The 115,343-nt window shown below is 33.1% G+C and carries 94 protein-coding genes, 3 pseudogenes and 1 riboswitch (2 of these 98 running past the window's edge); of the genes and pseudogenes, 84 read left to right on the top strand and 13 right to left on the bottom strand.

Annotated features, from left to right (window positions below):
- The 3 genes in view from sdaAB to recG are tightly spaced (at most 13 nt apart) and all read left to right on the top strand, a layout consistent with a single transcriptional unit that may run on beyond the window.
- Window positions 1-54, top strand: partial view of an L-serine ammonia-lyase, iron-sulfur-dependent subunit beta gene (gene sdaAB, locus MHB47_RS08280; protein WP_002507891.1) — the end only. Its footprint begins 612 nt before the window's first position; 54 of the gene's 666 nt are visible here — the last part of the coding sequence; its start codon lies beyond the left edge, outside the window; its stop codon occupies window positions 52-54.
- A 13-nt stretch (window positions 55-67) separates the two neighbouring features.
- A complete protein-coding gene (gene sdaAA, locus MHB47_RS08275; protein WP_002507890.1) occupies window positions 68-937 on the top strand; it encodes an L-serine ammonia-lyase, iron-sulfur-dependent, subunit alpha in 870 nt (289 codons plus the stop codon).
- Between the two features lie 2 nt (window positions 938-939).
- Window positions 940-2,985: an ATP-dependent DNA helicase RecG gene (recG, locus tag MHB47_RS08270; protein WP_340756109.1), complete on the top strand. Its 2,046-nt coding sequence runs from the start codon at window positions 940-942 to the stop codon at window positions 2,983-2,985.
- 526 nt (window positions 2,986-3,511) lie between these two features.
- On the opposite strand, the gene MHB47_RS08265 is transcribed toward recG, so the two are convergent.
- Complete coding sequence (locus MHB47_RS08265) at window positions 3,512-5,071, bottom strand: M4 family metallopeptidase (RefSeq protein WP_340756107.1); 1,560 nt, start codon at window positions 5,069-5,071, stop codon at window positions 3,512-3,514.
- Between the two features lie 340 nt (window positions 5,072-5,411).
- On the opposite strand from MHB47_RS08265, the gene fapR reads away from it, so the two are divergent.
- The 10 genes from fapR (at window position 5,412) to ffh (ending at window position 16,697) form a co-directional block, all read left to right on the top strand.
- Complete coding sequence (gene fapR / locus MHB47_RS08260; RefSeq protein WP_002507887.1) at window positions 5,412-5,981, top strand: transcription factor FapR; 570 nt, start codon at window positions 5,412-5,414, stop codon at window positions 5,979-5,981.
- Window positions 5,974-6,960, top strand: a complete 987-nt coding sequence (plsX, locus tag MHB47_RS08255) for a phosphate acyltransferase PlsX (RefSeq protein ID WP_340756105.1) — start codon at window positions 5,974-5,976, stop codon at window positions 6,958-6,960. The genes fapR and plsX overlap by 8 nt, the downstream gene beginning before the upstream one ends.
- Complete coding sequence (gene fabD / locus MHB47_RS08250; protein WP_340756103.1) at window positions 6,953-7,879, top strand: ACP S-malonyltransferase; 927 nt, start codon at window positions 6,953-6,955, stop codon at window positions 7,877-7,879. Before plsX ends, fabD begins: the two co-directional genes overlap by 8 nt.
- On the top strand, window positions 7,872-8,606 hold the full coding sequence (gene fabG / locus MHB47_RS08245) for a 3-oxoacyl-[acyl-carrier-protein] reductase (RefSeq protein WP_002507884.1): 735 nt from the start codon (window positions 7,872-7,874) through the stop codon (window positions 8,604-8,606). The genes fabD and fabG overlap by 8 nt, the downstream gene beginning before the upstream one ends.
- A gap of 249 nt (window positions 8,607-8,855) precedes the next feature.
- The gene (locus tag MHB47_RS08240) at window positions 8,856-9,089 is read left to right on the top strand and encodes an acyl carrier protein (protein ID WP_002507883.1); all 234 of its coding nucleotides are present in this window, start codon (window positions 8,856-8,858) and stop codon (window positions 9,087-9,089) included.
- Between the two features lie 234 nt (window positions 9,090-9,323).
- Window positions 9,324-10,034 carry a ribonuclease III gene (rnc, locus tag MHB47_RS08235; protein WP_370736906.1) on the top strand — a complete coding sequence of 237 codons (711 nt, stop codon included), beginning with the start codon at window positions 9,324-9,326 and terminating at the stop codon, window positions 10,032-10,034.
- A 152-nt stretch (window positions 10,035-10,186) separates the two neighbouring features.
- Window positions 10,187-13,756 carry a chromosome segregation protein SMC gene (smc, locus tag MHB47_RS08230; RefSeq protein ID WP_340756101.1) on the top strand — a complete coding sequence of 1,190 codons (3,570 nt, stop codon included), beginning with the start codon at window positions 10,187-10,189 and terminating at the stop codon, window positions 13,754-13,756.
- A complete protein-coding gene (ftsY, locus tag MHB47_RS08225; RefSeq protein ID WP_340756098.1) occupies window positions 13,753-14,985 on the top strand; it encodes a signal recognition particle-docking protein FtsY in 1,233 nt (410 codons plus the stop codon). The genes smc and ftsY overlap by 4 nt, the downstream gene beginning before the upstream one ends.
- On the top strand, window positions 14,972-15,304 hold the full coding sequence (locus MHB47_RS08220) for a putative DNA-binding protein (protein ID WP_002507879.1): 333 nt from the start codon (window positions 14,972-14,974) through the stop codon (window positions 15,302-15,304). The genes ftsY and MHB47_RS08220 overlap by 14 nt, the downstream gene beginning before the upstream one ends.
- 25 nt (window positions 15,305-15,329) lie before the next feature.
- On the top strand, window positions 15,330-16,697 hold the full coding sequence (gene ffh / locus MHB47_RS08215; RefSeq protein ID WP_002507878.1) for a signal recognition particle protein: 1,368 nt from the start codon (window positions 15,330-15,332) through the stop codon (window positions 16,695-16,697).
- Between the two features lie 536 nt (window positions 16,698-17,233).
- Here the strand turns inward: ffh and MHB47_RS08210 are convergent.
- Both MHB47_RS08210 and MHB47_RS08205 read right to left on the bottom strand, forming a co-directional pair.
- Window positions 17,234-18,547, bottom strand: a complete 1,314-nt coding sequence (locus MHB47_RS08210; protein WP_340756096.1) for an LLM class flavin-dependent oxidoreductase — start codon at window positions 18,545-18,547, stop codon at window positions 17,234-17,236.
- Between the two features lie 26 nt (window positions 18,548-18,573).
- Window positions 18,574-19,326, bottom strand: a complete 753-nt coding sequence (locus tag MHB47_RS08205; protein WP_340756095.1) for a 3-oxoacyl-ACP reductase — start codon at window positions 19,324-19,326, stop codon at window positions 18,574-18,576.
- Between the two features lie 130 nt (window positions 19,327-19,456).
- Window positions 19,457-19,555, bottom strand: a riboswitch (TPP riboswitch).
- 262 nt (window positions 19,556-19,817) lie between these two features.
- Between MHB47_RS08205 and rpsP the strand changes: the two genes are divergently transcribed.
- The 4 genes from rpsP (at window position 19,818) to rplS (ending at window position 21,997) form a co-directional block, all read left to right on the top strand.
- Window positions 19,818-20,084, top strand: coding sequence for a 30S ribosomal protein S16 (gene rpsP, locus MHB47_RS08200; RefSeq protein ID WP_002507875.1), 267 nt, complete (start codon window positions 19,818-19,820; stop codon window positions 20,082-20,084).
- A 220-nt stretch (window positions 20,085-20,304) separates the two neighbouring features.
- Entirely contained in the window at window positions 20,305-20,808 is a 504-nt protein-coding gene (rimM, locus tag MHB47_RS08195) for a ribosome maturation factor RimM (RefSeq protein ID WP_340756093.1), read from the top strand.
- Window positions 20,808-21,545 carry a tRNA (guanosine(37)-N1)-methyltransferase TrmD gene (trmD, locus tag MHB47_RS08190; RefSeq protein WP_002507873.1) on the top strand — a complete coding sequence of 246 codons (738 nt, stop codon included), beginning with the start codon at window positions 20,808-20,810 and terminating at the stop codon, window positions 21,543-21,545. Before rimM ends, trmD begins: the two co-directional genes overlap by 1 nt.
- A gap of 101 nt (window positions 21,546-21,646) precedes the next feature.
- On the top strand, window positions 21,647-21,997 hold the full coding sequence (gene rplS, locus MHB47_RS08185) for a 50S ribosomal protein L19 (RefSeq protein ID WP_002507872.1): 351 nt from the start codon (window positions 21,647-21,649) through the stop codon (window positions 21,995-21,997).
- 343 nt (window positions 21,998-22,340) lie between these two features.
- Here rplS and MHB47_RS08180 read toward each other — a convergent pair whose 3' ends face one another.
- Together MHB47_RS08180 and MHB47_RS08175 are read right to left on the bottom strand one after the other, a co-directional pair.
- A complete protein-coding gene (locus tag MHB47_RS08180) occupies window positions 22,341-24,956 on the bottom strand; it encodes a YfhO family protein (RefSeq protein WP_340756091.1) in 2,616 nt (871 codons plus the stop codon).
- Window positions 24,957-24,992: 36 nt separating this feature from the next.
- Window positions 24,993-27,590 carry a YfhO family protein gene (locus MHB47_RS08175; protein ID WP_340756089.1) on the bottom strand — a complete coding sequence of 866 codons (2,598 nt, stop codon included), beginning with the start codon at window positions 27,588-27,590 and terminating at the stop codon, window positions 24,993-24,995.
- A 382-nt stretch (window positions 27,591-27,972) separates the two neighbouring features.
- Between MHB47_RS08175 and ylqF the strand changes: the two genes are divergently transcribed.
- The 26 genes from ylqF to MHB47_RS08045 all read left to right on the top strand — a co-directional run bounded on the left by ylqF (window position 27,973) and on the right by MHB47_RS08045 (window position 60,153).
- The gene (gene ylqF, locus MHB47_RS08170) at window positions 27,973-28,833 is read left to right on the top strand and encodes a ribosome biogenesis GTPase YlqF (RefSeq protein ID WP_002507869.1); all 861 of its coding nucleotides are present in this window, start codon (window positions 27,973-27,975) and stop codon (window positions 28,831-28,833) included.
- 7 nt (window positions 28,834-28,840) lie between these two features.
- Entirely contained in the window at window positions 28,841-29,611 is a 771-nt protein-coding gene (locus MHB47_RS08165; RefSeq protein ID WP_021338734.1) for a ribonuclease HII, read from the top strand.
- Between the two features lie 107 nt (window positions 29,612-29,718).
- On the top strand, window positions 29,719-30,885 hold the full coding sequence (gene sucC, locus MHB47_RS08160; RefSeq protein ID WP_021338735.1) for an ADP-forming succinate--CoA ligase subunit beta: 1,167 nt from the start codon (window positions 29,719-29,721) through the stop codon (window positions 30,883-30,885).
- 20 nt (window positions 30,886-30,905) lie between these two features.
- On the top strand, window positions 30,906-31,814 hold the full coding sequence (gene sucD / locus MHB47_RS08155; protein WP_065367410.1) for a succinate--CoA ligase subunit alpha: 909 nt from the start codon (window positions 30,906-30,908) through the stop codon (window positions 31,812-31,814).
- A gap of 466 nt (window positions 31,815-32,280) precedes the next feature.
- Window positions 32,281-33,150 (top strand): DNA-processing protein DprA, encoded by an 870-nt coding sequence (dprA, locus tag MHB47_RS08150; RefSeq protein WP_340756086.1) that lies wholly within the window; start codon window positions 32,281-32,283, stop codon window positions 33,148-33,150.
- Between the two features lie 209 nt (window positions 33,151-33,359).
- Window positions 33,360-35,429 carry a type I DNA topoisomerase gene (gene topA, locus MHB47_RS08145; RefSeq protein ID WP_340756084.1) on the top strand — a complete coding sequence of 690 codons (2,070 nt, stop codon included), beginning with the start codon at window positions 33,360-33,362 and terminating at the stop codon, window positions 35,427-35,429.
- Between the two features lie 165 nt (window positions 35,430-35,594).
- On the top strand, window positions 35,595-36,902 hold the full coding sequence (gene trmFO / locus MHB47_RS08140) for an FADH(2)-oxidizing methylenetetrahydrofolate--tRNA-(uracil(54)-C(5))-methyltransferase TrmFO (protein ID WP_002507863.1): 1,308 nt from the start codon (window positions 35,595-35,597) through the stop codon (window positions 36,900-36,902).
- 118 nt (window positions 36,903-37,020) lie between these two features.
- Complete coding sequence (gene xerC / locus MHB47_RS08135) at window positions 37,021-37,911, top strand: tyrosine recombinase XerC (protein WP_002507862.1); 891 nt, start codon at window positions 37,021-37,023, stop codon at window positions 37,909-37,911.
- Between the two features lie 3 nt (window positions 37,912-37,914).
- Window positions 37,915-38,457 carry an ATP-dependent protease subunit HslV gene (hslV, locus tag MHB47_RS08130; protein WP_002507861.1) on the top strand — a complete coding sequence of 181 codons (543 nt, stop codon included), beginning with the start codon at window positions 37,915-37,917 and terminating at the stop codon, window positions 38,455-38,457.
- Between the two features lie 133 nt (window positions 38,458-38,590).
- Complete coding sequence (gene hslU, locus MHB47_RS08125) at window positions 38,591-40,006, top strand: ATP-dependent protease ATPase subunit HslU (RefSeq protein WP_340756081.1); 1,416 nt, start codon at window positions 38,591-38,593, stop codon at window positions 40,004-40,006.
- A gap of 23 nt (window positions 40,007-40,029) precedes the next feature.
- Entirely contained in the window at window positions 40,030-40,803 is a 774-nt protein-coding gene (gene codY / locus MHB47_RS08120; protein WP_002507859.1) for a GTP-sensing pleiotropic transcriptional regulator CodY, read from the top strand.
- A gap of 251 nt (window positions 40,804-41,054) precedes the next feature.
- Window positions 41,055-41,843 carry a 30S ribosomal protein S2 gene (rpsB, locus tag MHB47_RS08115; RefSeq protein ID WP_002507858.1) on the top strand — a complete coding sequence of 263 codons (789 nt, stop codon included), beginning with the start codon at window positions 41,055-41,057 and terminating at the stop codon, window positions 41,841-41,843.
- A gap of 94 nt (window positions 41,844-41,937) precedes the next feature.
- Window positions 41,938-42,816: a translation elongation factor Ts gene (tsf, locus tag MHB47_RS08110; protein WP_002507857.1), complete on the top strand. Its 879-nt coding sequence runs from the start codon at window positions 41,938-41,940 to the stop codon at window positions 42,814-42,816.
- Window positions 42,817-42,948: 132 nt separating this feature from the next.
- The gene (gene pyrH, locus MHB47_RS08105; protein ID WP_021338738.1) at window positions 42,949-43,671 is read left to right on the top strand and encodes a UMP kinase; all 723 of its coding nucleotides are present in this window, start codon (window positions 42,949-42,951) and stop codon (window positions 43,669-43,671) included.
- Window positions 43,672-43,687: 16 nt separating this feature from the next.
- A complete protein-coding gene (gene frr, locus MHB47_RS08100; RefSeq protein ID WP_002507855.1) occupies window positions 43,688-44,242 on the top strand; it encodes a ribosome recycling factor in 555 nt (184 codons plus the stop codon).
- Window positions 44,243-44,475: 233 nt separating this feature from the next.
- The gene (locus tag MHB47_RS08095) at window positions 44,476-45,240 is read left to right on the top strand and encodes an isoprenyl transferase (protein WP_002507854.1); all 765 of its coding nucleotides are present in this window, start codon (window positions 44,476-44,478) and stop codon (window positions 45,238-45,240) included.
- 17 nt (window positions 45,241-45,257) lie between these two features.
- Complete coding sequence (locus MHB47_RS08090; protein WP_002507853.1) at window positions 45,258-46,040, top strand: phosphatidate cytidylyltransferase; 783 nt, start codon at window positions 45,258-45,260, stop codon at window positions 46,038-46,040.
- 327 nt (window positions 46,041-46,367) lie between these two features.
- Window positions 46,368-47,654, top strand: coding sequence for an RIP metalloprotease RseP (gene rseP, locus MHB47_RS08085; RefSeq protein WP_340756078.1), 1,287 nt, complete (start codon window positions 46,368-46,370; stop codon window positions 47,652-47,654).
- 19 nt (window positions 47,655-47,673) lie between these two features.
- Window positions 47,674-49,374 (top strand): proline--tRNA ligase, encoded by a 1,701-nt coding sequence (locus MHB47_RS08080; protein WP_002512313.1) that lies wholly within the window; start codon window positions 47,674-47,676, stop codon window positions 49,372-49,374.
- A 363-nt stretch (window positions 49,375-49,737) separates the two neighbouring features.
- Entirely contained in the window at window positions 49,738-54,054 is a 4,317-nt protein-coding gene (locus tag MHB47_RS08075; protein ID WP_340756076.1) for a PolC-type DNA polymerase III, read from the top strand.
- Between the two features lie 187 nt (window positions 54,055-54,241).
- Window positions 54,242-54,709: a ribosome maturation factor RimP gene (gene rimP / locus MHB47_RS08070; RefSeq protein ID WP_002507849.1), complete on the top strand. Its 468-nt coding sequence runs from the start codon at window positions 54,242-54,244 to the stop codon at window positions 54,707-54,709.
- 23 nt (window positions 54,710-54,732) lie between these two features.
- Window positions 54,733-55,908 carry a transcription termination factor NusA gene (nusA, locus tag MHB47_RS08065; RefSeq protein WP_340756074.1) on the top strand — a complete coding sequence of 392 codons (1,176 nt, stop codon included), beginning with the start codon at window positions 54,733-54,735 and terminating at the stop codon, window positions 55,906-55,908.
- Between the two features lie 17 nt (window positions 55,909-55,925).
- Window positions 55,926-56,210 carry an RNase P modulator RnpM gene (rnpM, locus tag MHB47_RS08060; RefSeq protein ID WP_002507847.1) on the top strand — a complete coding sequence of 95 codons (285 nt, stop codon included), beginning with the start codon at window positions 55,926-55,928 and terminating at the stop codon, window positions 56,208-56,210.
- Window positions 56,207-56,524: a L7Ae/L30e/S12e/Gadd45 family ribosomal protein gene (locus MHB47_RS08055; RefSeq protein ID WP_002507846.1), complete on the top strand. Its 318-nt coding sequence runs from the start codon at window positions 56,207-56,209 to the stop codon at window positions 56,522-56,524. The genes rnpM and MHB47_RS08055 overlap by 4 nt, the downstream gene beginning before the upstream one ends.
- A gap of 4 nt (window positions 56,525-56,528) precedes the next feature.
- Window positions 56,529-58,640, top strand: coding sequence for a translation initiation factor IF-2 (gene infB / locus MHB47_RS08050; protein WP_340756072.1), 2,112 nt, complete (start codon window positions 56,529-56,531; stop codon window positions 58,638-58,640).
- Between the two features lie 514 nt (window positions 58,641-59,154).
- The gene (locus MHB47_RS08045; RefSeq protein ID WP_340756070.1) at window positions 59,155-60,153 is read left to right on the top strand and encodes a hypothetical protein; all 999 of its coding nucleotides are present in this window, start codon (window positions 59,155-59,157) and stop codon (window positions 60,151-60,153) included.
- 64 nt (window positions 60,154-60,217) lie between these two features.
- Here the strand turns inward: MHB47_RS08045 and MHB47_RS08040 are convergent, their stop codons facing one another.
- A complete protein-coding gene (locus tag MHB47_RS08040; RefSeq protein WP_340756068.1) occupies window positions 60,218-61,090 on the bottom strand; it encodes an HTH domain-containing protein in 873 nt (290 codons plus the stop codon).
- 435 nt (window positions 61,091-61,525) lie between these two features.
- On the opposite strand from MHB47_RS08040, the gene rbfA reads away from it, so the two are divergent.
- The 18 genes and pseudogenes from rbfA (at window position 61,526) to rny (ending at window position 81,977) form a co-directional block, all read left to right on the top strand.
- Entirely contained in the window at window positions 61,526-61,873 is a 348-nt protein-coding gene (gene rbfA, locus MHB47_RS08035) for a 30S ribosome-binding factor RbfA (protein WP_340757299.1), read from the top strand.
- Between the two features lie 128 nt (window positions 61,874-62,001).
- Complete coding sequence (truB, locus tag MHB47_RS08030; protein WP_340756066.1) at window positions 62,002-62,919, top strand: tRNA pseudouridine(55) synthase TruB; 918 nt, start codon at window positions 62,002-62,004, stop codon at window positions 62,917-62,919.
- A gap of 13 nt (window positions 62,920-62,932) precedes the next feature.
- A complete protein-coding gene (locus MHB47_RS08025; protein WP_340756064.1) occupies window positions 62,933-63,904 on the top strand; it encodes a bifunctional riboflavin kinase/FAD synthetase in 972 nt (323 codons plus the stop codon).
- A 104-nt stretch (window positions 63,905-64,008) separates the two neighbouring features.
- Window positions 64,009-64,278: a 30S ribosomal protein S15 gene (gene rpsO, locus MHB47_RS08020; protein WP_021338745.1), complete on the top strand. Its 270-nt coding sequence runs from the start codon at window positions 64,009-64,011 to the stop codon at window positions 64,276-64,278.
- A gap of 154 nt (window positions 64,279-64,432) precedes the next feature.
- The gene (gene pnp, locus MHB47_RS08015; RefSeq protein WP_107515110.1) at window positions 64,433-66,532 is read left to right on the top strand and encodes a polyribonucleotide nucleotidyltransferase; all 2,100 of its coding nucleotides are present in this window, start codon (window positions 64,433-64,435) and stop codon (window positions 66,530-66,532) included.
- 399 nt (window positions 66,533-66,931) lie between these two features.
- Window positions 66,932-68,605, top strand: coding sequence for a ribonuclease J2 (rnjB, locus tag MHB47_RS08010; protein WP_046465284.1), 1,674 nt, complete (start codon window positions 66,932-66,934; stop codon window positions 68,603-68,605).
- A 307-nt stretch (window positions 68,606-68,912) separates the two neighbouring features.
- Window positions 68,913-69,738: pseudogene (locus MHB47_RS13475) on the top strand (DNA translocase FtsK 4TM domain-containing protein); the annotation flags it as partial.
- Window positions 69,739-69,917: 179 nt separating this feature from the next.
- Window positions 69,918-71,363, top strand: a pseudogene (locus MHB47_RS13470) (DNA translocase FtsK); the annotation flags it as partial.
- A 2-nt stretch (window positions 71,364-71,365) separates the two neighbouring features.
- On the top strand, window positions 71,366-72,079 hold the full coding sequence (locus tag MHB47_RS08000) for a GntR family transcriptional regulator (protein ID WP_021338749.1): 714 nt from the start codon (window positions 71,366-71,368) through the stop codon (window positions 72,077-72,079).
- 10 nt (window positions 72,080-72,089) lie between these two features.
- Window positions 72,090-73,379, top strand: a complete 1,290-nt coding sequence (gene yfmF, locus MHB47_RS07995) for an EF-P 5-aminopentanol modification-associated protein YfmF (RefSeq protein ID WP_340756060.1) — start codon at window positions 72,090-72,092, stop codon at window positions 73,377-73,379.
- The gene (gene yfmH / locus MHB47_RS07990; protein ID WP_069818734.1) at window positions 73,379-74,665 is read left to right on the top strand and encodes an EF-P 5-aminopentanol modification-associated protein YfmH; all 1,287 of its coding nucleotides are present in this window, start codon (window positions 73,379-73,381) and stop codon (window positions 74,663-74,665) included. Before yfmF ends, yfmH begins: the two co-directional genes overlap by 1 nt.
- Before the next feature lies 1 nt (window position 74,666).
- The gene (gene ymfI, locus MHB47_RS07985; RefSeq protein ID WP_107515492.1) at window positions 74,667-75,371 is read left to right on the top strand and encodes an elongation factor P 5-aminopentanone reductase; all 705 of its coding nucleotides are present in this window, start codon (window positions 74,667-74,669) and stop codon (window positions 75,369-75,371) included.
- Between the two features lie 163 nt (window positions 75,372-75,534).
- Window positions 75,535-76,365 carry a YmfK family protein gene (locus MHB47_RS07980; protein WP_021338753.1) on the top strand — a complete coding sequence of 277 codons (831 nt, stop codon included), beginning with the start codon at window positions 75,535-75,537 and terminating at the stop codon, window positions 76,363-76,365.
- A gap of 33 nt (window positions 76,366-76,398) precedes the next feature.
- Window positions 76,399-76,791 (top strand): helix-turn-helix domain-containing protein, encoded by a 393-nt coding sequence (locus MHB47_RS07975; protein WP_002507830.1) that lies wholly within the window; start codon window positions 76,399-76,401, stop codon window positions 76,789-76,791.
- Window positions 76,792-76,843: 52 nt separating this feature from the next.
- Complete coding sequence (pgsA, locus tag MHB47_RS07970) at window positions 76,844-77,422, top strand: CDP-diacylglycerol--glycerol-3-phosphate 3-phosphatidyltransferase (RefSeq protein ID WP_002507829.1); 579 nt, start codon at window positions 76,844-76,846, stop codon at window positions 77,420-77,422.
- A gap of 307 nt (window positions 77,423-77,729) precedes the next feature.
- On the top strand, window positions 77,730-78,872 hold the full coding sequence (locus tag MHB47_RS07965) for a CinA family nicotinamide mononucleotide deamidase-related protein (protein ID WP_340756055.1): 1,143 nt from the start codon (window positions 77,730-77,732) through the stop codon (window positions 78,870-78,872).
- Window positions 78,873-79,045: 173 nt separating this feature from the next.
- A complete protein-coding gene (gene recA, locus MHB47_RS07960; RefSeq protein ID WP_021338755.1) occupies window positions 79,046-80,092 on the top strand; it encodes a recombinase RecA in 1,047 nt (348 codons plus the stop codon).
- A gap of 325 nt (window positions 80,093-80,417) precedes the next feature.
- The gene (gene rny / locus MHB47_RS07955) at window positions 80,418-81,977 is read left to right on the top strand and encodes a ribonuclease Y (RefSeq protein WP_340756053.1); all 1,560 of its coding nucleotides are present in this window, start codon (window positions 80,418-80,420) and stop codon (window positions 81,975-81,977) included.
- A gap of 220 nt (window positions 81,978-82,197) precedes the next feature.
- On the opposite strand, the gene MHB47_RS07950 is transcribed toward rny, so the two are convergent.
- Window positions 82,198-82,416, bottom strand: coding sequence for a hypothetical protein (locus tag MHB47_RS07950; protein WP_002507825.1), 219 nt, complete (start codon window positions 82,414-82,416; stop codon window positions 82,198-82,200).
- A 164-nt stretch (window positions 82,417-82,580) separates the two neighbouring features.
- On the opposite strand from MHB47_RS07950, the gene MHB47_RS07945 reads away from it, so the two are divergent.
- The 10 genes from MHB47_RS07945 (at window position 82,581) to thiW (ending at window position 91,449) form a co-directional block, all read left to right on the top strand.
- On the top strand, window positions 82,581-83,369 hold the full coding sequence (locus tag MHB47_RS07945) for a TIGR00282 family metallophosphoesterase (protein WP_002507824.1): 789 nt from the start codon (window positions 82,581-82,583) through the stop codon (window positions 83,367-83,369).
- Between the two features lie 113 nt (window positions 83,370-83,482).
- Window positions 83,483-85,243 (top strand): 2-oxoacid:acceptor oxidoreductase subunit alpha, encoded by a 1,761-nt coding sequence (locus MHB47_RS07940; protein ID WP_340756051.1) that lies wholly within the window; start codon window positions 83,483-83,485, stop codon window positions 85,241-85,243.
- Window positions 85,244-86,110: a 2-oxoacid:ferredoxin oxidoreductase subunit beta gene (locus tag MHB47_RS07935; RefSeq protein ID WP_021338758.1), complete on the top strand. Its 867-nt coding sequence runs from the start codon at window positions 85,244-85,246 to the stop codon at window positions 86,108-86,110.
- 193 nt (window positions 86,111-86,303) lie between these two features.
- Window positions 86,304-86,939: a poly-gamma-glutamate hydrolase family protein gene (locus MHB47_RS07930; RefSeq protein WP_340756048.1), complete on the top strand. Its 636-nt coding sequence runs from the start codon at window positions 86,304-86,306 to the stop codon at window positions 86,937-86,939.
- Between the two features lie 106 nt (window positions 86,940-87,045).
- Window positions 87,046-87,429 carry an RrF2 family transcriptional regulator gene (locus MHB47_RS07925; protein ID WP_046465286.1) on the top strand — a complete coding sequence of 128 codons (384 nt, stop codon included), beginning with the start codon at window positions 87,046-87,048 and terminating at the stop codon, window positions 87,427-87,429.
- A gap of 72 nt (window positions 87,430-87,501) precedes the next feature.
- A complete protein-coding gene (locus MHB47_RS07920; protein WP_340756046.1) occupies window positions 87,502-88,395 on the top strand; it encodes an NAD(P)/FAD-dependent oxidoreductase in 894 nt (297 codons plus the stop codon).
- Between the two features lie 103 nt (window positions 88,396-88,498).
- Window positions 88,499-88,795, top strand: a complete 297-nt coding sequence (locus MHB47_RS07915; protein WP_340756044.1) for a thiamine-binding protein — start codon at window positions 88,499-88,501, stop codon at window positions 88,793-88,795.
- A 221-nt stretch (window positions 88,796-89,016) separates the two neighbouring features.
- Window positions 89,017-90,558, top strand: coding sequence for a tRNA (N6-isopentenyl adenosine(37)-C2)-methylthiotransferase MiaB (gene miaB / locus MHB47_RS07910; protein ID WP_340756042.1), 1,542 nt, complete (start codon window positions 89,017-89,019; stop codon window positions 90,556-90,558).
- A complete protein-coding gene (locus MHB47_RS07905) occupies window positions 90,558-90,917 on the top strand; it encodes a RicAFT regulatory complex protein RicA family protein (RefSeq protein WP_002507816.1) in 360 nt (119 codons plus the stop codon). The genes miaB and MHB47_RS07905 overlap by 1 nt, the downstream gene beginning before the upstream one ends.
- A gap of 34 nt (window positions 90,918-90,951) precedes the next feature.
- A complete protein-coding gene (thiW, locus tag MHB47_RS07900; RefSeq protein ID WP_445684152.1) occupies window positions 90,952-91,449 on the top strand; it encodes an energy coupling factor transporter S component ThiW in 498 nt (165 codons plus the stop codon).
- 184 nt (window positions 91,450-91,633) lie between these two features.
- Here the strand turns inward: thiW and MHB47_RS07895 are convergent, their stop codons facing one another.
- Complete coding sequence (locus MHB47_RS07895; protein ID WP_340756040.1) at window positions 91,634-92,845, bottom strand: helix-turn-helix domain-containing protein; 1,212 nt, start codon at window positions 92,843-92,845, stop codon at window positions 91,634-91,636.
- A gap of 142 nt (window positions 92,846-92,987) precedes the next feature.
- Between MHB47_RS07895 and MHB47_RS07890 the strand changes: the two genes are divergently transcribed.
- The 10 genes and pseudogenes from MHB47_RS07890 to MHB47_RS13465 all read left to right on the top strand — a co-directional run.
- Complete coding sequence (locus MHB47_RS07890; protein WP_340756037.1) at window positions 92,988-93,950, top strand: alpha/beta hydrolase; 963 nt, start codon at window positions 92,988-92,990, stop codon at window positions 93,948-93,950.
- A gap of 80 nt (window positions 93,951-94,030) precedes the next feature.
- A complete protein-coding gene (locus MHB47_RS07885) occupies window positions 94,031-96,253 on the top strand; it encodes a beta-glucosidase (protein ID WP_340756035.1) in 2,223 nt (740 codons plus the stop codon).
- A 510-nt stretch (window positions 96,254-96,763) separates the two neighbouring features.
- Entirely contained in the window at window positions 96,764-99,412 is a 2,649-nt protein-coding gene (gene mutS / locus MHB47_RS07880) for a DNA mismatch repair protein MutS (RefSeq protein WP_340756034.1), read from the top strand.
- Window positions 99,413-99,424: 12 nt separating this feature from the next.
- On the top strand, window positions 99,425-101,374 hold the full coding sequence (gene mutL / locus MHB47_RS07875; protein ID WP_340756032.1) for a DNA mismatch repair endonuclease MutL: 1,950 nt from the start codon (window positions 99,425-99,427) through the stop codon (window positions 101,372-101,374).
- A gap of 11 nt (window positions 101,375-101,385) precedes the next feature.
- Window positions 101,386-101,919: a glycerol-3-phosphate responsive antiterminator gene (locus MHB47_RS07870; RefSeq protein ID WP_002507808.1), complete on the top strand. Its 534-nt coding sequence runs from the start codon at window positions 101,386-101,388 to the stop codon at window positions 101,917-101,919.
- A gap of 223 nt (window positions 101,920-102,142) precedes the next feature.
- A complete protein-coding gene (locus MHB47_RS07865) occupies window positions 102,143-103,177 on the top strand; it encodes a S66 family peptidase (RefSeq protein ID WP_340756030.1) in 1,035 nt (344 codons plus the stop codon).
- Between the two features lie 173 nt (window positions 103,178-103,350).
- Window positions 103,351-104,169, top strand: coding sequence for an MIP/aquaporin family protein (locus MHB47_RS07860; protein ID WP_340756029.1), 819 nt, complete (start codon window positions 103,351-103,353; stop codon window positions 104,167-104,169).
- A gap of 186 nt (window positions 104,170-104,355) precedes the next feature.
- Window positions 104,356-105,858, top strand: a complete 1,503-nt coding sequence (gene glpK, locus MHB47_RS07855; RefSeq protein WP_340756027.1) for a glycerol kinase GlpK — start codon at window positions 104,356-104,358, stop codon at window positions 105,856-105,858.
- A 146-nt stretch (window positions 105,859-106,004) separates the two neighbouring features.
- A complete protein-coding gene (locus MHB47_RS07850) occupies window positions 106,005-107,678 on the top strand; it encodes a glycerol-3-phosphate dehydrogenase/oxidase (RefSeq protein ID WP_002507804.1) in 1,674 nt (557 codons plus the stop codon).
- Window positions 107,679-107,900: 222 nt separating this feature from the next.
- Window positions 107,901-108,233: pseudogene (locus tag MHB47_RS13465) on the top strand (transposase); the annotation flags it as partial.
- Between the two features lie 523 nt (window positions 108,234-108,756).
- Here the strand turns inward: MHB47_RS13465 and MHB47_RS07840 are convergent.
- Both MHB47_RS07840 and MHB47_RS07835 read right to left on the bottom strand, forming a co-directional pair.
- The gene (locus tag MHB47_RS07840) at window positions 108,757-109,260 is read right to left on the bottom strand and encodes a MepB family protein (protein ID WP_340756023.1); all 504 of its coding nucleotides are present in this window, start codon (window positions 109,258-109,260) and stop codon (window positions 108,757-108,759) included.
- A gap of 70 nt (window positions 109,261-109,330) precedes the next feature.
- Window positions 109,331-110,077 (bottom strand): sulfite exporter TauE/SafE family protein, encoded by a 747-nt coding sequence (locus tag MHB47_RS07835; RefSeq protein ID WP_340756022.1) that lies wholly within the window; start codon window positions 110,075-110,077, stop codon window positions 109,331-109,333.
- 509 nt (window positions 110,078-110,586) lie between these two features.
- On the opposite strand from MHB47_RS07835, the gene MHB47_RS07830 reads away from it, so the two are divergent.
- From MHB47_RS07830 to hfq, 3 genes are read left to right on the top strand one after another with little or no spacing between them, the layout of a single operon-like run.
- Window positions 110,587-111,525 (top strand): alpha/beta hydrolase, encoded by a 939-nt coding sequence (locus MHB47_RS07830; RefSeq protein WP_340756020.1) that lies wholly within the window; start codon window positions 110,587-110,589, stop codon window positions 111,523-111,525.
- Between the two features lie 17 nt (window positions 111,526-111,542).
- Window positions 111,543-112,520, top strand: a complete 978-nt coding sequence (miaA, locus tag MHB47_RS07825; protein WP_340756018.1) for a tRNA (adenosine(37)-N6)-dimethylallyltransferase MiaA — start codon at window positions 111,543-111,545, stop codon at window positions 112,518-112,520.
- The gene (gene hfq, locus MHB47_RS07820; RefSeq protein ID WP_002507796.1) at window positions 112,492-112,710 is read left to right on the top strand and encodes an RNA chaperone Hfq; all 219 of its coding nucleotides are present in this window, start codon (window positions 112,492-112,494) and stop codon (window positions 112,708-112,710) included. The genes miaA and hfq overlap by 29 nt, the downstream gene beginning before the upstream one ends.
- A 186-nt stretch (window positions 112,711-112,896) precedes the next feature.
- Here the strand turns inward: hfq and MHB47_RS07815 are convergent, their stop codons facing one another.
- The 3 genes in view from MHB47_RS07815 to MHB47_RS07805 are tightly spaced (at most 19 nt apart) and all read right to left on the bottom strand, a layout consistent with a single transcriptional unit that may run on beyond the window.
- Window positions 112,897-113,655, bottom strand: a complete 759-nt coding sequence (locus tag MHB47_RS07815) for an MBL fold metallo-hydrolase (RefSeq protein WP_340756015.1) — start codon at window positions 113,653-113,655, stop codon at window positions 112,897-112,899.
- 15 nt (window positions 113,656-113,670) lie between these two features.
- Window positions 113,671-114,978 carry a carboxylesterase/lipase family protein gene (locus MHB47_RS07810; protein WP_340756013.1) on the bottom strand — a complete coding sequence of 436 codons (1,308 nt, stop codon included), beginning with the start codon at window positions 114,976-114,978 and terminating at the stop codon, window positions 113,671-113,673.
- 19 nt (window positions 114,979-114,997) lie between these two features.
- Window positions 114,998-115,343, bottom strand: the 3' end of a protein-coding gene (locus MHB47_RS07805; RefSeq protein ID WP_340756012.1) for an alpha/beta hydrolase fold domain-containing protein. The gene runs 554 nt beyond the window's last position; the window shows 346 of its 900 coding nt (coding positions 555-900); the start codon falls outside the window, past its right edge; it ends in the stop codon at window positions 114,998-115,000.

Below are 115,343 nucleotides of genomic sequence, written 5' to 3'. Positions count from 1 at the left end.
AAAATTAAAAACGTCGAAGGTGTAGTGACAGTTTCACTCATGGGCGACGCCTAATGGAGGGTAAGGCATGTTTAAAAGTGTGAAAGAACTAGTAGAAAAATGCGAAACTGAAAATAAAAAAATTCATGAAATCATGCTCGAGCAAGAAATGGAAGTTACTGGCTTATCTGAAGCTGATATTTATGCCGGTATGGATAAAAATTTACAAACGATGGAAAATGCACTTGATGAAGGTTTAGAAGGGGTAACTTCAACTACCGGATTAACTGGTGGAGATGCTGTGTTAATCAAAAATTATTTGAAGACAGGTAAATCATTATCTGGCCCAACTTTATTGGATGCAGTGAGTAAAGCAGTTGCGACAAACGAAGTCAACGCAGCAATGGGTAAAATTTGTGCAACTCCTACTGCCGGATCTGCAGGTGTAGTACCAGGCGTATTATTTGGACTCAAACCACGCCTTGAACCTACTAGAAAAGATATGCTGAACTTTTTACTTACCTCAGGAGCATTTGGTTTTGTAGTTGCCAACAATGCATCAATTTCAGGTGCGGCAGGCGGTTGTCAGGCAGAAGTTGGTTCTGCTGCAGCGATGGCAGCAGGTGCAACCGTGGAACTCGCTGGCGGAACACCACAACAATCGGCTGAAGCTTTTGCAATTTGTTTGAAGAATATGCTAGGTTTAGTATGTGACCCAGTAGCTGGCTTAGTCGAAGTGCCTTGCGTGAAGAGAAATGCTGCAGGCGCATCAAACGCAATTGTCTCTGCTGATATGGCTTTAGCAGGTGTAACTTCAAGAATCCCTACGGATGAAGTGATTGAAGCAATGTACAAAATCGGCCAAACAATGCCATCAGCATTGCGTGAAACTGGTCGTGGAGGTTTAGCTGGTACACCAACAGGTCAGCGTCTAAAACAAGAAATATTTGGTGATTAAAAATGTCAAAAGTCAATTTAATAGATAGTCCTTTTCCTTTATCACAGATAAAAGGACTGGGGCCAAAAAGGTTGTCCGTATTAAATGAATTAAATATCTATACTGTTGAAGATTTAATTTTATATTTACCAACCCGTTACGAAGATAATACAGTAATTGACTTGAATACGGCCGAAGATCAAGCGACAGTGACAGTGGTAGGAGAAGTATATTCGACACCTACTGTCGCTTTTTTTGGTCGTAATAAATCTAAGTTAACCGTACATATCATGGTCAATAATATTGCTGTAAAATGCACTTTTTTCAACCAACCTTATTTAAAAAAGAAAATTGAATTGCATGGTACGGTTACGGTAAAAGGTAAATGGAATAGAAGTAAGCAAGAGATAAATGGCAGTAGGATGTTCTTCAATCAACAAGAGTCTCAAAACTCACAATTTGAACCTGTTTATCGTGTTAAAGAAGGCATTAAACAAAAACCATTGAGAGATATGATTCGACAATCATTGGGAGAAGTCACAATACATGAATGGCTCTCTGATGAATTGAGACAAAAATATAAATTAGAGTCATTAGAGAATACGATTAAGGCGTTGCATTTTGCGACAGATAAGTCATCTTTGTTAAAAGCACGTAGAACGTATGCTTTTACAGAATTATTTATGTTTGAATTACGAATGCAATGGCTAAACCGCTTAGAAAAAACATCAGATGAAGCGATTGAAGTAGATTATGATATCAATTTAGTGAAATATTTTATTGATAGTCTTCCTTTTGAACTCACTGATGCGCAAAAACATAGTGTAAATGAAATATTCAGAGACTTGAAAGCACCAATAAGAATGCATCGTCTCTTACAAGGTGACGTTGGTTCAGGTAAAACTGTCGTAGCAGCAATCTGTATGTATGCACTGAAAACTGCAGGATTTCAATCAGCATTGATGGTGCCTACTGAAATATTAGCGGAACAGCATGCAGAAAGTTTAGTTGAAATTTTCGGTGACAGGATGAATGTGGCGTTACTTACAGGTTCAGTTAAAGGTAAAAAGAGAAAGCTGTTGTTAGAACAACTACAAAATAATGAAATTGATTGTATTATCGGCACACACGCCTTGATACAAGACGATGTAGTATTTAATAACGTTGGTTTAGTGATTACAGATGAGCAACATCGTTTTGGTGTGAATCAACGTCAATTGTTGAGAGAAAAAGGTGCGATGACTAACGTCCTCTTCATGACTGCTACACCCATTCCACGAACATTAGCTATATCCGTTTTTGGAGAAATGGATGTGTCATCCATTAAACAATTACCAAAAGGTAGAAAGCCGATTATTACTTCATGGTCCAAACATGAAGCCTATGAAAGTGTACTCAATCAAATGACTTCGGAATTAAAAAAAGGTAGGCAGGCATATGTAATTTGTCCTCTAATTGAAAGTTCTGAGCATTTAGAAGACGTACAGAACGTTGTTGAGTTATATGAATCGCTACAGATATATTATGGTTCTGAAAAAGTAGGACTACTACATGGTAAGTTGCATTCAGAAGAAAAAGATAGAGTAATGCAGCGATTTAGTAATCACGAAATAGACGTTTTAGTATCAACTACCGTTGTAGAAGTAGGTGTTAACGTACCTAATGCAACGTTCATGATGATTTATGATGCTGATCGTTTCGGTTTATCTACATTACACCAATTAAGAGGGCGTGTAGGTAGAAGTGAAGAGCAAAGTTATTGTGTACTCATTGCTTCACCGAAAACAGAAACGGGTATTGAACGAATGAATATTATGACGCAAACTACAGATGGTTTTGAATTAAGTGAACGTGATTTAGAAATGAGGGGTCCAGGTGATTTCTTTGGTGTGAAACAAAGTGGTTTACCTGACTTCTTAGTCGCAAATGTTGTTGAAGATTATAAAATGTTAGAAGTAGCAAGAGATGAAGCGGCTGAATTAATTCAGTCTGGTGTCTTTTTCGAATCACAATATCAAATGTTGAGAACATTTGTAGAAGAAAACTTATTATATATGAGTTTTGATTAATAAAGAAGGCACAAAATAATAAAACAAGTGCTATTATGAACTAATCCCAAATTGTGGGAATAAAATAAAAACACTTTCGTTGAATTCATACTAAAATGAATTTATACGAAAGTGTTTTATTTTGGCTATAGACTTTTAACGATTGGTGAGTAAAGTAAATAATCTCTCAGCATTTATTGTTATATTGGCGGTAGATGACTGAACTGAAAATGCCTGTATACTAAGTTTTTAAAGCACTACTACTTCATTTATGAAGATAAGTAGTGATTATGCAACAGCTTTAGCTCTTGTTTTCCATTTTCTAGCCGTCTTTGCTGGGCTGGTTCATACGATGAAACCTTGTTAGAAAAATTAGATTTCTGTCTGAGTCCGATACCCTAGGGAGGCACGCGCTTTTAAAACGGAAAATTTTAAATAGAAAAGCACTAATCCATTATAAACTAATAGATTAGTGCTATAAATTTGAGAATGGGATATTTATGCCCAGCTCCCGCTGAAACGAGAATGTATAATGTTTGCTGGTATTTTAATTAACACCTACGTCAGTCCAAGCTTTTTCAATTGCTTTAGATGTTTCGCTATTCGTACCATAAAGGTGGTTAGAAGCTTCTTTTAATGATGCTTTTGCATCAGAAAATTGGGCGTTTGGTGTTAAGTATTGTGTGAGTGCTAAATAATAAATTTGTTCAGCTTTTTCTTGGCCAATTGCATTAATTGTTAGGTATGCAGCTTTGTTAGGGATGCCACTATTGGTATGAACACCACCACTATCTTGGCTACCTTGTAGATATTGATCCATATGGGCAGGTTGGTTATACTGTTCTGGATTTTTTAAACTTCTTAATGCATCGCCATCTTTATTTGGTGTATATACATCTTCACCTAGTAACCAATCGTCTGAATCAACAAAATAACCAAAAACGTCAGAGAAAGATTCGTTTAATGCACCCGACTGATGACTATACTCTAAACCAGCAGTTCGTTCTGTTACTGCATGCGTGAGCTCATGGGCGACGATATCATTCGCACCTGACAATGCGTTAAACGTCTGGCCGTCTCCGTCACCATAAATCATATACTGACCGGTCCAAGCAGCGTTATTAAAGCTTTTGTCATAATGGACTACCGAATCAATGTCACCGCCGTTATTATCATAACTGTTTCTATCATGTTTATTTAGGAAATAGTTATAGACTTCTTTTGCGTAGTAATGAGCGTCTACACCAGCGCGCTGATCTTCTTTATTGAAATTATTGCTGTCATTTGTAATAGGTGAATAGGCATTTGTGGTCTCATTTGCAGTTTTAGTTTCTATAATTGCATCTTGAGAAGTATCGAGTAATGAATATGAACCATTTGCTTTTGTAACGCTTAAAGGTTGTTTTTCATCTCCATTAACGCCTGTTCCTTTACCTTCAGTTGTTGCATTTTTGATAACGTTTTGTTTTGTTAATATTTCACCAGTAGTAGCGTCAACTTGAATTTTCCAATGTGCTGCTTTAGGGGAAATATAATTAAGTTCGATATCATAAACAAGTCTCTGTTTATCACTATTTATATCAAGGTTATTTTTACTGACTACAGGATAGCTTTTTATATTTTTTACATCAGACTTTGCTTTACCTATAGCTTCAAAAGCTTTATTTTCAGCGTTAGCAGAAGATAATTTAGCTTCATTCTCTACCTTTATGTATGGTTTATCTACATTACCATTTATTAATGTTACATTACCTTTATTATTGACATGTACTTTAATTGTTGTGCCTTCTGATGTAACGTCGTTTACCTTTGGTTTCAATGCGTAATGCGTGACACCAGTTTTATCTTGTTGCTTATCTATTACGTTGTATTGTTTGAAAGCTTCTTTATTTATAGTTTCTTGCTTGGTCTTGGATGATTGATTAACAAGAGATTGTGCATTATTTTGTAAAAATTGTTCTACATCTGCATTATTATTAATCGTAGGGGTATTTGATGATTCTAAACTTTCAGGTTTAATACTATTACTTTCTTGTGCATGAGCATAGCTTGTAGTAAAGGCTAATAATGAACATGACAGTAATGTAGTTGATAATACTTTTTTCATTAGATCCTCCTAAATAAATTATCCAATTAATGGAATGATTTTTGAAAAATAAATATAATACACCTTTAAAACAATTCAAATTATACATTTCAATTTTATTTAATTCAATATCTTAATAAATATTTATATAGAATGATTAGTGTTTTTATTTATTTTGATAATTAACCCCCTTGGAAATCGTTTTAAACGTTATAATATTTCTTATATTGGTTATCTGACGTGAAAAACATCTAAGGAAGTATGTTTTTTGTTGAGCTAATGAAATAGAAAGTGTTATGATGTGTTAGGAATGTTTAAGACTTGGTACTAAAAATTAGGTGATTTAGGTGGTTAGAATAAAATGAAGTTAAAAAAACAAGAACGACGCGAAGCAATTAAAAAAGAAATTGAAAAAAACCCCTTTATTACAGATTTGGATTTGAGTACACTTTTTTCAGTGAGTATTCAAACTATTAGGTTAGATCGTACATACTTAGATATTCCAGAACTAAGAAAACGAATTAAATCCGTAGCAAGAAAAAATTATGAAAGTATTCGATCCATTGATGGTAGTGAAATCATAGGCGATGTAATAAATGTTCAGCCTGATCAACTCGCAACTTCAATTATAGATATTGATGAAGATTCTGTATTTACTAGAAATAAAATTGCCAGAGGACATGTACTTTTTGCACAAGCGAATTCACTGTGTGTAGCGCTTATACATAAACCTGTTGTGTTAACTCAGGAAAGTAATGTAGCATTTTTAAAAACAGTGAAATTAAATGATACAGTACGTGCTGACGCACAAACGATTGAAATTACAAGTAAATATTATATGATAAAAGTAAATTCGTATGTCAAAGATACTTTGGTATTTAGAGGTACATTCAAAATGTATTATACAAGTGAGGATGAACAAGATGGTTAAAATAGCGATTGATATGATGGGTGGAGACGATGCACCTGAAATCGTTTTAGAAGCTGTTGAAAAAGCTGTGAATGATTTTAAAGATTTAGAAATAATTTTATTTGGTGATCAAACTAAATGCACACTCAAACATGGTCGTGTAGAAGTACGTCATTGTACAGAAGAAATTACGATGGACGATGAACCAGTTAGAGCGATCAAACGTAAAAAAGATAGCTCAATGGCACGTATGGCTGAAGCAGTTAAAGCTGGTGAAGCAGATGGTTGTGTATCTGCAGGAAATACAGGTGCATTGATGTCTGCTAGTTTGTTTATAGTAGGACGTATTAAGGGTGTTGAACGTCCCGCATTAGTCCTCACTTTGCCAACAATTTCTGGAAAAGGGTTTGTGTTTATGGATGTAGGTGCTAATGCAGACGCCAAGCCGGAACACTTATTACAATACGCCCAATTAGGCAATATTTATGCCCAAAAAATCAGGGGCGTTGAACAGCCTTCAGTAGGTTTGTTGAATATTGGTACAGAGGCAGCTAAAGGTAACACATTAACTAAAAAAGCATTTAGTTTGATGGACGAACAAAATGTCTTCAATTTCACAGGAAATGTAGAAGCAAAAGGCTTAATGGACGACGCAGCTGATGTTGTAGTCACAGACGGATATACTGGTAATATGATTCTTAAAAATTTAGAAGGTGTTGCAAAAGCGATGGGTAAAATGCTTAAAACAACGCTTCTAAGTAGTTTCAAGAATAAAATTGCCGCATTTGTATTACGTAAAGACTTAAATGGTTTAATGTCAAAAATGGATTATGCAGAATATGGTGGCTCGGTATTATTAGGATTGAATGGCATTGTAGTAAAAGCACATGGTAGTTCTAGTGCGAAAGCTTTTTATTCAGCAATCCGTCAAGCTAAAATAGCGGGAGAACAAAATATTGTGGAAACTATGAGAGAAACGGTGGGTAAAGTAAATGAGTAAAACTGCGATTATCTTCCCAGGCCAAGGATCACAAAAAGTCGGGATGGCAAATGATTTATTTAATCAAAATGATGCTGCAACAACGATTCTTAATCAAGCACAAGCACAAATGGATTTTGATATTTTAGAAACAATGTTTTCAGATGAAGAAAACAAATTAGGTCAAACAGAAAATACACAACCAGCGTTGCTCACACATAGCTCAGCTTTATTACAAGCACTTAATAATCTAAATGCTGATTATACAATGGGCCATAGTTTAGGTGAATATGTGAGTCTAGTAGCGAGTGGTGTATTGAAATTTGATGATGCAGTTCAAATTGTTCGTAAGCGTGGACAACTGATGGCCGTCGCTTTTCCTGACGGTGTTGGAAGTATGGCAGCAGTATTAGGTTTGGATTTTGATGATGTTAATGCAATATGTCAAAAACTTTCAACAGATGAAGAAATTATTGAACCAGCAAATATTAATTCTCCTGGACAAATCGTTGTCTCTGGACACAAAACATTAATAGATAAATTAGTGGCAGAAGGTAAATCATTAGGTGCGAAACGTGTCCTACCACTTGCTGTATCTGGCCCATTTCATTCATCTATGATGCAGGTGATCAAAGACGATTTTGCTGAGTATGTTGAACAATTTGACTGGAATGATGCACAATTCCCTGTAGTTCAAAATGTGCATGCAAAAGGTGAAACAGATGCCAAAGTAATTAAGGATAATATGATTAAACAATTATATTCACCAGTACAATTCATTGATTCAACACAATGGTTAATTGATCAAGGTGTAAATCACTTTATTGAAATTGGTCCTGGTAAAGTACTTTCAGGTTTAATTAAAAAGATAAATAGAGATGTGAAAATAACTTCGATTCAAACATTAGAAGATATGAAAGCGTGGAATGAAAATGACTAAAAGTGCATTAGTAACTGGTGCTTCGAGAGGTATAGGACGTAGTATAGCGATACAATTGGCAGAAGAAGGATACAATGTTGCTGTGAATTTTTCGGGAAACAAAGAAAAAGCGGATGCTGTTGTTGAAGAAATTAAAGCGATAGGCGTTGAAAGTTTTGCTATTCAAGCAAATGTTGCAAATGGTGATGAAGTAAAAGCAATGATTAAAGCGGTTGTTAGCGAATTTGGTTCTGTTGATGTCCTTGTTAATAACGCAGGTATTACGCGTGATAATTTACTTATGCGTATGAAAGAGCAAGAATGGGATGACGTAATTGATACAAACTTAAAAGGCGTTTTCAACTGTATTCAAAAAGTGACACCACAAATGCTAAGACAAAAGAGTGGTGCAATTATTAACTTATCAAGTGTTGTTGGAGCTATGGGTAACCCAGGGCAAGCAAACTATGTTGCGACTAAAGCTGGTGTAATTGGTTTAACGAAATCATCAGCACGTGAACTGGCTTCAAGAAACATCACAGTAAATGCTGTTGCACCAGGTTTTATTGTTTCTGATATGACTGATGCTTTAAGTGATGAGCTTAAAGCAAAAATGTTAGAACAAATCCCATTAGCTAAATTCGGGAAAGACCAAGATATTTCTCATACTGTAGCATTTTTAGCTTCAGACAAAGCGAAGTATATTACGGGTCAAACAATACATGTCAATGGTGGTATGTATATGTAAGTAAGTGCTACACAACATGACAAATCTTGTTTTATAAAACTTCTGAACTCATATAAGAGATTATGATATGGTATAAAGTATAGATTTAAAATGATTGTGTCACAACTTCATTACTACACTTTATTGTATAAAATCCATTTATATAATGTTTATACAGTACAATTAATTGAAATACTACTTGTATTTCAATTGATAAAGTGGGAAAATATATAAGTCTATAATAAGATTTTTTAAAGGAGGTGAATCGACGTGGAAAACTTCGACAAAGTAAAAGATATCATCGTTGACCGTTTAGGTGTTGACGCTGAAAAAGTAACTAAAGAGGCATCTTTCAAAGATGATTTAGGCGCTGACTCACTTGATATTGCTGAATTAGTTATGGAATTAGAAGACGAATTTGGTACTGAAATTCCTGATGAAGAAGCTGAAAAAATCAACACTGTTGGTGACGCAGTAAACTTTATTAATAGTATCGAAAAATAATAAAAAAAATATCTGAGTCGTTGAGATGACGGCTCAGATTTTTTATTGATTTTAAACAAAATTTATATTGTAAGATAATAGTGCTATAACGATTATCACTAGATATATAGATGGTAAATACAGTAGACAGTTTTTTCTTTAGTTTTATTGTATTTTCACGTAAAATATAAAGGTATTAGTACTTTATATTAAATCTGAGGAGGGAATAGATTGACCAATTATAAAAAAATAGAAATGGTTAAAGCATTTGAAAAAAAATTTGCGCAGAAGATGCAAGAATTAGACTTGAATTTTAAACAAATAGAATTATATCAGCAAGCATTTTCGCATTCGAGTTTTATAAATGATTTTAATATGAATCGTTTAGAGCATAATGAACGATTAGAATTTTTAGGAGATGCGGTATTAGAATTGACGGTTTCACGTTATTTATTTGATAAATATCCAGAATTGCCAGAGGGTAATTTAACAAAAATGCGTGCAACAATTGTTTGTGAGCCTTCACTTGTAATATTTGCGAAAAAAATTCAAATCAATGAACTTATCTTGTTAGGTAAAGGCGAAGAGAAAACAGGTGGCAGAACTCGTCCTTCACTCGTATCAGATGCATTTGAAGCATTTGTAGGTGCGTTATATTTAGACCAAGGCTTAGAATCTGTGTGGAAATTTGCAGAACAAATTATTTTTCCGTATGTCGAAGATGAAGAACTTGATGGTGTTGTAGACTTTAAAACCCAATTTCAAGAATTTGTCCATAGACAAAATAAAGGTGATGTCACTTATCGTTTAATCAATGAAGAAGGACCAGCGCATCATCGTCTATTTACTTCTGAAGTGATATTAGAAAATGCTGCAGTAGCAGAGGGTAAAGGGAAGACTAAAAAAGAATCCGAACAAAAAGCAGCAGAAAGTGCATATAAATCAATGAAAAACAAAGCAAAATAACTTTGTTATAAAACAATATGATAAAAAAATCATATATTGTTAAGACCTTCGCAATAGCAATGTAGTTAATAAAGAAATATATTAACCTTCAGGTTAATGCATGAGTATTTCTAAACTGTGAAGCAGCAAGGAACACTTTAAAGGAGAATAGCATGGTATATTTGAAATCAATAGATGCCTTTGGGTTTAAATCGTTTGCGGAGCACACAAATGTACAATTTGATGAAGGTGTAACAGCAATTGTAGGCCCTAACGGCAGTGGGAAAAGTAACATAACAGATGCAATAAAATGGGTGTTAGGTGAACAATCAGCTAAATCACTACGTGGCGCTAAAATGGAAGATATTATTTTTTCAGGCGCAGAACATCGAAAAGCTCAAAATTATGCAGAAGTTAAATTGAAATTAGATAATAGCTCCGGCAAGTTACAATTAGACGCGACAGAAATCGTTGTAACACGTCGATTATACAGAAGTGGTGAAAGTGAGTATTATCTTAATAATGACCGTGCAAGATTAAAAGATATTATTGATTTGTTTCTAGATTCAGGTTTAGGAAAAGAAGCGTTTAGTATTATTTCGCAAGGTCGTGTAGATGAAATACTAAATGCTAAACCAGTGGATAGAAGACAAATACTAGAAGAATCTGCGGGAGTTTTAAAATATAAAAAACGCAAAGCTGCTTCTGTACAAAAGCTCGATCAAACAGAAGATAACCTTTCAAGAATACAAGATATTCTATATGATTTAGAGGGACGAGTTGAACCATTAAGAGAAGAAGCGGCTATTGCTAAAGAATATAAACATCTTTCCAAAGAAATGGAAAGAAGTGATGTACTTGTAACGGTTTATGATATTGAACAATATAGTAAGAATATTCATGAACTTGATGAAAATTTAAATAATTTAAAGAGTCATCAAGCTACAAAAGATGCAGAGAAAGTACAATATACACAAGCATTAAACAAATATAAATCTGAAAGACAACAACTAGATGAACATATTGAATCATTAAATTTTCAACTTGTTAAAGTGACAGAAGAAGTTGAAAAGTATGCTGGACAACTTAACGTGTTAGAAGAACGTAAGAAAAATCAATCACAAACAAACGCTCGTTTTGAAGAAGAACAAGAAAGTCTTACAATACAAACAGAAACCTTAAAACAAGAAAAGATAGATGCACAAAATCAAATAGATAAATTAAAAAACCAACAAAAAGAGTTGAATGAAAAAATTCAATACTTTGAATCACAACTCTATGTCAGTGATGAACAACATGACGAAAAATTAGAAACAATCAAAGATGAATATTATCAACTCATGTCTGAACAATCTGATGTAAATAATGACATTCGCTTTTTAGAACATACCATCCAAGAAAATGAAACGAAACAATCACGTTTAGATAGTAGATTACTTGAAGCCTTTGAACAACTGAAGAAAATTCAAAGCGACATCAATGAAGCTGAAAAACAAACCGTGACGGCTAAAAAAGAATTGAAAAAATCAGAGCAACAGCTCAATAATTATGAAAAGAAATTAACACAACTTAAACAACAACAATCTGAGTACGAAGAAAAATTGCATCAAGCGTATAGATTTAACGATAAATTAAAATCCCGTATCGATAGTTTGGCCACGCAACAGGAAGAATACAGCTATTTCTTTAATGGTGTAAAACATATACTTAAGGCTAAAGACAATAAACTTTCAGGGATACGTGGAGCAGTTGCTGAAGTAATTCAAGTGCCATCCGATTTAACTAAAGCAATCGAAACTGCACTTGGTGCATCACTACAACATGTGATTGTAGATTCAGAGAAAGATGGTAGACAGGCAATTCAATATCTAAAACAAAACGGTTTGGGTAGAGCGACGTTTTTACCACTCAATGTAATTCAACCTCGCCAAATTGGTAATGAAATTATGAAAACTGCACAAAATAGTGAGGGTTTTATTAATATTGCTGCACAAGCAATTGAAGTAGATTCAGATTATCAAAATGTAGTTCAAAATTTACTTGGTAATACAATAATTGTAGATGAATTGAAAAATGCCAACGACTTAGCACGTAAAATCCGTTATCGTACGCGTATTGTGACTTTAGAAGGCGATATCGTGAACCCTGGTGGTTCAATGACGGGTGGCGGAGATCGTAAATCTAAAAGTATTTTAGCTCAAAAAGATGAACTGACAACGATGCGTGCCCAACTCGAAGATTATCAACAGCAAACATTAGCATTTGAAAAACAATTTCAAAATATTAAAAATGAGTCAGATCAACTGAGCGAAAAATATTTTGATACAAGTCAACATTATAATGCTATTAAACAAAGTGCTCATAATTATGAATTAGAACTAGACAGATTACGTAAAAGTGAAGCGCATCTAAAAGACGAGCATGAAGAATTTGAATTTGAAAAAAATGATGGTTACCAAAGTGAAACAAGTAAACAAACACTTGATGATAAAAAGCAAAGATTATCTAAAATCAAAACACAGCTACAAAAATTAGAAGATGATATCAATCTTTATACAAAACTTTCTAAAGAAGGTAAAGAAAGCACAACACAAATCCAGCAACAATTACATCAAAAGCAATCCGATTTGGCAGTTGTAAAAGAACGATTAAATACTCAGAAACAAACTGAGTCAAAAATAGCAAAACAACTCAATGATGTTATTGTGCAACATCAAAAATTAGAAGAACAAATTAAACTCTTTAATTCAGATGAAATGACAGGCGAAAAAGCATTTGAAACGATTCAATATAATATGGAACAAAGTAAAGCCGAGAAAGCAAAATTATCTCAAAACATAGAAGACGTTAAATCGCGTAGACTCGAATTGAATGATACAATTGAAGTGACAGATCAAAAACTTCAAGAAGCAAATCAAGATATTCTTTCTATAGAAAATCGTTATCAAGATATTAAATCCGAGCAGTCACGTTTAGATGTATTAATTAATTATGCGATTGATCATTTGAGCGAAGATTATCACATAACATATGAACGTGCGAGTGAATTATATGATTTAGATGAAGATATAGACGTTTTACGCAAAAAAGTAAAATTAACTAAAATGTCTATTGAAGAGTTAGGACCAGTTAATTTAAATGCGATTGAACAATTTGAAGAAATTAATACGCGTTTTACATTTTTAGATGAACAACGTGCTGACTTGAGAGCAGCGAAAACAACTTTAGAACAACTTATCGAAGAAATGGATCAAGAAGTGAAAGATCGTTTTAAAGAAACATTTCATGCCGTTCAAGGATATTTTTCAGATGTGTTTAAATCATTGTTTGGTGGGGGTCAAGCAGAACTACGCTTAACAGATGATGACTATCTATCTGCAGGTGTAGATATCATTGTGCAACCGCCTGGTAAGAAATTACAACATTTGTCACTACTTAGTGGTGGAGAACGTGCCTTGAGTGCTATAGCATTATTATTTGCGATTTTAAAAGTTCGCTCAGCGCCATTTGTTATCTTAGATGAAGTTGAAGCGGCACTTGATGAAGCAAACGTGATACGTTATGCACAATACTTAAAAAATCTATCAGACCAAACTCAATTTATTGTGATTACACACCGTAAAGGTACAATGGAATTCTCAGATCGCTTATATGGTGTAACAATGCAAGAATCTGGAGTTTCCAAACTAGTAAGTGTTAATTTAAATACGATTGATGAAGTGATTAAGGAGGAACAAACATGAGCTTTTTCAAACGATTAAAAGATAAATTTTCAGCACCTTCAGAAGAACAAAAGCAACAACTTGAAGAATTAGAACAACAAGACGCAGAACAACAAGGTGAAGCATCACAAGATAGAGAAACCGAAACTCAAGATAAACCAGCGAAAAAAGTTAAAAAATTAAAAGAAGCTGACTTTGATGATGATGGATTAATCTCTATTGAAGATTTTGAAGAAATTGAAGCGCAACAGCTCGGTGCCAAATTTAGAGCTGGTTTAGAAAAATCGCGTGAGAATTTCCAAGCACAACTTAATAATTTACTCGCACGTTATCGTAAAGTTGATGAAGAGTTCTTCGAAGCATTAGAAGAAATGTTAATTACTGCAGATGTTGGATTTAATACTGTGATGCAACTTGTAGAAGAATTACGTGAAGAAGCGCAACGTCGCAATATTACTGAAACAGAGGATTTACGTGAAGTTATTGTTGAGAAAATTGTAGAAATCTATCACCAAGATGATGATAACTCAGAAGTGATGAATATAGAAAATGAAGGATTAAATGTAATCCTTATGGTCGGAGTGAATGGTGTTGGTAAGACAACAACAATTGGTAAATTAGCGCATCGTTACCAAGCTGAAGGCAAAAAAGTAATGCTTGCTGCTGGAGATACATTCAGAGCTGGTGCAATTGAACAACTTAAAGTATGGGGCGAACGCGTTGGTGTTGAAGTGTTGAGCCAAAGAGAAGGTTCAGACCCAGCTGCAGTAATGTATGATGCAATTAACGCAGCTAAAAGTAAAGACGTAGATATTTTAATATGTGATACTGCTGGCCGTTTACAAAATAAATCTAATTTAATGAATGAATTAGAGAAAGTTAAACGAGTTATTGGACGTGCTGTACCAGAGGCACCTCATGAAGTTTTACTTTGTCTTGATGCAACGACAGGTCAAAATGCATTGTCACAAGCAAAATCATTTAAAGAGGTTACAAACGTTACAGGTATTGTATTAACAAAATTAGATGGTACTGCTAAAGGTGGTATTGTATTAGCGATTCGTAATGAACTTCATATTCCAGTTAAATACGTAGGTTTAGGTGAAAAATTAGATGATCTCCAACCATTCAATCCTGAGAGTTATGTGTATGGATTATTCGCTGATATGATTGAACAAAATGTCGAAGAAGCACCTGAGTCAAGTCAGAGTGAAGCAGAAATTGAAGGTAATTCAGATGAGTCAAAATGATTTAATTAAAACGATACGTATGAATTATCTGTTTGACTTTTACCAATCATTATTAACAAATAAACAAAGAAACTATTTAGAATTATTTTATTTACAAGATTATTCTTTAAGTGAGATTGCTGATACGTTTGATGTGAGTCGCCAAGCAGTGTATGATAATATAAGAAGAACTGGCGATTTAGTGGAAGATTATGAAGAAAAATTAGGATTATACCGGAATTTTGAACAAAGACAAAAATTATATGAACATATAAAACAGCACATAAATGATCCAGAAAAAATAAAACAATACATTCAAGCACTTGAAGATTTAGAATAAAAGTATATAAAGGAGGGTATTTGATATGGCATTTGAAGGATTATCCGATCGTCTGCAAGGAACGATGCAAAAAATCCGAGGCAAAGGTAAAGTTACTGAAGCAGATATTAAATTGATGATGCGTGAAGTAAGATTAGCATTATTAGAAGCCGATGTTAACTTTAAAGTGGTAAAGGAATTTGTCAAAACTGTATCAGATAGAGCTTTAGGTTCAGATGTTATGAAGTCATTAACACCTGGACAACAAGTCATCAAAATTGTGCAAGAAGAACTTACCCAACTTATGGGAGGGGAAAATGCTACGATTAAAATGGCTAACAAGCCGCCAACTGTAGTGATGATGGTTGGTTTACAAGGTGCTGGTAAGACTACCACTGCTGGTAAATTAGCATTATTAATGCGTAAAAAATATAATAAAAAGCCATTATTGGTAGCGGCAGATATTTATCGTCCTGCGGCAATTGATCAATTACAAACAGTAGGTAAACAAATCGACATTCCAGTTTATAGTGAAGGCGATCAAGTTAAGCCACAACAAATCGTTGAAAATGCAATCGCACATGCAAAAGAAGCGCATTTAGATTTTGTTATTATTGATACTGCTGGTCGTTTACACGTTGATGAAGCATTAATGCAAGAATTAAGCGATGTAAAAGAAATTACGAAACCAGATGAAATTATGTTAGTTGTTGATGCGATGACAGGTCAAGATGCTGTGAATGTTGCAGAATCTTTTGATTCTCAATTAGAATTATCTGGCGTAACATTAACAAAATTAGACGGTGATACACGTGGTGGTGCTGCACTTTCAATCAGATCAGTTACTCAAAAACCGATTAAATTTGTAGGTATGAGTGAGAAACTAGATGGCTTAGAAGCATTCCATCCTGAACGTATGGCATCTCGTATATTAGGTATGGGAGATGTATTGAGTTTAATTGAAAAAGCACAAACAGATGTGGATGAAGATAAAGCAAAAGACTTAGAAAAGAAAATGCGTACATCTTCGTTTACATTGGAAGATTTCTTAGAACAATTAGACCAAGTTAAAAGTTTAGGACCTCTTGATGACATTATGAAAATGATTCCTGGCATGAACAAAATGAAAGGTATTGAAAATATGAATATGGATGATAAGCAAATTGATCATATTAAAGCCATCATTCAATCCATGACGCCTAATGAGCGTAACAAACCTGAAACTTTAAATGTTTCTCGTAAAAAACGTATTGCTAAAGGTTCAGGACGTTCAGTGCAAGAAATCAATAGATTAATGAAGCAATTCACTGATATGAAAAAAATGATGAAACAATTTTCCGGTGGCGGTAAAGGCAAAAAAGGCAAACGCAAACAAATGGAAAATATGATGAATGGCATGAACTTACCATTCTAAAATCATGAATTTTGTATAACTATAAATAATAAAAACCAAAACAACGATGCTTAGACAAATCGTTGCATAGTGTCGACAAAGTCTATGACTTTGTTGGCATTTTTTTGTGCTCTCATTCCTTAGTTAATAGTACCAGCCTGTATTCTTCGGCTAGTGCTTTTTTCACAGGAGTCCGCCGAACTCACTGCCACATTTCAAATAAAATGAATTTAATAAATCATTTATCGTTATTTATTAATGCAACTCATATAAAGGTAAAAGTAAATAAAAAACAAATGTATAATAGAATTAGTGAAAATTGTGGTCTCAAACAATTGAAAGAAGATTTGAAGATACTAAAGATATGATATGAGAAAGTGTAGAAGAATAAAAAATCTATAAATACGACGCTGATTTGTCTTGCCATAAATCCTAAAAAGTAAGACTTATTAAAAAAACCAAATGATGTAAGGTCATTTGGTTTGTCTTCGTTCTGTAATGATTCTTTGAAAAATTATCGTTCTGGTTTCTCGTCAATTATATTATTTGAAGAATGATTAAATTTTTTCTAATCCCAAATGATCACGGAAAGTATGACCATCATAAGTTGTTCTGTATAAATTTCTTTTTTGTAATTCTGGCACAATCAATGCTACGAAATCCTCTAAACTATCTGGAAAGACAGGCGGCATCAAATTAAAACCATCGGCTACACCACTTAGTAACCAGTACTCCATTTGATCTACGATATCTTCAGGAGTACCAATCAAGGTGAAATGCCCGCCACCAGCATTTAAGTAACCGAGTAGTTCTCTTACAGTTGGATGAGTATCACGAATGATTTCCAATATTGTTTCGTAACGGCCGACTGGTCCTGTAAAATCTTCTATTGGAGGCAGGGGTGGCACGGGTTCATCTAACTCCCAGTTTTGACAATCTTGTTGAATAAAGAAACTTAATTGTTTTAATGCGGTTTCCACCGGCAAGGCTTTGTCTAACTTTTCTTTCTTAGCATAGGCTTTTTCATAAGTTTCAGCGACATATGTAACTAGACCGGGAAAAATTTTGATATATCTACTATTGTTTTTTGATAATTGTAATTGTTGATCGAGCTTTTCTCGAAAAGCTTGTGCTTGTTTAAAGTTCCAGGATACTGAATACACTGCATCTGCATATTGAGTTGCTAAAGCAATACCTTGTGAAGATGCACCAGCTTGCATAGCTACTGGACGACCTTGTGGACTACTTGGCGTTGTTGATGGCCCTTTAACTTTGAAATGTTTACCATGATGATTAATAGCATTAATGTCATCATCATTAATAATTTTTTTATTCTTTCGATCATGTAAAAAATGTTTTTTATCCCAAGATGTGAATAACCGATTCATCACTTTTGCAAATTCAGCAGCAATTTCATAGCGTTCATTATGATCAGGGAGCATTTCCATACTGTGATTTAAAGCTTCTAAATCTGTCATAGACGTGACAAGATTCCAACCTATACGTCCATTTGAAAGATGATCTAGACTGAGCAACTGTCTAGATGCGGTAAAAGGATTTGAGAATGTACTTGAAATTGTTGCGACAAGTCCAATATGTGTTGTCACATGAGCAATAGCAGATAAACTGACGATAGGATCGAACCAAAATGCCGGCATATCAGTAGAAGATTTCGCAGGAAAAGATTGATTGTCCGCGAAAAATACTGCGTCGAATAGTCCCTTTTCAGCAAGTTGAGCTAATTCCTGATAATAAGTAATTTCACCGATACGTGACACACTAGAGTTCGGCATTAACCACGCAGCTTGGTGATGACCACAAGCATATAATAAAACGCCAATATTAAGTTGTTTTTGATTTTTATCAGACATAGAAAGCACCTCCTAATTTTAATTTGTTAATTCATTGTTAAGCCACCATCAATTGTGAAATTTTGTCCTGTTATACCATTAGCTTGTTCAGAAGCTAAGTATGCAACCATGTTTGCAATGTCTTGTGGCGAAGTCACACGTTTAAGCGGTGTTGTTTGTGCAATCATGTCAAATACTTCACTCGTGGTTGTAGCACTTGCGTCAGTTGTTTTTAACAGGCCTCCTGACACGACATTAGCTCTAACACCAAATTTACCAAGCTCGGCAGCAATATTACGAGTAAAGCCAATTAATCCTGCTTTTGCAGTTGTATATTCATGATAAGGTACAACGGGATTTTGATATAAATTTGTCCCGATAGAAATAATAATGCCTTGCTGTCTTTCCAAAAATTGGGGCATGACACTTTGTGTTACATTGAAGGCAGCTTTTAAAGTGCCATCTATCTGTTGTTGATAATCATCCCATGCTAACTCTGCAAATGATTTTTGCTGTGTAGGATCAAACTTAAAACCTACTAATGCATTGTTAACCACGACATCAATTTTCCCGAAATATTGGGTAGCTTGTTCAATTAAGTGGTCAATATCATTTCTATTTGTGACATCAGCTTGAATGGCAATTGCATGGTCAGAGCCGATGTCAGAAACAAGATCTTCTGCTAACGATTTATTTTTGTAATAATTGATTATAATATTGTACCCTTGTTGCGATAATGTTTTTGCAATCGTTGCACCTAAGCCTCTACTACTACCAGTTACTAAAATAGTTTTATTCATAACTTTCACTCCTAAAATTTTAAAAAGTAAAATTAAAAAAATACACAACCCTCACTATAGAAAGTTGTGTATTAGAAATGATAGAATAGTAATATTGCAAAAAGGCAAGATTGCCCCTTGAATATAGGATATAAAATCTTTCACACTTTCCTCCGCTAGTTTCAGTTAGATCAGGTTCAAAGGGTTTGAGTTGTACTCATCTCAGTTAAAAACACCCCTAGTGCATGTGCTTATTTAATTTAATCTCAATGTATAGCTTTTAAATATAGATGTCAAGCAAGAGACTTAATATGAGACAAGGCATATCATAGGGGTGTAAAGTGCGTGAAAAGAGGAAATTGACAAAAGCGCGTTATTTAAAAGGGAATTGATGAGAAAAAATGATTTTTTAAAATTGGTAAAGGATAACCTCTTTACAAACATTAGAAGAACTGGTATCATTATTTCTTGTAGAAAATAAATACTTATGAAATTAAAAGGAGAGAATATAAATGGCAGTTAAAATTCGTTTAACACGTTTAGGCTCAAAAAGAAATCCATTCTATCGTATCGTAGTTGCAGATGCTCGTGCACCACGTGACGGTCGTATTATCGAACAAATCGGTACTTACAACCCTAACAATGTAAATGCAGCAGAAGTTAAAATCGACGAAGAATCAGCACTTAAATGGTTAAAAGACGGTGCTAAACCGACTGATACAGTTCACAATATCTTATCAAGAGAAGGTATTTTGAAAAAATTCGACGACCAAAAGTAAGTTTAAACTTATTAAACAAATGTAGTGTTTGTAAGAGTACCGTTTTAGGTGCTCTTTTTTTAATGGAAAATATTATAATCAGTGCTTTAACATAGTAGAGAATAAGAAAATTTTCTATTGAGGAATGTATTACTATGTTAGATTTATACATGTTATAATAATTAAATAATACATAAAAATTACACAACACTTATAAGATACATTTATCGGAGGCACATATATGAAAGTTGAAGTTGGAAAAATTGTTAATACACATGGTATTAAAGGTGAAGTGAAAATAAAGTCTAATTCGGATTTTACAGATAAACGTTTTCAACCAGGAGAAATGGTTGAAATAGCACGTAAAGATAAAGCGCCACTTGAATTTAAAATTGCTTCATATCGTATGCATAAAGGACTGCATATGCTTACGTTTGAAGGTATCAATAACATTAATGATATCGAGTACCTAAAAGGTGAAACACTTTTACAAGAACGTGATCATGAAGAAATAGAACTTGGAGAACATGAATTTTATTATTCAGATATCATTGGCTGTACCGTTTTTAATGAAGATACTCCAATTGGTCGTGTGATTGAGATATTTGAAACAGGTGCAAACGATGTGTGGGTAGTCAAAGGCGACAAAGAATACCTCATTCCTTATATCGCGGATGTGGTCAAAGAGATTGATGTAGAAGGTAGACGTATTCAAATCACGCCTATGGAAGGATTATTAGATTAATGAGAATCGATTATTTAACATTATTTCCTGGCATGTTTGAAGGTGTTTTAAACCAATCTATTTTAAAACGAGCCCAAGAAAAAGATTTGCTACAAGTAAATACAGTGGATTTTAGACACTTTGCTGAAAACAAACATAATCAAGTGGATGACTACCCATTTGGAGGCGGTCAGGGGATGGTGTTAAAGCCGGAACCGATATTCAATGCAATGGATAGTATTGAGCGAACAGAAGACACAAGGGTCATTTTAATGTGTCCTCAAGGTCGTCCCTTTACTCAAGCAATTGCTAATGAACTCAGTCAGGCAGAGCACTTAGTATTTATTTGCGGTCATTATGAAGGCTACGATGAAAGAATCCGTGAACATTTAGTCACTGATGAAATTTCAATGGGGGACTATGTATTGACTGGTGGTGAGCTACCGGCGATGGTAATGACAGATGCGGTAGTTAGACTTTTACCTGGTGTTTTAGGTAATCAACAATCTCACATGGATGATTCCTTTCAAGATGGTTTACTAGAGTTCCCACAATATACACGACCACGTATATACAAAGATTTGAATGTACCAGACGTTTTATTATCAGGTAACCATGCCCACATTGATAACTGGCGTTATGAACAGAAAATTTTAAGAACATGGGAAAAACGTCCGGATTTATTAGAACAGTATCCGTTGACTAAAAAAGACCAAGAAATTATAGAAAGATATAAAAAGCAATTGAAAAAAGATTAGTAGTATGCTAATATATTTTAAGTGTGCGACACACGAAAATCACTATGGTCCGCTGCTATATTTTGTCTAGGCAAGAACATAGGTTGAAGGAGAGAAAAATAATGAGTAATCACAAATTAATCGAAGCAGTAACTCAATCGCAATTACGCACAGATATACCTTCATTCCGTCCAGGTGACACTTTAAAAGTTCACGTACGTATTGTTGAAGGTACTCGCGAACGTATCCAATTATTCGAAGGTGTAGTTATTAAACGCCGTGGTGGAGGAGTTTCAGAATCTTTCACTGTACGTAAAATATCTTCAGGTGTTGGTGTGGAACGTACATTCCCATTACACACTCCAAAAATCGAAAAAATTGAAGTTAAACGCCGTGGTAAAGTACGTCGTGCTAAATTATACTACCTACGTGAATTACGTGGTAAAGCTGCTAGAATTAAAGAAATTCGTTAATCAGCAAATTAGACATAAAAAAGCGATTCCCCAATGGGAGTCGCTTTTTTTGATGCATATATATAATATAAGCTACATTAGGTTGTCTTGCTAGAAAAACAATTTTAGTCGAAGTTTTTAGCAAACCTAAGTAGCGCATTAAAGAGGTTGAGACAAAATATATGTTCCCAGCCTCAATTATTATATTGGCAGTGGCTGACTGAACTGAAAATGCGTTTATATCAAGCTTTTAAAGAATTACTACTTCATTTATGAAGACAAGTAGTTCTTACGCAAGAGCTAAAGCGCTTGTATCCCCTTTAGCGTATAAGAAAATAACAGATTTAGCACTTTAATATTATGCTTAATTTTTTGGTTTAATCCATTTCGTGAATCCAATACTCAATATAATACCTAGAACACTTAAAACTACCAAGATAGTTGTATGTGGTGGCGTATACTTGAGTTCTATTTTTTCTTGCCCCTTTTCAACGGGGATTACGGTCATTATGCCATTGCCTTGTTTTACAGGGAGTGTTTTATCATTGGCATACGCCTTCATACCATCACGATATGCCATTGGTAAGACAAGATAACCTTCGTCATTTTTGGCTTTTTTAATTGTATAACCAGAACGTTGTTCAGACACTTGTACATTATCTAACGCTTTAGATGCTTTATTTAAAGTTTCATAGTTTTCACCGTAAATGCCTTTAATATTAAAGCGATATTTACCTTGTGACAATTTAACTTGTAGTTTTTCATCTGCTTTTACACGCATTGTAACAGGCGTGACAAACCGACGATATTTATAAGTCAATTCATTACGACTTTGATTGTATTCGTTCACACTGACGTCATGTTGCTTGTCAGGACTTAATAGTTCAACATCCATTTCTATATACATATCTTTGTATTTATTTGCAATGGAGGCTGGTAGGGTGTAAGTTATGCCACCTTTGTCTTTTGTCACTGTAAGCTTTCCGTCTTTATCTCTATGCGCATTATTTAATGAGGTAGAGGTTTTGTCTAATAAATTTTCATTAGACTTAATTTGGCTGTTTGGTTTAGCATCTTTATCATTGAACACGACACCTTGTAACATTGCTTGTTCTTTATCAAGCGGTGATTTAAGATCTTTCGAATCATACACCTTGTTGGTTATATGAGCACTTGGATATTTAATTTCGTTTGTTGAATGAATAAACGACTCTTTTTTTGAATGATGAATCGTATCTTTAGGTTCAAAACCGAAAGACATATTCGAATCATCTGGTCGACGTATACGATCATTAACGTTCCATAATGCCATTAAATTCGCTCTATTTGATAATAATCGATAAGTACTATTTTTATCAGTATGCATATTAATTTGTAATGTCTGATCATAATATTTTAATATGTCACCATCAAAAATACTTGAATATAACGCAATACCATTAAAATGATAAATCATTGGTGAATTAAGACCATATTGAGACATATAATCAATTCTACTCAGTGGATCATCATTATGCCGTTGATTAATCTCGTCTATTTTCTTAGATAAAGCAGGACTTTTATATTTTGAAGCATGCATAGCTGATTTGGTTGATTCATAATTCCTTACATTATTGTAGTGATGATTAGAAAGAATCATACTTTGTTGAATAATAAATAATACTAATAATACTGCAAAAGGCCAACGTTTTTTTAGTAGAGACCTTTTAAATAAAAGTATTCCGATAAAAATCATAATAATGAGACAAGCGAGCATCCATGTCATTTTTTCTTTTTCAACTATAATTGTCATGATTGACATGAAAAGCAAAGCGGGGGCACATGCTAAGATATATGGCTTGAGTTTTAATTCTGAAATGTGTTGAATAAACAATGCAATTAATCCTGCTGTGGCGAAAGCAAATATGTAAACCCATCTGCGTTCGGGTGTCGAAAAGCCATTAAACATACTATCAAAATAGGGTGTCAATGAACCAACCAACATAATCCAAATCATAATTGCAAAAAATCTATAATAATAATGTTTATATAACTTAAATGATAGCAATGCTACTATAGCGATAATCGAAACAGTGATATAAAACCCATTACTAAAAAAGTGTTTTTGTCGTGCAAAATCTGTAAACATATTTATTTTAAAATGTGGATTGCTTACTCGATCATTGTTGAAAAACGAAGTAACCCCGGTATAGAATCCCCAAATACTGACTAGTGTACTTAATACTATTGCTACAGGAATAATCCATAATTTTTGCTTGCGAGTGACGATATCACTCGGGTGGGGGAATACTAATCTATAAAAGTAATATGCAAATAGTACAAGCGATTCATAATAACTAAAATAGAAATTTGAAAATAAAGTTAGAGCTACAGCAAAAATAAATAACCCTATTTTCTTTTCTCTATAAAATCGTTCAATAGCCAATAAGGAAAGCGGAAGAAAGATAAGCAAGTCTCCGTAATATGACCAAGTAAAATTAAAATAAATTACTACTGTTGAGGCACCATATAACATAGAAGCCAAAAAAACAGCATGACGATTAAATTTTATATATCTAAAATAGTAAAAGGCTAGTACGAACGTTACTACACCTTTTACAAAAGCAACAATCAGTTGGTTACTTGCCCAATACGTGATGTTACTTGGATTACTATTAAATAATACTTCTGATAGCCAGACAAAAATAAAATTAATCAAAGTAAATGGCGAAGTAGAATAATAATAAGCTAAATCTTTTACATAATCGCCACCTAACCCAAATGAATGATCATAAAAAATTTTGAATTGGCTAAAATGTTCATACAAATACATTTGAAATGGCATCATTTGTCTATAGCCATCACCACTCCCGCTAAAAACGATCCCTTCAGTTAAATAACGAAAGATATATGGTGTGAATGTTAGAAAAGCAACGCCTATACCTAGCGCAACAATACAAATAAATCTTGTAACTTTGTGGGCCCAAAGTTTACGAAACATCGTCATACCTCATCTCTGACAAACTCCTTTTAAATATTAATTTAAATTGCGCTGTGTTTTTTTATTTATGTGAATGCACCAAACTACACTCAAGATGATACTTATGACTGAAAGTGCGATCATAGTATACCAATATTGTGGTCTGTATTTAATTGTAATTTCACTGCTATCCTTATTTACAGGCACACCTGTCATCATATAATTTACTTTTAATGGTTTTACTTTTTTACCATCTACGTATGCAGTCATACCTTTTCTATAAGGAATATTAATAGAAGCAATACCTTTCTTATGGGGACCTAATATTACTTTAATGCCATTTTTGATATCTTGATAATGCCCCACATTGTTCTGTGTGCTATGTGCGGTTTCGAGCTTTTTATAATTTTCTCCATGTAAACTTTGTAATTCAAATTCATAATTACCACTAGGGCTAAGTGCAATGTTTATATCACCATTTTTATCTGGTTGCGTTCTATAAAGTTGTGTATCAACCCCAGTACGATAAGTAGAATTGTTGAATAACCGATTGTTCGAATAACCGTTTATATTTACAGAAAAATTACTATCAGGTTTGCCTCTTTTAACTTTTAGCGTCACGTAAAAATCTTTATATTGTGATCTAATGTTTTTTGGAACATGGATTTGTACTTGTCCCTGTTTATTATTGTTAGGAATATATATTTTTTTATCTGTTTTACGATTCATATTTTGATAGGTGATTTTGGTTTGATTTAATAAGTTTTCAGCTTTATCTGTGTATGTTTTACCCTCATTATTTAAAATTATTCCATCAATCATTGCATGTTCTCTATCTATAGGTTCTTTAAGTTCTTGTGCATCAAAGACTTGATCTGAAACACGCACGGATGGCAAGTTTAAAGTATTTTCATAGATTTGGTATTGTCCATCTTTTTTAACTTTTTTGAAATGTGCAGGCACGCTATTTTGGTAATCTTTTAACATTAAATAACGAACAGATAATAAACTATTAATGTTTTGTCTACCATTCGTTGATTGGTATCTACTTACAGATTCTTCTTTCATATTAATTTTCAAATTATCGTAATAATAATCAAGTATATTGTGGTCAAAAATACTTGAATAAAGACTCATTCCCTTAAAATGCTGATACATCGGTGTATTATCTTGCTCATTAACGCGCCAATCAATCCGCTCATCTTCAGATTTTTCTTTTTTCATATTAGTAACTAACTGCTGCTGAAGCGGTGTGTTAAAGAGACTGGCATTAACATAATAACTATTTGCGCGTTGAACATGATCATCAAAATAAATTTGGTTGCGTATAAATACGACAGACACTAAAACAGAAAGTATCATAATAGACAATATAAAGAGATGCGTTAATTTCGTTCTTATTTTAGGTTCTTTAATGAAAAGTATGAGTAAACCAATCATACTAACTATAGGGATATACCATAGCCACGAAACAAACTTGTCGTATTGCCAAGCACTTGCAAAGATAAAACTTAGAGCGACTATAGAGGATAATATATACGTTTTTAAAGGTAATGTTCGGAAATATTTTACATAAAATCCTATTAAAATGGCCGAATTAAAAGCAATGAGATAGTGCCAGCGTTTTTGTGGTGCTGAAAAGCCATTAAATAACTGATCTACAAAAGGTAGAAAGCTAACACAAATTGAAATCAAAGTAAAAATTGCGAATAATTTGAAATAAAAATGCTTATATAATTTGAATGATAGCAATGCTTGAATCGTTAAGAAAAGTATGACGATTAAATAATTGTCATAAAATATATTTGTATTTTGGTTAAAAGGTTCAAATAAGTCTACATCTCCATCAAAAGGGATACGTCTATTATTAAAGTAACTTTGTATTGCTGGGAAAAAGAAAAACAAACTGCAACCTAATGCAAATAATGCTGAAATGCATAATGTCATTAATGCGTTGAATCTAGTTACGAGATCATTCTTATGTTTGAAAACCACCCTAGACATAAAATATAAAAGACCTGTTATTAATTGATAATAGGCAAAATAAAAATTATTAATTAATGAAATGGTTACGATAATTATAAAGAAACCTGGTTTACCACTTTTTAAGAAGCGCTCGATTGACCATAGTAGTAACGGTAACCATATAAAAACGTCACTAAAAAATGGCCAATAAACTGTGAACCTAAAATAAAGTGGTGACATTACAAAAATAAATGCTGATAATACGGCTATTTTGCGATTGTGTGAAACATATTGAACATAGATAAATGTTGCTACCATTGCTATAGAAGATTTAATTATAGAAACGACTAAGGCATTTGTCATCCAAAACATCACATCAGAGGTATCCATCGGTATGAGTACTTTAAGTAATACAATGATAATGACGTTCAAAATAAATATAATATTTGTCGAAAAGTAATAACTTAAGTCAGTAAAAAAGTCTCCGCCTAGACCAAAGTCAGAAGCATAAAACCAATTGCCATGACTCCAATTATCAAACAAATACATTTGAATTGGCACCATTTGTTCCATACCATCATTAGGCCCTGTAAATAAAACGCCATCATGGATAAATCTATAAATAACATAACTGTGTCCAATAACAGCTAGTAATAAGAATAAACATGTGTACAAAAATTTACGCTTCATAAACGACTCCTGTATATGTAATAAATATAATTCCATTGTAACGATATTTTATGAATTAAGATAAAAATAACTATTATTTATTTAGAAAAATATAATTCATTAAGTCTTAAGCGTTTTAAAAGTTAAAGAGGATAAATAAAAAATAAACGAATTTTAATCGTTTTTAGTGATCTAAACGTGGTGTCTAAAATAAATTGAAGTATATTACTAAATAATGTTGTAAAATTAAAGTTAATGAGATAATAATGACATTATTTTATTTATATCGTTATAGGTGACGTGTTATGATTTTAAAGTCAAATAACAGAAGATGAAATTAAAGCACAAGTGTAAAATTAAAACTTTTAATTAAATAGAACGTAAATAGAGAAAGGTGATATATATGGTAATTCAATGGTATCCAGGCCACATGGCTAAAGCAAAAAGAGAAGTATCCGAAGAGTTAAAGAAAGTAGATGTAGTGTTTGAACTTGTAGATGCACGTATCCCTTACAGTTCAAGAAATCCAATGATAGATGAAGTAATACAACAAAAACCACGTGTAGTCATTTTAAATAAAAAAGATATGGCAAATTTAAAAGAGCTAGTAAAATGGGAAAACTATTTTAAAGGGAAGGGTTTTTATCCTGTAGCTATTGATGCAAAACACGGCAAGGGTTTAAAACTCGTAGAGCAAGCAGCAATAAAAGCAACAACAGAGAAGTTCGAAAAAGAAAAGCAAAAAGGATTAAAACCACGTGCTATTAGAGCGATGATTGTTGGTATTCCTAACGTTGGAAAATCAACATTAATTAATAAATTAGCAAATAAATCTGTCACTAAAACAGGTAATACGCCAGGCGTAACAAAACAACAACAATGGATTAAAGTAGGGAAATCGTTACAATTGTTGGATACGCCAGGTATTTTATGGCCTAAATTTGAAGACCAATTAGTTGGAAAGAAATTAAGTATCACTGGAGCTATCAAAGATAGTATTGTGCATTTAGATGAAGTAGCAATTTATGGTTTAGAATTTATGAAAGCACACGACTACGAAGGGTTAAAAGAACATTACAAAGTCGATGTGCCAATCGATGCAGAGAACCTAGAGTGGTTTGATGCTATAGGGCGCCGTCGTGGATTATTAAGACGTGGTAATGAAGTTGACTATGAAGCGGTTATTGATCTAGTTATACATGAAGTGAGAAATGCCAGAATCGGCACTTACACTTTTGATATCGCTAGTGAAATGGACGTGTAAATATATTATGAGTCAAACCATTCAACAAATTAAATTATTGTTACAAGATATTCATTCGTTAGAAACTTTAAAGAATCATTCTGTTAATGACGATGATCGTAAAGGTGTACAAAACGCAATTGTTTCTAGAAGAAAACAATTGGAAAAAGTTCAAAAATTACTAGAAAATTATAAAGAGATGTCTCATTATGAAAATGAAATACTATCTGATGATGACAAAGCGTTAGTTTGTGGCATAGATGAGGTGGGAAGAGGGCCATTAGCTGGTCCTGTTGTTACTTGCGCAGTTATTTTAAATAAAGATCACCATTTCACAGGTTTAAATGACTCAAAACAACTCTCTGCAAAGAAAAGAAATATTTTGGAAGAACAATTGCTATCAGAAGTATATGCATATGCGTATGGTGTGGCAACAGTTGAGGAAATAGATCAAATTAATATTTATGAAGCAACTAAATTGGCAATGATAAGAGCAGTTGAGGCTTTATCTGTTAAGCCTACACATTTACTGATAGATGCGATGACACTAGATGTAGATATTCCTCAAACATCCTTAGTTAAAGGAGATGCTAAAAGCGTATCTATAGCAGCAGCAAGTGTATTAGCCAAAGAACATAGAGATAGATATATGCGCGAACTTGCAGTTAAACACCCAGGTTACGGTTTCGAAAAAAATGTTGGGTATGGTACTCAACAACATTTAGATGGTATTAGTCAACACGGCATAATAAATGAACACAGAAAAACTTTTGAACCAATTAAATCACTTTCAAATTAATGGTAAAAAACAAAAGATTTAAATAACTGGGCTAAATGAGTTTACAACAGCGCTTACATTTCATATAATTAGTTATGAACTTAACCTAAGAAACAGGAGGATGGAGAATGAATATCCACGAGTATCAAGGTAAAGCATTATTTCGTACTATGGGCGTTGCTGTCCCAGAAGGACGCGTAGCGTTCACTGCTGACGAAGCGGTAGAAAAAGCAAAAGAATTAAATTCAAAAGTATATGTGGTAAAAGCACAGATTCACGCTGGGGGTAGAGGTAAAGCAGGTGGAGTTAAAATTGCTAAATCACTATCTGAAGTTGAAACTTACGCTAAAGAATTATTAGGTAAGACGCTTGTAACACATCAAACTGGTCCTGAAGGTAAAGAAATTAAACGCCTTTACATAGAAGAGGGCTGCGATATTCAAAAAGAATATTATGTTGGATTTGTAATTGATCGTGCGACTGACAGTGTTACTTTGATGGCATCAGAAGAAGGCGGAACTGAAATTGAAGAAGTTGCTGCTGAATCACCTGAAAAAATATTCAAAGAAACTATTGATCCTATTGTTGGTTTAGCACCATATCAAGCTAGAAGAATCGCTTTTAATATTAATATTCCAAAAGAATCAATTAATAAAGCAGCTAAATTTTTAGTTTCACTTTATAATGTTTTCATCGAAAAAGACTGTTCTATTGTAGAAATTAACCCATTAGTAACAACTAATGATGGTGATGTTTTAGCATTAGATGCCAAAGTTAACTTTGATGATAATGCATTATTTAAACATAAAGATATCCAAGAATTACGCGATTTAGAAGAAGAAGATCCAAAAGAAATCGAAGCTTCTAAGTACGATTTATCATATATTGCATTAGATGGAGATATCGGTTGTATGGTAAATGGTGCTGGTTTAGCTATGGCAACTATGGATACAATTAACCACTTTGGCGGCAACCCGGCAAACTTCCTAGATGTAGGGGGCGGTGCAACTAAAGAAAAAGTTACTGAAGCATTTAAAATCATTTTAGGTGATGACAACGTAAAAGGTATTTTTGTTAATATCTTTGGTGGAATCATGAAATGTGACATTATTGCTGAAGGTATCGTTGCTGCAGTTAAAGAAGTAGAACTTACTTTACCGCTTGTTGTACGTTTAGAAGGTACAAATGTTGAAAAAGGTAAAGAAATTCTTAAAGATTCTGGTTTAGCAATTGAATCAGCTGCAACTATGGCAGAAGGCGCACAAAAAATCGTAAAACTTGTTAAAGAAGCGTAGGAAAGGATGGGAGCACTAAGATGAGCGTATTTATTGATAAAAATACAAAAGTAATTGTACAAGGTATCACAGGGTCAACTGCCCTTTTCCATACAAAACAGATGCTTGAATATGGTACACAAATTGTTGCTGGGGTAACACCAGGTAAAGGCGGACAAGTAGTAGAAGGTGTACCAGTATTCAACACAGTTGAAGAAGCACAAAAAGAAACAGGTGCTACAGTATCTGTTATCTATGTACCTGCGCCATTCGCAGCAGATGCAATTTTAGAATGTATAGATGCAGAATTAGATTTAGCTATCTGTATTACAGAACATATTCCAGTAATTGATATGGTTAAAGTTAAACGTTACTCAGAAGGTAAAGAAACACGTGTTATTGGACCTAACTGTCCGGGTGTTATTACTGCTGATGAATCTAAAATTGGTATTATGCCAGGCTATATTCATAAAAAAGGTCACGTAGGCGTAGTATCTCGTTCAGGTACTTTAACTTATGAAGCTGTACACCAATTAACTGAAGAAGGTATTGGTCAAACAACAGCTGTAGGTATCGGTGGCGATCCAGTCAATGGTACAAACTTTATTGATGTGCTAAAAGCATTTAATGAAGATGATGAAACAAAAGCAGTCGTTATGATTGGTGAAATCGGTGGAACAGCAGAAGAAGAAGCTGCTGAATGGATTAAAGCTAACATGACTAAACCTGTAGTAGGTTTCGTCGGAGGACAAACAGCCCCTCCAGGTAAACGTATGGGCCATGCCGGTGCGATTATTTCAGGTGGTAAAGGTACTGCTGAAGAAAAAGTTAAAACACTTAACAATTGTGGTGTTAAAACTGCAGACACACCATCAGAAATTGGTACAACATTAATTGATGCCGCTAAAGAAGCAGGCATTTATGAGCAATTATTAACTGTAAAACAATAATTGTATTGTACAAACCCAGCACAAATTCCGAAAATATGTCGGGGTTTGTGCTATTTTAAGTATTCAAACATTTTAGATAAAATAATACTTGCGGTTGATAGAGATAGATGTTCTTTTCTTATCAACCGTTTTTTTGTTGTATAAAATTTTTATGATTTATAAAACTGAAAAATTCAATTTGTAGAAGAGGTGTTTTATGTTGAATAATCTTAATTTTATAACACTTGTTATATCTACTTTTATAATAGTAGAAAAACGATTGGAAATTTGTAGAGCTTAGCTAAAAGTAATACATACATAAATTTTATTTTAGTCATTAAAATATAAGGTAATTCTAGTTTGAAGTGAATTTAAAATAGAGAATTACTCCTTAAAATCTTGTTACTTTTCACTAGAAAAAGATGTGGTTTTGTAATCTAAACCATTGCTGTTTTCCATTATAATTGAGGTGAAAAGGAGAATCATTATGAGAGAAGACCAATATTTAAAACTACGTTTTTCAGGTTTAACAACACATCAAATGCATCAACTGTTAAGGTATAATTCTAATTTTTTAGACTATAATCAAGTGGAACAAAATCAACTACTCAAACAATTTTTAAGTACATTAAAAACAAAGAGAAAAGCAGAAATTTATGAGCAATATCTAAATATAGAAGTTAAAAACATATTAACGACGTTACGACAATGGAATTTAAAGTACATTTCAATAGAGCAGTCTTCATATCCCATATTACTTCGTGAAATCTATGAACCACCACTCATCCTTTTCTACAAAGGAAAGCTATCTTTAATGCAATCTCCTCAAACTCTTGCTATTATAGGGTCAAGGCATGCGACAGAATATAGTCAAAAAGCATTGAACATTCTTTTTCCTTCATTTAAAAAAGAAAACTTAACTATAATCTCTGGCTTAGCTAAAGGCGCAGATAAAATGGCACACGAACTCGCTCTATCAATGAACATGTCTGCAATTGCAGTACTAGGTTTCGGCCATTTACAACATTATCCAAAAGAAACATTTGAAATTAGAAAACGATTAGAAATCGAAGGACTTGTAGTAAGTGAATACCTTCCTTTTCAAAGACCGCAAAAGCATCATTTTCCTGAACGTAATAGAATAATAAGTGGATTGTCAAAAGGTATATTGATTACAGAATCTAAAGCAAATAGTGGAACATGTATTACAACGAATTTTGCCCTAGAACAAAATAGAGAAGTATACATACTACCAGGTTCTATCTTTAATCCGATGACTGAAGGGAATTTATTAAGTGCTCAAGAGGGAGCGAAAATTGTATTAAAAGCAAGTGATATATTAATAGATTATAATTGAAATTTATTTGAATCTAATGGACATTAAATGGAAGTTTATTAATGAAAGAAAAGGCATTTTATAATTATGAAATTACGATGACATTTGTTTTGTTTTTTTAGTCAATATTTTGAGAAATCCAGGCAACTTAAAATTAAAAACATTGACAAAAACAAAATAGACCGTTTATCATTTATCTTTGTAATTAGAAATGCAAGGGGGTAACTACTTTGACAGAAAATTTAGTCATAGTTGAATCGCCTGCAAAAGCTAAAACCATTGAAAAATATTTAGGTAAAAAATATAAAGTTATCGCATCTATGGGGCATGTTAGAGACTTGCCACGTAGCCAAATGGGCGTAGATGATGAAAATGATTTTGAACCAAAATATATTACGATACGCGGCAAAGGTCCAGTTGTTAAAGAACTTAAAAAACATGCTAAGAAAGCAAAAAAAATATTCTTAGCGAGTGACCCTGACCGTGAAGGTGAGGCAATTGCTTGGCATTTGGCGAACATATTAAATTTAGAAGAATCAGTAGAAAATAGAGTAGTATTTAATGAAATAACAAAAGATGCCGTGAAAGATAGCTTTAAACATCCTAGAGGCATAGAAATGAATCTTGTTGACGCTCAGCAAGCGAGACGTATATTAGACCGTTTAGTTGGTTATAATATTTCGCCAGTATTGTGGAAAAAAGTTAAAAAAGGTTTGTCAGCTGGACGTGTCCAATCAGTAGCTCTTAGATTAGTTATTGATCGTGAAAATGAAATAAGAAACTTTAAACCTGAAGAATATTGGAAAATTGATGGTGAATTTAGATATAAGAAATCCAAATTCAATGCCAAATTCCTTCATTTAAAAAACAAACCATTTAAGTTAACGAATAAAGATGATGTAGAAAAAATTACAACACAGTTAGATGGAGATCAGTTTGAGGTAACGAAAGTAACGAAAAAAGAAAAAACACGTTATCCAGCTAATCCATTTACAACATCAACATTGCAACAAGAAGCTGCGCGTAAATTAAACTTCAAAGCCCGAAAAACAATGATGCTAGCGCAACAATTGTATGAAGGTATTGATTTGAAACGACAAGGCACAGTCGGTTTAATCACATATATGCGTACAGATTCAACAAGAGTTTCTGAACAAGCTAAATCTGAAGCGAAAAGTTATATTGAAGAAACATATGGTAATAACTATTTGTCAAATCGTAAAGCTAAAGGACAACAAGGCGATCAAGATGCCCATGAAGCAATCAGACCATCTGGAACATTGCGTACACCAAATGAAATGAAAAATTATTTAACACGTGATCAACACAGATTATACAAATTAATTTGGGAACGTTTTGTAGCAAGTCAAATGGCACCTGCGATTCTAGATACTGTTGCTATGGATTTAACACAAAATGATTTGAAATTCCGTGCGAACGGACAAACGATTAAGTTTAAAGGGTTCATGACATTATACATTGAAACTACAGACGACGATGAAGGCGGTAAAGAAAATAAATTACCTAAAATTGAAGAAGGCGAAATGGTTACAGCAACTAATATTGAACCTTCTCAACATTACACACAACCACCACCGCGTTATACTGAAGCGCGTTTAGTAAAAACAATGGAAGAATTGAAAATTGGACGACCATCAACGTATGCACCGACAATTGATACAATACAAAAGAGAAATTATGTAAAAAATGAAAGTAAGCGATTTGTTCCAACTGAACTAGGTGAAATCGTTCATGAACAAGTGAAGGATTATTTCCCTGAAATCATTGATGTCGACTTTACTGTAAACATGGAGACATTATTGGATAAAGTAGCTGATGGCGAAATTCCTTGGAAAAAAGTAATTCGTGATTTTTATAGTAGCTTTAGCCAAGATGTTGAACGTGCAGAAGAAGAAATGGAAAAAATTGAAATTAAAGATGAACCAGCTGGAGAAGATTGCGAACTATGTGGATCACCAATGGTAATTAAAATGGGACGCTATGGTAAATTTATGGCATGTTCTAACTTCCCAGACTGTCGTAACACGAAAGCAATTATCAAAACGATTGGCGTGACTTGTCCTAAATGTAAAGAGGGCGATGTCGTTGAACGCAAATCTAAAAAGAACCGTATTTTCTTCGGCTGTTCAAAATATCCTGAGTGTGACTTTGTTACATGGGATAAACCTGTAGGTCGCGATTGTCCTAAATGTGAACAATATCTTGTTGAGAAAAAACAAGGACGTAAAAGTCAGGTTATTTGTTCAAACTGTGATTATAAAGAAGAACTGCAAAAATAAACAATCATATCATTTATTAATTATTGCGTAATTCAAACGTACATTACGAATATTGTTAATAATTCTATAAGCAACTAACGACACATATTTATAATGTAGACAGATATATCTATAATTATGATATGATGTCGTAGTTGCTATTTTTAATGTATTGGAGGAAATTAAATGACTCAAACTGTCAATGTTATCGGGGCTGGTCTAGCCGGTTCAGAAGCAGCATATCAATTAGCTCAAAGAGGGATAAAAGTTAATTTAATAGAGATGAGGCCAGTGAAGCAAACACCAGCACATCATACTGATCAATTTGCAGAGTTAGTTTGTTCAAACTCATTACGTGGCAATGCATTAACAAATGCAGTGGGTGTTCTTAAGGAAGAAATGAGACGCCTTGATTCACTTATTATTAGTGCAGCAGATAAAGCAAGAGTACCAGCTGGTGGTGCCTTAGCAGTAGATCGACATGATTTTGCTGGTTATGTTACAGAAACTTTGAAAAATCATCCCAATGTAACAGTGTTAAATGAAGAAATTAACAGCATACCTGATGGTTACACTATCATTGCTACAGGTCCATTAACTACAGAAAAATTGGCTGCTGAAATTGTTGAAGCTACTGGTGAAGATCAATTGTATTTTTATGATGCCGCAGCTCCAATAATTGAAAAAGAAAGTATAGATATGAATAAGGTATATTTGAAATCTCGTTATGACAAAGGTGAAGCAGCATATCTGAACTGCCCAATGACTGAAGAAGAATTCAATATATTTTATGATGCATTAATGGAAGCAGAAGTTGCACCAGTAAATGAATTTGAGAAAGAAAAATACTTTGAAGGGTGTATGCCCTTTGAAGTTATGGCAGAACGTGGGCGTAAAACTTTATTGTTTGGACCTATGAAACCAGTAGGGCTAGAAGATCCTAAAACTGGTGAACGTCCATATGCAGTCGTACAATTGAGACAAGATGATGCTGCAGGTACATTATATAATCTTGTAGGTTTCCAAACACATTTAAAATGGGGGGCACAAAAAGACGTTATACGTTTAATCCCTGGGTTAGAAAATGTAGAAATCGTAAGATATGGTGTGATGCATCGAAATACATTTATTAACTCGCCAGATGTGTTGACAGAAAAGTATGAGTTGATAGGTAGAGAAGAAGTTCATTTTGCTGGTCAAATGACTGGCGTTGAAGGTTATGTTGAAAGTGCAGCAAGTGGTTTAGTAGCAGGCATCAACGTAGCTCATAAAATTAAAGATAGAGGCGGCGTAGTATTTCCAAGAGAAACAATGATTGGAAGTATGGCTTATTATATTTCTCATGCTAAAAACGAGAAAAATTTCCAACCAATGAATGCGAATTTTGGTTTACTGCCAACTTTAGAAAAACGTGTTAAAGATAAAAAATTACGTTACGAAAAACTTGCAGACCGCGCGTTATCATATTTAGATAATTATAAGCAAACTTTATAAAATATTCGTGGATATAACCATTTTCTAAAAATTTTGTAAGTTTGACTCAATTTAATAGTTATTTTTCGCAGTCCCCTTCATCAATATGCTACAATTCATATTGATGGAGGGGTTTTTATTGGAAGAAATCCAACAGGCATATTTATTTATGTTAAAAGTTGAACGACAGTTTTCAGAGCATACTTTAAAGTCATACCACGATGATTTAGAACAGTTCAATGTATTTTTAAAACAAGAATATTTAGAGCTATCTGCATTCGAATATAAAGATGCAAGAAACTATCTAAGTTATTTATATTCGAAAAACTTGAAAAGAACCTCAGTTTCTCGTAAAATTTCTACGCTGAGAAGTTTTTACGAATATTGGATGACACAAGATGAAAAAGTTATAAATCCATTTATTCAATTAGTGCATCCCAAGAAAGAACAATATTTACCACACTTTTTTTATGAAGAAGAAATGGAAGCTTTATTTGACACTGTTGAAAAAGACCCGAAAAAAGGTTTGAGAGATAGAGTGATTTTGGAACTTCTTTATGCAACAGGCATAAGGGTTTCGGAGTTAGTCCATATAAAAGAGTCTGATTTAGATATGAATTTACCTGGTGTGAAGGTGTTAGGTAAAGGTGGTAAAGAACGCTTTATTCCATTTGGAGAATTTTGCAAACAAAGTATAGAACGATATTTAGAATTATTTAAACCTAAAATTAAAAATGATCATAATTATTTATTAGTAAATATGAACGGTGCGCCTATCACAGAGCGTGGCGTTCGTTATGTGTTAAACGATGTTGTAAAACGTACAGCTGGCGTAACGGATATTCACCCACATAAATTAAGACATACATTTGCAACACACATGCTTAATCAGGGTGCTGATTTACGTACCGTTCAATCATTGTTAGGTCATGTGAATTTATCAACTACAGGTCGTTACACACATGTTACAAATGAACAATTAAGAAAAGTATATTTAAACGCACATCCTCGTGCAAAAAAGGAGAATTAGATTATGAGTACATCTATTCACGCGACAACGATTTTTGCAGTGCAACATAACGGCCATTCAGCAATGGCAGGTGATGGACAAGTAACACTTGGTGAACAAGTGATTATGAAACAAACAGCACGAAAGGTTAGACGCTTATACAATGATAAAGTTTTAGCCGGATTTGCAGGAAGCGTTGCAGATGCATTTACATTATTCGAAAAATTCGAAACTAAGTTACAACAATTCGGTGGTAATTTAGAAAGAGCCGCAGTTGAATTAGCTCAGGAATGGAGAGGTGACAAACAACTGCGTCAACTAGAAGCAATGCTAATCGTTATGGATGAGGATTCAATCCTTGTAGTAAGTGGTACAGGAGAAGTAATCGCACCAGACGATGCTTTAATAGCAATTGGTTCAGGAGGCAATTACGCATTGAGTGCAGGAAGAGCCTTGAAACGTCATGCCACAAATTTAACTGCAGAAGAAATGGCTTATGAAAGTTTAAAAGTTGCGTCTGATATTTGTGTATTTACAAATGATCAAATCGTAGTTGAAAAATTATAAAAATTGAAACTAAAAAAGCACAATGAAAAATAAAAATGTATAATTGTAAAAATTTAGGATATAGTAATAATAAATAAATTTACAAATAATTTTTAGAATAATTGAAATCAAAATTACGGAGGTAATTTATCTTATGGAAACGACTGGCATTAAATTAACACCAAAAGATATCGTTTCAAAATTGAATGAATACATTGTTGGGCAAGATGATGCAAAGCGCAAAGTAGCAATTGCCTTAAGAAATAGATATAGACGAAGTCTTTTAGCTGAAGAAGCTAAACAAGAGATTGCACCCAAAAATATTTTAATGATCGGACCAACAGGTGTAGGTAAGACGGAAATAGCAAGAAGAATGGCTAAAGTTGTAGGTGCACCTTTTATAAAGGTCGAAGCAACTAAATTTACAGAAGTAGGCTACGTAGGTCGAGATGTTGAGAGCATGGTAAGAGATTTAGTTGACGTAGCTATTAGACTAGTTAAAGAACAAAAGAAATCTTTAGTTGAAGAAGAAGCGAAACAAAAAGCAAATGAAAAATTAGTAAAACTTTTAGTACCTAGCATGAAGCAAAAAGCGAATAATACGAATAACGGTGGGAATAACCCTCTAGAATCACTATTTGGTGGTTCGATGCCAAACTTTGGTCAGAATAATGATGAAGAAGAGGATACACCTACAGAAGAAATCAAGACAAAGCGTTCTGAAATTAAACAACAATTGTTGAATGGTGAACTAGAAGAAGAAAAAGTAAGATTAAAAGTAGAACAAGACCCAGGTGCTATGGGCATGTTAGGCGCAAATCAAAATGAACAAATGCAAGATATGATGAAACAACTCATGCCTAAGAAAAAAGTTGAACGAGAAGTTCCTGTACAAACAGCGCGTAAAATATTAACGGATCAATTTGCCGACGAACTGATTGATCAAGAATCAGCAAATCAACAAGCAATTGAACTTGCTGAGCAAATGGGTATTATATTTATTGATGAAATCGATAAAGTTGCAACAAATAATCAAAATTCAGGTCAAGATGTGTCTCGACAAGGCGTTCAGAGAGATATTTTACCAATACTTGAAGGTAGCATGGTACAAACGAAATATGGTACTGTTAACACTGAACATATGCTATTTATTGGTGCTGGAGCATTCCACGTGGCTAAACCAAGTGATTTAATTCCTGAGTTGCAAGGTCGTTTCCCAATTCGTGTTGAATTAGAAAGTCTTTCAGTAGAAGATTTTGTACGAATCTTGACTGAACCGAAATTATCACTTATCAAACAATATGAAGCGCTACTTCAAACAGAAGAAGTGACAGTCAACTTTACCGATGACTCGATTAAACGTCTGGCAGAAATTGCTTTCCAGGTAAACCAAGATACTGATAACATTGGCGCACGTCGTTTGCATACTATACTTGAAAAAATGCTTGAAGATTTATCATTTGAAGCACCAAGTATGCCCAATGCGGTTGTAGACATCACACCACAATATGTTGATGATAAGTTGAAATCAATTTCAACAAACAAAGATTTAAGTGCATTTATTTTATAATATAAATAAAAAGGAGAAGGAATATGAGCTTATTATCGAAAACTAGAGAATTAAATACACTTTTGCAAAAGCACAAAGGTATTGCCGTTGATTTTAAGGATGTAGCACAAACAATAAGTAGTGTAACAGTGACAAATGTATTTATTGTGTCTAGAAAAGGAAAGATTTTAGGGTCAAGCTTAAACGAATTGTTGAAAAATGATCGTATTATACAAATGCTTGAAAATAGACATATCCCTAAAGAATATACGGATAAACTAATGGATGTTAGAGAAACACAATCTAATATTGATATTGAAAACGTATTATCTGTGTTCCCACCAGAAAATAAAGATTTATTCAAAATTAGCCGAACTACAATTTTTCCAATTTTAGGTGGCGGTGAAAGATTAGGTACTTTAGTACTTGGACGTGTTCAAGAAGATTTCTCTGAGAATGATTTAGTTCTTGGTGAATATGCTGCCACAGTTATTGGCATGGAAATATTACGTGAAAAACATAGTGAAGTTGAACAAGAAGCAAGAGACAAAGCTTCTATTAGCATGGCAATTAATTCTTTATCATATTCTGAAAGTGAAGCAATCGAGCATATCTTTGAAGAATTAGGCGGTAAAGAAGGATTACTTATTGCATCAAAAGTTGCTGATAGAGTAGGTATCACACGTTCAGTTATTGTTAACGCTTTGCGTAAACTTGAAAGTGCTGGTGTTATTGAATCACGTTCTTTAGGAATGAAAGGTACATTTATTAAAGTGAAAAAAGAAAAATTCTTAGATGAGCTAGAAAGAATTAAATAATCAATACGTAAATTAATTTAAAAATATATCATCAAAAAGAGCGTCTAAATCATAAGACTTTTAGATGTTCTTTTAATGTGTGAAATAGTAATGTGAAAGTATTGCTTTATAAATACAAATATGATATATTTATTCACGGCTATGAAGCCAATACGCACACAAAAAGTGCAAGTATAAAGGGTGCGATATTTAGTTATCGTGTTTATATGAGCTTTTTGTGGAGGTAATAAACCAATAGGAGGATTTTAATTATGGCAGTAATTTCAATGAAACAATTACTAGAAGCAGGCGTTCACTTTGGTCACCAAACACGTCGTTGGAACCCAAAAATGAAAAGATACATTTTCACTGAAAGAAACGGTATTTACATTATCGATTTACAAAAAACAGTGAAAAAAGTAGAAGAAGCTTATAACTTCATTAAACAAGTATCAGAAGATGGCGGAAAAGTTTTATTCGTTGGTACGAAAAAACAAGCACAAGACTCAGTGAAAGCTGAAGCAGAACGTGCGGGTCAATTCTATGTAAACCAAAGATGGTTAGGTGGAATCTTAACTAACTATAAAACAATTTCTAAACGTATCAAACGCATCTCTGAGATTGAAAAAATGGAAGAAGATGGCTTATTCGAAGTATTACCTAAAAAAGAAGTTGTAGAACTTAAAAAAGAATACGACCGTTTAATCAAATTCTTAGGCGGAATTCGTGATATGAAATCAATGCCTCAAGCATTATTTGTAGTTGACCCTCGTAAAGAGCGCAACGCAATTGCTGAAGCACGCAAATTACACATCCCTATCGTTGGTATTGTGGATACTAACTGTGATCCAGATGAAATTGATTACGTTATCCCAGCAAATGATGATGCTATTCGTGCCGTTAAATTATTAACTGGTAAAATGGCAGATGCGATCTTAGAAGGTCAACAAGGTGTATCTAATGAAGAAGTAGCAGCAGAACAAAATATTGATTTAAAAGAATCAAAAGAAGCTACTGAAGCAGGAACAACTGAAGAAAACACTTCTGTTGAATCAAACTAAGAATAATGTAAAATGGGTGATAAGATATTCAAGCTTATCACCCTTTTTTAAAAACAAATATATTAAAATTCATTAAATAATGGAGGAATATGAAATGGCAATTTCAGCTAAACTTGTAAAAGAATTACGTGAAAAAACTGGTGCAGGTATGATGGACTGTAAAAAAGCTTTAACAGAAACTGATGGTGACATCGACAAAGCTATTGATTACTTACGTGAAAACGGTATTGCAAAAGCTGCTAAAAAATCTGACCGTATTGCGGCAGAAGGTTTAGTTCATGTTGAAGAAAAAGGCAATGAAGCAGCAATTGTAGAAATTAATTCAGAAACTGACTTCGTAGCTCGTAACGAAGGTTTCCAAGAATTAGTGAAAGAAATTGCTAATCAAGTATTAGAAACAAAGGCTGAAACAGTAGAAGCCTTATTAGAAACTACATTAGCTGATGGTAAATCAGTAGACCAACGTGTTAAAGAATCTATCTCAACTATCGGAGAAAAATTAAGTATCCGTCGTTTTGCTATTAGAACAAAATCAGACAATGATGCTTTTGGTTCTTATTTACACATGGGCGGACGTATCGGTGTGTTAACTGTAGTTGAAGGTTCAACTGATGTCCAAGCAGCTAAAGACGTAGCTATGCACATTGCTGCAATCAACCCTAAATATGTTTCATCTGAACAAGTAAGCGAAGATGAAATCAATCACGAAAGAGAAGTTTTAAAACAACAAGCACTAAACGAAGGCAAACCAGAGAAAATTGTAGAAAAAATGGTTGAAGGTCGTTTACGTAAATATTTACAAGAAATTTGTGCAGTTGACCAAAACTTTGTAAAAGATCCTGATCAAACAGTTGAAGCTTTCTTGAAATCAAAAGGTGGAAAACTTGTTGACTTCTTACGTTATGAAGTAGGCGAAGGCATGGAGAAACGCGAAGAAAACTTTGCTGACGAAGTAAAAGGACAAATGAAATAATTTTTCATAGTTAAAACAAGAAAGAAGACACCTTTGTGCTCCGTATGAAAGATTTACTTTTGTATTGGAAGACCTATTGTGTCTTCTTTACTTGTATCAATTACATATTTTTACAATAGAGAGGATAAGACAATGGCTCAAACTTCTAAATACGATCGTGTTGTTTTAAAATTAAGTGGCGAAGCACTAGCAGGTAACGATGGATTTGGAATTAATCCAATTACGATTAAAAGTGTGGCTGAACAAGTAGCCGAAGTTGCAAAGATGGATTGCGAAATTGCAGTTATCGTTGGCGGAGGTAATATTTGGAGAGGTAAAACAGGTAGTGACTTAGGCATGGATCGTGGTACTGCTGATTATATGGGTATGTTAGCTACGGTAATGAATGCTTTAGCGCTACAAGATAGCCTTGAACAATTAGAATGTGACACACGCGTTTTAACTTCAATTGAAATGAAACAAGTTGCAGAACCATATATTCGTCGTCGTGCAATTAGACACTTAGAGAAAAAACGTGTAGTTATTTTTGCAGCGGGTATTGGTAATCCATACTTCTCAACTGATACTACAGCAGCTCTACGTGCGGCTGAAGTTGAAGCCGATGTTATCTTAATGGGTAAAAATAATGTTGATGGCGTTTACTCTGCTGATCCAAAAGTAGACCCTAATGCTATTAAGTATGAACATCTTACTCATATTCAAATGTTACAAGATGGTTTACAAGTAATGGATTCAACAGCATCTTCATTCTGTATGGATAATAACATTCCGTTGAATGTGTTCTCAATTACTGAAGAAGGTAATATTAAACGTGCAGTAATGGGTGAAAAAATAGGAACAATAATAACAAAATAATTAGAGGTGTATGAGAATGAGCGACATTATTAATGATACGAAATCAAAAATGCAAAAATCTGTTGATAATCTTTCAAGAGAATTAGCTAATATTAGTGCGGGAAGAGCCAACTCCAATTTATTAAATGGCGTAAATGTTGATTACTATGGTGCTCCAACACCAGTTCAACAACTTGCTAGTATCAATGTGCCAGAAGCACGTTTATTAGTAATCGCACCATATGATAAATCATCTGTCGGTAATATTGAAAAAGCAATCAATGCTGCTAACTTAGGCGTGAATCCTTCAAGTGACGGAGAAGTTATACGAATTGTTATTCCAGCATTAACTGAAGACCGCCGTAAAGAGCTTGTAAAAGAAGTTAAGAAAATTGGCGAAGATGCGAAAGTTGCAGTTAGAAATGTTCGTCGTGATTCAAATGATGTACTTAAAAAACAAGAAAAAAATGGCGATATCACTGAAGATGATTTAAGATCACAAACAGATGATGTACAAAAATTAACTGACAACTCAATTAAAGAAATTGATAAATTATTAGAAGAAAAAGAAAAAGATATAATGTCAGTATAAACATGGTAATGATGATTATACTTCTATTCACTCATTAAGGTATATAATTACTTATAGTTAGAGCTTGAAGAAGAGGTATATCATTTATTTATCTGAACTGTATCAAATCAGACTTTGGTACAGTTTTTTTATTTGTTTATTCAATGCACCTATCTATTATGATAAAATGGTAGATAATTGCATCTAGAATCTAATTATAATAAACAGAGATGATCAAGCTCGGAGGAAATACCATGTTTAAAAAGTTAAAAAAGAAGAAAGAAAATCAGTATAAGCAATCCGATATAGATTTGGAAGTACATAATATACCCGAACATGTTGCTATAATTATGGATGGTAATGGTCGTTGGGCTAAACAAAGAAAATTGCCTAGAATAAAAGGTCACTACCAAGGTATGCAAACTGTTAAAAAAATTACTAAAGCAGCTAGTGATTTAGGAATTAAATATTTAACATTGTATACTTTCTCTACAGAAAATTGGACAAGACCTAAAAATGAAGTGAATTACATCATGAACTTGCCAGTTAACTTTTTAAGAACATTTCTACCAGAGTTGATAGAAAATAATGTTAAAGTAGAGACGATTGGTTTTATTGAGCATTTACCAACATCTACACTTAAAGCGATAGATAAAGCAAAAGAAGAAACAAAAAATAATACGGGCTTAAAATTGGTCTTTGCTATAAATTATGGCGGACGAGCCGAAATTGTCCACAGTGTGAAATCAATTTACGACAAATTGACTGCTGAAGGTTTAACAAGTGAAGCAATCACTGAAGAAATGATTAATGAGCATTTAATGACTCATTGCTACCCTGACCCAGATCTTTTGATTAGAACATCAGGAGAGCAACGTATTAGTAATTTCCTAATCTGGCAAGTATCTTACAGTGAATTTTTATTTAATGAAAAATTATGGCCAGATTTTGATAAAGAAGAATTAATAAACTGTATTAAAATTTATCAATCTCGTCAAAGGCGTTTTGGGGGATTATAAGTAGTTAGGAGAATAGTATGAAAGTTAGAACTTTGACGGCAATCATAGGACTTATCATTTTCCTCCCGGTCTTACTAAAGGGCGGAGTTATATTAATGCTGTTTTCGTATTTATTAGCGTTCATAGCATTGAAAGAATTGCTGAATATGAATATGATTAAGTTTTTATCGGTGCCAGGTATCATAAGTGCGTTAGGAATTTTAATTATTATGTTACCTCAAGGTGCGGGTAACTGGGTTAATGATTTACAATTAAAGTCATTAATAGCAATGAGTTTTATTTTATTAAGTTATACAGTGCTTTCTAAAAATAGATTTAGTTTTATGGACGCTGCATTTTGTTTAATGACGATTGCGTATGTTGGTATTGGTTTCATGTATCTTTATGAAACACGATCTGAAGGCTTACACTACATACTATTTGCATTTCTAATCGTATGGTCAACAGATACAGGGGCATATATTTTTGGTCGCTTAATGGGCAAACATAAATTATGGCCTGTGATTAGTCCTAATAAAACAATAGAAGGTTTTGTTGGTGGATTGATTTGTAGTTTAATTATTCCACTTGTTATGATTATGTTTGTGGACTTTAATATTGCAACGTGGATATTATTAATTGTTACGATCATTTTAAGTATGTTTGGACAACTTGGTGACCTTGTTGAATCAGGTTTCAAACGCCATTTTGGTGTAAAAGACTCTGGTCGTATTTTGCCTGGTCATGGTGGTATTTTAGATCGCTTTGACAGTTTTATGTTTGTATTGCCACTATTAAACATCTTGTTAATACAAGCTTAACTACAGATTCAAAGTGATACTATACAATTATATAAACAAAAATAAGGAGTTAATGAGATAAAATAACTGAGTGCTTCAATGCAGTTATTTTATTTATTAACTCCTTTTCACAAGCAAAAATACTTTGTGTAATTACGACTGTACAATGATAAGAATAATGTAAGCGAGTGACTAGAAGACATATTAAAGTTACGTGTGTCACTCAGCATTGTTGTGTTATACTTTTATAATCTAAAGTAAGCAGTTAGTCATAAGAAAATGAATCATATGAATTAATATATGAAGTATGAGCAAACAATTTATTTCGAAAATATGAGGTGTAGCAAAGTGAGTTTTCTAGTAACAATTATTTCATTTATAATCGTTTTTGGTGTCCTTGTCACAGTTCATGAGTATGGACATATGTTTTTTGCAAAACGCGCAGGCATTATGTGTCCGGAATTTGCAATTGGTATGGGGCCTAAAATATTTAGTTTCAGAAAGAATGAAACGTTATATACGATTCGATTATTACCTGTCGGAGGTTACGTACGCATGGCTGGTGATGGTTTAGAAGAACCACCAGTTCAACCAGGTATGCATGTAAAAATAAAATTAAATGACAAAGATGAAATTACGCACATCATTTTAGATGATCAACACAAATTTCAACAAATTGAAGCAATAGAAGTAAAACAATGTGATTTTAAAGATGGCTTATTCATTGAAGGGGTAACATCATATAATCAAGAAAGACAACACTATGCAATAGCTGAAACGTCTTATTTTGTAGAGAATGGTAGTTTAATTCAAATTGCACCTAGAGATCGTCAATTCACATATAAAAAGCCTTATCAAAAATTCTTAACTTTATTCGCAGGACCATTGTTTAATTTCTTACTTACATTAGTATTATTTATTGGTCTAGCATATTATCAAGGTACAGCAACAAATTCAGTTGATGAAGTTGTTAAAGATTCACCTGCTGAACAAGCAGGTCTTAAATCTGGGGACACGATTGTTAAAGTAGGAAGCCATAATATTGATGGTAAAGATGATATTGATAAAGCAGTAAAAGAAATTAAAGATAACAAGACAAAATTAGTCGTCGAACGTAATGGCAACAAGCAAACATTTGATATTAAACCTAAAAAGGTTGAACAAAAAGTAACGAAAACACACTCAGAAACAAAATATTTATTAGGTTATAGTGCAGCGACTGAACACACTATTTTCAAACCAATTGCAGCGGGTGTGGAACAAACACTTAGTGCAGGTAAAATTATTTTCACTGCAATTGTAAGTATGATTGCAAGCATTTTCACTGGAGAATTCTCATTTGATATGTTGAATGGTCCAGTAGGTATATATCATACTGTCGACTCTGTCGTTAAAACTGGTATAATTAACTTGATTTCATGGACTGCTTTGCTAAGCGTTAACTTAGGATTAATGAATTTACTACCAGTACCAGCGTTAGATGGTGGACGAATTTTATTTGTCATTTATGAAGCAATCTTTAGAAAACCAGTAAATAAAAAAGCAGAAACTACAATTATCGCCATTGGTGCCGTATTTGTATTAATCGTTATGGTATTAGTGACTTGGAACGATATTCAGCGTTATTTCTTATAAGAGGGAGAGAAGCATTTAAATGAAACAATCAAAAGTATTTATACCAACTATGAAAGAAGTGCCAGCTGGTGCTGAGGCATTAAGCCATCGACTATTATTAAAAGCAGGCTTAATCAAACAAAGTACAAGTGGAATTTACAGTTACTTACCAATTGCAGCGAGAGTATTAAATAATATTGAAGCTATCGTACGCGAAGAGATGGAGCGTATTGATGCGGTTGAAATATTAATGCCAGCATTGCAACCATCAGAATTATGGGAAGAATCAGGACGTTGGAGTGCATATGGTCCAGAACTTATGCGTTTACAAGATCGTAATGGCCGTCAATTTGCGCTTGGACCAACACATGAAGAAGTTGTGACTTCAATTGTTCGTGATGAATTGAAATCATATAAACAACTGCCAATGACACTTTTCCAAATACAATCTAAATTTAGAGATGAAAAGCGTCCACGTTTCGGTCTATTACGTGGTAGAGAATTTATAATGAAAGATGCTTATTCTTTTCATGCTGATGAAGCGTCACTAGATGAAGCATATGAAGATATGTACCATGCATATGGTCGCATCTTTAATCGTGTAGGTATTAACGCGAGACCAGTTGTTGCTGATTCAGGTGCAATTGGTGGTAGTCATACACATGAATTTATGGCGTTAAGCGAAATCGGAGAAGACACGATTGTGTACAGTGAGCAAAGTGATTACGCTGCAAATATTGAAAAAGCTGAAGTGGTTTACCATCCTAATAAAAAACATGAAGATGTACAACCGTTAACAAAAATTGAAACGCCAAATGTGCATACAGCACAAGATCTTGCGACATTTTTAAATAAACCATTAGACGAAATTACTAAATCTATGATATTTAATGTCGATGGTGAATTTATATTAGTATTAGTTCGAGGTCACCATGAAATTAATGATATTAAATTAAAAGCTTATTTTGGTACTGACAATGTGGAGTTAGCGACTGAAGATGAAATTATTAATATTTTAGGTGCAAAACCAGGTTCACTGGGTCCGGTTTTCGATAAAGACATTAAAATTTATGCAGATAATTTCATTCAAGATTTGAATAATATCGTCGTTGGTGCGAATGAAGATGGATATCACTTGTTAAACGCAAATGTCGATCGTGACTTTGAAGTAGAAGCCTATGGAGATTTTAGATTTATTTTAGAAGGTGAATTATTAGCAGATAGCTCAGACAAAGCGCACTTTGCAGAAGGTATTGAAGTAGGCCAAGTCTTTAAACTTGGAACAAAATACTCTGAATCAATGAACGCTACGTTCTTAAATGACCAAGGTAGAGCACAACCATTATTAATGGGATGTTATGGCATTGGTATTTCAAGAACATTAAGTGCAATCGTTGAACAAAATAACGATGAAAATGGTATTATTTGGCCAAAATCAGTCACACCATTTGAATTACATTTAATCACAATTAATCCTAAAAAAGATGACCAACGTGAATTAGCGGATCAATTATATACGCAATTAAAAGAAAATTATGATGTACTTTATGATGACCGTAAAGAACGTGCTGGTGTGAAATTTAATGATGCTGATTTAATCGGTTTACCAATACGTATTGTCGTAGGCAAAAATGCTGCAGAAGGCATTGTAGAAGTTAAACGTCGCGATACTGGTGACAGTGAAGATGTGCATATCGATAATTTAATCAATTATGTAAATGAATTATATACAAATTTATAATCTATAAGGGAATTGCTAGATGTTACTTATATAAAATCATAAGGCTGACGCATAAATTCAACAATCTATATTTGTGAGTGTAAATTAAAAAAAATACACTAGCTGTCTCATTTTTAGATATGTTTGACTCAAACTTTTAAGGAGGGGGCGGGAATACGAAATCAAATTTTAAAGTTTGATTTCTGTTCCGCTCCCATTTATTATTCACAAAAATATGAATTTAATTTATTAAGTTTAACTATTAGAATTTCACACATATCCGTTATAATATAGAGAATGGAATAATAATACATACACCGTCATTTAATGTAAGTAAGCATATACAAGTAAAGCAGTGTAATTAATAGTAAGGTGGTTATCGTCATGGCAATGACAAATCAGGAAAAATTTAAAATCCTAGCTGACCAAATTAAAATAACAAACCATTTGGAACCAGAAATTTTGGAACAAAGTGAACTAACGCGTGTGGATGTTAAGACAACAGATCGTACATGGGTGTTTCAAATCACATTACCACACTTTCTATCAATAGAAGATTATTTGCTTTTTACAGGTGCAATTACAGAAGAGTTTAAATCAATTGCAAATGTAGAATGTAATATTACGATAAATAATAAATCAAACCAAGATGAATATGCGATAAAGTATTTTAATCATTGTATTGATCAAACACAACTTTCACCTAAAGTAAAAGGACAATTAAAGCAAAAACGCTTAATTATGTCGGGAGATGTGCTAAAAGTAACTTGTCAAAATGATGTCGAGAGAGATCATTTTGATAAAGCCTGTAATGGTAGCTTAGTTAAAGCTTTTCAACAGTGTGGGTTCGATATTAGTAAGATAGTTTTTGAAACGGATAGCGTTGGAAACGAAGATGATTTAGCATCATTAGAAGCACATATTCAAGAAGAAGATGAAAAGAGTGCACGTGAAGCTACTGAAAAATTAGAAAAAATGAAAGCCGAGAAGGCAAAACAACAAGATAATAATGAAAGTTCAGTAACTAAGTGTCAAATTGGTAAACCAATCCCAATTGATAATATTAAACCTATAGATTCTATTATTGAAGAAGAATTCAAAGTAGCAGTTGAAGGTGTTATTTTTGATATTAACTTAAAAGAGTTGAAGAGCGGGCGACACATTGTAGAGTTGAAGGTAACTGACTATACAGATTCGCTCGTATTAAAAATGTTCACTCGTAAAAACAAAGATGATTTAGATAACTTTAAGGCATTGAGCGTCGGTAAATGGGTTCGCGCACAAGGACGCATAGAAGAAGATTCATTTGTTCGTGATTTAGTGATGATGATGTCGGATATTGAAGAAATTAAAAAAGCTACGAAACAAGATAAATCTGAAGAAAAACGAGTAGAATTCCATTTGCATACGGCAATGAGTCAAATGGATGGCATACCTAATATTTCAGCGTACGTAGATCAAGCAGCAAAGTGGGGTCATAAAGCTATTGCAGTGACTGACCATAATGGTGTTCAAGCCTTTCCAGACGCACATGCGGCAGCTGAAAAAAATGGTATTAAAATGATTTACGGAATGGAAGGTATGTTAGTTGACGATGGTGTACCTATTGCATATAAACCTATGGATCGTGATTTGAAAACTGCAACATATGTTGTATTCGACGTTGAGACGACCGGTTTATCCAATCAATACGATAAAATTATCGAGCTCGCTGCAGTCAAAGTTAAAGACGGGGAAATCATTGATAAGTTTGAACGTTTTAGTAATCCACATGAACGTTTATCCGATGTTATTATTAATTTGACACATATTACGGATGATATGTTAGTTGATGCACCAGAGATAGAAGAAGTCCTTACAGAGTTTAAAGCATGGGTAGGGGACGCTATTTTTGTTGCTCATAACGCATCCTTTGATATGGGCTTTATAGATACTGGATATGAACATGTCGGTATTGGTGCGTCTACAAACGCTGTAATAGATACACTTGAATTATCAAGAACAATCAATACTGAATACGGTAAACATGGATTGAACTTCTTAGCCAAAAAATACGGCGTAGAGTTAACACAACACCATAGAGCAATTTATGATACGGAAGCAACGGCTTATATGTTTATTAAAATGCTTAAACAATTAGAAGAACTTGACGTTCATAATCACCAAGATATTAATACATCGTTATCAAATGAAGATGCATACAAACGTGCACGTCCAAACCACGTCACGCTTATTGTTCAAAATCAACAAGGTCTTAAAAACTTATTCAAGATTGTAAGTGCGTCCTTAGTCCAATATTATTATAGAACACCTAGAATTCCACGTTCATTATTAGATGAATATCGTGAAGGTATTCTCGTTGGTTCTGCATGTGACGAAGGAGAAGTATTTACTGCAGTAATGCAAAAAGATCAGTCTCAAGTTGAACGTATAGCTCAATACTATGATTTCATAGAAATTCAACCGCCTGCTTTATACCAAGGTTTAATTGATAGAGAGCTGATACGTGATAATGAAACATTATATGAAATATATAATCGTTTAATTCGTGCGGGTGAAGTCAACGATATTCCAGTTATAGCTACAGGAAATGCACACTATTTGAATGAACATGATTCGATTGCGCGTAAAATATTGATTGCTGCACAACCTGGTAATCCATTAAACCGTTCTACATTGCCAAAGGCGCATTTTAGAACTACAGACGAAATGTTAGACGAATTGCACTTCTTGGGTGAAGAAAAAGCCTATGAACTTGTCATTAAGAATACTAATGAGCTAGCAGATCGTATAGAGCGTGTTGTTCCAATTAAAGATGAGCTATATACACCAAGAATGGAAGGCGCAAATGAAGAAATTCGAGAAATGAGCTATTCTAATGCAAAAGCCCTCTACGGTGATGATTTACCACAAATAGTAATTGATCGTCTTGAAAAAGAATTAGAGAGTATTATAGGTAATGGCTTCTCTGTTATATACCTCATTTCACAACGACTTGTCAAAAAATCTTTAAATGACGGATATCTTGTTGGTTCACGTGGTTCTGTAGGATCAAGTTTTGTAGCAACTATGACAGAAATCACAGAAGTTAATCCATTGCCACCACATTACATTTGTCCAAAATGTAAAACGAGTGAATTCTTTGATGATGGCTCTGTTGGCTCTGGTTTTGATTTAGCAGATAAAAAATGTGAAACTTGTGGTAGCGACCTTATTAAAGAAGGTCAAGATATTCCTTTCGAAACATTCTTAGGCTTTAAAGGCGATAAGGTACCAGATATTGACTTGAACTTTAGTGGAGAATATCAACCGAATGCACATAATTATACAAAAGAATTATTTGGTGATGATAAAGTATTCCGTGCTGGAACAATTGGTACAGTCGCAGAGAAAACAGCTTTTGGTTATGTGAAGGGTTATTTAAATGACCAAGGTATCCATAAACGTGGTGCAGAAGTAGATAGACTTGTTAAAGGTTGTACAGGCGTTAAACGTACATCTGGACAACATCCAGGTGGTATTATTGTAGTACCTGATTATATGGATATATATGATTTTACACCTGTACAGTTCCCAGCGGACGATCAGTCTTCATCTTGGATGACAACGCATTTTGATTTCCACTCCATACATGATAACGTTCTGAAGTTAGATATACTTGGACACGATGACCCAACAATGATTCGTATGTTACAAGACTTATCAGGAATAGATCCTAAAACAATCCCAGTGGATGATAAAGAAACGATGGGTATCTTTAGTTCGCCTGAACCTTTAGGTGTTACACAAGAGGAAATTTTATGTAAAACTGGCACGTTTGGTGTACCAGAATTTGGTACTGGCTTTGTTAGACAAATGTTAGAAGACACAAAACCAACAACATTTTCAGAACTTGTTAGAATATCAGGATTATCACATGGTACAGATGTATGGTTAGGGAACGCTCAAGATTTAATACGTTCAGGTAAATGTGATTTATCGAGTGTAATCTGTTGTCGTGATGATATTATGGTTTATTTAATGTATAATGGTTTAGAGCCGTCACTTGCCTTTAAGACAATGGAATTTGTGCGTAAAGGTAAAGGATTGACTGACGATATGGTCGAAGCAATGGTAGACAATGAAGTACCCGATTGGTATTTAGATTCATGTAGAAAAATAAAATACATGTTCCCTAAAGCCCATGCCGCAGCTTATGTGTTAATGGCGGTAAGAATTGCTTACTTTAAAGTACATTATCCACTATATTATTATGCAAGTTATTTCACAGTACGCGCATCTGACTTTGATTTAATTACAATGATTAAAGATAAAGAAAGTATTCGTAATACTGTTAATGATATGTATTCACGTTATATGGATTTAGCTAAAAAAGAAAAAGATACTTTAACAGTGCTTGAAATAATGAATGAAATGGCACAACGTGGTTTCCGTATGCAGCCAATCAGTTTAGAAAAAAGTAAATCATTTGAATTTATTATTGAAGGCGATACTTTGATTCCACCATTTATATCTGTTCCAGGTTTAGGTGAAAACGTTGCACAAAGAATTGTAGAAGCTCGTGAAGAAGGTCCATTTTTATCTAAAGAAGATTTAAATAAAAAAGCTGGTTTATCACAAAAAGTAATAGAATACTTAGATGAATTAGGTTCTTTACCTAATTTACCTGATAAAGCGCAATTATCAATTTTTGATATGTAATGAACCAAAACACTTAATAAATAACAAAAAGCATGAATTAACTTGTCATTATAGGCTTTTTACAAATATAGTTATTTGTCTACCAAATAAACATATGATATAATAACAGTGCTTAAAAAATTAGACTCAGGCAGAAAGAGTGGGCATAATACCCGCTCTTTTCTATTTGCCAAAACAGGAGGTCAGCATGAGTAAAATAACTGAGCAAGTTGAAGCAATAATTCAACCTGTCCTTGACGACTTAAATTTTGAATTAGTAGAAGTTGAGTTTACAAAAGAAGGAAACGATCATTTTTTAAGAGTATCTATCGATAAAGAAGGTGGCGTAGATTTAAATGATTGTGCGCTTGCTTCTGAAAAAATAAGTGAAGTAATGGATTCAGAAGATCCTATCGAACAGATGTATTATTTAGATGTTGCCTCACCTGGTGCTGAAAGACCAATTAAAAAAGAAAAAGAATATCGCAACGCTGTGACTAAACCAGTATTTGTTTCTTTATATGCTCCAATCGAAGGCGCAAAAGAATGGTTAGGTATATTGCAATCAGTTGATGATGAAACAATAGTTATGGAAGTTAAAGAGAAATCAAGAACAAAACAAGTTGAAATACCAAGAAGTAAAATCGCTAAAGCACGTCATGCAGTAATTATATAACGTGACGAGGAGGATGATAAATCGTGTCAAGTAATGAATTATTATTAGCTACTGAGTACTTAGAAAAAGAAAAGAAAATTCCTAGAGAAGTATTAATTGATGCTATCGAAGCGGCGTTAATTACTGCTTATAAAAAGAACTATGAAAGTGCAAGAAACGTTCGTGTTGAATTAAACATGGACGAAGGTACATTTAATGTTATCGCACGTAAAGAAGTGGTTGAAGAATCATTTGATAATAGAGAAGAAATCGACTTAAGTACGGCACTAGTAAAAAACCCTGCTTATGAAATTGGTGATATCTACGAAGAAGACGTAACACCAAGTGATTTCGGACGCGTAGGTGCGCAAGCAGCTAAACAAGCTGTTATGCAACGTTTACGTGATGCTGAACGTGAAATACTATATGATGAATTCATCGACAAAGAAGATGATATTGTTACTGGTCTTATTGACAGAGTAGATCATCGTTATGTATATGTGAATTTAGGGCGTACTGAAGCTGTATTATCCGAAGCAGAAAGAAGCCCAAATGAAAGCTATATTCCAAATGAAAGAATAAGAGTGTATGTGAACAAAGTTGAACAAACTACAAAAGGACCACAAATATACGTTTCAAGAAGCCATCCAGGTCTATTAAAACGTTTATTTGAACAAGAAGTACCAGAAATCTTTGACGGTACAGTAGTAGTTAAATCTGTAGCTCGCGAAGCTGGCGATCGCTCAAAAATCAGTGTACACTCAGACAACCTTGACATCGATGCAGTAGGTGCTTGTGTAGGTTCTAAAGGTAGTCGTGTTGAAGCTGTTGTTGAAGAACTTGGCGGCGAGAAAATTGATATTGTGCAATGGGATGAAGATCCTAAAGTGTTTGTAAAGAATGCTTTAAGCCCGTCACAAGTATTACAAGTTATTGTTGATGAAGAAAATCAATCAACTGTAGTTGTAGTGCCAGATTATCAATTATCATTAGCTATAGGTAAACGCGGACAAAACGCCCGTTTAGCTGCTAAATTAACTGGTTGGAAAATTGATATTAAATCAGAAACAGATGCTAGAGAAGCAGGTGTCTACCCGACAGATGCTGAAGGCACAGAAGATCAACTTAATGATGTTGTTGACGAAGAGAATGTTGATTTGGAAGACACAGTCAATGAAGACTCTGAAACAGTAACTGAAGAAGAAGACGCTGAAAAATAACTTGGGGTGATAACTTTATGAAAAAGAAAAAAATTCCAATGCGTAAATGTATACTTTCAAATGAAATGTACCCTAAGAATGACATGATTAGAGTTGTAATTAATAAAGACGGACAAATTTTTGCTGATGCAACTGGCAAACAACAAGGCCGTGGCGCTTATGTATCTAAAAATGTTAAATTAGTAGAAGAAGCGCAACAAAAAGAAACATTAGAAAGATATTTCAAATCTGATGCTGAAACGTTAGAGCCTGTTTATAAAGAGATTATACGTCTTATTTATCGTGAAGAGATACCTAAATGACAAAAGAAAAAATCGTTAATTTTTTAGGTTTAGCAATGCGTGCAGGAAAAGTTAAAACAGGCGAATCAGTCATTATAAATGATTTGAAGAATAATAAATTAAAGCTCGTAATCATTGCAACAGATGCTTCTGACAACACAATGAAAGTGATGCAGAACAAATGTGAAAGTTACCATATATCATTACGTATATTTGGAACAAGAGCTGAATTAGGACAAGCTTTAGGTAAAGCAGAACGTGTAAACATTGGAATCACTGATCAAGGCTTTGCTAAAAAGTTATTGTCAATGATTGATGAATATCGTAAGGAGTGACTATATGAGTAAACAAAGAATTTACGAATACGCTAAAGATTTAAAATTAAAGAGTAGAGATATTATCGATGAATTGCAGAAGATGGACGTTGAGGTAACAAGTCATATGCAAACGTTAGAAGATAATCAAATTCACGCATTAGATAAAATTTACAAACCTGAAAAAGCAAAAGAAGCAGAGAAAAAACAACAAAAAACTGCTCAAAACAAGCAACAATCATCAAATAATAAAGGTAACCAAAACAACAAGAATAATCAAAATAATAAAGGTAACCAAAATAATAAATCAAACAACAATAAACCGAATAACAAAAAGAATAATAAAAAATCAAAACAAATCAAACAAGAAGAACCTAAAGAAATTCCAGAAAAAATCACTTATCAAGAAGGTATTACAGTAGGTGAACTTGCGGAGAAATTAAACGTAGAGTCTTCAGGTATTGTTAAAAAACTATTCTTACTTGGTATTATGGCTAATATTAATCAATCATTAGATGAAGAATCACTAGAGTTAATCGTTGATGATTACGGTGTTGAAGCTGAAAAAGAAATTGTTATTGATGAAGAAGATTTATCAATTTACTTCGATGATGAAACTGAAGATGAAGATGCTGTTGAACGTCCAGCAGTTGTTACAATCATGGGACACGTTGACCATGGTAAAACAACGTTACTAGATTCTATTCGTCATACAAAAGTAACAGCTGGAGAAGCTGGTGGTATTACACAACATATTGGTGCTTACCAAATTGAAAATGATGGTAAAAAAATTACATTCCTAGATACTCCAGGTCACGCAGCATTTACAACAATGCGCGCGCGTGGTGCACAAGTAACGGATATAACTGTTTTAGTTGTAGCAGCTGATGATGGTGTTATGCCTCAAACAATTGAAGCAATCAATCATGCTAAAGAAGCAAATGTACCTACAATTGTTGCTGTTAACAAGATTGATAAACCGACATCAAATCCAGATCGTGTAATGCAAGAATTAACTGAATATGGTTTAGTACCTGAGGATTGGGGCGGCGATACAATCTTTGTTCCACTCTCAGCATTAAGTGGAGATGGCATTGATGATTTAATAGAAATGATTGTACTTACTTCTGAAGTACAAGAATTAAAAGCTAATCCAAGCAAAAAAGCTGTTGGTACAGTAATCGAAGCTGAATTAGATAAATCACGTGGACCATCAGCCTCATTATTAGTACAAAACGGTACACTTAACGTTGGCGACTCTTTAGTAGTTGGAAATACGTATGGTAGAATTCGTGCTATGGTCAATGACTTAGGTCAACGTATAAAAACTGCAGGACCATCTACACCAGTTGAAATTACTGGTATTCATGATGTGCCAAAAGCAGGCGATCGATTTGTTGTTTTCAAAGATGAAAAACAAGCAAGACGTATTGGTGAATCTCGCCATGAAGCGAACGTAATTCAACAACGTCATGAAAGTAAGAGTGTTTCATTAGATAACTTGTTTGAACAAATGAAACAAGGTGAAATGAAAGATTTAAATGTCATTATTAAAGGCGATGTGCAAGGTTCAGTAGAAGCGCTTGCTGCATCTCTAATGAAGATAGACGTTGAAGGCGTAAATGTACGTATCATTCACACTGCTGTGGGTGCAATCAACGAATCTGACGTTACACTAGCTAACGCTTCAAATGGTATCATTATTGGCTTTAACGTTCGTCCTGATATAGGTGCGAAACGTGCTGCTGAAACTGAAGGCGTTGATATGCGTCTACACCGCGTTATTTATAGTGTTATAGAAGAAATTGAATTCGCAATGAAAGGTATGCTAGATCCAGAATTCGAAGAACAAATTATTGGACAAGCAGAAGTTCGTCAAACGTTCAAAGTTTCTAAAGTTGGTACAATCGCAGGTAGTTATGTTATTGATGGTAAAATCACGCGTAATGCTGGCGTTCGTGTCATTAGAGACAATATTGTACAATTTGAAGGTGAATTAGATACACTAAAACGTTTTAAAGATGACGCTAAAGAAGTTGCTAAAGGTTACGAATGTGGTATCACAGTTGAGAAATATAATGACTTAAAAGAAGGCGACATTATCGAAGCTTTCGAAATGGTTGAAATAAAAAGATAAGTAATTGGAGATTAATCCAATTTAATGACAAAAAAGCCTCCAATAATTTGGAGGCTTTTTATATTGACTTCAGATTTGTATATATGGCAGATAATTACTTCAGTTTATAATTTATGTTGAAAATATGAGTGGATTTTTTAATATAATTATTAGAATTAAAGTGCTATCCAAAAGTGAAATATATAAGTATAATAATATTATTACATAAAAATCTAACAATTTAGTTTATAGATTAAAATATAACATGACTCAACTATACAACTTCAACTAGAAATTTTAACACCTCATAATAATGTAGCTTACTTTAAATATCAAATTAAAAAACGCCTTAACGAAACAATTTTCACAACAATTAAATCTTATTTTAAAAAAGTAACATATGTTTTTCAACATCATATGTACTTATTTGGTTGCGAATAAGTAAAAATATTGTAGTAAAATTTGAGGATAACTATTTTATTGACACTAGTTGTCTATGTACTTAATTACAATTAAATGAAATAGGAGGTTATAAATGATGAGTGAATATTTAAGGGAAATCAATGAATTTTGGCAAGAATATTTGAAGCAATATAACTCTATTTATGATCAAAATACTTTAGAACAAATTATAAAGAATGATGATACAACAGCATTTTTACATCCACAGGATTTAGCGTATTTTAAAGAACACTTTGGGAATAACTTTACTGAAATACCTAGATTTAAAAAAATGATAGACTTTGCGAATGGAAAAGTAATTATTGATAAAAATAGACAAAGAATTTTATTTGAAAATGCAGAAATAAACCCTGCTATAGCTAGACCATATTTTGGAAACCCTGATTTAGCAGATATTGTTATATTAAAAAAACAGCCCGAAAATGATTTTAAAATGTATGAACCCGATATACCAGAATCTGTAGTGATAGATTATCGCCAAAGAATATTATTGGATATACAAGGTAGATTAACATTTAATGGAAAGAAACTGTTTTTACCCTATATCGATAAACATAGATGGTTTATGAAATATTTATATAACGCTTCGTCGACTTTAAAACGTTTTAATATTGATCCAAACAGAGTTATGGTACTTAACTTTTTCCCTTATCAATCGGGTCATACTGCAGGAATACCAAAAGATTTTTTAACATTTAAACATGGCTTACCTTCTCAGCGAATGAGTTTTGATTTGTTGTTGAAACTTTTAAACGATGATAAGCATCGCATATATCTTGTTAGTGAGGAAGAACTATATATTTCGATTTTAAAGAACTTTGCTCATAGTTCTTTATGTGACTATCTAATTGATCATTTATTCGTACTTGCTTCAAAACAAAATCGGCATGTCACTTTATGCAATGTTCTAAGTTACCAAGAACACAAAATGCGTTTAAGAAAAAAACAAGAATTGAGTAAAATAGAATACTACAATTGGAATAAAGAACAAAGAGAAAAACGAGAAAAAGGTAATTCAGATTTTTATAGAAAAATTAGCACAATGCAAAAAGATGTAGAACACCAACACTAAAATATAAATTATAAAAAAGCCTATATTCAGCATAGAAGATATCTAAGACGAGTATAGGCTAATTTTAAATGTCATAGTTTTTAAATATAGTCTGGATATGTGTTTTGAATTCATCTACATAATATTGAGGTTCTATGATTGTAATATACTGTGGATATTCATATGCAATTTGTAGGCTTTCTTTTTTTGAAATAATAATATTAGCGATAGTTCCATAATCACTTTTAGTTGTGTCAATAATAATGAACTGTCTTTGTATTTCGGACCAAAGAGGATCTTTAATAAGTATTTTTACAGCCTGAATATCTGAAAAAATAGCTTTATCAAACACTTCGTCAAGTTGATCGATATTTATAATTGATGACAAATTTAATATTTGTATCTTTCCTTGATACAAATAAGTAAACCAATATTTGTTTGAAAAATATCTAGTATATATAGGTATTACTTTTATAGTCAAATCATGACTTATATGGATTGCAACAAAATTATTATTTTCAATTGCTAGTTGGAGTCTAAAAATTAACGTGGTTTTGCTCAACTCACGAGTCACTTTGAACTGACTTAAGAGTTTGTTAGACAATATTTTTTCAGCAAGATTAGAGTTTGCGTTCAGCCCTCTAATGAGATTATAAGTATCTTCATGTATTATCGGTGTAAAATTTTTCAATCTAAAGAGCAAGTTAAGTAATCTATTATTTTTAAATTTATATCTGTCGATTCTTAAACAATGTTTTTCAAAGTTATTATCATATATTATTTCACCATCAAGACCATGCCATTCATTATCTTCGTATAAAAAATTATTAATATCACTAAAATCTCGCTGTATGGAACGAACATTGACATTTAGTCGCTGGGCGAGTTCTTCTTTATTGAGTTTCTTTCCGTTTAAAAAGCGGGTATAAATATATAAAAGTCTTTCTGGTTTTTCCAATCATTTACAACTCCTAAAATAAATAAATTTAATTATTAAGTTGTCTTATAGTATAACATTATAGTTTATATAATGTGTGAAACTATATAAAAAATATTTATAGACAAAGAAAATGCATTTGTACGTCAGAAAATCTACTTAAAATAACAGTTGGGCATAATATTAAACACTTGAGAAATTTAAAATAGATTTTATTGACTATTAATGAAAAAATGTTTCATAAAATAACAGTTAGGAATTAAAATAATGCCTAAGTGTCATAAAATGTTTATTTTTTGTTAATAATGTACAATATAAAGTGTACAGGACTCGAACAAAACTTTTGAAAATAGTAGTTACTGAAATAATAAATTTGTTTGACGTTATGAAATGAACTGTCATATAATCTTTAAGTAAGGAAACATTTCCCGGACAAATAAATCGTGTGAGGTGAATATAATGAATATGAGAGCTGAACGTGTTGGCGAACAGATGAAGAAAGAAATTATGGATATCGCTAATAACAAAGTCAAAGACCCAAGAATCGGATTTTTAACGATTACAGATGTGCAATTAACAAATGATTTATCAATTGCAACAATCTATTTAACAGTATTAGGTAATGAAAAACAAAAAGAAGATACTTTTAAAGGGTTAGAAAAGGCAAAAGGTTTTATTAAATCTGAACTAGGTTCAAGAATGAGATTAAGAATTATTCCTGAATTGAATTTTGAATATGATGAATCAATTGATTACGGAAATAAAATTGAAAGAATGATTCAAGATTTACACAAAAAAGATTAATTATTATAACAAGCTGGAACAAAATCTCTTTAGATTTTATGTTTCAGCTTTTTTACATAACACAAAGTAAGCTGAGTCATGTTAATATGTAAGTAATGTAAAAAAAGAGCATTAAAGGTGGCGTGGAAATGTATAATGGTATTTTGCCTGTGTATAAAGAACGTGGTTTAACAAGCCACGATGTAGTATTTAAATTGAGGAAAATTTTAAAAACAAAAAAAGTTGGACATACTGGTACTTTAGACCCTGAAGTATCAGGCGTTTTACCTATATGTATTGGTGGTGCAACAAAAGTTAGTGATTACATCATGGATATGGGGAAATCTTATAAAGCGACTGTTACACTTGGAAGCAGTACAACTACTGAAGATCAAACTGGTGAAATCCTTGAGCAAACAACTATTGCTCAAGATGAAATTATAGCTCAGGACATTGATCAAATATTGAATCAATTTGAAGGAACGATTACTCAAATACCACCGATGTACTCATCAGTAAAAGTGAATGGGAAAAAGTTATACGAATATGCAAGGAATAATGAAGAAGTAGAAAGACCAGAGCGACAAGTTAATATTATACAAATTAAACGCACATCAGAACTTCGCTTTGAAGACGAAAATTGCCATTTCGATATTTTAGTTGAATGTGGCAAAGGAACATACATCAGAACTTTAGCGACAGATATTGGAAAAGCCTTAGCATTTCCAGCCCATATGTCAAAATTAACTAGAATTCAAAGTGGTGGGTTTGATTTAGAGGAGAGTCTCACACTCAACGACGTTGCAGAATTACATGAGCATGACACGTTACAAGAAAAGTTATTTCCTATAGAATATGGGTTAAAAGGTTTAAAACAAATTTTGATTTCAGATGAAATAGTAAAAAGCAAAATTTTAAACGGCCAAAAATTTTATAAAAAAGAATTCACAGAAGCAATAGATACGATAGTGGCATTAGTAGATGTTACAGACAATAAAGTCTTAGCAATTTATGCACCACATCCTGAAAAAAATGACGAAATTAAGCCTAAGAAGGTATTTAACTAAAGGAGAAATACGCATGAAAGTGATAGAAGTAGCTCATCCAATTCAAGAAGATCAATATATAACGGAAGACGTTGCCATGGCTTTTGGTTTTTTTGATGGCATGCATAAGGGACATGCGAAAGTATTTGATACTCTAGAGCAAAAAGCAAAATCATCCAATTTAAAAAAAGCTGTGATGACGTTTGATCCTCATCCTTCGGTAGTTCTAAATCCTGAACGGAAACGTACTGATTATTTAACACCAATACAAGATAAAGTTGAAATATTAGAGTCTTATGGCATAGATTATTGTATTGTTATTAACTTTTCTTCAAAATTTGCCAATGTACCCGCTGAAACTTTTATAGAAGAATATATTATAAAAAATAATGTTAAAGAAGTAATAGCTGGTTTTGATTTTACATTTGGTAAATTTGGAAAAGGTAATATGATGATATTAAATGAAATGACTGAATTTAATACGACAGTTGTAAGTAAACAAGAAATAGAATCCGAAAAAATTTCCACTACTGAAATTAGAAAAGCGCTTAAAACAGGCGACTTGCAAAAGGCTAATGAAGAATTAAACTACCTCTACCGCATTAAAGGAACAGTAGTACAAGGTGAAAAACGTGGCAGAACAATTGGGTTTCCAACAGCAAACGTTCAACCTAGTGGTGATTATGTATTGCCTAAAAATGGCGTTTACGCAGTCAGTATGGAAATCGGGGCAAATAAAAAAGTTTATAGAGGCGTGGCCAACGTGGGTGTAAAACCTACATTTCATGATCCTTCTAAAGCACAAGTAGTTATAGAAGTGAATTTATTTGATTTTAACGAAAATATTTACGGCGAGCGTGTCACTGTATTTTGGCATCATTATTTAAGACCAGAAATTAAATTTGATGGGATAGATCCTTTAGTAGAACAAATGAATAAAGATAAAGAAAAAGCAAAATACTTATTATCGGTTGATTTTGGAGACGAAATATCATATAATATTTAAGTCGAATGTGTTTTACACATTTAAGGCACCTTTATCTTGGCAGTCCGAGTCTCCAACGGTTCGCTCGGTTAAAGGCGCATAAAAATAAAAGGAGGAAATTGACTATGGCAATTTCACAAGAACGTAAAAATGAACTAATTAAAGAATATCGTACACACGAAGCAGATACTGGGTCACCAGAAGTACAAATCGCTGTGTTAACTGAAGAAATCACTACATTAAACGAACATTTACGTCAACACACGAAAGATCACCATTCACGTCGTGGACTATTAAAAATGGTAGGTCGTCGTAGACATTTACTTAACTATTTACGTGACAAAGATGTACAACGTTACCGTGAATTAATTAAATCATTAGGTATCCGTCGTTAATTTTAATATGGATATTGATAGGGAAAGAACCTTTAGGGTCCTTTCCCTTTTTTATAATCTAGAAAGCATATTATTTAAAAAGTAATATACTAATATAAAATTTTTCTGAGAAATGATATGATATAACTAATAGATATATGAGAGGAGATTCGTAATGTCTCAAGAGAAAAAAGTTTTTAAAACTGAATGGGCAAATAGATCATTAACGATTGAAACAGGGCAACTTGCTAAACAAGCTAACGGTGCCGTGCTAGTTCGTTATGGTGATACAGTAGTATTATCTACTGCAGTAGCTTCAAAAGAACCACGCGATGTTGACTTTTTCCCATTAATGGTAAATTATGAAGAAAAAATGTATGCAGCAGGTAAAATTCCTGGTGGGTTTAAAAAACGTGAGGGACGTCCAAGTGACGAAGCAACATTAACTGCGCGCTTAATCGACAGACCAATTCGTCCACTTTTCCCTAAAGGATATAAGCATGATGTACAAATCATGAATACCGTATTAAGTGCTGATCCTGACTGTTCTCCAGAAATGGCAGCAATGATAGGTTCATCTATGGCACTTAGTGTGTCGGACATTCCATTCCAAGGGCCAATTGCTGGTGTAAACGTAGGTTATGTTGATGGTGAATACGTGATTAACCCAACTGTTGCACAGAAAGAAGTGTCGCGTCTTGACTTAGAAGTAGCTGGACACAAAGATGCTGTAAACATGGTTGAAGCAGGGGCAAGTGAAATTACTGAAAGTGAAATGCTTGAGGGAATCTTCTTTGGTCATAATGAAATACAACGTTTAGTTAATTTCCAGCAAGAAATTGTTGATCACATCCAACCAGTGAAAAAACCATTCACACCCGTTGAACAAGACGAAAAGCTTGAAGACAAAGTGAAACAGCTTACTGAAGCCAATGGTTTAAAAGAAGCTGTATTAACGTTTGACAAACAACAACGTGATATCAATCTTGACACATTAAAAGAAAAAGTCGTTGCAGAATTTATTGATGAAGAAGATGCTAATAATGCTGCACTAATTAAAGATGTTCATGGCATTTTAAATAGTTTAGTAAAAGAAGAAGTAAGAAGATTAATCGCTGAAGAAAAAATCAGACCTGATGGCCGTAAATCAAATGAAATTCGTCCACTAGAATCAGAAGTTGGCGTCTTACCACGAGTACATGGTTCTGGTTTATTTACACGAGGTCAAACACAAGCACTATCTGTGTTAACATTAGGTTCAATGAGCGAATATCAAATTCTTGATGGTCTTGGTGAGGAACAACAAAAACGTTTCATGCATCATTACAATTTCCCTAATTATTCAGTTGGTGAGACAGGTCCAGTTCGTTCTCCAGGACGTCGTGAAATTGGACACGGTGCTTTAGGTGAACGTGCATTGAGTCATGTGATTCCAGATACTAAAGATTTCCCTTATACTGTAAGAATTGTGAGTGAAGTATTAGAATCAAATGGTTCATCTTCACAAGCGTCAATTTGTGGTTCTACGTTAGCTCTAATGGATGCAGGTGTTCCTATTAAAGCTCCAGTAGCAGGTATTGCTATGGGATTAGTAACACGTGATGATAGTTATACTATTTTAACGGATATTCAAGGTATGGAAGATGCTTTAGGTGACATGGACTTTAAAGTAGCAGGTACACCTGAAGGCATCACTGCAATACAAATGGATATTAAAATTGATGGTCTAACAAAAGAGATTATTAGAGAAGCTTTAGATCAAGCACGAGAAGGTCGTTTAGCTATTTTAGATCATATGTTACAAACAATTGATACAACACGCAGTGAGTTAAGTGCATTTGCACCTAAAGTCGTTACGATGACAATCAAACCTGAAAAAATCAGAGATGTTATTGGGCCTGGTGGTAAGAAAATCAATGAAATCATTGATCAAACAGGTGTGAAACTTGATATTGAACAAGATGGTACAATCTTTATAGGTGCTGTTGATAAAGATGCAATCGCCGAAGCGCGTAGTATCATAGAAGACATTACACGTGAAGCTGAAGTTGGCCAAGTATATGAAGGCAAAGTAAAACGTATCGAAAAATACGGTGCATTTGTTGAATTATTCCCTGGTAAAGATGCTTTAGTTCATATTTCACAAATTGCAAATGAACGTATTGATAAAGTAGAAGATGTATTGAAAATTGGAGATACATTTAAAATAAAAGTAACAGAAATTGATAAACAAGGTCGCGTGAATGCGTCTCATAAAGTACTTTTATCAAATTAATATTAAATAAAAAATCGAATTTTATTAGAAACTAGTAAATGATATGAATCGCGTTACGATAGAATGTTTCCTGTTCTATTTTAATCGGTTTTCATATTAGAGTATACTGGTTTCTTTTTTTATTTAATTCCAATGCAAATAGTAGTTAGAATCATTTCATGAATTATGGAATACATAAGTTTATAAGACTAAAGTTTAATTTTTGGTGAATTCATAGTGTTTATTATAGTAAAAGCGTGAATATGAAAATATCGAAGATTTATAAGTAATTGTTTATTTATTGATATCAATCCCGAACTATTTATAGTAATTACTTTAATAGTGTACATAAAGCCTATTTTAACTTATAATATACTATGAGTTTATATATGGACGGGAATTTAAATAGGAGGTAACATTTTGAGTTTAATAAAGAAAAAAAATAAAAATATTCGTATAATTCCACTTGGCGGAGTTGGAGAAATTGCGAAAAATATGTATGTCGTTGAAGTAGACGATGAAATGTTTATGTTAGATGCAGGACTGATGTTCCCAGAAGATGAAATGCTAGGTGTGGACATTGTAATTCCTGACATTCAATATGTGATTGAGAATAAAGATAAATTAAAAGGTATATTTTTAACGCATGGGCACGAACACGCTATCGGAGCTGTCACATATGTATTAGAACAAGTAGATGCACCTGTGTATGGTTCTAAACTGACAATTGCGTTAATTAAAGAAAATATGAAAGCACGTAATGTTAATAAAAAAGTAAGATATTATACAGTGAATAATGAATCAGTTATGCGTTTTAAAGGAGTAAACATTACATTTTTCAATACAACGCATAGTATTCCAGACAGTTTAGGCGTATGTATTCATACATCATATGGTGCTATCGTTTATACAGGCGAATTTAAATTTGATCAAAGTCTACAAGGTCATTACGCACCAGACTTGAAAAAAATGACTGAAATAGGTGAAGCGGGTGTGTTTGCGCTTATCAGTGATTCGACTGAGGCAGAAAAACCAGGTTATAATACACCAGAAAATGTAATTGAATCACATATGTATGATGCATTTACTAAAGTAAAAGGCAGATTGATTGTTTCTTGTTACGCATCGAACTTTATCCGCATTCAGCAAGTATTGAATTTGGCTCAGAGGTTGAATAGAAAAGTTTCTTTCCTAGGCCGTTCATTAGAGAGTTCATTTAATATTGCTAGAAAGATGGGCTATTTTGATATTTCTAAGGACTTATTAATTCCAATTAATGAAGTTGAAAATTATCCTAAAAATGAAGTTATTATTATTGCAACTGGTATGCAAGGTGAACCAGTAGAAGCATTAAGCCAAATGGCTCAAAAGAAACATAAAATAATGAATATTGAACAAGGGGATTCTGTTTTCCTAGCAATTACTGCTTCTGCAAGTATGGAAGTTATCGTTGGTAACACGCTAAATGAATTAGCGCGTGCTGGTGCAGAAATCTTACCTAGTAGTAAAAAAATACACACTTCAAGTCATGGTTGCATGGAAGAATTGAAGATGATGATTAATATTATGAAACCAGAATACTTTATACCAGTAAATGGTGAGTTTAAAATGCAAATTGCTCATGCAAAATTAGCGAATGAATCAGGTGTACAACCTGAGAAAATCTTCCTTGTGGAAAAAGGTGATGTCGTTAACTATGATGGTGACGAAATGATTTTAAATGAAAAAGTGAATTTTGGTAATGTACTTATCGATGGTATAGGTGTTGGAGACGTAGGAAATATCGTTCTGAGAGATCGTCATTTATTAGCAGAAGATGGTATCTTTATTGCGGTCGTAACACTTGATCCGAAAAATAGACGAATTGCAGCCGGACCAGAAATTCAATCTAGAGGTTTCGTTTATGTTAGAGAAAGTGAAGCTTTATTAAATGAAGCTGAAGAAAAAGTACGTGAAATCGTTGAACTAGGACTACAAGAGAAACGAATTGAATGGTCTGAAATCAAACAAAGTATGCGTGATCAAATTAGCAAATTATTATTTGAAAACACGAAACGTCGTCCAATGATTATTCCAGTTATTTCTGAAATTTAATAGTTTCCATACTAAACAAAGAGGTTAAGACAAACGCTTAGGTAAACATATTTAAAAGTAGATTGCAGTTGATTGTTATATCTTAAATATGACATGCAAGCAACCTTTAAATCCACTCAAAGCGAATATTGTCTTACCTCTTTTATGTTACTATAGAATACAAATAAACTTTTATTATACAATCATACTTATATAATAAAAGCTAAATACATATTATTTACGATAAATAAAAGTGATTCACATAAGAATCGATGGGTATATGATTAAAACGAAATTGAAATCAGAGTTAGAAAAGTAGGTGTGGAACGTGGCACAAACAAAAAAGAGAACTACAACTAAGAGAAAACCAACAAATACAAGAAAGAAAACAACAAATAAAAAGAAAAAACAAAGCGACAGTCCTATAAGATATGTTTTTGCTATTATCGTCTTTGTATTAATTGTACTAGGCGCGTTTCAGCTTGGTATTATTGGAACAATGATAGATAGTTTCTTGAATTATTTATTTGGTAATAGCCGTTACTTAACTTATATATTACTATTTATAGGTACAATATTTATTACTTATTATAAAACTTTACCAAAGACAAGACGTACAGTTGGTGCTTTTATATTACAATTAGCACTACTATTAGTGACGCAAATCTTTTTTTACTTTACTAATAATGCACAAGCTCAACGGGAACCAGTATTGTCATTTGTCTATAAGGCTTATGAACAGACAAACTTTCCTGATTTTGGTGGAGGATTAATAGGATATTACTTATTAACTTTATTCACGCCTTTAATTTCTATTATTGGGATTATTATTGTGACAATTTTATTGATGGCTTCAAGTGCAATTTTACTTTTAAAACAAAGTCATCGTGATGTGTCGAAAATCGTATTTGAAAAGATGAAAGTTAAAGGTCAAGATGCTTCAGTAAACTTAAAAGAAAAAAGAAAACAAAATAGAATTAAGAAAGATGCTAAAGCGCGTGTGAAAGCAGAGAAAAAAGCTGAATTACAAGCACAACAAGCTGCTACTGAGGATAAAGCTAATAATGAAGTTAAAGATGTAAGTGATTTACCTGAAGTTTCAAATTTAACTGCAGAACAGCAACAATCCATACCTATATATGGACATGGTGATAACGATGATGATAGCGCTCAACCTACAGAAAATAAAAAATATAAACGTAGCCAACGTAATCTAAATCAAGAAGACGCCAATGGACAAATATCATCACAACAAAGTTCTAAAGAGGAACAAGCTTCATTAGATCAGTTGATAGATGAATCTGAACAACCATTAGATGAAGATGGTGCAAATTCCATATCTGAAGCAGGTGAAGTTGAAAACGAAGCATATACAATACCGCCGCTTTCTTTGCTTAATCAACCTGCCAAGCAAAAAGCTACATCTAAGGCAGAAGTACAAAAAAAGGGACAGTTACTAGAAACAACACTCAAAAACTTTGGTGTGAATGCAAGGGTGACTCAAATAAAAATTGGTCCAGCAGTCACGCAATATGAAATACAACCTGCGCAAGGTGTGAAAGTAAGTAAAATCGTTAATTTACATAATGATATTGCTTTAGCACTTGCTGCGAAAGATATCCGTATAGAAGCGCCAATACCTGGACGTTCAGCTGTCGGTATAGAAGTGCCGAATGATAAGGTCTCGCTTGTTTCATTAAAAGAAGTATTAGATGAGAAGTTTCCTGCTAAAAACAAATTAGAAGTTGGATTAGGTAGAGATATTTCGGGTGATCCAATTACAGTTGAATTAAATAAAATGCCTCACTTACTCGTAGCAGGTTCAACTGGTAGTGGTAAGTCAGTTTGTATTAACGGTATTATTACAAGTATTTTACTTAATGCTAAGCCACATGAAGTAAAACTTATGTTAATTGATCCAAAAATGGTAGAGTTGAATGTATATAATGGTATACCTCATTTGCTTATACCTGTTGTGACAAATCCACATAAAGCATCACAAGCACTAGAAAAAGTAGTTGCTGAAATGGAAAGACGTTACGATCTATTCCAACATTCTTCAACTAGAAACATTGAAGGCTACAACGAAGCAATTAAACGACAAAATAAGGAACTAGAAGAGAAAAAATCTGAGTTACCGTATATAGTGGTGATTGTTGATGAATTAGCAGATCTAATGATGGTTGCAGGTAAAGATGTGGAAAATGCAATCCAACGTATTACTCAAATGGCACGTGCAGCAGGTATTCATTTAATTATTGCAACGCAACGCCCATCTGTAGATGTTATAACTGGTATAATCAAAAATAATATTCCATCAAGAATCGCTTTCGCTGTGAGTTCACAAATTGACTCTAGAACGATTATAGATAGTGGCGGTGCAGACAAGTTACTAGGTAAAGGTGATATGTTATATGTTGCAAATGGTGGTTCTACGAGAACACGTGTGCAAGGTGCATTTTTAAGCGATCAAGAGGTACAAGATATTGTCAATTATGTGGTTGAACAACAAAAAGCGAACTATGTTAAAGAAATGGAACCAGATGCACCAGTTGAAAAATCAGAAATGAAGAGTGAAGATTCACTTTATGATGAAGCATATATATTTATAATTGAACAACAAAAAGCAAGTACATCCTTGTTACAAAGACAGTTTAGAATTGGTTATAATCGAGCTTCAAGATTGATGGATGATTTAGAACGGAATCAAGTTATTGGACCACAAAAAGGTAGCAAACCTAGACAGATACTTGTGGATTTAGATAGTGATGAGGTGTAAATATGGAACTTACTTCTGTGTATAAAGTTAAAGAGTGGATGATTCAACAAATTAAAGAAGGTAAATTGAGTCCTGGAGAGCCATTGCCAAGTAATTTAGCAGTGGCTAGAACACTAAATGTTAAAACAGATGACGTTTACGATGCTGTGGATGAATTGATTACAGAGCAAGTATTATCTAATAATTTAGAGGAAGGTGCGAGTGTTAAATCACTGCACCCATTCTTCTATCCTTTAGGTGAACTTGTAAGTATTAGTCAAATGATAGAGCAACAAGGCTTTAATGCTAGAACAGAATTTATAAGCTTAGATGAAAAACCGGCTACTTCATTGGATGCATTAAGATTAAACATTCCTGATAAAGCTTCTGTGACCATTATAGAGCGTGTGAGACTCGCAGATCGACAACCAGTAGTATATTGCTTAGATAAAGTGCCTGCCGATGATTTAACGTGTGCCCAGTATCAAAACAGTGATGAATCTTTATTAAATGCGATTGAAGCTTATGCTAATAAAAAAGTTGCCTACGCAAATACAGAAATTGAGGCCATCAGTTATGAACCTCATATCTCAGATGTGCTAGATGCATCACCGCATGAAGGGCTCATGCTTTTGAAATTAATACATTATGATAATGATGATAATCCAATACTTTATTCTTTTAATTATTTCAAAAGTAGTTTAGTAAAATTTAAAACGGTTAGAAATAGAATATAAAAACAAAATTATGAAAGCGAGGCATGACAATTTGAAGATAGATAAACAGCAAAATGACTTGCATATAAAAGTAATGCCAACAACAAAATTTAAAACAACCACAATCACATTGAAATTTATGGCGCCATTAGATAGCGAAACAATGACAGCACGTTCACTATTGAGCAAAGTACTCGTTCGTGCGACAAAACAATGGCCAACGGATAAAGCATTTAACCAACACTTATCACAATTATATGGTGCATACGTTAACAGTTTTATTTCGAAATTCAAAGACAAGCATGTAATTACAATATCTTTAGAAATCGTAAATGAACGTTATTTAAAAGATCAAACCCCATTATTTGAAAAGGGTTTGGATCTACTAAAAGAAATGATTTGGAACCCGTTAATTACAGATGGTGAATTTGATGAAACTTTTGTTGCACAAGAAAAATCGTTATTAACAAAAAAATTAGATGCTATAGTTGATAATAAATCACAAATTGCATTTTTAAACTTACTGAAAAATATGTTTGGAGACCAACCTTATCGCCATATAGCGTCAGGGCAAGTAGAATACATATCAGGCATAACACCTAAAAATTTATATCATACATATCAATCTATGCTACAAGATGACTACTGCGCGGTTTATGTAGTAGGTAACGTAGATGAGCAAGCAGTAAAATCACAAATTCAATCATATTTTGATCTTAAACCTTTTCAATTTGAATTATCACATGCAGTGCCAAAGCCAAAATCACATCATTTACCACAAGAAATTATTGAAACAGATATAGTGGATCAAGCCAAACTAAATATGGGATATAAATTCCCAGCACAATATGGAGATTCACAATACTTTGCTATGGTCGTGTTAAATGTCATGTTTGGTGGAGATCCTTCCTCCGTATTATTTAATGAGGTACGTGAGAAGCAAAGTTTAGCTTATTCTATACACTCTCAAATGGATGCTAAAAATGGTTTTATGTTTGTACTTAGTGGCGTTTCAGCAGACAAATATGAAATAGCTAAAGATACAATAATAGCTGAATTTGAAAAATTTCAACATGGTGAGTTTGATGACGATAAATTAAAGCTAGCGAAAAAAGTGATTATTTCACAACGTCAAGAATCTCATGATAGACCGAAAAGTATTATTGAAATATTAAATAATAATATATTACTTGATGAAGATATGTCAGAAACTAGTTTTATTGAAGGTATACAAAATGTATCTAGAACAGATATTCAGCAATTAGCACAAGAAACAATATTAGATACGATTTACATTTTGACGAAAGGAGGTAATGACTGATGAATGAAAAATATTATAAACAAATAGACGAAAAAGTTTATGAAGCGGAGTTAAATAACGGTCTCAAGTTATTTATTATTCCGAAAAAAGGATTTCAAAAAACCTTCGTAACTTATACAACACAATTTGGTTCATTAGATAATAAATTTAAACCACATGGTAGTGATACATATGTCACAGTTCCAGATGGCGTGGCACACTTTTTAGAACATAAATTATTTGAAAATGAAGAAGAAGACTTATTTACTGCTTTTGCAGAAGACAATGCTCAAGTTAACGCATTTACGAGCTTTGATCGAACAAGCTATCTATTCAGTGCTACCGATAATGTAGACCGCAATATCAAACGCTTATTAACGATGGTAGAAACGCCTTATTTTACTAAAGAGACGGTTGATAAAGAAAAAGGAATCATTGAAGAAGAAATTAAAATGTATCAAGAACAACCTGGTTATAAATTAATGTTCAATACATTAAAGGCTATGTATGAAACACATCCGATTCGTGTGGATATTGCAGGCAGTGTTGAAAGCATTTATGAAATAACTAAGGATGACTTATATCTATGTTACGAAACATTCTATCATCCATCGAACATGGTGTTATTTGTTGTAGGTGATGTAGATGCAGAGCACATTTATGAAGTCATTGCTGAGCACGAAGATAAAAGAGATAAAGTGAATCAACCACAAATTGTCAGAGATGCTTTAAATGAAAAAAGTGAAGTTAATGAATTCAATGTAACAGAATCTATGAAACTTCAATCCCCAAGGTTAATGCTTGGTTTTAAAAACGAAACTTTAAAAAATGAACCTAACGAAGCCTATGTTAAACGTGATTTAGAAATGACACTATTTTATGAAATGGTGTTTGGTGAAGAGACAGATTTTTATCAAACGTTGCTCAATCAAGATTTAATAGATGAAACATTTGGTTATCAATTTGTTTTAGAACCAACCTATAGCTTTTCAGTTATCACGAGTGCAACGCAATATCCTGATAAATTGAAAGCACTATTATTAGAGGAATTAGAAAACACACAAGGTAAACTAAGTGATGCAGAGGCCTTTAACTTATTAAAAAAACAATTTATTGGAGAATTTATCTCAGGTTTAAATTCACCAGAGTATATTGCTAACCAATACACAAAACTTTATTTTGAAGGCGTAAGTTTATTCGACTTATTAGACATTGTTGAGAGTATCACTTTAGATAGCGTGAACGAAACAGCAAATACATGTTTAAATCTAACGCAAGTTGTAGATAGTCGTTTGGAGATGAAATAAAATGAAAGCTTTGGTCATGGGTGGATCTGGTACAATAGGTTCTGCAATTGTCGATCGTTTATTAACGGATGGGTATGAAGTCATCGTACACTATAATAAATCAAACATAGAAACTCTAACAAAACGCTATGAACAGAAGTCAGTACAATTTGTAAAATGTGATTTAACTCAGTGTAATGACTTGGACAAAGCTTTTGCTTTCATAAAAAATTTGGATTGTTTAATTTATGCTAGTGGTTCAGCTTTATATGGACAACTACAGGATATGACAGACGAAATGATCGATGCGAGTTATCAAATACATGTGCGTCAATTTATAAGAACGAGTAGATATTTTGCAGATCAATTAAGACAAAGTACAAATGGTAGAATCATCGTTATCTCATCTATATGGGGTGAAACTGGCGCCAGTATGGAGACTGTTTATTCAGCTATGAAAGGTGCTCAAATTAGTTTTGTTAAAGCGCTTAGCCAAGAGTTAGCTATGACAAATGTCACGGTTAATGCTATCGCGCCCGGGTTTGTCAGTGGTAACATGACTCAAGTTTGGACAGCAGATGAACTTAGTGAGATAACAAAAGAACTGCCACAACAAAGATTGATTGCACCTGAAGAGGTTGCACATACGTGTAGTTATTTATGCCACCCATTAGCTAAGAGTATTACTGGAACAATACAAAAAGTAAACGGAGCATGGTATTTATAAATTTTAATATTGTGTAAAAAAATAAGCCAACTATGAAACATTCAATGATATAATAACAATACAATAAATCACAGGATTTAAAAAAGTGATATTAATAGATGTTTCTTGAGCACCAATCTATTATAAAATAACCGTTGTTTTTAAACTAAGGGGTGTTTATTTCATGACAGTAGCTACTAAAAAAGAATGGTATTTAGAATATGAGATAACGTTGAATAGATCAGGTTTATTGGGCGATGTATCTAGTTTGTTAGGTATGATGGGCATCAATATTGTAACAATCAATGGTGTTGATGAAGGTCGTAGAGGTTTACTCATTAAGTCTGATAACTTAGAAAAAGTAAGTAGATTTGAAAATATTGTCACTGAAATTGATGATATTTCTATTACTAAATTACGTAAACCTGAACTTCGTGATCGATTGGCAGTGAGACATGGCAGGTACATAGAGCAAGATGCCGATGATAAAAAGACATTTCGTTTTGAAAGAGAAGACTTAGGTTTGCTCGTTGATTTTATGGCAGAATTATTTAAAGAAGAAGGTCATAAGCTAATAGGAATTAGGGGTATGCCTAGGGTAGGAAAGACAGAATCTATTGTTGCTGGCAGTGTCTGTGCGCATAAACGTTGGTTGTTCATCAGTTCTACATTAATCAAACAAACAGTGCGTAGCTCATTAATTAAAGGTGAGTACGATACTAATCATGTTTATATCATTGACGGAGCAGTAACAGCAAGAGAATCTAATGTAAAACACCAAGAATTAGTAAAAGAAGTTATGAGTTTGCCTTCAATCAAGGTGGTTGAACATCCTGACTTGTTTGTTGAAACAAGTGACTATGAGATGAGCGATTTCGATTATATTATTGAATTAAGAGAAAATAAGAACCAAGAAATTCATTACGAAGAAATGAAGAAACAAACTGTTAAAAGTAAAAACAACTTAGATTTTGGTAACGATGAATTTGGTGGCGGTTTTGGTTTCTTTGAATAAAAAAATGAGTAGTTATCAAGGAGGACTAACATCGTGAACACAGTTGGTCAAACTTTAAAGGGACGTCGAGAACGTTTAGGTATGACTTTAAATGAATTAGAAACACGCACACAGATAAAACGTCAAACTTTGACTTTGATAGAAAATAACGATTTTGAATCATTAAATAAGGTTGATTATGCAGAAGGTTTTATTAAAAAATATGCAAAAGCCGTTAATATTGATTCTGTACAGTTAATTAAAGCACATAGAGACGAAATTCCAAATAATGACGAAAGCATGCAAGAGACGATTGAAGCTTTTTCTAAAGAAAATAAGCCGACATATCGTAGTAAGAATAAAGAGCCACTGCAAGTAGCTGTTATAGTAAGTGTTGTTATTATCATTTCAGCACTATTATGGATTTTAGCTGTTTTAGTATTATAATCGGTTAATATATAGCAACGATTAAGTTATAAAAAAGAAAAGAGGACTTTTTATGAATATACCGAATTGGATAACTGTTTTTAGAGTTATACTAATTCCAATATTTCTTCTATTTGCACTGATAGATTTTGGATTTGGCAACATTTCATTTATCGGTGGTAATGAAATTAGAATTGAATTATTAATTAGTGGTGTTATTTTTATTATCGCGTCGTTAAGTGATTTTGTTGATGGCTATTTAGCAAGAAAATGGGAGCTTGTAACAAATATGGGGAAATTCTTGGACCCATTAGCTGATAAATTACTCGTTTCAAGTGCTTTAATCGCACTTGTGCAAATTGATTTAACAAATTCAATCGTTGCGATTATTATCATTGCACGTGAGTTCGCTGTAACAGGATTACGTTTATTACAAATTGAGCAAGGTTTTGTAAGTGCTGCAGGGCAATTAGGTAAGATTAAAACTGCTGTTACGATGGTTGCTATTGTTTGGATTCTCCTAGGTGATCCTTTAGCAACTTGGATTGGTTTTGAATTAGGACAAGTGCTGTTATACATCGGTGTATTCTTCACAGTGTTATCTGGAATTGAATACTTCTATAAAGGTAGAGATGTATTTAAAGCAAAATAATTGAGGTTAGTTCCAATACATTTACTACTCCCATACTTATCAATAAAATTAAGTACTATGATATAGCAAAACAGTCCAAAGCGATAAAATTTGGGCTGTTTTTATGTTATTTGATAAAATAACATAAAAATTGATTTGTTAAGATTTACGAAGCTTTTAAAAAGACATAAAAATCTAATCTTTAGTTTTTTAAAGAATTAAGATTTATAATTAAGTTTATCGTAAAACATTTTTTCGCTCGCTTTTAAGTGAGCAAAAAGTATAGACTAAAGTAAATTATGTAACTTAGTGTTGAGGAGGAGAAGTTGTGAAGATATCTATCATTGCGGTGGGCTCAGAATTATTGTTGGGGCAAATAGCTAATACCAATGGTCAATATTTATCAAAATTGCTAAATGGTGTAGGTCACAGTGTGGTAGAGCATACTGTAATCGGCGATAATCCAGAACGATTAGAAAGAGTCATAAAAGCATCATTTAATCATTATGATACTGTTATACTAACAGGTGGTTTAGGCCCAACTAAAGATGACTTAACGAAACATACGGTTGCTAAGGTATTAGGTCGAGAATTAGTAATTGATAAACATGCTTTGAATTACATTGAACAATTCTTCGAAGAACAGAATATTGAAATGACTCCAAATAACCGCCAACAAGCGTTAGTTATAGAAGGTTCACATGTATTAGAAAATAAAGTCGGTATGGCGCCAGGTATGTTAGTAGATCAAGATGAAAGACGTATTGTATTGTTACCAGGGCCACCAAGAGAAATGCAACCTATGGCTAAAAACGAACTTTTGCCATTCTTTTTCAATGGTGAAAGTACTATATTCTCAGAATTATTGCGTTTTGCAGGCATCGGCGAATCTAAAGTAGAAACAGTATTAATGGATTTAATAGATGGACAAACAAATCCTACGATTGCGCCATTGGCTGGAACGCACGAAGTTAATATTAGATTAACGGCAAATGGAGATACGCAACGTGAATGCGAGCAACTCATCGCTCCTATTAAAGCAGAAATTTTATCACGTATTGGTGAATATTATTATGGTTCTGATGATATATTGCTGGAACAATCTTTGATGGATCAAATACGCCAATCATTTGCTATATATGATGCTGTTACAGATGGAGAATTATATTCCAGACTGCAGAATTTTAATACATCACAATTGCTTCAAGGAATGTTACCACATCATACACAATTTATAGATGAACGTGATACAATTGAAACTCAACTTTCTGTCTCTGCCAATATCGTTAAAGATTTGTATCAAACAGAAGTTGGTATTTCAATAATGAAGCATAAGGATACAATTTATTTAGGCATTTTAGAAAATGAGAGACTTGGAATTCAGTCCTTTAAAATGACGCAAAGAAGAAATTCAATAAAAAGCAGAACTCAAAATTTTGTACTAATACGATTACTAAATTGGTTTAAATAAGCATTTAAAGGCTACAAAAATTTAAAAATATAGTACGTGTGTTCTGTTTTTGTTGTAACTTCCGTCTATATAAGCGAACAAATATTCGCAAAACGCTTGCGGAATTATTTAAATCAAGGTATAGTAGGATTAAGATATTTTACAGAGATTAATCTCAATTAGGAGGTCCAACATTGGATAACGATCGTCAAAAAGCTTTAGATACAGTAATTAAAAATATGGAAAAATCATTTGGTAAAGGCGCAGTTATGAAATTAGGCGATAATAAAGCCCAAAGAGTGTCTAGCGTTTCAAGTGGTTCAGTTACTTTGGATAATGCGTTAGGTGTAGGTGGCTACCCTAAAGGAAGAATTATAGAAATATATGGACCAGAAAGTTCTGGTAAAACTACAGTAGCATTACATGCTATTGCAGAAGTACAAAAAAATGGTGGGATTGCGGCGTTTATCGATGCTGAACATGCGTTAGATCCTGTCTATGCAGAAGCTTTAGGTGTAGATATTCAAAATCTATATTTATCTCAACCTGACCATGGGGAACAAGGATTGGAAATTGCCGAAGCATTCGTTAGAAGTGGTGCTGTTGACATCGTAGTTGTTGACTCCGTTGCTGCGTTAACTCCAAAAGCTGAAATTGAAGGTGAAATGGGAGATACACATGTTGGTTTACAAGCACGTTTAATGTCACAAGCATTGCGTAAACTTTCAGGCGCTATTTCTAAATCAAAAACAACAGCAGTATTTATTAACCAAATTCGCGAAAAAGTAGGCGTGATGTTCGGTAATCCTGAAGTAACACCGGGTGGACGTGCATTGAAATTCTATAGTTCTGTACGTTTAGAAGTACGTCGTGCTGAACAATTAAAACAAGGCCAAGATATTGTTGGTAATAGAACGAAAATTAAAGTTGTTAAAAATAAAGTAGCACCGCCATTCAGAGTTGCAGAAGTGGATATGATGTATGGTAAAGGAATCTCTAAAGAAGGAGAACTTATTGACTTAGGTGTTGAAAATGAAATTGTAGATAAATCAGGTGCTTGGTATTCATACAATGGAGATCGTATGGGGCAAGGTAAAGAAAATGTTAAATTATATCTGAAAGAAAACCCTGAAATCAAAGAAGATATTAATCGTAGATTGCGTGAAGCTCTAGGCATTATCGATGGTGATGTTAAAGAAGACGAAAGTGAAAAACAAACTACGCTTCTTGAAGATGAATAGTGTTATCTAAAATTAATTAAATATTTACTATAAAATAAGCGTATATGTAAAAATATGCGCTTATTTTTTTACATCAATATAAGAATTTTAAAATATAATATAACAAATATTTTGCTATATGAGCTTTATAATATAAGTGACAACAATAATTATAGTGGAAATAGTGTAAAAGAGGAGACTCAAATATTGAATTAATGTGTCAGAAACCTTGACACTTCTTAGTTTAAAACCGTACAATTACATTGTATGATTCTTATATAACTTGATATAATCATATTGAAATTGATATACAGAGCAAAATCCTAGATAAAAAGGGGGTGTTTGTGTGAGTTTATTAGACCTCCTACTCATTTTGCTAGGTATTATTCTCGGAGTTGTTGTAGGGTACATTGTAGCCCGTAATCTATTGCATCAAAAGCAATTACAAGCAAGACAAACTGCAGAAGATATTATTGAACAAGGTAATAAAGAAGCAGAGAATACTAAGAAGGAAAAGCTCCTAGAAGCTAAAGAAGAAAACCAAATCTTAAAAGAACAAAGTGAAAATGAACTGCGTGAAAGACGCGGTGATCTTCAAAAGCAAGAAGCTCGACTTCTGCAAAAAGAAGAAAACTTAGAGCGAAAATCTGATTTATTAGATAAAAAAGATGAGATTTTAGAGCAAAAAGAGTCTAAACTTGAAGAACGACAACAACAAGTAGATGCAAAAGAGAGTAGTGTTCAAACATTAATAAATAAGCATGAACAAGAATTAGAACGCATCTCTGGTCTCTCTCAAGAAGAAGCAGCACAAGAGCAACTTCAAAGAGTTGAAGATGAATTGTCACAAGATATTGCAATACTTGTTAAGGAAAAAGAGAAAGAAGCAAAAGAAGCAGTCGATAAAAATGCAAAAGAATTGTTAGCAACTACTGTTCAAAGATTAGCAGCAGAACATACTTCTGAATCTACAGTATCAGTTGTTAATTTACCAAACGACGAAATGAAAGGTCGAATCATTGGTAGAGAAGGAAGAAATATCCGTACGTTAGAAACATTAACGGGTATTGACTTAATTATAGATGATACGCCAGAAGCGGTTATCCTCTCTGGTTTTGACCCAATCAGACGTGAAATTGCAAGAACTGCATTAGTAAATCTTGTTTCAGATGGACGCATCCATCCTGGACGAATAGAAGATATGGTAGACAAAGCTCGTAAAGAAGTAGACGATATTATTCGAGATGCAGGGGAACAAGCTACATTTGAAATAAATGTGCATAATATGCATCCAGATTTAGTTAAAATCTTAGGTCGTTTACAATATCGTACAAGCTATGGACAAAATGTATTGAAACATTCTATCGAAGTTGCACACTTAAGTGGTATGTTAGCGGCTGAATTAGGTGAAGATGTTACATTAGCTAAACGTGCTGGTCTACTTCATGATGTTGGTAAAGCAATCGATCATGAAGTTGAAGGTAGCCATGTTGAAATAGGTGTAGAATTAGCAAAAAAATATGCTGAAAATGATACAGTAATTAACGCAATTCATTCCCACCATGGTGATGTTGAACCAACTTCAATTATTTCTATATTGGTAGCAGCAGCAGATGCATTATCAGCTGCGAGACCAGGTGCTCGTAAAGAGACTTTAGAAAATTATATTAGAAGATTGGAAAGATTAGAAACACTATCTGAAAATTATGATGGTGTCGAAAAGGCGTTTGCAATTCAAGCAGGTAGAGAAATTCGAGTTATTGTATCACCAGATACTATCGACGACTTAAAATCACATCGCTTAGCAAGAGATATAAAAAGCCAAATTGAAGACGAACTTCAATATCCTGGTCATATAAAAGTGACAGTTGTTCGTGAGACTAGAGCAATTGAATATGCAAAATAAATGTTAGTCATTGAATGTCTAACTAGAGACTGCCAACAAAGTCATAGGACTTGTTGGCAGTTTTTTGATGATTCGTATCATTTACCGTTTTATGATGTTATTTAAATAGTAAAAGAACTTCAAAGTCTCAAATAACAAAAAAGAGCCTTTAACTATAAAGTTAAAAGACTCCTTATCGATATATTGAAGTAAACTTCATTATACTAAGCAATTTATATGTTTATTTGTTTAATTCCAAATCTGCAACTTTAACTTCTTTGATAATTTCAGCTGTGTCATAGCAATTTGTAGCGATATTTGCATATCTTTCTGCTAAACGGTAAGCATTGATATATAGCTCTAGACTATCTTTTGCTATATCTTCTGCATCTTCACTTTTTGATGGGTTTGCTGTAACAACTAGATCAGCAAAATGTTGTGGATCGATATTAATTGACATGTATTACTTCCAACTCCTATATTGTGGATTAAAATAATTACTATAATGAATTATACCCCCATTACAAAATATAAAACTTAAAAATTAAAGGAATATTTACTAAAGAGCCTTTTCAATGTAAATCATTTACATTAAACTAGCATTAAGAGAGGATGAACAAGTAAATGAGAATATTATTTATTGGAGATATCGTAGGTAAAGTAGGTAGAGAAGCAATTAACACGTACTTGCCTAAGCTTAAACAAACGCATCGTCCTACAGTTACAATCGTAAATGCGGAAAATGCCGCACATGGTAAAGGATTAACTGAAAAGATATATAAAGAATTATTAAGAGAAGGCGTAGATTTCATGACTATGGGGAACCATACTTACGGACAACGTCAAATTTATGATTTTATAGAAAGTGCTAAGCGTATGGTTCGACCAGCAAATTTTCCAGATGAAGCGCCAGGTGTAGGTATGCGCATTATTCAAATCAACGATCTTAAATTGGCGATTATCAACCTACAAGGTCGTGCATTTATGCAAGACATAGATGATCCATTCAAAAAAGCAGATGAATTAATTGCTGAAGCACAAAAAGAGACAGATTATATATTTGTAGATTTTCATGCGGAAACAACTTCTGAAAAAAATGCAATGGGTTGGTATTTAGATAATAGAGTGAGTGCTGTAGTAGGTACACATACACATATTCAAACTTCTGATGAAAGAATATTGCCAGGTGGTACAGGTTATATTACAGATGTAGGTATGACTGGATTTTACGATGGTATACTTGGAATCAATAGAGGAGAAGTAATCACACGCTTTATTACTAGCTTACCACAAAGACATGTAGTGCCGGATGAAGGACGTAGTGTCTTGTCTGGTGTTATAATAGATATTAATAAAGATGGTAAAGCAACGCATATTGAACGCGTACTTATCAACGATGATCATCCATTTTAATTATCGTCCGTTAGTATGAATTTTAAAATAAACCACTCTTTACATAGTAATAGGGTGGTTTATTTTGATATGATTGATTATGAATTATTATAACCATTAGGAGGCAAGATGGTATGAAATCACAAGTATCATGGAAAGTTGGCGGCCAGCAAGGTGAAGGTATTGAATCAACGGGGGAAATCTTTGCTACTGCGATGAACCGTAAAGGATACTATTTATATGGATATCGTCATTTTTCAAGTAGAATAATGGGCGGACATACGAATAATAAAATAAGAGTCTCAACATCACCTGTACATGCGATAAGTGATGATTTAGATATATTAATCGCTTTTGATCAAGAAACAATAGAAGTTAACCATCATGAAATGAGAACAGATAGTATTATTATTGCAGACAGCAAGGCAAAACCAGAAAAACCTGAAGGTTGTCGTGCGCAACTCATAGTTTTACCATTTACGGCAACAGCAAAAGAATTAGGCACTGCCTTAATGAAAAATATGGTTGCTATTGGTGCTACATGTGCAGTAATGAAATTAGATATTTCAGCTTTTGAAACGCTTATTACTAATATGTTTACTAGAAAAGGCGAGAAAGTTGTCGAAATGAATATAGAGGCATTAAATGAAGGTTATCGTTTAATGATGGAGCAACTTAATGATGTTGAAGGTGACTTTGTTTTAGAAGAAACAGATGGAACACCACATCTATATATGATTGGTAATGATGCAATCGGCTTAGGCGCTTTATCAGCTGGATCAAGATTTATGGCAGCATATCCTATTACGCCTGCTTCAGAAATTATGGAGTATATGATTGATAATCTACCAAAAGTAGGCGGCACAGTTGTACAAACTGAAGATGAAATTGCTGCGGCAAACATGGCTATTGGATCAAATTATGCTGGCGTACGTGCTTTTACAGCTAGTGCTGGACCTGGACTTTCATTAATGATGGAAGCGATTGGTCTATCCGGTATGACAGAAACACCATTTGTAGTGATTAATACTCAACGTGGCGGGCCTTCTACAGGATTGCCTACCAAGCAAGAACAATCTGATTTAATGCAGATGATTTACGGTACACATGGGGATATTCCTAAAATCGTAGTTGCACCTACAGATGCAGCAGATGCATTTTATCTAACAATTGAAGCATTTAATTTAGCAGAAATGTATCAGTGTCCAGTGATTATTTTAAGTGATTTACAATTGTCATTAGGCAAACAAACTGTTGAAAAATTAGATTATAACAAAATAGAAATTAACCGTGGCGAAACAATCCAATCTGATATAGAACGAGAAGAAGATGACAAAGCGTATTTCAAACGTTATGCATTGACTGAGAATGGCGTATCACCTAGACCTATTCCAGGTGTTAAAGGCGGTATACACCATGTAACAGGTGTAGAGCATAACGAAGAAGGTAAGACGAGTGAAGCGGCAGATAATAGACAACAACAAATGGATAAACGTATGCGTAAAACTGAGCATTTACTGATTAAAGACCCAGTAGAGGCAGATGAACAACATGATGAAGCAGACATCTTATATTTAGGTTTCATTTCTACTAAAGGCGCAATTCAAGAAGGTAAAGATAGACTAGAAGCACAAGGCTTAAAAGTAAATCATTTACAAATTAGACAATTGCATCCTTTTCCTAAAGAAACACTTCAAAAAGCCATTGATAAAGCATCAAAAGTTGTAGTAGTAGAACACAATTACCAAGGACAACTTGCAAGCATCTTGAAAATGAATGTTACATTAGGTGATAAATTAGTGAACCAAACAAAATACGATGGTACGCCATTCTTGCCACATGAAATTGAAACAAAAGGACTTGAGATTGCCAAAGATTTAAAGGAGCTGGTATAAATGGCAACGTTTAAAGATTTTAGAAATAATGTTAAGCCCAATTGGTGCCCAGGTTGTGGAGATTTTTCAGTCCAAGCAGCGATTCAAAAAGCAGCAGCCAATATTGGTTTGGAACCTGAAGAAGTAGCAATCATTACTGGTATCGGCTGTTCAGGTCGTTTATCTGGCTATGTGAATTCTTATGGTGTACATGGTATACATGGTCGTTCATTGCCATTAGCACAAGGCGTGAAAATGGCGAACAAAGACTTGACTGTTATTGCTTCCGGAGGAGATGGTGACGGTTATGCAATAGGTATGGGCCATACCGTTCATGCATTGCGTAGAAATATGAACATGACATATATTGTAATGGATAACCAAATTTATGGACTGACTAAAGGTCAAACATCACCTTCATCAGCGCCAGGTTTTGTTACAAAATCAACACCAAAAGGAAATATCGAGCAAAATGTTAAACCATTAGAGCTCGCGTTATCTTCTGGGGCAACATTTGTAGCACAAGGTTTCTCAAGTGATATAAAAGGACTTACAAAAATGCTTGAAGATGCTATTAACCACGACGGTTTTTCATTTGTGAACGTCTTTTCACCATGTGTCACATATAATAAAGTGAATACTTATGATTGGTTTAAAGAAAACCTTACAAGCATTGAAGATATAGAAGGTTTTGATGTTACAGATAAAAGTAAAGCAACACAAAAAGTTTTAGAGTATGATTCGCTAATTAAAGGCATTGTTTATCAAGATACTGAAACACCTTCATATGAATCTCAAATTGAAGAAATGGAAGATACGCCATTAGCTAAAAGAGATATTCATATTGATGAAACGCAATTCAATGAATTAACAAAACAATTTGTTTAAATTGGAAGTATAGATAATACTAATATAGTAAAAATAATTAAATGATAGCATATAAGCTGATTACGTACGGAGATGGATTGAGACACATCCAACACCGTATAGTATCAGCTTTTTTAGTAAATGAAGGAATAACATATTCTGATTTATAGTATTATAGAAACTAAATAGGGCTTTATACTTTGGAGGGAATACGATGATAGACCAATTTAATTCAATGACTGAACTTATGTTACATACAAGGGAAGGTGAAGATTGGGAAATTCATACGCGGCAAACAGCTCAGCCAATGATTATTACGGCAGTCCATGGTGGGGCGATTGAACGTGGAACAACTGAACTTGCTCAATCTATAAGCGAACGCGGTAACTATGATTTTTATACTTTTAAAGGGGTACGCCACAATAAAAATCACGAACTACATGTGACATCAAGACATTTCGATGAGCCCAAACTTTTACAAATGATCAATGACAATAGACATGCGATTTCTGTTCACGGTTGTATGGGTGATAAACCAGAAGTATATATTGGTGGAAGAGATCAAGCACTGATAAATTATATTAAGCAATATTTATCTGAAATTAATATCATCGTTAAAGATGCGCCAGCTCATATTTCTGGACTTCACGATGATAATTTTGTTAATTGTTGTCAACACAAAGCTGGCGTTCAGCTAGAATTAACTGCGCGTCTAAGAAAAAATTTCTTTATTAACAAAAGATATAATCTTTATGATAGGGAAAATCGAGATAATTGGTCTCCATTAATGACTAATTTTACGCAAGCAATTATTGACGCTGTAAACCATTATCAACATGAGCCCAATTAACCATTTATGATGTCATTCTAACCAACATTATAATTAATATTTGCAAAACAAAACATAATAAGATATTATAGATATATGATATCTTTAATAGGAAGTTGATAAACAAATGAAATGTTCTAAGGCAACAGATTATGCATTACACGCTTTATTATTTATGATAAAAAGTAACGGTGATTCAAAAAGAATACCAGTACAAGACTTAGCAGCTGCATTGAAAGTTTCTACTACTTATTTATCTAAAATTTTAACACGACTTGTAAAAGCTGGGATAATTTCAGCAAATAGTGGTGCCAAAGGCGGCTATCAATTAAAAAATGGATGGCAAGAGGTTTCAATATATGAAATTATTGTAACGATTGATGGCAAACAAAGCTTACTAGAAGATAGTTTTAACCATGGTGAAGGTTGTTCTATTAAACAAATCATGGATGAAGCGGAACGTAGTTTAATAAATAATTTAGAACAAAAAAAATTAAAGGACTTAGCTTAATACTAAGTCCTTATATTATCCAATCAATTATAGATATTAAGAGTCTTTAAAAGGTGTAAAGGAGTGGAGCAAATGGATTACGAAATCATAGTTATTGGTGGCGGTCCTGCTGGCTTAAGCGCAGCATTGAATTTTGGAAGAGGCATGATGCATACATTGGTTATTGATGAGGATAAACCACGAAATCGAGTGACATCAGAATCACATGGTTATTTAACGCAAGATGGTATTTCACCAGCTGAATTCAAACAAAAAGCAAAACAAGATATTGCTAAATACAAAGATGTATCATTTTTAGCAGAACGTGTTTTAGATATTAAGGAAAACGATGACGGATTTGAAGTTTTTACCCCAGGACAATCATTTACAGCAAGACAAGTGTTACTCGCAACAGGTTTAAGAGAACGAGGACCAGACATACCTAGTTTCAATGAATTTTATGGACAATCAATATTTTATTGTCCGTGGTGTGATGGCTATGAAATGCGTCACCGTAAATTGGCTATCATTTATACAGTTGAGATGATGCCACATATGGTTAAATTATTAAGTAACTTTTCAAAAAATCTTATCGTTTTTACAAACGGTGAAAGTGTTACAACCGAAGATAAAGCATGGCTTAAAGCTAAAAACATTGATATATATACCGATTTCATTGCTGATTTAAATGGTGAAAATGGTCAGTTGACTCATATTACATTAGCAAATGATGAAAAAGTTGAAGTTGAAGGGGGATTTAGCCAAATGCAATGGGATACTCATTTTGATTTCTTGAAAAATTTGAGTTTAGAGCGTGATGAAAATGAAAAATTTGAAGTCAATGCATTTGGTGAAACTTCAATTAAGCATTTTTATATTGCAGGAGAAACGAAAGATAATTTCGCTGGCCAAATTATAGATGCAGCGGCCAATGGCGGTATGGTTGCTAAAATGATAATGATGACACAAATCAATGAAGATTTTTAAAATATATCTTATGGTATAAATGATTAACGCTTTATATCTATGCCTTGAACATCTTATTTGATAAACTAAAAGATAAATAAAACATATAAGGGGCTGAAGTGATATGCATGATACGTTAATGAGTGTCCAAATTATTCCGAAAACTGCTAATGGTGAAGATGTTATACCTTATGTTGATGAAGCGATAAAAATAATTGATGATTCTGGTTTGGCTTATAGAGTTGGAGCTTTAGAAACAACAGTACAAGGTGAGATGAATGAATGTTTGATCTTGATTCAAAAGTTAAATGAGCGTATGGTTGAATTGGAGATACCGAGTACGATTAGTCAGGTTAAGTTTTATCATGTTCCTGAAGGCATTACAATCGAGACACTTACTGGAAAATATGACGAAATTTAAAAAATATATAATAAAGAAAAACGATTCAACATATCAAGATGTTGAATCGTTTTTGCTTATTGGGAAAGACTTTTGCACTTTGGGGCTAAATTTAATATAATGAAGTAATGATTATGGATAAAGTTATAGAACTTTGAACGACTAGGTTGAAATACCAAAAAATAAAACATATTTTAAAACATGTGTTCATAGTTTATATGATATAGAAAGGATTTTGTAGAGTGAATGAAGAGCAAAGAAAAAGTACTTCTATAGATATTTTAGCCGAACGAGATAAGAAGACTAAAGATTATAGCAAGTATTTTGAGCATGTCTATCAACCACCAAGTTTAAAGGAAGCACGTAAACGTGGTAAAGAAGAAGTGAACTATAACCGTGATTTCCACATAGATGAAAAATTCCGCAATATGGGTCAAGGGAAGACCTTCTTAATTAAAACATATGGTTGTCAAATGAACGCGCATGATACAGAAGTCATGGCTGGTATTTTAGGCGCTTTAGGTTATACTGCTACAGAAGATATTAATCATGCTGATGTGATTTTAATTAACACATGTGCAATACGTGAAAATGCAGAGAGTAAAGTGTTTAGTGAAATTGGTAATTTAAAACACTTAAAACGAGAAAAGCCAGAAACAATTATCGGTGTATGTGGTTGTATGTCACAAGAAGAATCAGTTGTTAACAAAATTCTTAAATCATACCAGAACGTTGATATTATTTTCGGAACACATAATATTCATCGTTTACCAGAAATTTTAGAAGAAGCTTATTTATCAAAAGCGATGGTAGTAGAAGTATGGTCAAAAGAAGGTGACGTTATTGAAAACCTTCCTAAAGTAAGAAAAGGTAATATTAAAGCTTGGGTAAATATTATGTATGGCTGTGATAAATTCTGTACATATTGTATTGTGCCTTTTACAAGAGGTAAAGAGCGTAGTAGACGTCCAGAAGATATCATTGCTGAAGTGAGAGATTTAGCGCGCCAAGGTTATCAAGAAATTACGTTGCTGGGTCAAAACGTTAATGCTTATGGTAAAGATATAGAGGGCTTAGAATATGGTTTGGGTGATTTATTAGAAGATATTACACAAATTGATATACCAAGAGTGAGATTTACTACAAGTCATCCTTGGGACTTTACGGATCGTATGATTGAAGTTATTGCGAACGGGGGCAATATTGTACCTCACGTACATTTACCAGTTCAATCAGGTAACAACGCAGTATTAAAAATTATGGGACGTAAATATACACGTGAAAGCTATTTAGATTTAGTAAATAGAATTAAAATGAAGATACCTAACGTGGCATTGACTACAGATATTATCGTAGGTTATCCAAATGAAACTGAAGCACAATTTGAAGAAACTTTAACATTGTATGACGAAGTTGAATTTGAACATGCGTATACTTATATTTATTCACAAAGAGATGGTACACCAGCAGCGAAGATGAAAGATAATGTGCCTTTAGAGGTGAAGAAAGATAGATTACAACAATTAAATAAAAAAGTGGCTTATTATTCAGAACAAGCTATGAAGCAATATGAAGGCAAAGTAATCCAAGTATTGTGTGAAGGTGCCAGTAAGAAGGATAATGCTGTGTTAGCGGGTTATACTTCTAAAAATAAACTTGTTAACTTCAAAGCGCCTAAAGAAATGATAGGCAGAATTGTTGATGTACAAGTTGACGAAGCGAAGCAATTTTCATTAAACGGTACATTTTTACGTGCGAGTGAAAAAGCAGTGGTGACTCAATAATGTATGAAAAAGATGACATATTAGCTGAAGCAAATCGCATTAGTGAACGAATCAAATCATTGGATACAGTTAAAGATTATCACACTGTGGAACAACAAATTCATTACAATAAAAATATTGAACAACGCATGAAAGATTTAAAAAAAACACAAAAGCAATCCGTAAATTTACAAAATTACGGCAAAACAGAAGCTTTAAAACAATCTGAAGGTAAAATACAAGGTATTGAGCAAGATATTAATGTGCTACCTATAGTGGAAGAATTCAGAGAATCGCAAACTGAAGCCAACGATTTATTACAAATGATGATAAGTACAATGTCTGATCGTTTGAATCAACATGAGCAAAATGAGGACTAGCATGTAATGTACTTTCAGGAAAGGAATGAACCGAATGAAGTCAATTAAGACGAAAAGGTTAACATTAACCGCAATATTCATCGCTATCAATGTAGTGTTGAGTAGTATTATTGTCATTCCGTTAGGCCCGATTAAAGCAGCACCTATTCAACATTTAATTAATGTACTATGTGCCGTGTTTGTTGGCCCTTGGTTTGGACTAGCTCAAGCATTTATTTCTTCTGTATTACGTATGATTTTTGGTACTGGTAGCTTCTTCGCCTTTCCTGGAAGTATGGTAGGTGTACTACTCGCAAGTGGTTTTTACCATTACCGTAAGCATATCTTTATGGCTGCGGTAGGGGAAGTGATAGGGACAGGTATTATTGGTAGTATAATTTGTATTCCATTAGCCTGGATACTTGGCTTTTCTAACTTTGCTATTAAACCATTAATGTTAGCATTTATCGTTTCAAGCATTATTGGTGCTATCATCAGTTATATATTATTAATGATATTGAAAAGAAAAGGTATATTAAAACGCTTCTTATAAGCTATATAAGATTTACGATACGAGATTAAGACTCAAATAATTAATCATGAAGTTTTTGGATGGATAACGAAACAAGTTATGACATGCTAATATTCTTGATTACTTATAGAGACTTGGTCTCGTTTTTATGAATAAAGACTTATGACTACTTTACTTTTACAATCTTGATAACATTAAAAGTATTTTATGTTTTATAATTTTTTAAACGGTATTGTTTTGGAGTTAGTCCAATAGAACGTTTGAAAACTTTAATAAAGTAGCTTTGATCTGAAAAGCTGAGCTGATGAGCTATTTCAGAAATGGATAAACTTGAGTTATCTAGCCATAATTTAGCTTCTTCTAGTTTTTTCTCTGTAATATAGGCACTTATCGTAATACCAACTTCTTTCTTGAATAAATGAGATAAATATTTTGAACTTAAATTTACATGCTTTGCTAATATATCTAAAGTTAAAAGTTGATATAAATGGTTATAAATATATTGTTGCACTAAATTAATGGGCTGTGAATATTTATCACTGTTTAATTTTTTTACTTGATTAGCAAATTCTATAAATATATATTCTACTGATTTTAATAAGTCAATTTCCTTTTCTACCTCTATCTTTTGGATGAGTATATCACTCATTGAGTAAGCTACTTCATAGTGTAATCCACCTTCGATTGCTGATCTACTCGCTATGGCTACTGCAGAAATAGCTAAATTTTTATCATTACGAGTAAGATTATCAGGCATAACTACCCCAACTTTTTCTAAATCAATTGTATTTTTAAAAATCTTTTTTATACTATCAATATCTCCTTGTTTTATATATTCATTAAATTTATTTTCTAATAAAATATCATGATGTAATTGTTCATTAAGACGTTTAATTGAAAGCTCGAAATCAATATCATTTTCTAAAATTAACGTATTAAGTGATTGTTCTTTAATAGCTAATGGAGATAGTTGTTTGTTAAATAACAGAAAATAAACCAGTTGCCCCATATTAATGAGGTCATTTTTTTTATAGATAGGGATAGAGTTAAAATAAATTCTTAAATTCTTTTTTAAATAAAGTGGCACTTTATAACGCTTTATATAATCATAAAAAAGACTGTTAGTCACTTCTTCTAACACACAAGGCCCTATAGTTAAGTCAAAGTATGTTGTTCGTAAACATAAAAAACATTCTATATCATTAAGTGATCTGATGAAGGGTATTTCAAAAATAGATTCATTTTCAGTAAATAGTTCTTGATAAAGTCCATCTGTGGGAAGAAAAGGGTTTTCCCGATTTACAAACTTAAATTCTTTAATAGTGATATTTGCCTTGCTTATTGAAATATTCATACCAGTATTTTCTTGTAGCATTTTACAAATATAATCAAGTTCATCTTTTTTTTCATAGTTCATAAAGCTTCCTCCCTTATTGATAGAAAATATACTATTTTTATGGAAAAAGTGCAATTAAATCTTTTGGGAAAAGAATAGAATAAGAGATATAAGAAAAGATTTATTTATTACGCTGTTTGTAAATAAAAGGAGTGACGCTACTGTGGATATAGTAAGAAAAAAATTAAGTGAAGATAAAAAAGAAAATGCTATAAATAGTATGAAGTTATTAACTAAACTTCCTGGGCCTGTATTAGAATATTTGATTAGATTCAATCTTAAAACTTTTAGAAAAGCTATGGAAAATCAAGATCAAAAACTATTAAATTACAGTCAACCAATTTATAAAGAAACGTACAAAATTTACGGTTGGAAAAATTTAATTTCATTAAATATATATCGAAATGATAGCAACGCGGATGGCAAGAAACCGCTACTTTATTTTATTCATGGTGGTGCATTTATTGGTGGTTCTTCCTATGTAAATGATAATTTCATGAGAGCACTTGCTGACAGAACAGGTTACGTTATTGCGAGTGTAGATTATACCTTATCACCTGAAGCTAAATATCCAGAAGGGTTAAACGATTGCTATAAGGGCTTAAACTATTTATTGAAATACGCGAGTGATTTTGATATTGATACAACTCAAATTAGCATAGCCGGGGATAGTGCAGGTGGTAATTTAGCAGCGGCATTAATATTAAAATTAGCAAAAGAACAGATTAAAATCCACAACCAAATTTTATATTATCCTTTGACAGATTTAGTTTCTTTAGACAAACCCAGTTATAAACAACAAGGTGCAGCTTTTCAAGGCATGAAAAAATTAATTTTCGTATGTCAGCGTTTATATTTAAAGAACAAAAAGGACAAACACTTACCTTATGTATCACCATTAAGAGCAAATATACCAACTGAAATGCCTAATACTTTAATTATGGTAGCTGAAAATGATGGGCTAAAAAGTGATGGTATAGAATACGCTGAGTTATTAGAAAAATCTGGGCATAAAGTATCATGCCTATTATATGAAAATGCTTATCACGCATTCATAAATGATCTTGGATATTCACCTGAAGCTGATGATGCACTTGAAGAAACTATTCATTTTATTACAAACTAAACAAGAAAATTTTGACAAGTAAAAAATTCATTTGGAGCGACACAAATTTCGTAATACTTATTTTAAGGGAGAAATGTCTTATGAAAAACAATGAAATAATTAAAAATTTATCGTTAGAAGAAAAAATTAAAATTGTAACTGGCCATGCATTTTGGTATACGCATGACCTAGAAGATAAAGGATTAAATGCACTACTACTAACTGATGGTCCTTCTGGGGTAAGAAAGCAAGAAGAGGGAGCTGATGCTTTAGGCTTAAATCAAAGCATAAAAACTATTAGTTTTCCAAGTTTAGCACTAATTGCTAGTTCATTTGATAAAAATTTGCTACGTCAATATGGTGAATATTTAGGACAAATAGCAAAAAGTGAAAAAGTTAATGTGTTGTTAGGTCCTGGTATAAATATTAAAAGAAACCCTTTGGCTGGTAGGAATTTTGAATACATGTCTGAAGATCCTTTAGTAGCTGGTAAGCTTGCAACAGCTTATATTAATGGTTTACAGTCTCAGGGTATTGGATCAAGTGTAAAACACTTTGCCGCTAATAATAGAGAGAATCAACGATTTACCAATTCTTCTAATATAGATGAACGAACACTGAGAGAAATTTATCTTAGTGCATTTGAAACAGTTGTAAAATATGCTCAACCAGCTACGATTATGAGTTCTTATAATGCTATTAACCATGTTCCTGTTTCTGAGAATAAATGGCTACTTACAGATGTGCTGAGAAATGAATGGGGATATCAAGGTGTCGTTGTCTCTGACTGGTCGGCGATAAAACATCGTTCCAATTCATTAAAAGCAGGGCTGAATTTAGAAATGCCTGGTAAGGGACAAAGCACATTGACTGAAGTAACAAATGCTGTAAAAAAAGGCGAATTGGACGAGCATATACTAGATATCTCAGTGGATCGTGTTTTAACGTTAATTAAACAACATCAAATCAAAGATGAAGCGCAGTCTTATGACAAAGCGAGTTACCATGATTTCTCAAGAGTACTAGCAAATAAAAGTATTATTTTATTAAAAAATGAAAACAATAACCTACCAATAAATTCATCATCATTAGGCTTGATTGGTGAACTTGCAGCTAAACCAAGAATTCAAGGTGGCGGTTCTTCTAAAGTTAATCCATATAACATTGTAACGCCATTGGAAGCTTTTAATAAACATCAAGTTGAATATGCTCAGGGTTATTACATTAGTAATCATGAAGTAGATCAAAAGCTTCAACAAGAAGCAGTAAAAGTAGCGCAACAAAACGACCAAGTAATATTATTTTTAGGCTATCCTGAAAGTTATGAAACTGAAGGATTCGATAAAAATGCTTTAGCATTACCAGACAATCAATTAACATTATTAGATGCAGTAACGAGAGAGAATCAAAATGTAACTGTTGTTTTACAAAATGGTGGGACAGTACTTATGCCTTGGGCACATAAAGTGAAATCTATTGTTGAAACCTATTTATCAGGTGAAGCAGTAGGAGAAGCAATCAAAGATGTCTTAACTGGTAAACAAAATCCAGCAGGTAAATTAACAGAAACTGTTCCAAAACGACTTGAAGACGTTCCCTCGTATTTAACATTTAATCAAAGTAAAGTAGAAGAAGATTACAGAGAAGGCATATATGTAGGTTATAGATATTATGATACAAAACATATCAAAACGCAATTTCCATTTGGCCATGGTTTAAGTTATACAACCTTTGAGTATTCTAATATCAAAATTGCTCCTCAAGAAAATAGCTTGAAAATTAATCTGGATATCAAAAATACTGGGAAAATATTTGGGGAAGAAGTTATACAAGTTTATATTGGAAATCGTGCAAGTGATATAGATATGCCACTCAAAGAACTTAGAGATTTTGAACGTATTGCTTTAGATGCAAACGAATCAAAAATAATTACGTTTGATATACCTTATAAAGCTTTGCGCTGGTTTAATAATAATACGAGACAATGGCAAATAGATGATGGAGAGTACGTAGTATATGTAGGTTCTTCAGTTGAAGATATCAGATTAGAGCAATCAATTACTTTAGATATAACTAATCAAACAAAATCGTATTGGATTCATGAAGATACTTATGTATATGAATTAGTGTTAAGAAAAAATGAAATCAAACAATCACTGAAACAATATCAATTAGACGAACTCATAGGTAAGGTAACAGAAGATCCAGAACTTGCGCCACTTTTTGAAAATTTACCATTACGTTCACTTATAATGCTCGATATGGATATAGCGACAGTACATGACTTTATCAATGCCGCAAATGAAGAATTAAAGCATAAATAATTATATGTAAATTGATTGTTATAAAATGCAGCGCAATTTAATTTATTTAGTATTTTTATACTATACGATGTTGCAATATGATTATTAAGATTTGTAGTATAAATACAAAACCCCTCACTGTGCCAGTAGTGAGGGTTTTGTTCGTGTGGCTTTATCATTACATTTGCATAGAACAATATACATATAACATATACGCATCAATACAGTTTGAATACTTAAAATTAAGGTTTTTCTAAAAACGCTTATAAAAGCGTTTGATAATAATTAAGCTTTAACGCTATGATTGAATAAATAGGCGTAATATCTAAAGTTATGTTAAAATTTAAGAGTTAAATTAACTAATTAAGTTAAAGAAAATTAAATGGATAGCGATAACATAAATGCTAATTTTTACTAAATAGATAAATGTAAAAACATTGATATAATGCAACTTACATATTCAAAATTAAGTATAATCCAAATTGATAATTTAAAAGTAAGAAACTAATAGAAGGATTGTGAAATATCAAAATGACTAACCAAACTCCTATGATGCAACAGTATTTAAAAATAAAATCACAATATCAAGATTGTCTATTATTTTTTAGATTGGGCGATTTTTATGAAATGTTTTTTGATGATGCGAAAGAGGCGTCAAGAGTATTAGAAATCACTTTGACGAAAAGGGATGCCAAAAAAACGAACCCAATACCGATGTGTGGTGTACCTTATCATTCAGCAGATGGCTATATTGAAACATTGATTAGCAATGGATATAAAGTAGCTATATGTGAGCAAATGGAAGATCCAAGACAGACTAAAGGTATGGTTCGTCGCGAAGTTGTTAGAATTGTTACTCCTGGAACGGTAATGGATAAAGGTGGCGTTGATGAAAAACAAAACAACTATATATTGAGTTTTGTGAAAGATAGTGTCGCTTATGCATTAAGTTATTGTGATGTTTCAACTGGAGAGTTGAAAGTTACACATTTCGAAGATGAAGCGACGCTAATGAATGAAATTACAACTATTAATCCTAATGAAATCGTCGTAAACGAGAATATTGATGATGATTTAAAACGACAAATCAGTTTAACAACTGAAACGATAACGGTATTATCGGAAATTTCAGATGCACAATATAATGTAAATACTATGAAAGAACACAACTTGTTTAATGCGACACAATTGTTGTTAGATTATATATATCACACACAGAAAAGAGATTTATCCCATATTGAAGCAGTTGTTAAATATGAAGCGGTAGACTTTATGAAAATGGATTTTTACGCTAAACGAAATTTAGAATTAACAGAAAGTATTCGTTTAAAAACTAAAAAAGGAACATTGCTCTGGTTAATGGATGAGACTAAGACGCCAATGGGTGCCAGACGATTAAAACAGTGGATTGATAGACCACTTATCCATAAAGCACATATAGAATCTCGTTTAGATACAGTAGAACAGTTTCTTAATCATTTCATTGAAAGAGACACATTAAGAAATCATTTGAATCAAGTTTATGATATTGAACGCTTAGTAGGCCGTGTAAGTTATGGTAACGTCAATGCACGTGATTTAATTCAGTTGAAACATTCTATTTCAGAAATCCCTAATATTAAAAATCTACTTAATGATTTTGATGAACAGATGACTGCACAATTTAAAGCGCTAGAGCCTTTAGAAGAATTACTTGGCTTACTAGAAGAAAGTTTAAAAGAAGAACCACCAATCTCTGTAAAAGAAGGTGGCCTTTTTAAAACTGGTTTTAATAGTGAGTTAGACGAGTATTTAGAGGCATCTAAAAATGGAAAGTCATGGCTAGCTGAATTACAGGCAAAAGAACGTCAACGTACTGGCATTAAATCGTTAAAGATTAGTTTTAATAAAGTGTTTGGTTACTTTATTGAAATTACTAGAGCGAACTTACAAGGTTTCGACCCAACAGCATTTGGATATCATCGTAAGCAAACGTTATCTAATGCAGAACGTTTTATCACAGATGAATTGAAAGAAAAAGAAGACATCATTCTTGGTGCTGAAGATAAAGCAATCGAATTAGAATATCAATTGTTTGTTCAACTAAGAGAAAAAATTAAAACCTATACAGAACGTTTACAAAAACAAGCAAAAGTTATATCAGAACTTGATTGTTTACAAAGTTTTGCAGAAATTGCGCAAAAATATAACTATGCACGTCCAACTTTTAGCGAAGACAAAACACTACAATTAATCAATTCGCGTCATCCAGTTGTCGAACGCGTGATGGACCATAATGATTATGTGCCAAATGATTGTGAATTAGATCAAGATACATTTGTCTATTTAATAACTGGGCCTAATATGTCTGGTAAATCCACATATATGCGTCAAGTAGCCATAATTAGTATCATGGCTCAAATGGGAGCATACGTCCCTTGTGAATCGGCAACGCTCCCAGTCTTTGACCAGATATTTACAAGAATAGGCGCCGCAGATGATCTTGTATCAGGTAAAAGTACATTTATGGTTGAAATGTTAGAAGCGCAGAAAGCACTCGCACATGCGACAGAAAATAGTTTGATTATTTTTGATGAAATTGGAAGAGGTACTTCGACCTACGATGGATTAGCACTTGCACAATCAATGATAGAATACGTTGCGAATACGTCTCATGCTAAGACACTATTTTCTACGCATTATCATGAGTTAACAACATTAGATCAGTCTTTATCTTGTTTGAAAAATGTGCATGTAGCAGCAAACGAATACAAAGGTGAACTTATCTTCTTGCACAAGGTTAAAGATGGCGCAGTAGATGATAGTTATGGTATTCAAGTAGCTAAATTAGCACATTTACCTGACGAAGTAATTTCACGTGCGCAAGTCATATTAGATGCGTTTGAACAGACTGACAAACAAGAAAACCAAGTCGTAGTTAACAAACTTGAAGTAGACTCAAGTATTCAAGATGCGCAATACTCAAATGTAGAAGAACCAGTTGCAACATATCCTGAGCAATCGGAATATGCAAAACAGGATGACAAAAGAAATCAATTTGAACAAACAGCATTTGAACTATTTGATGCGCCGGTCGAGCAATCTGAAATAGAAAATGAAATTAAGACGTTGAATTTATCTAATATGACACCGATAGAAGCATTAATTAAATTAAGTGAATTACAAAAACAATTGAAATAGAGGTGAAGTCAAATGGGTAAGATTAAAGAGTTGCAAACATCATTAGCGAATAAGATTGCTGCTGGGGAAGTTGTTGAACGTCCAGGTTCAGTAGTCAAAGAGTTATTAGAAAATGCCATTGACGCCCAAGCGACTGAAATCAATATCGAAGTTGAACAATCTGGCGTAGCATCTATTCGTGTCGTTGACAATGGTACGGGTATTCATATAGAAGATTTAGGTCTCGTCTTTCATCGACATGCAACAAGTAAACTAGATGCAGACGATGACTTGTTTCATATTCGCACACTTGGATTCCGTGGAGAAGCATTAGCAAGTATCTCTTCTGTTTCCAAAGTGACACTGAAAACATGTACAGATAATCAAGAAGGCCAAGAGATTTATGTGGAAAATGGTGAAATTCTTAATCAAAAACCTGCAAAGGCGAAACAAGGTACTGATATATTAGTTGAATCATTATTTTATAATACACCAGCGCGCTTAAAATATATTAAAAGTTTATATACTGAATTAGGTAAAATTACAGATATCGTAAATCGTATGGCGATGAGTCATCCAGATATCCGTATTTCACTTATTTCGGATGGCAGAACGATTCTAAAAACAAATGGTTCAGGACGTACAAATGAAGTTATGGCAGAAATATATGGGATGAAAGTGGCTAAAGATTTAGTACACATTACGGGTGAAACAAGTGACTATCGCTTAGAAGGCTATGTTGCTAAACCAGAACATTCCCGAAGTAATAAACATTATATATCTATTTTTATTAATGGTAGATATATCAAAAACTTTTTAATAAACAAAGCAATTTTAGAAGGCTATCATACACTGCTAATGATTGGCAGATTTCCAATTTGTTATATTAATATTGAAATGGATCCGATACTGGTCGACGTCAATGTGCATCCAACTAAATTAGAGGTACGTTTATCTAAAGAAGATCAGTTGTTTGAACTAATCGTAGAAAAAATACGAGAAGCTTTTAAAGATCGTATTTTAATACCACAAAATGATATGAATAAATTGACGCAGAAAAATAAAGTGCTGGATAAATTTGAACAACAGAAAATTGATTTTGAGAAACGCAAACAGCAAAGAGATGCTACACATTCAACGAATTTGAATTTTGACCTTGATGATAATCAACCCAATGAAACAAATCAATCTAATCAAGCCTTAGATAATACACTCTCAAGTCCGAATACCACTGCAGACGATTCCTATTCAGTGCAAGAATCGACTTATGATTATGCTAAGGCGCAAAAAGATGTGTTGACTGATATGGAAGAACAAGATATTACTGATACATTAGCACCTTCTGAAGAGGTAGCTGACGCATCAGATATTAAAGGAAGTATCAGTAGTAACCCATCACAGCGTATACCTTATATGGAAGTTGTAGGTCAAGTTCATGGCACATATATTATTGCGCAAAATGAGAACGGTATGTTTATGATTGATCAACATGCTGCACAGGAACGAATTAAATACGAATATTTTAGAGAAAAAATAGGTGATGTCTCTAATGAAATACAAAATTTATTAATTCCTTTAACTTTTCACTTCTCCAAAGACGAGTTGATGATTATCAATCAGCACGTAGAAGAATTAGATAAAGTAGGCGTGCATTTAGAACCGTTTGGTGGTAATGATTATATTGTTGATAGTTATCCAGTGTGGTTTCCTGCTGCTGAAGCGGAAGAAATTATTAAAGATATGATTGAGTATGTCTTAGAGCATAAAAAAGTGAATGTTAAAAAAATACGTGAAGAAGCTGCTATTATGATGAGTTGTAAGAAATCAATTAAAGCAAATCACTATTTAAAAAATAATGAAATGGCAGATTTAGTGAATCAATTGAGAGAAACAGAAGATCCGTTTACATGTCCACATGGCAGACCGATAATCATTAATTTTTCAAATTATGAATTAGAACGCTTATTTAAGCGTATTATATAGGAGGTTAGTGGATGAAGCCATATATTTTACCGGCTATTCGCTCAATGAAAGATTTAGAAAAACTGATACAGACAGATTATAAAGAATGTGTATTATTAGATACGCATATAGGTCATATCAAAAGCATTATGGAATTGATGAAGAAGAATAATATAGAAGTGTATATGCATATCGATTTAATTAGAGGTATGAGTCACGATGAATTTGCTTGTGAATTTATCATTCAAAACTATCATCCCAAAGGTATCGTATCAACAAAAACGAAAGTTATAAACAAAGCCAAAGCGTTGAATACGACTACTGTTTTTCGCGTATTTATTCTAGATAGTCATGCACTAACTAGAAGTATTGAGCTTATAAAACGTGTTGAACCTGACTTTGTTGAAGTGTTGCCTGGTATAGCAACAAAGGCAATAAAAATCATTAATGAAGAGACAAATACGTCTGTGATTGCTGGTGGTTTGATTAATGATGTTGAGGAAGTTGATGTTGCGGTGGAAAATGGTGCGAAATATATCACTACAAGCGATAGGGATTTATGGTAATACAACTAAAGTAGTTAAATTAACAGTCGTTCTAATAAAGAATAAAGATTGAATGGCATTGACTATAATGTAATTGTCTTACTAGAATTAGCTATTTTAGAAACGCATTAAATCATTTTATTAATGTATAATCATTTCTAAAGCTTATAGCTAATTCTTTTTTTATACCATTTTTTAATGAATAGTATTAATTTACATAAATCAAAATCCTAGGGGAGATTTAATGATAAAACCAAGAAAATTATTAAGAGGTGACACTGTTGCAATTGTATCTTTATCTTCTGGTTTAGCGGGAGAAGATTCGATTTTATGGCGAACTAAACAAGGAATCGAACGACTTGAATCCGTGTTTGGTTTGCATGTGAAAGTCATGCCCAATGCACTCAAAGGTATTAAATATGTACGTGAACACCCTGAACTGCGTGCTTCTGATTTAAATGAAGCATTACAAGATAGTGATGTAAAAGCGATTATAAGTTGTATTGGTGGTGAAGATGCCATTAGAATATTACCTTATGTAGATTTTCAAGCAATTTACGATAACCCAAAAATTTTCTCGGGTTACTCTGATTCAACGACTGTCCACATGATGTTTTATAAAATGGGTATTGTTAGTTTTTATGGACAAGCCTTATTAACAGATTTTGCGGAGAATATAGAAATGGATAGCTATACAATTAATGATATTGAAAAATGTTGGTTCAATAGTTCAGCGATTGGCGAACGATTGCCTACGCCTTATACAAGACCAACAGGATTAGAATGGAAAGTAGAAAATAAAAATGTTGCTAGGACTAAACGAGATAACCAAAGTTATGAAGTTATAAATGGAGCTGATATTGTGAGTGGCCATTTAATCGGAGGTAACTTAGAAACGTTTGTGAGTTTGATAGAAACTTCCATATTTCCGGAATTAGAGCAATTTAATCATGCGATACTTTTTTTGGAAACTTCAGAAGATACACCATCTCCTTTAGAATTTTCAAAAATGTTTAACCAATTATTACAAATAGGTGTGTTAGATAAAGTTGAAGGCATTGTTTTTGGTAAACCATTTAATAAAATATATTATGAAACGTATAAAAATGAAATATTAAAAATTATTAAAAAAAGTAAAAATCCAAACGTTCCAATTTTATATAATTTGTCATTTGGACACAATGAGCCCAAGCACAGCATGCCTTATGGCTTATCAGCAAAAATAAATTGTTATACTCAGCAATTCGAAATTAAAGAAAGCGCTGTTATTGATTTTTAAATTGTGGCAATTTTTTTACAAAAAAGGATTGACAACGCTTTCAATAGAGGTGTAAGATAAACACAAGTTAATAATTAGAACAGAGATGGGAGATTTCTACAGTCATTAAACCAGTGTATTAACGCTGGACATAATTGTAGGAATCTCTTTGTCTTTTTTTAGGAGGAGTCTCTATGAGTGTATATTTTGCTGAATTATTGGGAACAGCAATATTAGTATTATTTGGGGGTGGCGTTGTTGCCAACGTTAATTTAAAACGAAGCAATGGTAACGGTGCTGATTGGATTGTAATTGCCACAGGTTGGGGACTTGCTGTAACTATGGGCGTTTATGCTACAGGTGAAATATCTGGTGCGCATTTAAATCCGGCCGTTACATTAGCGTTCGCAATGGACGGTGCATTAAGCTGGGGTATGGTTCCAGGATACATCATTTGTCAAATACTTGGTGGTATCATCGGTGGTACTTTAGTTTGGTTAATGTACTTAGCGCAATGGAAAGCAACTGAAGACAAAGATACAAAATTAGCTGTGTTTTCTACAGCACCAGCAATAAAAAATTACTTTGCCAACTTCTTAAGTGAAATTATTGGTACTGCTGCTTTAACAATGGGCTTATTATTCATTGGGATGAATAAAATTGCTGATGGTTTAAATCCACTAATTGTTGGTAGTTTAATCGTTGCTATTGGCTTAAGTTTAGGTGGTCCAACTGGATATGCCATTAATCCTGCTCGTGATTTAGGACCACGTATTGCACATGCTATTTTACCAATTGCTGGTAAAGGTAAATCAAATTGGAGTTATGCAATTGTTCCAGTTTTAGGACCTATTACAGGTGGTATGATGGGTGCGGTTATTTATAGATTATTCTATAAAGGTGCTTTTGATATGATGTCTGTTGTATCAATTGTGTTGCTAATCGTAACAATTGCGCTTGGAATCGCTTTAAATAAAGCAAAAAGTGCAAAAGGTATCGAATCAATTTATTAAATAAGTTTTAACTGTCCTGTTTATACGTTAAAATATAAACAGGTCTTATATTATAAAAAAATAAATAATATGAATATGTTTGTTGGATTATTAAAATAGAATGTATATAAATATGTTGTTGGGAATTATTCATTTTACATACATTATTGTCCATCCTACAAACATAATATAAGGGAGATTATCATTATGAAAAAATATATTTTGTCAATTGACCAAGGTACAACAAGTTCAAGAGCAATTCTTTTTGATCAAGATGGAAAAATCCAAGGCGTAGCACAACGTGAATTCAAACAATATTTTCCTAAATCAGGTTGGGTAGAGCATGATGCAAATGAAATTTGGACATCTGTTTTAGCAGTTATTGCTGAAGTGTTAAATGAAGAGAATATTGGCGCAGATCAAATCGCGAGTATCGGTATTACAAATCAACGTGAAACAGCAGTAGTATGGGATAAACATACGTCTCGCCCAGTATATCATGCAATTGTATGGCAATCTCGTCAAACACAAAGTATTTGTCAGAACTTAAAAGACCAAGGCTTAGAAAGTAAATTCCGTGAAAAAACAGGTCTTTTATTAGATCCTTATTTTGCAGGTACAAAAGTAAAATGGATACTTGATAATGTAGAAGGTACTAGAGAAAAAGCTGAAAATGGCGATTTATTATTCGGAACAATAGATTCATGGTTAGTATGGAAATTATCAGGTGGACAAGCACATATCACAGATTATACAAATGCAAGTCGTACATTAATTTACAATATTCATGATTTGGAATGGGATCAAGAATTATTAGATATTTTAGAAATTCCAAATTCAATGCTCCCTGAAGTAAAATCTTCAAGCGAGGTTTATGCTAATACTGTAGATTATCATTTCTTCGGCAAAGAAGTGCCGATTTCTGGTATCGCTGGTGACCAACAAGCAGCATTATTCGGTCAAGCATGTTTCGAACGTGGTGATGCGAAAAACACTTATGGTACTGGTGGATTTATGTTAATGAATACAGGAGAAGAGGCAGTTACTTCTAAAAGTGGTTTATTAACGACTATTGCATATGGTATCGATGGTAAAGTCAACTATGCACTTGAAGGATCTATCTTTGTTTCAGGCTCTGCAATTCAATGGTTAAGAGATGGATTAAGAATGATTAATTCAGCACCACAATCAGAAAATTATGCAGAACGTGTTGAATCAACAGAAGGTGTTTATGTTGTGCCAGCATTTGTTGGTCTTGGTACACCGTACTGGGATGCAGAAGCACGAGGTGCTATTTTCGGACTTACACGCGGTACTGAAAAAGAACATTTCATCCGAGCTACTTTAGAATCATTATGTTATCAAACACGTGACGTATTAGAAGCTATGGAAAAAGATTCAGGTATCAAAGTAAATAATTTACGTGTTGATGGTGGCGCAGTTAAAAATAATTTCATCATGCAATTCCAATCTGATATCTTAAATGTTGGTGTTGAACGTCCAGAAATTAGTGAAACAACAGCATTAGGTGCAGCATACTTAGCTGGACTTGCAGTTGGATTCTGGGATAGTAAAGATGAAATTGCTAACCGTTGGAAGTTAGATAAGCAATTCAATCCAGATATGGTAGAACAAGAAAGAGAAAAACATTACAAAGGCTGGAAGAAAGCTGTAGAAGCTACTCAAGTCTTTAAATTAGACGATGAGTAAAAAAATTAGACTTAAAAGTGTTATCTATGCTACAATACGGGTAAGTTAATAATATCGAGATGAGAAATGAGAGATTCAATTCGTACAATTATATATGTATGGGATGAGTCTCTCTTTTTTTAATACTTTAGGAGGCGCTGGATTTTATGAGTTTATCAACTTTAAAAAGAGAACAGATTAAGAAAGAATTGAAAAATGACGCTTATGACGTTGTGATTATCGGTGGCGGAATTACCGGAGCTGGGATTGCTTTAGATGCTAGTAACAGAGGTATGAAAGTCGCTTTAGTAGAGATGCAAGACTTTGCACAAGGTACAAGCTCACGTTCTACTAAATTAGTTCATGGTGGCTTACGTTATTTAAAACAATTACAAGTAGGCGTGGTTGCAGAAACTGGTCGCGAACGTGCGATTGTTTATGAAAATGGTCCACATGTAACGACACCAGAACGTATGCTGTTACCATTGCATAAAGGCGGATCTATGGGTAAATTCACTACATCGATTGGTTTAGGCGTTTATGATAGATTAGCAGGTGTTAAAAAAGCTGAACGTAAAACAATGTTAAATGCAAAAGAAACACTTGCAAAAGAACCACTTGTTAAGAAAGCTGGTCTTAAAGCTGGTGGCTCTTATGTTGAATACCGTACAGATGATGCACGATTAACTATTGAAGTAATGAAACGTGCTGAAGAAAAAGGCGCTACTATCATTAACCATACAAAATCTGTTCATTTCACATATGACTCAAATGAAACAGTTAATGGTATTCAAGTAGAAGACCAAATTAGCAATGAAACTTACCCAATTAAAGCTAAAAAAGTTATCAATGCAAGTGGTCCATGGGTAGATGAAGTACGTAGTGGCGATTATGCACGTAATAATAAAGAATTACGTTTAACAAAAGGTGTTCATGTTGTAATTGATCAATCTAAATTCCCATTAGGTCAAGCTGTATACTTTGATACAGAAAACGATGGCCGTATGATTTTTGCTATTCCACGTGAAGGTAAAGCATATGTTGGTACTACAGATACATTTTATGACAATGTTAAGACATCACCATTAGTTAACCAAGAAGATAGAGATTATTTAATTGAAGCAATTAACTATATGTTCCCTGATGTTAATGTATCTGATGAAGATATCGAATCATCATGGGCTGGTGTAAGACCACTTATTTTAGAAGAAGGTAAAGATCCTTCAGAAATTTCTCGTAAAGACGAAGTTTGGGAAGGTAAATCTGGTTTATTAACAATTGCAGGTGGTAAATTAACTGGTTACCGTCATATGGCAGTAGAAATTGTTGATTTATTAGCAAAACGCTTAAAATCAGAATATAAACTTACTTTTGATAAAGCGGCAACAAAACACTTAACAATCTCTGGTGGCGATGTAGGCGGCAGTAAAAACTTTGATAAATATATTGAACAAAAAGTTGAAGATGCAAAAGCTTATCAAATCGACGAAGCGACTGCACGTCACTTTGTATCTAAATATGGTTCAAACGCTGAAGAGTTATTTAAAATTGCACAAACTGCGCAATATCAAGAAACTGGTTTACCGTTAGATATCTACACAGAATTAATTTATTCAATTCAAAATGAAATGGTTCACCGTCCAACTGATTTCTTTATCCGTCGTACAGGTAAATTATATTTCAAAATTGATGATGTATTAAATTATAAAGAACAAGTAATCGATGTAATGGCTGAATTATTAGGCTATACAAATATTCAAAAAGAATTATATACAAAAGAATTAGAAACTGCGATTAAAGAAGCACAAACAGGTAATAACCAACCAGCAGTTAAAGCGTAAATATTAAAACTGGCGACAAGGTCTTAGGACTTTGTCGCCAGTTTCAGAGTGCCGACAAAGTCTCCGACTTTGTTGGCACTTTTTTGTGCAAGCTTTCCGCGGGCACAGCCTCAGCCTGTAGTCTTCGGCTAGTGCTTTTCCCACAGGAGTCAGCACAAATTATCGCCATTTTCAAACAAAAATAATATAATATATTTAAATTAAACAATGGTGGTGTTTGTAATGTTGAATAAATCAACCGACAAAAGAGATCAATATGAAATGATTTCAATATCGGAATTAGTTCCTAGTAATCACTTATTACGTAGAGTAGATAATATATTGGATTTAAATTCCATTTATGAACTTGTCGAAGACAAATATTGTCTTGATAATGGAAGACCATCAATTGACCCTGTAATTTTAGTGAAGATATTACTTATTCAAAGATTATTTGGAATAAAATCAATGAGACAAAAGATAAAAAAAATAGAAACGAACGTAGCTTACCGTTGGTATTTAGGTTATAGCTTTTTAGATAAAGTACCTCATTTCGGTACATTTAGTAAAAACTATACACGTCGTTTTCATGATACAGATTTATTTGAACAAATATTTGAAAGAATTCTTAAAATCGCAATAAAAAATAATTTAATAGATCATTCATCTTTATTCATTGATTCAACCCACATAAAAGCAAACGCAAATAAAAATAAATATATAACTGAATTAGTGAAAAAAGATTCTCTTCATTTCCAAGAAGAATTAGATAATGAAATTAATGAATAAAGATTATCTCAAGGAAAAAAGCCTATAAAAAAGAAAAAGAAAGAGGAATACAAAAGTAAAAAAAGTAAGTACGCCTGATCCGGACTCTGGTTACTATGATAATTATATTTGTCCTAACGATGAAATATTAATATTTAAACGAACAATGCCAACAGGTCACAGATTGTATGTATCCAATCCTAACAAATGTCGTCATTGTCCTTTGTTAAATCAATGTACAGAGAGTAAAGATGCGACCAAACAAATAAGACGACACGTATGGCAAAATGATTTAGATATAATGGTTTGTCTATCTCAATATATCTACGTGTTACTTTATCTCATAATATGTACAGATATCTTTTTTATTGAAGGTGGTAGATAAATCTAAAAAGTAAGGGCTTTGCCACTTTTGTGTTTTTAGTGCAGTCTTATTCAAATTGGATTCCCAATTCGGATAAACACGCATTGCCATTTTTCCTTTGTGTTTAGTAGATGTTATTATGCCGTTTGCTAACAAGATATCTTTCGGGAAAATAAATTGTCCTGTACGGGCACCATCAATAATATTAATAACCAAGTAATCTTTAGAATTCTCGCAATTAAAAGGGATATTTTTAGCTATTTCATTTTTTTGCCACATTGCAACGAAATAACCAGTTTTTTTAGGTGTCTTCTTAGCTAAACGACTTTTAAAAGTGTGATGAGTTAAGCTAAAATTAAAACCTTCATATTCACGATTCCATTTTTCAATTTCAAAATTAACTGGGGAAAAGTCATTTACCATTTCATCCATTTTATTTATTAACTTTTTAGAAGCATATTCTTCAAACATAATAATAAACCACCTTTGCTAAATTATATTTGTGTTTTTGTTTTCAGAAGCAAATTATACAAAAAGCCAATTACTGTGTTGAGAGCATTAATATACCTAAGATAACTATAAAAATATAAATCCATTTTTCAAAATGATTATGGTGTGTCTTTTTCGATAAATACTTACCTAATAAAACTGCAACAACCAATATAGGTAAAGTAGCTAAGAATAATCGAATAGTTTGGCTCGTCCATATACCGCCTAATAATTGACCCATGACAACAAAGATAGCTGTTAATAGAAAATGAGCTTGAATTGTACTTTTAAAGTCTTTAATATGCCATTGACTTAGCGTTCCGAAAATAACGATTGGTACACCGTGAGAATTATAAACACTGCCTAATACACCAGAAACAAGTCCTGCCAAACCTTCCCATAGAGAAGATTTTAGTTTGATTTTAGAATGGTGGGTGAGAAAAACGGTTTTGATAAAAGCATAAATACCATAAAGAATTAGAAAAATAGCTAATAGTAATTGGATTTTCCCAGTATCAAAATGATGGAGTATCCATATGCCTACAGGTATGCCGATTAAACTACCTGACATCATGACTGCCAAAGTTCTATATTTAATATGCTTCATTTCAGAAAAAATATTAAATAAAGCTACAGTTAGACCAGCGATACCAACTAAAGATATAGCTGTTTTTATGTCTAAACCTATTAAAGCTAATAAAGGCATGCTTATTAAAGCTTCTCCAAAGCCAAAGTATGTACGTACTAAAGCACCTAAGAATATAGCTAATAAAATAAAAATAAAAACTGTTATATCCATTAGATGTCCTCCTCGATGAATTGTTGTCTGTGTTACATTTTATGTTGAGTACAAATAACTCGATACTTATTACTTACTGATTCAAAATGTAGCTAAACCAATTGCTATAAGAGCATTTGATATTAAAAAATATTTTTCTTTGAGACAAACTGTGTTCATTAATTGCTTTATTTAATAATTATTAGAAATGAAGAAAAAGGTTTGTATGCATTTGTCTCCATATAGTTTAACCAATAAACTATCAACAAAGTTATTGATATAGTCGACAACCTGACTTAATACTTGATATTGAGTATAACATTTTTAAAATAGAATTATATTAGTGTTTCGAATAATAATCACGTTTTTATTAAGTAAAACATTTGCTTGAGTTTTTATAAAATCAATGTTTTTTAATATATCGTTGTCTAGTGGTTAACGTTTTGCATTCTATTTGATAACATTGAATTTTGAGGGTATATTGTATAGTATAAGAAGTTTGAAATGATGCATGATTTGGGGGCTATCACATGAGTCAAAAGGAATTTAAGATTACTGTTGAAGATGGCACAATGTTAGAAGTGAAATTAGATAAAGCCAAGCATGAAACAATTGGTGTTGTACATTTGCTTCATGGTATGGCAGAACATATGGGAAGATATGATGAACTTGTTGAATCGTTTAATCAACAAGGATATGATGTATTACGCCATAACCATAGAGGTCATGGGAAAGAAATAAAGGAAAAAGAACGTGGACATATAGATGATATATCGCAAGTTGCGGATGATACATATGAAATTGCGCAGACAATGTGTACACACTACACGAACATCCCATACATTATGATAGGTCATTCTATGGGTTCTATTATAGCCCGTATATTTGCTCAAAAATATCCTGATGCAGCGCAAGGTTTAATTCTTAGTGGCACAGCCCAATATCCAAAGTATTTAGGTCTACCTATTGCTGTGTTAATGAAAATCATTACTTTAATATTAGGAAAACGACGTCGATTGAAGTGGGTTAATCGATTAATGTATAAATCATTTAATAAAGATATTAAAAATCAAAAAACTTCAAGCGATTGGTTATCTAGCGATGCTCGAGAAGTAGCTAAATTTATCAAAGATCCAAACACTGGTTTTTTAGTTTCCAATCAACTCATATACCAAGTAATAAAACACGCGTTAGGCACAAGTCGTGTAAAAAACATCGAAAAAATGAATATAGAACTTCCTGTATTGCTCATATCGGGTAAAGATGATCCGTTAGGTGGCAAAGGTAAAGGTATTAGAAAACTAGGGAAATTATATAAACGCTGTGGCGTGAAACATGTAACCGTCCATTTATACAAAAATAAACGTCATGAAGTTTTATTCGATACGGATTCTGATATTACATGGAATAACATGTATGAATGGATTGAAAAGCAAATTTTAAAAAAGATAAATAACAATAGTAAATAAAGAGAGTTGATATACACGTGCATAACGATAAACCTTTTTTAATCGTACTTGTAGGTCCGACTGCTGTAGGAAAGACAGAATTCAGCATTGAATTAGCGAAAAAATTTAATGGTGAAATTATCAGTGGCGATTCAATGCAAGTATATAAACATATGGATATAGGTACAGCAAAGATAACGTCAGATGAAATGTCAGGTGTGCCACATCATATGATAGATATATTAGAGCCAGATGAAACATTTTCTGCGTTTGATTTTAAAAATAGAGCGCAGCAATTAATAACTGAGATTACTGATAGAGGATGTGTGCCTATAATTGCTGGAGGCACGGGCTTATATATCCAGTCTTTGATTCACGATTATGCGTTTGAAGATGAAACAATCACAGCCGAAGAAAGTGAAGTAGTAGACAAAAAGTTAGCAGAATTAGATCAACTATCAAATGAAGTGTTACATCAGTATTTATCATCATTTGATAGTGAGTCTGCAGAAGATATTCATCCCAATAATAGAAAAAGAGTGCGCAGAGCAATTCAATATTATTTAAAAACAAAAAAACTTTTAAGTTCTCGAAAGAAAGTTCAACAATATACAGAAAATTATGATACATTATTATTAGGGATAGAAATGTCGCGTGACATATTATATCAAAGGATAAATAAACGCGTAGATATAATGTTGGAACGTGGTTTACTTGATGAAGTGAAACAACTCGTAGATGCGGGATATGAATCATGTCAAAGTATGCAAGCTATAGGCTATAAAGAAATGTTGCCTGTAGTGAAGTGCGGTACAAATAAAAATGACGCAATAGATAAATTAAAGCAACATTCTCGAAACTATGCAAAGCGACAGATGACTTGGTTCAAAAATAAGCTAGACGTAGTATGGTTAGATAAAGAGAAAATGTCACTTTCATCGATGTTAGATGAAGTTTCAGTCCAAATAAAGAAAAGGAGTATAGAACATGAAGACAACAGAAAACATCCAAGATAAATTCCTAGGACAATTTAAGACTGATCAAACAAAAGTGATTGTGTTTTTAATGAATGGTTTTCAAATGAAAGGTGTTATTGAGGATTATGATAAGTATGTAGTATGCTTATTATCTCAAGGTAAACAGCATTTTATTTATAAACATGCTATCAGTACTTTCACAATTGATGATGCACCTCAAACATCATAATTAGAAAATATATAATTAAAAGTTAAAAACTAAATAAGCTACACTCGATTAATTGATATCTAGTTTGGGTATAAAGTGATTTCTTTACTTGATGTATGAGAACGAATATACTTTCTAATTAAAAAATCAACGTACATTTTGAAATTGTACGTTGATTTTCTCATTTATTATAACTTTTTTATTCTATTAAATGTTATTTTTGAAAAATTCAATAGAAACGTCTTTATACTTGTGTGATTTAGACTCATAAAACATCCCTTGAATGTCATTGCCTCGTGAATTATCTTCACAAATTTCTCTACCACATTCAAGAAATTGATCAATGATTTCTGGTTCTACAGGAACACTATGGTGTGATGGCCAAGTAATTGTAAATTGGTTGCTATATGTTTTTAAGTGTTTTATTGATTCTAAATACGTACTGACAGAAGTTGCATAATCTATATTCAAAAGGACAGGAGCTTTGCAACAAGCATCACCACTATATAGAACATGATTTGTTTCATCAAGGATACAAAGTGATCCAGGGGAATGTCCAGGCACTAGAATTAAGGAAAGTTTTCTGCCGCCCAATTCAAACTCCATGTCTTCTGTAATGAATGTAACATCCTGTTTTTGAGTTGGAAAATTATACATAGAGAAAATATTCTGCATTTTTAATGAAAAATGAAAGTTGTATACTTCTTCATCTGCTCTATGCATATATACAGTTTCAAATATATTGTTTCCACCTGTATGATCAAAATGGCCATGTGTGTTAAGAACCTCTAATGGTAAATTTGTTAATTCGTTTACTATACGATCAAGAGGTATCATTCCCATACCTGTATCTAGTAATAATGCTTTATCCTTTCCAATTAATAAATACATATATACACTCATCAATTCATCGTACTCTTCTATTCGCCAAGTTGTATCATTTATTTTATATATTTTATATTCCATAAATCAGCATACCTCCTATTTAAAAAGCATTACATTGGAGCCTTCATATTTTTTCCATTCATCCTGCGTTTTGGTTGGAACATTTGGGTTACCAGTTTTTATAAAATTCGTCCAAAAATCAAGCATTTTTTCTGAAAGCTGCACATCATCTTTAGTCATCGGTCTCCAACATCTATTAAGTGTTCCGAACGTATACCATAATTCTGATGAATGAAACGCACCATCTTGGTTTCCGGGAAGGTCGTGGTCAAAATAATATAAATATGTTTGATTATTTCCATTATTATTACATACTTCTATGAAGTCACTCGCTGCATCAAACAGCATACCTCGACTTTTATTGGAAGGTTCTTCATACAAAAGGTCTTTTGAAGTTGAACCTAAGATATAAGGAATATCATACATTTTTCCTTCTTTAATGCTTTTTTGAATACTATCTGTTAATACATAGTCATCGATACAGGGAGAAAACATTATGTCACCATAAGAGGAATCATGTGATAGGTAAGCATTTAAAAGGTGCTCTGCTGTTTCGTTTTCAAGTTCTGTAATATTACCAATTTTAAGTTGATTTAAAAGCTCATAATAAAAACGATAACCTTCTTCTAATGAAGTTTCAGCAGATAGTCCTTTCAGTATACCAGCACCACTTTGCATAATTGCTTTATTAAAAAGTCCCTTAGTTAAAGGGCTTAGACATAAGGCTTGTACACTCATTGCACCTGCTGATTGTCCCATAAGTGTAATGTTTGAAGGATTGCCACCGAAACTTTGTATGTTATCTTTTACAAAACGAATCGCTGAAATTTGGTCTAACAAACCATAATTACCAGTATGACCATCCTCTTGCTTTCTATCTGGAATATTTAAAAAACCAAATACCCCCAATCTATAATTGATGGTAACTAAAATTACATCTCTCTCAGCATATGCTTTACCATCAAATTCTTTTTCATAGGAAAAACCATGATCAAATGCACCACCGTGAATCCAAATAACCACGGGATATAATTTATCTTCTATTCGATTTGGGCTCCAAATATTTAAGTAAAGACAATCTTCAGAGCTTTTATTATTGTAAAAAGCATCATCATAAAATTCTTTACCGTAAAGTGTTACTTCTGAAAGGTCTGGTTGAGGACATTTTGGCTTGAATGAAGTAGCATTTAAAGTACCTTCCCAAGGTTCAATAGCGGCAGGTGCTCTGAAACGCAAAGAATTTGTTGGGGGTTTTGCATAAGGTATACCTCTAAACTCGTTATACGTAGTATGTTTTATGCCTTTGATACTACCCATTTTGGTCTTTACCGTTGTATATTGCATTTACACACCTTACCTTTCTTTACTTTGCAAAAAATTCTCCAGTATATTTTAATGCAGTTTCAGATTCTGGTGTTGGAAACATAGGGAAAACATGGAACAATCCATCCCATACTTTTACTGATACATCTACATCAGCGTCTTTACACTTTTTTTCTAATTCCATCGTATCGTCCCATAGTACTTCTTCGGTGCCTACATTAATATTTAATTGCGGGAAGCCTTTGAAATCGCCGAAAATTGCAGAAACATATGGACTGAAACTATCACTATTTGCAAAATAATCAATTTGATTATTAATATTACTTTGAATAACTGGATCTCTATCAGCTCTTGTCTTACGGCTTTCATATTCATAATTTATATTT

The organism is Staphylococcus sp. FSL K6-3157 (genome assembly GCF_038005145.1).
Classification (GTDB): Bacteria; Bacillota; Bacilli; order Staphylococcales; family Staphylococcaceae; genus Staphylococcus; species Staphylococcus equorum.
This window is presented reverse-complemented; position numbering and strand designations above follow the sequence as displayed.

Bases quoted from the DNA above. Each gene is read 5' to 3' on its own strand.
- MHB47_RS08265 (WP_340756107.1), bottom strand. From the start codon at position 5,071: ATGAAAAAAGTATTATCAACTACATTACTGTCATGTTCATTATTAGCC.
- yfmH (WP_069818734.1), top strand. From the start codon at position 73,379: ATGAATGAAAAATATTATAAACAAATAGACGAAAAAGTTTATGAAGCG.
- recG (WP_340756109.1), top strand. From the start codon at position 940: ATGTCAAAAGTCAATTTAATAGATAGTCCTTTTCCTTTATCACAGATA.
- fapR (WP_002507887.1), top strand. From the start codon at position 5,412: ATGAAGTTAAAAAAACAAGAACGACGCGAAGCAATTAAAAAAGAAATT.
- pgsA (WP_002507829.1), top strand. From the start codon at position 76,844: ATGAATATACCGAATTGGATAACTGTTTTTAGAGTTATACTAATTCCA.
- MHB47_RS07935 (WP_021338758.1), top strand. From the start codon at position 85,244: ATGGCAACGTTTAAAGATTTTAGAAATAATGTTAAGCCCAATTGGTGC.
- MHB47_RS08075 (WP_340756076.1), top strand. From the start codon at position 49,738: ATGGCAATGACAAATCAGGAAAAATTTAAAATCCTAGCTGACCAAATT.
- MHB47_RS07870 (WP_002507808.1), top strand. From the start codon at position 101,386: ATGAAGCCATATATTTTACCGGCTATTCGCTCAATGAAAGATTTAGAA.
- codY (WP_002507859.1), top strand. From the start codon at position 40,030: ATGAGCTTATTATCGAAAACTAGAGAATTAAATACACTTTTGCAAAAG.
- thiW (WP_445684152.1), top strand. From the start codon at position 90,952: ATGAAGTCAATTAAGACGAAAAGGTTAACATTAACCGCAATATTCATC.
- hslV (WP_002507861.1), top strand. From the start codon at position 37,915: ATGAGTACATCTATTCACGCGACAACGATTTTTGCAGTGCAACATAAC.
- MHB47_RS07835 (WP_340756022.1), bottom strand. From the start codon at position 110,077: ATGGATATAACAGTTTTTATTTTTATTTTATTAGCTATATTCTTAGGT.
- sucD (WP_065367410.1), top strand. From the start codon at position 30,906: ATGAGCGTATTTATTGATAAAAATACAAAAGTAATTGTACAAGGTATC.
- MHB47_RS08175 (WP_340756089.1), bottom strand. From the start codon at position 27,590: ATGAAGCGTAAATTTTTGTACACATGTTTATTCTTATTACTAGCTGTT.
- ymfI (WP_107515492.1), top strand. From the start codon at position 74,667: ATGAAAGCTTTGGTCATGGGTGGATCTGGTACAATAGGTTCTGCAATT.
- hfq (WP_002507796.1), top strand. From the start codon at position 112,492: ATGAAGACAACAGAAAACATCCAAGATAAATTCCTAGGACAATTTAAG.
- dprA (WP_340756086.1), top strand. From the start codon at position 32,281: ATGAGAGAAGACCAATATTTAAAACTACGTTTTTCAGGTTTAACAACA.
- MHB47_RS08095 (WP_002507854.1), top strand. From the start codon at position 44,476: ATGTTTAAAAAGTTAAAAAAGAAGAAAGAAAATCAGTATAAGCAATCC.
- MHB47_RS07810 (WP_340756013.1), bottom strand. From the start codon at position 114,978: ATGCAATATACAACGGTAAAGACCAAAATGGGTAGTATCAAAGGCATA.
- glpK (WP_340756027.1), top strand. From the start codon at position 104,356: ATGAAAAAATATATTTTGTCAATTGACCAAGGTACAACAAGTTCAAGA.
- MHB47_RS08180 (WP_340756091.1), bottom strand. From the start codon at position 24,956: ATGTTTCGTAAACTTTGGGCCCACAAAGTTACAAGATTTATTTGTATT.
- rnpM (WP_002507847.1), top strand. From the start codon at position 55,926: ATGAAAAAGAAAAAAATTCCAATGCGTAAATGTATACTTTCAAATGAA.
- rnc (WP_370736906.1), top strand. From the start codon at position 9,324: ATGGTTAAAGCATTTGAAAAAAAATTTGCGCAGAAGATGCAAGAATTA.
- ffh (WP_002507878.1), top strand. From the start codon at position 15,330: ATGGCATTTGAAGGATTATCCGATCGTCTGCAAGGAACGATGCAAAAA.
- trmFO (WP_002507863.1), top strand. From the start codon at position 35,595: ATGACTCAAACTGTCAATGTTATCGGGGCTGGTCTAGCCGGTTCAGAA.
- fabD (WP_340756103.1), top strand. From the start codon at position 6,953: ATGAGTAAAACTGCGATTATCTTCCCAGGCCAAGGATCACAAAAAGTC.
- MHB47_RS07830 (WP_340756020.1), top strand. From the start codon at position 110,587: ATGAGTCAAAAGGAATTTAAGATTACTGTTGAAGATGGCACAATGTTA.
- MHB47_RS07925 (WP_046465286.1), top strand. From the start codon at position 87,046: ATGAAATGTTCTAAGGCAACAGATTATGCATTACACGCTTTATTATTT.
- ylqF (WP_002507869.1), top strand. From the start codon at position 27,973: ATGGTAATTCAATGGTATCCAGGCCACATGGCTAAAGCAAAAAGAGAA.
- MHB47_RS08165 (WP_021338734.1), top strand. From the start codon at position 28,841: ATGAGTCAAACCATTCAACAAATTAAATTATTGTTACAAGATATTCAT.
- MHB47_RS07950 (WP_002507825.1), bottom strand. From the start codon at position 82,416: ATGTCAATTAATATCGATCCACAACATTTTGCTGATCTAGTTGTTACA.
- truB (WP_340756066.1), top strand. From the start codon at position 62,002: ATGTATAATGGTATTTTGCCTGTGTATAAAGAACGTGGTTTAACAAGC.
- rpsB (WP_002507858.1), top strand. From the start codon at position 41,055: ATGGCAGTAATTTCAATGAAACAATTACTAGAAGCAGGCGTTCACTTT.
- pnp (WP_107515110.1), top strand. From the start codon at position 64,433: ATGTCTCAAGAGAAAAAAGTTTTTAAAACTGAATGGGCAAATAGATCA.
- MHB47_RS07815 (WP_340756015.1), bottom strand. From the start codon at position 113,655: ATGGAATATAAAATATATAAAATAAATGATACAACTTGGCGAATAGAA.
- MHB47_RS08090 (WP_002507853.1), top strand. From the start codon at position 45,258: ATGAAAGTTAGAACTTTGACGGCAATCATAGGACTTATCATTTTCCTC.
- yfmF (WP_340756060.1), top strand. From the start codon at position 72,090: ATGAAAGCGAGGCATGACAATTTGAAGATAGATAAACAGCAAAATGAC.
- plsX (WP_340756105.1), top strand. From the start codon at position 5,974: ATGGTTAAAATAGCGATTGATATGATGGGTGGAGACGATGCACCTGAA.
- MHB47_RS07930 (WP_340756048.1), top strand. From the start codon at position 86,304: ATGATAGACCAATTTAATTCAATGACTGAACTTATGTTACATACAAGG.
- MHB47_RS08000 (WP_021338749.1), top strand. From the start codon at position 71,366: ATGGAACTTACTTCTGTGTATAAAGTTAAAGAGTGGATGATTCAACAA.
- MHB47_RS07895 (WP_340756040.1), bottom strand. From the start codon at position 92,845: ATGAACTATGAAAAAAAAGATGAACTTGATTATATTTGTAAAATGCTA.
- MHB47_RS08205 (WP_340756095.1), bottom strand. From the start codon at position 19,326: ATGAATAAAACTATTTTAGTAACTGGTAGTAGTAGAGGCTTAGGTGCA.
- MHB47_RS08055 (WP_002507846.1), top strand. From the start codon at position 56,207: ATGACAAAAGAAAAAATCGTTAATTTTTTAGGTTTAGCAATGCGTGCA.
- rplS (WP_002507872.1), top strand. From the start codon at position 21,647: ATGAGTAATCACAAATTAATCGAAGCAGTAACTCAATCGCAATTACGC.
- MHB47_RS07920 (WP_340756046.1), top strand. From the start codon at position 87,502: ATGGATTACGAAATCATAGTTATTGGTGGCGGTCCTGCTGGCTTAAGC.
- rimP (WP_002507849.1), top strand. From the start codon at position 54,242: ATGAGTAAAATAACTGAGCAAGTTGAAGCAATAATTCAACCTGTCCTT.
- MHB47_RS08220 (WP_002507879.1), top strand. From the start codon at position 14,972: ATGAGTCAAAATGATTTAATTAAAACGATACGTATGAATTATCTGTTT.
- MHB47_RS07945 (WP_002507824.1), top strand. From the start codon at position 82,581: ATGAGAATATTATTTATTGGAGATATCGTAGGTAAAGTAGGTAGAGAA.
- fabG (WP_002507884.1), top strand. From the start codon at position 7,872: ATGACTAAAAGTGCATTAGTAACTGGTGCTTCGAGAGGTATAGGACGT.
- MHB47_RS07980 (WP_021338753.1), top strand. From the start codon at position 75,535: ATGACAGTAGCTACTAAAAAAGAATGGTATTTAGAATATGAGATAACG.
- MHB47_RS07860 (WP_340756029.1), top strand. From the start codon at position 103,351: ATGAGTGTATATTTTGCTGAATTATTGGGAACAGCAATATTAGTATTA.
- mutS (WP_340756034.1), top strand. From the start codon at position 96,764: ATGACTAACCAAACTCCTATGATGCAACAGTATTTAAAAATAAAATCA.
- rpsO (WP_021338745.1), top strand. From the start codon at position 64,009: ATGGCAATTTCACAAGAACGTAAAAATGAACTAATTAAAGAATATCGT.
- hslU (WP_340756081.1), top strand. From the start codon at position 38,591: ATGGAAACGACTGGCATTAAATTAACACCAAAAGATATCGTTTCAAAA.
- MHB47_RS08210 (WP_340756096.1), bottom strand. From the start codon at position 18,547: ATGTCTGATAAAAATCAAAAACAACTTAATATTGGCGTTTTATTATAT.
- MHB47_RS07915 (WP_340756044.1), top strand. From the start codon at position 88,499: ATGCATGATACGTTAATGAGTGTCCAAATTATTCCGAAAACTGCTAAT.
- MHB47_RS08025 (WP_340756064.1), top strand. From the start codon at position 62,933: ATGAAAGTGATAGAAGTAGCTCATCCAATTCAAGAAGATCAATATATA.
- MHB47_RS07885 (WP_340756035.1), top strand. From the start codon at position 94,031: ATGAAAAACAATGAAATAATTAAAAATTTATCGTTAGAAGAAAAAATT.
- MHB47_RS07940 (WP_340756051.1), top strand. From the start codon at position 83,483: ATGAAATCACAAGTATCATGGAAAGTTGGCGGCCAGCAAGGTGAAGGT.
- infB (WP_340756072.1), top strand. From the start codon at position 56,529: ATGAGTAAACAAAGAATTTACGAATACGCTAAAGATTTAAAATTAAAG.
- rimM (WP_340756093.1), top strand. From the start codon at position 20,305: ATGAAAGTTGAAGTTGGAAAAATTGTTAATACACATGGTATTAAAGGT.
- MHB47_RS08045 (WP_340756070.1), top strand. From the start codon at position 59,155: ATGATGAGTGAATATTTAAGGGAAATCAATGAATTTTGGCAAGAATAT.
- ftsY (WP_340756098.1), top strand. From the start codon at position 13,753: ATGAGCTTTTTCAAACGATTAAAAGATAAATTTTCAGCACCTTCAGAA.
- sucC (WP_021338735.1), top strand. From the start codon at position 29,719: ATGAATATCCACGAGTATCAAGGTAAAGCATTATTTCGTACTATGGGC.
- frr (WP_002507855.1), top strand. From the start codon at position 43,688: ATGAGCGACATTATTAATGATACGAAATCAAAAATGCAAAAATCTGTT.
- MHB47_RS07850 (WP_002507804.1), top strand. From the start codon at position 106,005: ATGAGTTTATCAACTTTAAAAAGAGAACAGATTAAGAAAGAATTGAAA.
- sdaAA (WP_002507890.1), top strand. From the start codon at position 68: ATGTTTAAAAGTGTGAAAGAACTAGTAGAAAAATGCGAAACTGAAAAT.
- MHB47_RS07905 (WP_002507816.1), top strand. From the start codon at position 90,558: ATGTATGAAAAAGATGACATATTAGCTGAAGCAAATCGCATTAGTGAA.
- MHB47_RS08080 (WP_002512313.1), top strand. From the start codon at position 47,674: ATGAAACAATCAAAAGTATTTATACCAACTATGAAAGAAGTGCCAGCT.
- MHB47_RS07865 (WP_340756030.1), top strand. From the start codon at position 102,143: ATGATAAAACCAAGAAAATTATTAAGAGGTGACACTGTTGCAATTGTA.
- pyrH (WP_021338738.1), top strand. From the start codon at position 42,949: ATGGCTCAAACTTCTAAATACGATCGTGTTGTTTTAAAATTAAGTGGC.
- smc (WP_340756101.1), top strand. From the start codon at position 10,187: ATGGTATATTTGAAATCAATAGATGCCTTTGGGTTTAAATCGTTTGCG.
- trmD (WP_002507873.1), top strand. From the start codon at position 20,808: ATGAGAATCGATTATTTAACATTATTTCCTGGCATGTTTGAAGGTGTT.
- MHB47_RS07840 (WP_340756023.1), bottom strand. From the start codon at position 109,260: ATGTTTGAAGAATATGCTTCTAAAAAGTTAATAAATAAAATGGATGAA.
- mutL (WP_340756032.1), top strand. From the start codon at position 99,425: ATGGGTAAGATTAAAGAGTTGCAAACATCATTAGCGAATAAGATTGCT.
- tsf (WP_002507857.1), top strand. From the start codon at position 41,938: ATGGCAATTTCAGCTAAACTTGTAAAAGAATTACGTGAAAAAACTGGT.
- rpsP (WP_002507875.1), top strand. From the start codon at position 19,818: ATGGCAGTTAAAATTCGTTTAACACGTTTAGGCTCAAAAAGAAATCCA.